The organism is Chitinophaga horti (genome assembly GCF_022867795.2).
Classification (GTDB): domain Bacteria; phylum Bacteroidota; class Bacteroidia; order Chitinophagales; family Chitinophagaceae; genus Chitinophaga; species Chitinophaga horti.
Map to the genome: position 1 here is coordinate 4036203 of NZ_CP107006.1, position 115343 is coordinate 4151545.

The window sequence follows — 115343 nt, forward strand, 5'->3', positions numbered from 1 at the left end:
AAAGACAAAACAATCATAAACAGTGGGAACCGCATATTGGCCCACTGATCAATTTTATAACCAACAAAAAGCGCCAGACCGATCAGCGCAATGAGCTGGAAACCCAGCCCAATGTAACGCAGGTATGCGTTAGACGGTTTCTTCCTGGACTTCTGTAACCCGGGATCTTCCATTTTTATTTTCCTTGTTGTCTATGGGCGCTTCAGCAGGCTCCATGTAGCAACGGCCGTTAAATTTAGCGGTCGGCTCCATTTCGAAATGAGCAGTGTAGATGTCGCCCTTGATCAAGGCATTGCCTTTCAGAAACAACAGGTCTTCCACTTTAATAATGCCCGTCACCTTGCCTAGGATGTCTGCACTGTTACAAATAAGGTCGCCCACGATTTCACCTTCCGGTCCTACCACGATCTTAGCCTTGGTAGATACCAGTCCGTTTACCTGGCCGTCGATACGGATATCGCCGTCGCAATCGATGTCGCCATTGATCGTGGTGCCATTGCCGATAATGTTGATGTTTGATGAAGGTACTGCGCCTTCGCCTTTAGCGTTACGGTTAAACATAGGTCTCAAAGGTTTTTCTGGTTAAAATATAGATTCGCTGTTAAGATAGTAAATTTTAATAACATATGACTAAATGATTGTTATGCACGTAATTAATAGGTACTGTTGTCCACCTTGGGCAACTTTAACATGTTGGTATCCAGTTTCATAGGTACGTTTCCATTGATCACCTGCTTCATATTATCCAGGTATTGGTCCCTGGCGATCACCATCTTTTGCAGGGAGTCTGTTTTCATCTTCAGTTGCATAAATTCTTTCCGTTGCTTCAGGTCGCCATAACCGGGGATGTAGTAACGAAGGGGCGTAAATACCACCGTAGCTACCGTAATGGCTACCAGAAGCACGAAGATCGTACTCATGGCCACATACACACTCATCCTGGATAAACGGAATGCTGTTACTTCTTCGTATGTATCATCATTCATGATTACCAGGCGATACTTGTGCTTAAGCCGCTCGAAGTTTCGTTTGTTATCTGCCGCAGGCATATTTAAAGAGATGTGGTTAAAAGCCGGGAAATTATCCAGGCGGATAAAGTTAAACAATTAATCCGGCGCGAAGTAAAGAAAAAAATTATCCTATCTTTAAAATATTTATCCATCAGTTTTAGTTAAATATATTAGATTTTATTTTCGCCCTTAGCATACATGAATTGCTGCAAATCTCTATTCTTACGCGCCTGCATAGCCGGCATCCTTTTAACCGGCACTGGCTTACAGGTCGTGAATGCTCAGAACCAATCCGGGAAAAGCAGCCCCAAGCCGGACGACCGGCGCACGCCTTCTGAAAAACTGGCTGCCAAAAAGTTCGACTTCCGTCGTAAAGTGTACCAAAACCTGGTAACACGGTATAACTATTACTATAACGCGAAGTTGAAACTGGAAAATACACTGAAGGGCATCCAGCAGCAACAGCTGGAAAATTATAACAAACTGCTCCCCTTTTACCCGTACACCATCGAGTCATTAAACCTGAGCGAAAATGAACTGGATTCTGTTATCCAGAAAGGCTCCCTCGCCGTTCAGCTGCACGACCCCCGGGGTAAATGGATCGATGACTGTTACCTGCTCATCGGCAAGGCTTATTTCTATAAAAGAGACTGGGAAAACGCAAACAGCACTTTCCGTTACATCAATACCGTGTTTGCGCCTAAACCGAAGAAAAAGAAGCGGGACGATGGCTACGAGACGATCGTGGGCAAACAGCAGGACGATCGTATGACGATCGCATCCAAAGAAAAACGCAAGGGCTTTTTCGGTCGCTTCAAACACAAACTGGCCCGCAACGACGCCTTCATGTGGCAGGTAAAAACGTACCTGGAAGAAGGTAAGTACGACGAAGCCCAGGCCCTGCTGAACGTACTGGAAGCAGATCCTAACTTCCCGACACGCCTTACCCCGTTTATGAACGAAATTAAAGCGTACGGCCTTTACAAGAGAGAACGTTATGCCGAGTCGATAGAGCCGCTGCGTATAGCGATCGAAGGTAGTCATGACAAACAGCAAAAGGCACGTATGTCGTACATCCTCGGACAACTATACATGACGCAGAAGAGGGCCGATTCTGCCATGGCGTATTTCCGTGACGTAATCCGCCTGAAACCAGAACCAATGATGGACTTTCACGCACGACTGGAAATAGCGCGCGCAAATATTGCCGCCAGCGGTGGTACGGTGGAAGAAAGCATCGGTGCCCTGCAACGGATGCTGCGTAAAGAAAACTTCATTCCCTACCGGGATGTGATCTATTATAATATGGGTGCTATTGCTTCGGGCAGTAATGCCGAAGCCGCGATCGACTTCTGGCAGAAAGGCCTGAAGGTGGAAAGCACCAACCTGATGCAGCGCACGCTTACCTACAAAGCGATTGCAGACTTGCAGTACAGGCAGCGTAACTTCCTGGAAGCCAGGCGCTGGTACGACAGCACCGCGTCCATCATGGGCGAGGGCTTCGCAGACGCAGACGAGGTAAACGCCCGCAAAAACGTACTGGGCGATATAGCCGCCAAAATATCCCTCATCCACAAAGAAGACAGTCTGCAACGGATCGCCGCCCTTTCCGAAACAGAGCGAAACGCATTGCTGGAAAAAACGGTAAGGGATATACAACGACAGGAAAGACAAAAAGAACAGGCGGAAAAGAATGAAGAAATGCGCAGCAACAACGCGAACAATCTTCCCTTCAACCCAAACCTGAACCGTTATAATAATGGCATCATGAGTCCGCAGGAAGGCTCGGGCGACTGGTACTTTTACAACCCGGCCAGTAAGGCAAGCGGGTTTGCCGAGTTCCGCCGCCGTTGGGGTAACCGTAAGCCTACGGATAACTGGCGTCGTTCCCAAACCGGCGTCGTGCCTGATATGGCCACGCAATTGCCTACCGCACCAGACTCCAGCGCCACGCCGGGCGAACTGGCCAGCGCGGTCATTGAACGTACGCCGGCCGATAGCCTCACCGCCGACATTCTCCGGACTGCGCTTCCACTTACACCGGAACTGCTGGCACAGTCGCGCGAGCGGCAGATGGACGCCTGGTACGAACTGGGTAAATTGTACCATGACCAGCTGGATAATTATCCTGATGCGATCGCGTCGTGGGACACGCTGCTGATGCGCTACCCGCAGCATCCTAAACGGGCAGAAATAGCGTATTCGCTGTACGTCTGGAACAACAAGATCAATCGCGCCGACAGGGGCAATCCGTATAAAAACATTGTGCTCACCGAGTTCCCGAACACGAACTTCGCTGGACTGATCCGCAGCGGTGGTGCCATTAACGACGCCTCTTCCGAAACGAAAAAAGCCGTAGCTGCATTATACGGCGATGCCTATACCGCTTTCCGCGAGGGACGTTACGAAGAGGTAAAGGCGAAAAAACAACTGGCCGACTCCCTGTACGGCTTCAGCTACCTGCAGCCGAAGTTCGACCTGCTGATGGCGATGACGACGGTGAAAACAGGTACGGATGATGAGGGCAAAGCGGCCATCCAGGCGGTGATCAACAAATATCCGTCCGACGATGTGATACTGGGGCAGGCGACCGATATTATGAATGTGCTGAGCCGCAAACAGGAAATCGTAGGCTACCTCTCCAACCTGCAAACAACGGTTAACAGAGATTCTACCGGTAAGATCGACGAGAACATCACCATCCGTTATCCCTGGCAGACGCCGAAACCGAACCTGGTAGACAGTGCCGCCATCCAAAAAGCAGCAGCAGACTCGATCGCCGCGGCTCAACTGAAGAACGTACCGCCTCCTCCACCGGCCAAACCGGTTACACCATACAAACTCACGGACGAGAAATCTGCTACCTCCACCCCGCATTTCGTGGTGATGTCGTTTAAAAGGGTAGATAAAACCCTGTTGGATGAAGCTTTGGCACAATTTGCGCGGTATAATGCCGACAAACATGCAGCGGACAAGATCGAAGCCAGCAGTTTTGTACTGACGCCAACGGAGTTGATGTTGATTTTCAGGCTTTTCCCCGGCGAAGAGCAGGCATTTAAGTACTATGACGAAGTACGGAAGGAAGCGACTACGACCATCGTGCCCCGCATCCGCCCATCGGAATACTCGTTTTTCATCATTTCGAGGGAAAACTTTATTCTGCTGAACAGCACCAAAGACATCGAAGGCTATCTCAAATTCTTTAAAGAAAGCTACTATACAGAATAAGCTTTTAACAGCGTTTTAGTAGCAATAAGCGATATTTTTCAATAGTTTTGCGGAACTATTGCACTAAATTTTATTTTAATATGAATAAATCCTTGAAACCGATGGCGGATAAGGTGAGGAAAAATGCAGTGAAGATTTTGTGGTATACCGTGTTTGGCGGGATCGGATTTGTGGTACTGCTGGTATTACTCATCAACTTTCGCATTATCGGTAATATGCCCCCCATGGAGGACCTGGAAAATCCCAGCGCCGCCCTGGCTTCCGTTGTACTTGGCGACGACGGTTATGTGTTGGGTAAATATTATGAGGTGGACCGCTCCAATAGTGAGTATAAAGATATATCCCCCAACGTGATCAAAGCGCTGATCGCCACGGAGGAAACCCGTTTCTACGAGAACTCCGGTATCGACGCAAAAGCTACTGCTGCCATCCCGTTTTACCTGTTAAAGGGCGACAAACGTGGTTCCAGTACGATTACCCAACAGCTGGCGCTCAACCTGCGTAACGACCGCTTAAATACCACCCGTGCATCCAACATACTTGCCAGGGGCTTTCAGAAGCTGGAAGAATGGATCGTGGCGATCAAACTGGAAAGGAATTTTACCAAGCAGGAAATTCTCACTTTATACCTGAACACTGTTGCCTTCGGCGACAACGTATACGGCATTGAGAACGGCGCCCGTACCTTCTTCAGCAAAAGCGCAGCTACCCTTACAATTTCGGAAGCGGCCGTACTGGTGGGCATGCTGAAAGGCACCACGCTGTACAATCCCCGCCGTAACCCACGCGAAGCGATGGCACGCCGTAATACGGTGATCGAGAACATGCTGAAGGAAAATAAGATCACCGCCGCCGAAGCAGCCAAAGCCAAAGCAGAACCGATCGTACTCAAATACAACAAGGTTGACCATAATAAAGGGCTGGCCCCGTACTTCCGCGAAGTGCTGCGCGATGAACTGAAACAATGGTGTAAAACGCATACGAAAGCAGACGGCTCTAATTACAACCTGAGCCGGGACGGACTGCGCATCTACACCACGATCAATCCGCGTATGCAGCTGTATGCCGAAGAATCGGTAGCGCAACACCTGAAAGACCTGCAAAAGGTATTTTACCAGCAATCCAACATCAAGTCGGGCAGTGTTTGGAAGAAGTGGGACAAAGAACTGCAAAAACTGGTGAAACAAACGGACCGCTACCGTAACATGAAGGCGGATGACGCATCCGAAGAAGAAATTGCCAAAGCGTTTAACACTAAAACCGAAATGGAGATCTTCTCCTGGATCGATACCAAGAACCCGGAGAAGAACAAACGTGATACAGTAATGACGCCGCTCGACTCGCTGAAATACATGCGTGCCGTGTTACAGGCCGGCTTTATGGCCATGGACCCGGAAAGCGGCGAGGTGAAAGCCTGGGTAGGCGGCCCGAACTTCTTTTACTTCAAGAACGATCACGTAAAGAATATGCAACGCCAGGTAGGTTCTACTTTCAAACCTTTCCTGTATACGTTTGCGGTGATGAGCGGCATTTCCCCGAACGACCATCTGCCTAACGAACCTATCGTATGGGGCAACTGGCGCCCTAAAAACTCCGAAGGCAGCACCGGTGGCAGCTACACGATGGCAGCTGCGATGGCAAAATCACTGAACTTAGTGGCGGTGTACCTCATCCGGGAACTGTCGGTAAAAGGCTTTGTTGACTTTGTAAAGAATAAGGTTGGCTTTAAAGCGAACATCCCCGAAGTAGGTGCGATCGCGTTAGGTGCGGTAGATATTTCGCTCTTTGAAATGTTGCAGGGTTACACGATGTTCCCGGGCCGCGGCTTTAATACGAAGCCCGTATATATCACCCGCATTGAAGACCGCAATGGTAACATTCTGCAAAACTTCCCTACCGAAAAACGGGAAGTGATCGGTGAAACGGATGCTTATACCATGGTGAAAATGATGCAGGGCGTGGTGGACTTCGGTACAGCCGCCCGTATCCGCAACCGCTTCGGCCTGAAAGGCGAAATCGCCGGTAAAACCGGTACGACGAACGACAACACCGACGGATGGTTCATCGGCTATACACCACAGCTGCTCGCAGGCGCCTGGGTAGGTTGTGAGAACAACTTCATCCACTTCTCTACCACGGCTAACGGTCAGGGTGCAAACACCGGTTTACCAATATGGGCTTACTTCTTCCAGAAGGTGTATGCGGATAAAACATTGGGCATCGATCCAAATTCAACGTTCCCGATACCCGCTAATATGCGTACAGATTTGTACCTGAATTATGATTCCAACATGGAGTCTGGTGCGGAAGCAGATGATGTGGGTAACGGTGCGGCTGATGATTACGGCTTCCAGGAAGATGCCAGCGGTTATGCAGACCAGCCGGCGGAAAACAATCCGCCGAAGCCAGCGCAGCCGGCTAACAATACGCCGAAACCAGCGCAACCGGCTACGAATCCGCCAGCAAAGCCTGTGCAACAGCAACCGGCCACCAACACACCGGCGCAACAACCGAAGGCAACGTATCCGCCTAAACCAGGAAAAGGAAATTAATAACGTTTTTATAGATAGAGGGGCTGACCATACATTTGGTCAGCCCCTTAGTATTACCAGGCTTTTCGTGCTTTATATTTCCTCCCGACCACATGCAGTAAGCTGACCATACTTCATCGCATCCCTGTAAGCATAGTATCTTACTTCTTCTCCCCTACATAAGTCAGCTTCCCGTACTTCATCGCATTCCCGATCAGCTGAAGGCCCAGCCGGATGATCGCTGCTTCCTCTTTCGCTTTCAGCTTCTCCACATCGTCAGTAGGTTTGTGGTAATCATCGTGCCCGCCGGTGTGAAAAAACATCACGGGTACGCCGCCAACGAAGAAGCTGCCGTGGTCGGAACCACCTTTGCCCGCTGCATCTGTAAAGTATTTAATGCCCTCTTCTTTTACATCTTTAAAGATCGCAGGCCACTGTTCCGCACTGCCATAACCGCCAATGCCGATACCCCGCTCCTCGTTGTAACGACCGATCATATCCATGTTCAGCATAAAATGTATTTTATCCAGCGCGATGGTCGGATTGGCTACGTAGTACTTCGAACCCTGCAAGCCCAGCTCCTCGCCACCAAAGGAAATGAACAAAAAGTTGAAAGGTTCTTTTTCTCCATTCTTCACGTAATAGCGGGCAAACTCGAGTAGTCCGGCCACCCCGGAGGCGTTATCGTCCGCCCCGTTATGGATCTGGCCTATCGGGTACCTGCCATCGAACAGGCCGGCTGTGCCCAGGTGATCGTAGTGCGCGCCAATGATAATCGTGTAAGCAGCCCCGTTATCAAGGTAACCGAGAACGTTGCGGCTGGGCACACCTTTATGTTTATTCTTATCAAATGTAAAATCCTGGAAATAGCTGCCGTTGTTACCTGGCTTCAGCCCTAATTTCTTAAACTGTTTGGCTACCCAGGCCGAAGCTTTGCGGCCGCCCTTTTCATTGGTACCACGGCCTTTTAATTTCTCAGCAGCAAGGTAGCCTACGTGCGACCTGATGCGGTCGGCAGATGGTTGATAATCCTGCCCGGATACAGAGCTGGCGGTAAACGCGGCCAGCAGCAGGACCAATCCTGTTTGTTTCAACATAATCACTGTTTTTCGATGCCTAAAAATAGCGAAGGCTCCCGTAAATGGGAGCCTTCTGCAAAAATTTATATGCTTTATTATTTTTTGCGGGACTGTTGCTGTTTCTGCATTTCCTGCTGGCGTTTCTGCAACTCGGCCATCTTTTCCGCAAACTTGGATTGCGTTTTTGGCTTCTTCTTGTTCTCCTCGATCTGTGCATGGATCTTAGCATGGTTGATCACGAAGTTCTGAAGGACGAACTGCAGCACGATGCTGATCACGTTCGACAGGAAGTAGTAGAACGTAAGTGCCGCCGCCAGTTTGTTAAAGATACCTAACAGCATGATCGGGAACACATACGGCATGTACTTCATTACCGGGTTGCTCTGGTCGGTCATACCACGGTTGTAAAATGCCAGTATCAGGCTCGTTACGGTCATCAGCAGGGTGAACAGGCTCACGTGGTTGCCATAGAACGGTATCTCGAAACCGAAGTTCAGGATAGAGTCGTAGGTAGACAGGTCGGTCGCCCACAGGAAACTTTCCTGGCGCAGCTCGATGGAGGATGGGAAGAAGCTGTACATCGCTACCAGGATCGGTAACTGCAGCAGGGCTGGCAAACAACCTCCTAACGGGCTTACACCTGCGCTGCGGAACAACTTCATCTGCTCCATACCAAATGCCTGCTGGTCGTCGCCGTGTTTGGCACGCAGCGCGTCCAGTTCCGGCTTCAGCACCTTCATTTTAGCCTGGGAAACATAGCTCTGGTAAGTAAACGGAGCGATGAGCAGGCGGATAAAAATGGTAAGCAGGATGATGATCAGACCATAGTTGCTGATGGAACCACTCAACAGGTTAAATACCGGGATGATGATCCATTTATTCACATACTTCACAAAAGCGAAGATGCCTGTACCCAGCGGTATAATGCTTTCGAAGTCGTTGCCGAAAGATTTAAGCGTTTTATAGTGGTTCGGACCATAATAAATATCGATCGGGAAAGAGTAGTTGGCAGAGCGGTCGTAAGGCAGCTGCAGCGTCGTCATCTGCTCCCCTACGATGTTCGGGCTTTGCGGCACGTTGGTAGTAATATCAGCGCTCGCAAAGGTGCCTTTTTTCGGCATGAACGTCACGTTAAAGAACTGCTGCTTGAAGCTGAGCCACTGTACTTTCTCCAGTTTCTCCTGGCTTTTGTTCTGCAGGGTAAAGTAATCGTGCCCTTTTTCTTCCAGGCGATAGTGCATCTGGTTGTTCATACGCTCCGACGTCATATCATGCTCCTGTTTCGTAAAGCGGCTGTTCCACTGCAAAGGCAGGGTGTTACCGGCAATCAGGTTGTGCATGCCTACTGCGTGGATATTGAAGTTCACCACGTAGCTGTCTTTCGCCAGGGTATAAATGTATTCAAGGTATTGTGCGGGATTTCCGGTTTCGAGGCGGTAGGTTACTACCTGGCTGCCATCGGCGTTTGTCTGTATCTGGCTGCCGGCAAAATACAGATCTGCTGTATTCACCTGTTTGCCATTAACGGGCAGCGCCAGGGAAATGCGGTTGTAGCTGCCAGCCTGCAGGTCCAGCGGCTTGCCGTCGGACGAAAGGAACTGTTTGTTGTTTTTAGCGCCTTCACCTTTAAAGGCTTTCACCCTTACCAGTTTGGGCTGGCCGCCTTTATTGGTCAGTTCGATCCTTACCACATCGTTTTCCAGTACCTGTACCTGCTCTGTGCCGGCAACAGCATTTGCCAGTACGCCATAGTTTGCGGCCAGCGTTGCTGAGTCTGCGGTTACTACGTGGCCTGTGGAATCCACCACAGGTGTTTTGTCTTCTTTTGGTTTGTTCAGCGCGGCGATAGAATCCTTGCGGTGTTTCTCTTTTTGAGCGGCTACCTGGGTTTTATTGTTATAAAAAATATAACCCACCAGCAGGGCGCCAATAAGGAGAAAGCCGATGATCGAATTTCTGTCCATGAATTGACAATTAAAATTTAGGGAGCAAAGGTAACGAATAAAGCAGGGAAAGGCGAAACAGCGGGCCGAAAAAAGGAGGATTTAAAAGGATTTAACTTTTTCGCCTCATTTATTTCCTATCTAATTGACTATCAAAAAATTAAAAAGGGAGAAAAGATAAAATCCTTTCTCCCTTTTTTATGATTACGGTCATATTAACCGTGTTGAACTACTTTTTCGTCGGTGATCACTGCCTTTTCGTTGCGTGATTCTGCGTTTTGTTTGGCAGCACGTACGAAATGAACGAAGATCGGCGCAGGAGCTTCTACGGTGCTTTTTAGTTCGGGGTGGAACTGGCAGCCCACGAAGAACGGGTGGCCGGGGATCTCGATCATTTCTACCAGGCCACTTTCCGGGTTACGGCCGGAGAGTACCAGGCCTGACGCTTCGAACTGGCTGATAAACTCGTTGTTGAACTCGTAACGGTGACGGTGACGCTCGGTAATTGCGGTAGACGCGTAAATTTCCGCCGCTTTGGAACCAGGTGTCAGGTCACAGGCGTAAGCACCCAGGCGCATAGTACCGCCTTTCGCTGTTACTTTTTTCTGCTCTTCCATCAGGTTCACTACCGGGTAAGCTGTTTCCGGGTTCATTTCTACGGAGTGAGCATCTTTCAGTCCTACTACGTTGCGTGCATATTCTACCACGGCCATTTGCATACCCAGGCAGATGCCAAAGAAAGGCAGCTGGTTTTCGCGGGCATACTGGATAGCGGTGATCTTACCCTCAATACCCCTATGTCCGAAACCAGGAGCAACCAGCAAACCGTCGAGGTTTTTCAGTTTCTCTGCTACGTTTTCAGGAGTAATGTGTTCGGAGTGAATATTTTGCACTACCACCTTGCACTCGTTCATAGCGCCGGCGTGGATAAATGATTCCAGGATGGATTTATAAGCATCCTGCAACTCCACGTACTTGCCGATGAGGCCGATGGTAACTTTGGATTTCGGGTATTTCAGTTTGTCGAGGAACTCGCGCCATTTTACCAGCTCGGGTTCTTTTTCCACCGGCAGGTGCAGGCGTTGCAGTACGGTAACGTCCAGTTTTTCGCGCATCATTTCGAGCGGAACTTCGTAAATCGTGCTTACGTCGTTCATTTCGATAACGGCTTCGATCTTCACGTTACAGAACAGGGCGATTTTCTTTTTCAGGTCGCGGTACATCGGCTCCTCCGTACGGCAAACGATAATGTCTGCATGCACGCCATATTCGCTCAGCAACCTTACAGAGTGCTGTGTAGGCTTGGTTTTAAGCTCTTTTGCAGCGCGCAGGTAAGGTATGAGGGTGAGGTGAATCACCAGGCAATCCTCTTCGCCCAGCTCCCATTGCAGCTGACGAACCGCCTCAATGTAAGGCAGCGACTCGATGTCACCCACGGTGCCACCCAGCTCGGTAATAACGATGTCGAATTTATTGTCTTTACCCAGGAGCAGTATCCTGCGCTTGATTTCGTCGGTGATGTGCGGGATCACCTGCACGGTTTTACCCAGGTAAGCACCTTCGCGCTCTTTGTTGATAACAGTCTGGTAAATACGGCCGGTGGTCACGTTGTTGGCCTGGGAAGTAGGCGTGTTGAGGAAACGCTCGTAGTGACCCAGGTCGAGATCGGTTTCTGCACCATCTTCGGTTACAAAACATTCCCCGTGTTCGTAGGGGTTGAGTGTTCCCGGATCCACGTTGATATATGGATCAAATTTCTGAATTGTCACTTTTAACCCGCGCGCCTGCAACAGTTTTGCCAGCGAAGCAGCTAAAATTCCTTTACCCAATGAGGATGTAACACCTCCCGTAACGAAGATATATTTTGCCATAAAAATGATGTTCTCGAAAAATACTTGACCTAAAGAGGAAGCCCGGACTGAATTGGTGTAATATGTCAAGTACATTTACTTCCGCAGGTCAGGCAAAGTTACAATAATTTGCTGCTCAGCCAAGCAGGTTTTTCACAAAGGTGTTGAAACGCATTTCTCGATCCGCCACCACGGCCGCTTACAGGCAACTCATTTGTTAATAACTAATATAAAGTGATTTTACAGGATAGCCGCTTACGCGGGAAAATCCATTTCATTAACGTAATTTCGCAGCCGAAATATATACCACACAATGACGCTTTCGCCAAAAAATGCACAACAATCGCTGATACAAATGACCGAACTGGTGCTTCCGAACGATACGAACACTTTTGGCAACCTCATGGGCGGACGTCTGATGTATTGGATGGACATTGCCGCCGCACTCTCCTGCATGAAACATTGCGCTGCCCCGGTTGTAACGGCCTCCGTGGACAATATATCATTCGAAAATCCCATCAAACTCGGTAACGTAGTACATATAGAAGCGCAGGTGACCCGCGCTTTCAACACTTCTATGGAGGTACACATGAAAGTTTGGGGCGAAGACCCGGTGCAACAGTACCGTTACAAATCCAACGAAGCGTTCATGACCTTCGTGGCCCTCGACCCTAACGGTAACTCCCGTCCGGTGCCGGCTGTCATAGCTGAAACAGAAGAGGAGAAGAAATTATTCGAAGGCGCGCTCCGCCGCAGGCAGCTCCGCCTCATCCTCAGTGGCAGGATGAAACCAGCCGACGCAGCCGAACTGCGGGCCTTGTTCATGGAAGCATAATTAAGCTGATCTTAGCTGGAAAAGTACAAGTGTGCGACGCAACGGCGGTGTAATAACGAGCTGATGCCCGGTACCAAAGCCTACTCCTTCCCCTCCCACTCCTGGTAAAAACGATCGAGGAACTGCTCCATAAACTGGTGCCGCTCTTCCGCCAATGCTTTACCCGTAGCCGTATTCATGCGATCTTTCAGCAACAACAGCTTTTCATAGAAGTGATTGATGGTAGGCGCTGTACTGTTTTTATATTGATCCCTGGTCATGTGCAAATCGGGCGCTATGGTCGGATCGTACATCGCCCGGTTGCGAAACCCGCCATAGTTGAAGGCCCTGGCGATGCCGATAGCGCCGATCGCGTCCAGGCGGTCCGCATCCTGCACTGCAGAAAGCTCAGGCGAAGTGAAAACGGCTTTCTCTTTACCGCCTTTAAAGGAGATATGGCGAATAATGTTCTCCACATGGCCGATCACCGCTTCGTTCACCTGCTGCGCCTGCAAAAACGCCCTGGCCTTGGCCGGACCAGCTTCCTCATCGCCACCGTGAAATTTGGAATCGGCAATGTCGTGCAACAAAGCGCCCAGCTCCACCACCTGCAGATCGGCCCCTTCTTTTTCCGCGATGTGCCGCGCCAGTTTCCAAACGCGGTAGATGTGCCACCAGTCATGCCCGCCTTCTGCGCCGGCCAGTTCTTCCTTTACGTATGCAACAGTCGTTTCGATGATCGTCATGCCCGCAAAATAATATAAAAAAAGCCGCCCAGGACAACCGGGACGGCCTATCATAAACCTTTAAGCGAAAAATATCATTGTTCGGAGTGTTTCTCTTTTACGAGCACCGAAGTGATGCGGTTCAGTTCCTTCACCTTTTCGGAGAAATCACCTTTCAGTCTTTCCCGTAGCATGTGCAGTTTTTGCAGCACATCCTCCAGCGTATCCGGCAGTGCTTCCTGGAATACCTCTTTCAGGCGTTTAGCGATGGTAGGCGACTTACCGTTAGTGCTGATGGCGATTTTTAGGTTGCCTTTGCGCACGATGGAGCCGAGGTAAAAGTCGCACAGCTCCGGGGTATCGGCAACGTTCACCAGTACACGGGCAGCTTTCGCTTTTTCCCAGATGCAGTGGTTCAGTTCCCGGTCGTTTGTAGCGGCAATAACGAGGTCTTTTCCGAAAACGTCGCCGCAGGAAAATGCCTTTTGCACCAGCTCCACGTCCGGATAGTTTTTAACCAGTTGTTCCAGTTCGGTACTAAACCATGTAGCCACCACGGTAATGCGGGCACGCGGACTGTTTTGCAACATGGCGCCTACCTTTTCGTGGCCAATGTTGCCGCCGCCCACTACCAATACCTGTAGCTGGTCTAACTTAAAAAATACCGGGAATAACTGATTTTCCTCCATTATACTGCCATTTTATAATCTTCCGCCAGTTTCGTTTGTAAAGCCTGGAAGGCTTCGTGGAACCTTACCACCTCGCCTATCACGATGATAGCCGGGTTAGTCAGCTGGTGTTCCAGTGCAATTTTAGGTAGATCGGCCGCAATGCCCACACCAATTTTCTGCGTAGGCAGGGTGCCGTTCTGGATAATAGCTGCAGGTACCGCGCCGTGACCAGCGGCTTCGTAAATACCGGCGATCTGCTCCAGTTTTTTCATGCCCATCAGTACCACCACTGTCGTATTCGCCTGTATCGCATACTCCAGGTCCCGGCCCAGTTTACCATCTTGTGTAGAGCCGGTAATTACCCAAAAACCTTCGCTTACGTTGCGGGCGGTGACAGGTATATTATTAATACCGGGTACAGAAATGGCGCTGCTGATCCCGGGAATTACTTCCGTTTTGATCTCGTATTGCTGCGCGTACGCAATTTCTTCCGAGCCGCGGCCGAATACGAAGGAGTCGCCTCCCTTCAGCCGAACCACGTTACCGAAAGTTAATGCATATTTTACAATCATCCTGTTGATTTCGGCCTGTGTATATACATGCATACCGGCGCGCTTGCCTACAAAGCGTTTGAGGCAGTTGGGCGAAGCGTGCTCCAGCAGTTCGTTGTTCGACAGGGCATCGTAAAGGATTACCCGGGCCTGCTGAATAGCTTTCAGTCCTTTCACAGTAATCAGTTCCGGATCGCCGGGTCCGGCGCCTACGAGTGTCAATTTGGGCTGAGTCGGTAACATGTTGGTCGTTTTACAGGTTGATAATTGATTACACAGAAGCTGCTGCGGGAGCCTCTGTTTTGGTCTGCCGGTACTGCTGTACAGCTTTATAAAATGTTTGCGCCTGGGCAAAGTATTGTTTCGCGAAGCTTTCAGTCGGTTCGTGCTGGTTGATCTGCAATACCAGGGCTTTAAAGCCGCCGATATCCAGTTTACCGGTGTCCACGAAGTGTTTTTCAAAGTCGTTGATAATGCCGTGCTGCGTGTTACAGTTCACGTTCTCGTCCAGCAGCAAGGCTTTCGCCGCCTGTACGAAAGATGAATAAGTATGGTAGATTCCATCTGCCCACGCACCATTCGCCAATGCTTCTGCCGCCCACACTTGTTTCTCCTCCGCTTCGTACAACAGGGTGGCGATCAGGTCGATCACCACACCCGCACACTCACCCACACCAATTGCAGTCGCAAATGTTTGTGCCTGTCCCCAGTCCACGAAGTCATCGTCTTTCACAGACGTGAGGTCGGTTAGCGGTTTCAGCAGGTCGTAGAAGTAACGCTCGCCCTGGCGGTCGAAGTAATCGTTAAACAGTTCGCCGCTGTTGCCGTTTGTTTCGTAATCGTGCAACAGGCTACGAAGTACATCCGGACCACGACGGCTGGGCACCTTAATCACCTTGTCGGCTACACGGCCAACACCATCACCGACCAAACCACCGCCCAGTAACACCTGCAGCGCAGGTAATACTTTGCCGCCGGCTTTCATAGAGCTGCCATGGAAGCCGATGTGCGCCAAACCATGCTGACCGCAGGAGTTCATACAACCGCTGATCTTTATTTTGATATCGTTGTTATAAATCAAGTCGGGGAACTCGTTGTTGATCACATCTTCCAACGCTACGGCAATACCGGTGCTGCTGGAAATCGCCAGGTTACAGGTGTCCGTACCGGGACAAGCGGTGATATCTGCAATAGAATCGAAACCAGCTGCGGCCAGGTTGTGTTGCTCCAACACAGAGAACACATAAGGCAGGTGCTCAGGTTTAATATATTTCAGTAACAGTCCCTGGTTAACGGTCACGCGTACATCGTCGGCTACTACCGGGCGCAATTGCTCAACCAGCGCACGGGAAGTTACAGAGCTGATGTTACCCAGCAGGATGCGCAGGTATGCGCCATAATATCCTTTCTGTTTCTGCTCAAAGGTGTTCGTTTTCTTCCAGGCTTCGTACAGTTTCGGATCGCGGATAGTGTAAGCCGGAACCACTGCGTCTTCCGCAGGCAGGGCGTCTGCCGGCCATGCAGCTGCATCTACCGGAACAGATTTACTTTTGATAGCTTTATATTCTTCCTTCACCAGTCTCTCAAACTCTTCAAAGCCGATTTTCTGGATCAGGAATTTGATACGCGCTTTGTGACGGCTGGCCCTTTCGCCATGCCGGTCGAAAACGCGTAAAACACTTTCTATATAGGGAATCAGCTGATCTGCCTCCAGGAACTCGAAGGCCACTTTCGCCAGCATGGGCTGCGCGCCCAAACCGCCGGCCAGCATCACTTTAAAGCCCCTCACCTCTTTGCCGTCCACCACGCGGATTTTCGGGATCACGCCAATGTCGTGCATGAAGGAAAACGCCGTATCGCGGTCGCTGGAAGAGAAAGACATTTTAAACTTACGACCCATGTCCTGGCAAATCGGGTTACGCAGGAAGTAGCGGAACGTCGCATCTGCATAGGGCGTAATGTCGAACGGCTCCTCCGGATCGATGCCCGCCTTGTCGGACGCGGTAATGTTACGCACCGTGTTACCACAGGCCTCACGGATGGTGATATCGTCCAGTTCCAGCTTGGCCCACAGCTCAGGTGTACGCTCCAGGCTCACGAAGTGGATCTGGATGTCCTGGCGCGTAGTGAGGTGCAGGTTACCGGTTGAATATTCGTCTGAAATATCTGAAATGCGTTTCCACTGTTGCAAAGTCATTTTACCATAGGGCAGTTTGATGCGCACCATCTGTACACCAGGCTGGCGTTGACCATACACGCCTCTCGCAAGGCGAAGGCTGCGGAACTTTTCGTCGGGAATCTGGCCCTCGCGGAACAAACGGATCTTTTGTTCCAGTTCAATAATGTCCTTTTCTACGAGTGGATTTTCCAGTTCTGTTCTGAAGCTTTGCATTGAATGATAATTTTTTTCGTCAACAATTTGAATATCACAACGTTTCGTGGTACCATAAAAAAACCCCCGTTTCGTACCGGAGGTTTCTGTTATGAAGGGCAATAATGCGTTTATTGATCACTATATTTTCAGAAAAACCTCCTCTACTCTGTTGATTTCCAACAGCTACACATCGACTTGACAAAACCAACAATACCCATATTTCCTATCTATTTAGTAGAGTAATACAAAGATAGCCATGTAGCCCGGATTTCCAAAACTTTTTTGGGATTTATAAATGCGCGGGGGATTATAAATGCTTTTGCCGGATTTGTGGAAACATTTTGCCCGTAAACCGCCGTATCTTTGCGGCGCAAATAAGAAAGACAGCTATATGATCAATACGGTGATTTTCGATATGGACGGCCTGCTGGTAGACTCCGAGCCGTTGTGGGGTTTGGCGATACGCGAAGTGTTTGATACCCTGAACGTTAGCTTAACGCCCGAGTTAACCTCGCGTACGACGGGGCTCAGAACGAAAGAGGTGGTAGAGTACTGGCACAACCACTTCAAGTGGAATGCAAAAAGCACCGAGCAGGTAACGTCGGAAATCATCGAAAGCGTTACCCATAAAATTATGGCGCAGGGCCAGCCGATGGAGGGACTGCATTACATCCTGGATTTCTTTAAAGAACGTGGGTTTAAGATGGGGCTCGCCTCTTCGTCCAACATGAGCATCATTTCCTCCGTGCTTAACTACCTGGATATCAAGCCTTACTTCCAGGCGATCATTTCCGCCGAGTTCGAACCATATGGCAAGCCGCATCCCGCCGTTTACCTGTCTGCCGCGCAGGAACTGGGCGCCAGCCCGCTGGAGTGTGTGGCGTTTGAGGATTCGGTGACCGGTATGACTGCCGCCAAAGCCGCCCGCATGAAGGTTGTAGTAGTGCCCGAGCATCACAACCGTAACGATAAACGTTACGCCCTGGCCGACATCCAGCTCAATTCCCTGCTAGATTTCAACGATCACGAACTGGCAAAACTAGGTTAGTTTTTCACCAGCATAGATAACATTAGTCAGCCGCCGTTGTGTCACTCACTTCGGCGGTTTTTTCTTTGCTCATCGCGTAGGAGATCACTTGAGTATCCCGTCATCATATGTTCCCCATCGCCTCCCATCCTCCCGACGAATACAAAAAAAATCCCCCGGCTTTCGCCAGGGGACTCCTTATTTTTCACAATCGGTTAAGACTACTCAGCTTTCTTTTCTTCGCCGCCTTCAGATTGTTTGAGTTTTTCTCTCAGTTCAGCCAGTGCGCCCAGGTCGCCCAGAGTAGCTTTTTCTACTTTAGACTGGATGGTTTTCACAGCTTTACGGGTTTTGTCCGCATCGGCACGTTTTTCTTTAACGATAGCCTCTTTCTCTTCAGTTTTAGTTTGTTCCCAAACTTTAGTGTGAGATACGAGGATACGTTTTTCGTTGCGGTCAAATTCGATGATCATGAATGGTTTCACGTCTTCTACTGCAACTGGTTTTTCGTCCTCTGTGCGCAGGTGACGGGCAGGAGCGTAAGCTTCCAGGCCATATTGCAGCTGAACGGTAGCACCTTTGTCGTCTTTCTTAACGATGGTACCCTCGTGGGTAGAACCGATCGGGAAGATAGTTTCGAAGGTGTTCCATGGATCTTCTTCGATTTGTTTGTGACCGAGGCTCAGTTTGCGGTTATCTTTATCGATACCCAGGATCACCACGTCGATTTCGCTACCAACTTTGGTATACTCGCTCGGGTGGTTGAAACGTTTGATCCAGCTGAGGTCGGAGATGTGGATCATACCACCGATACCAGTTTCCAGCTCAACGAACACACCGTAAGGAGTGATGTTTTTAACGATGCCTTTGTGACGGCTATCCAGCGGGAATTTAGTTTCGATAGTTGACCATGGATCTTCGGTCAGTTGTTTGATAGACAGGCTCATTTTACGCTCGTCTTTGCTCAGCGTAACAACCACTGCTTCGTACTCTTCGCCCAGTTTGAAGAACTCTTTGGCGTTGATTGGCGTGGAAGCCCATGAAATCTCGGATACGTGTACCAGACCTTCTACACCAGGCAGAATTTCCAGGAATGCGCCGTAATCTTCGATGTTCACTACTTTGCCTTTTACTTTTGCACCTTCGGTGATGGTTGCAGGCAAAGTATCCCACGGATGCGGGGTCAGTTGCTTGTAACCTAAGCTGATACGTTTCTTCTCGTCGTCGAAGTCCAGTACCACCACATTGATCTTCTGATCCATCTGCAGTACTTCGCTTGGGTGAGAGATACGACCCCAGCTGATGTCGGTGATGTAGAGCAGGCCGTCCAGACCACCCAGATCGATGAACGCACCGAAGTCTGTGATGTTCTTGATCGTACCTTCCAACACCTGACCTTTCTCCAGTTTAGAGATAATGTCAACACGCTGTTGCTCGATATCGCTTTCGATGAGCGCTTTGTGAGATACAACGGCGTTCTTGATGGCCTCGTTAACCTTAACCACTTTGAATTCCATTGTTTTACCCACGAACTGATCGTAGTCAGTTACAGGTTTCACGTCGATCTGTGAACCTGGCAGGAAGGTTTCCATACCATAAACGTCCACGATCAGGCCGCCTTTGGTTTTGCTGGTAACAGTACCAGTAACCACTTCGCCTGTTTTGTAAACTTCCACGATTTTTTCCCAGGCGCGCTGCATACGAGCTTGTTTGCGGCTCAGGTGCAGGTTACCATCGCGGTCTTCTTTTTCAACAACCAGTACCTCTACCTCGTCGCCGATTTTAATACCCGGCAGGTCGCGGAACTCGTTGAGGGAGATCAGACCATCGGATTTGAAACCGATGTTCAGTACTACGTCGGTTTTAGTAATACCAACGATGGTACCGCTCAGCAGACCATTCTCCTCGATCACCTTGAACGTGCTGTCATAGGTCTGATCATACTTCGCTTTCTCTTCCTGTGAGTAAGAAGATACGTTGCGTTTGTCCACGCTCCAATCAAAATCGTCGTGAGCAGTGGCAACAGGCGCATTTTGTGTCGCTGTTTCAGCCGGAGCTGCCTGTTGTTCAGCGTTTTGTTCGTTAATAATGTTGTTTTCTGACATAAAAATATTTAAGGACGGCAAAGATACGAAGAATATCCCGATTTCCGACACCTTATTAATGCGCGTGATATAACCCGGGTAACTATGTTTACCCCGCACGCAACCAATTGTTTATAACATTACCGGCCGCAAACCCATCTTTTTCACCTAATTCAAAATCAACCCAACGTTTTCTAGGCTAAATGCAATAATTTTAGAGCAGGAAATCCTTATTAATTTTTGCATGAACGGCACTTCACTGAGATCAGATGTACGCAGCTGGCTGAACCAGGATAATACGGTTAACCACATTATTTTATGGAATACTATCATATTCCTGGTAATTGGCATATTAAACCTCGCCGCGCTCGGTAGCGGCGGCGCACAGGTGGCCAAAGACTTTTTGTTAGAAAATCTTTCCCTCCAGTCTAACCTGGTTATACTCGCGCATAAACCCTGGGGATTCATTACTTACATGTTTACGCATGAAGGTGTGTTTCACTATGTGTTCAATATGATGGCACTTTACTTTTTCGGAAACCTCTTCCGCTCGGACGTTGGTCGCGAAAGGGTGCTGCCTGTATACATCATCAGCAGTATTTTTGCCGGCCTCCTGTACGTAATGGCCTATAATATCATCCCGGCCCTCAGCGTGTTTCCGAACATCCTCATCGGCGCATCCGCGTCTATCATGTGTTTTATCACAGCCACGGCGATGACGCTGCCCAACCTGGTACTGAACATCTTTTTTATCAATATCCGCCTTAAATGGCTCGCGATCGCACTGGTCGTGATCGATATATTATCCATCGCGCAGGGTAACACCGGCGGCATTATCGCTCACCTGGGCGGTGCGCTGTTCGGTATCTTGTACGTGCTCTCCATTCGCAATGGCGTGGAACTGGCGCAGCCACTCATATGGCTGTTCGGCAAACTCGGCTCCATTAGCTTCAAGCGGCAACCCGCGCCCAAAAGCGGCTACCGGAATTTCAAACCGAAAAAATCACCGTTAAAGGTGGTAAAACGGTCCGGCGAAGAAAACAGGCAGCAAAAGCTCGATATACTGCTCGATAAGATCAACGAAAAAGGCTACGACAGCCTCACACACGAAGAAAAATCCTGGCTCAAGAAGTACAGCAACGAAAACAGCTGATCCTGCACTCCTTTACTCCTTTTTAGCGCTCCGCAGCCAATGGCTGCGGTAATGGCATTACTGTAAATCGTCACCCCAAAACCCCAAAGGTTATGAGTAATACACAAGGCGCTGCAAGCCTTAATTACCTGTTTAACGATCCGATCGTACAGCACCGCATCGCGCAACTGAAAGAAGTAAATCCGCAAGTGTCAGACATTGTAGACGATGCCGGCAACCAGTATGTTGATATAGTGCTGGAAGGCGGCGGCACGCTGGGTATGGCGCTGCTCGGTTATCTGTACACGCTGGAACAACTCAACATCCGCTTCCTCTGCATCGGCGGCGCTTCGGCCGGAGCCATTGCCGCACTGCTGCTGGCCGCCGGTCCCATCGACGAAGCCAAAACGGAATGGATCATCAGCAAGGTCGCCAACAAAGACTTTTACGATTTCATCGACGGTGATGCGGACGCCCGCAACTTTATCGATAACTTACTCAAACACCGCCACGATGATCCTACGGTATTCGATACGCTGCGCCGCGCCTGGTATTTTACCTGCATCATCGATAATTTATCCAGCAATAAAAAAGGACTTAATCCCGGCAAGGTGTTCCACGATTGGGTAAAGGAGTTGCTGGCAGAAAAAGACATCACCACCTACGGACAAATGCGCGAACGCCGTTTGCAACGCCCGCCCGGACTGCGCAACCGTGTGACCGGCGAGGTGATCGACGATGAGTTTACGGAGGAGTATATTGAACTGGGCATCGTGGCCGCCGACATTACCACGGAAACGCGGGTTGTATTCCCACGTATGGCGGGCATCTACTACCAGCATCCGGACGCTGCCAACCCCGCGGACTTTGTACGCGCATCTATGTCCGTACCGCTGTTCTTCCGGCCGTTTGAGCTGAGCGGCATCCCGGCGCACGACGGGCAGCAGGATGTATGGCGTACGCGCTGCAACTTTTACGGCAACATCCCGGAGAAGGTGCTGTTCGTGGATGGCGGCATCCTGTCCAACTTCCCGATCGACATCTTTCACAACTACCGCAAAATTCCCTCCTCTCCTACCTTTGGCGTCAAGATCGGGTTCGACCGTACGCGGTGTAACGATACGCACAGCTTCCTGGACTACATTGGCGCTATCTTCTGGTCGTCGGCCCATAGCCTTGACAATGAGTTTATTCACCGCAACCCGGACTTTAAACAACTGGTATCGTTCATCGATTACAACAACAAACGTTTCAGCTGGCTCGACTTTTCGCTGGATGAAGATGAAAAGCTGGAACTGTTCAAGCGCGGGGTAGAAACGGCGGCGTTCTTTATCAGCAATTTCGACTGGGAAAAATACAAGCACTCGCGTAAGATCGTGGCCGACTGAGCCACGACCGTGTTGTGAAGGGAAGTGGCCGTTAATTGCTATCTTTGCGACACTGGAAGCATCACATGAAAACATTCAACGTACCTGTTATATACCGTAGTCCACTGATCAGCGCCATAAAACAACAGCGCAAGCAGCAGGATAAAATGAAAAAAGACTTTACACCCACCGCGCTGGATTTTGGCCCGGTAAAAATATTGCTCGCCCGCCACTTTGGTTTTTGCTATGGGGTGGAAAATGCGATCGAGATCGCTTTCCGTACGGTGGACGAAAACGAGGGTAAACGCATCTTCCTGTTAAGTGAAATGATTCACAACCCGCAGGTAAACAGCGATTTACTGTCCCGCGGCGTACGTTTCATTATGGATACCGGCGGCAAACAACTCATTCCCTGGGAATCGCTGAACCCGGATGATATTGTGATCATCCCCGCTTTCGGCACCACGCTGGAAATAGAGTCGCGCCTGTCGGCACTGGGTATTACACCTTTGCAGTACAACACCACCTGCCCGTTCGTGGAAAGGGTGTGGAACAAGGCCGACCAGATCGGTAAAAAGGATTACACGGTGATTATTCACGGTAAACCGAAACACGAAGAAACCCGTGCCACGTTTTCGCATAGCCAGTCGGTAACGCCAACCGTGGTGGTAAAGGACATACACGAAGCCGAAAAGCTGGCCGCCTACATCCGTGGCGAACAGCCGGCCGACAGTTTCTACGAAGCATTCAAAGGTCAGTATTCAGAAGGGTTTGATGTTACCAAAGACCTGCAACGCGTAGGCGTAGTAAACCAAACCACGATGCTGGCTTCCGAAACGCAGTCGATTGCAGACTACATACGTGGGGTCATGCAGCAGCATTACCAGCTGGAAGATGCGCAGGTACAGGAGCGCTTCGCCGATACCCGCGACACGCTTTGTTACGCCACCAACGACAACCAGACGGCCGTAACCGGTATGCTGGAAGCGCAGGCGGACCTGGCCATCGTGGTAGGCGGTTACAATAGCTCCAACACCTCTCACCTGGTGGAGCTTTGCGAGGAAAAGCTGCCCACTTACTATATTGCGTCCGAAGAAAAACTGCTCTCCCGCGACGAGATCAGTCACTGGGACTTCCATCACAGCCAGGAACTGCATAGTACCGGTTACCTGCCGGCCAAAACACCGGTGACGATCATGCTCACCAGCGGCGCCTCCTGTCCGGACGCGGTGGTAGAAGGAGTAATACGAAAGCTACTCTCTTTCTGGGACCTGGAGGATGAGGTGGAAAAAATGAGTATCAACTTTACAGCGTAGACATAACAAAAAAGACACCGTCCGGTGTCTTTTTTCTTTGGGGCTAATCAAACGCTAGTAATGCAGAGAAAATTTTTATGTATTTAAACAAACAGTTCTTATCATTTGTGTGATTCAAAAGTACTTCAACCGCTACCTGTATGCAACCATGATTTAGTATCCGGTACGATCTAACACATAACTGGTATCCAAAAGCCAAAAATTGGCTAGAACTGAACGGCCTTTTTCAGGAAATCCGCCTTTCTCCTCCTGCTCACCTCTACCTGTGTACCATCGCTCATGAGGGCAAAACCGCCTTCGCCCTGGATGTAGGAGTCCATTTGCTGGAGGTTGATCAGGTGTGAGTTGTGTACGCGGAAGAAATCAATGTCGGTAAGCAGTTCCTCGAACTCCTTTAGCGGCTTGGAAACGAGTAGTTGCTTGCGGTCGGTGAAAAATATTTTGGTATAGTTCCCCGTCGATTCGCAACGCACGATGCTCTGTACCGGCATAAAAACCAGGCCGGTCAGCGTAGGCAGGGCGATCTTTTTATTGGAATGCTGCATCGTTTTCATGTTCTGCAAAAACACCTCTAACGGTGCCACCGGGGCGTTACCCTCCACTTTGCCATTCCGCCGGTTAGTGAATTTCTGCAATGCATCCTGCAGGTCGGAAATACCGAACGGTTTCAGCAGGTAGTCGAGTGCGTTAAATTTGATGGCTTTGAGGGCGTACTGCTCGTAAGCCGTGGTGAATATCACATCAAAATTCACCTTGTCGAACAGCTTCAGTAACTCAAACCCATTTTGGTACGGCATTTCCACGTCGAGGAATACCAGGTCGGGCTTCAGCTCGTCGATAAGTACCTTGGCCGCCTCCACACTACCGGCGCCACCGAGTACGGTTACGTCCGGGAACTTCTTTTGCAACATGGTTTTTAAGGCATCTACGCAGTGCTGCTCATCGTCTACGATGACTGCTTTAATCTCGCTCATGTCTTAACTATTAATTCATTATGGTTGTAACAGTCAGGCATGCTTTTCTGCTGCATTACATGCTTGCTGCGTTGCTACTAAAATAAAAATTCGGCGGGCAATACAATGGTCACTTTGGTCCCCTCAGGCTGCCCCTTCGCATCTTCCAGGTCGGTAATTTCTACATTCGCATCTTTGGTATTATTGATCTTGCGGATCAGCGCAATACGTCCTTCCGTTACTTTCATGCCCATGGAATTATGGGTTTTGTTTTTCTTCTCCTTGATCTCCATCGCCATCTTACGGCCAATACCGTTGTCGGTCACAATACATTCCAGCACACGCCCCTTCAGCCGGATGCTGATTTCCAGCAAACCTTTCAGTTTGCGATGTACCAGCCCGTGCCAGATGGCATTTTCCACGTACGGTTGAATGATCATCGGCGGTATCATTACTTCCTCGTCATTAATGTTGTCGCCTAGTAAAATATGGTACTCGAACATGTTGTTGCACCGCAACACTTCCAGGTCGAGGTACAGTTTCAGCGATTCCAGTTCTTTATTCAGGGGAATGAAGGTGTGCTGGCTATTATCCAGTATCATCCGCATCAGTTTGGAGAATTTGGTGAGATACTCCGACGCTTCTTCCTGGTTGTTACTCCAGATATAGCGGTGAATAGAACTCAGGGAATTGAAGATGAAGTGTGGATTCATCTGCGCACGTAAACTTCGCAGCTCCAGTTGCAACGCCTGTCGATTGGCTTCGAGGTTGCGGTGGCGGATGTAAAAGAAGCCGCCTACGATCAGCATCAACAAAATCACCCCCAGTGAGATAGCTACCGCGAGGTTCCGTTTCACCCGCAGCTTTTCATTGTCCTGCGCCTGGTGCAGCGTTTTGATCTCCGCATCCTTACGGCTTACGTTGTAACGTGTTTCAGACTGCGATGCGACCAGTTCATTTTTTTCGGTCTGGATGCTGTCGTTGTATACGATAAGGCTATCCATGTAAGCCAGCGAGCGTTCGTATTGTTTGGATTCGCGCAGGCTGTGCGCCATGCCTTTGTACGCATCTAACAAAGTAGATTTAAAACCCCAGCGCCGGCCAAGATCGATAGCCTGTTGATAATAGAGGCGGGCACTGTCCTGAACGCCCTGTTCGTCGAACAGTTTACCGATGCTCAGGTAATTATCGGCCACATGTATCTGGTCATCTACCTCACCATTTACTGCCAGTGCTTTAAGCATATAACTTTTGGCGGTGTTGTAATCTTTCTTATCCTGGTACACCGCACCCAGGCAAGTGTAGCAGATAGATATACCGGTGGTGCTGTTAATTTTCTGGTTGGCTTCCAGCGAGCGTTTAAAAAATTCGATGGACAAGTCCAGCTTACCCAGGCCCTGGTAGGCATAACCAATATTACCCAGGTTGATGGCTACACCCAGTTCATTGCCGGCATCCTGTTCCAGCTGCAGGGCCTTTGCAAAATCGCGGATGGCTTCTTCGTACTTTTTGTTAGATAGATGAATGTTGCCGATGCTGTTGGTAGCCACGCAAATATTACGCACATCGTTGATCTTTTCAGCAATACGCAGTGCACTGAAGTGGGCGTCGAATGCCTTGTCGAGTTTATCGAGACGGCGATAGTCGACCCCCAGGTTATTGTAGGAAAAGCTGATGAGACGATCATTTTTGGCGAGTTTGGCGTTAGCGAGTGCCTTTTCGTGATAATCGGCTGCCAGAATGTACAGGGAGCGATTTCGTTTAGACGTGCCTATCTCGTTGTAGATTTCAGCGAGGTGCCGGTAGTCGCGGATATTTTCGCCGAGGTTGATCGCATCTTTATAAAAAACGTTCTCGGCGTTACGCCCATCGAAGTAGCGGTTAAAAGTGCGACCGCGCTTAGCCAGCAAGTCTACTTTGGAAGTATCGTCCTTCATGGCCCGGAGTGAGTCCAGCGTTTTATAAACGAGCACAGAGTCCTGCGCGGTAACACCGCCGACCAATGCGAGGTACAGGATGACGATAAAGGGGAGACTTTTCAGTAGCATGCTGTAGGGGTAGATATTATCCCTCACAAGTTAGAAATTTTATTTCAATGTTTGGCTGCCTTGGAGATGTGGATGAGTAGTATGATTTACAACGGTTTAAAAAAATGAAGGGGCGAAAGAATTCGCCCCTTTCCTATTAACCGAATACACCTACTGAAAATATGAAACAAAGCCGAGTCGGCCCATTCCACATTGCTTTTACAACAACAGCCCTGGTGTTGAGCCGGAGTTTAATTTTATGTAGTGTTAGTTTTAATAAACGGTTAATAGCTTTGGTTCTCTTCTAGAATACAGTCGGATATGGCCTCAAAATCTTTATAGATGAATTATCTATAGTTCATTTTCTTCAACACATGTCCATCCAACCGCTGATCTCTTCACAGCATGTTTCTTCCACGATCAACGTTGACGTATCGGTCAAAAGGTATGACGGGCGTAAAACATACTTTACGTGGTTGGCCCGGCGGGTTAACGCAATCGGACGCACGTAAATATCTTATTTACAAAACTGTAACTTACCGTAATAATGCAGGAATTTCTGAGGACTTGGCAAAAAAACTATATGGTATGAAGTGCAGGATGTTGTCCTGTACTTAGACAAATGTAATAACACTTTTTTAATATGCAAAAAAAATTCAAGAAGAATGAGCCATTATCGCATCTTCTACCCATTGCGAAACGAGATCCAGCTGCTCGTCCATCGTTAACTGACTGTTATCCAATATGATAGCATCATCGGCCCGGCGGAGGGGGCTAATTTCCCGGTTGGCGTCGATATAATCGCGCAATTCGAGGTTCTCTTTTACTTCGTGGAGGGTGATATTTGGGTTTTTAGCGTACAGTTCTTTGTACCTGCGTTCTACACGCACGGCGGGATCGGCGGTCATAAATATCTTTAATTCCGCATCGGGAAATACCACCGTACCAATGTCGCGGCCATCCATAACGATGCCTTTGCGCGCGCCCATTTTTTGCTGCTGGGCCACGGCGAAAGTACGTACGGCACCTATCGCGGCAATCTCACTTACTTTTTCTGCTACCAGCATCTCGCGGATCAGGTGTTCCACATTTTCATCGTTAAGATGCATTTCGGCCTGACCGCTATTGTTGTTGTACACAAATTCGAGGTGCACATCTTTCAGGGCGTTTTTCACTTCGGCTTCGTCTCTCCAGTTCACATCCTGGCGGATGAAGAACAGGGTTACAGCGCGGTACATGGCACCGCTGTCTATGTATATATAGTCAAGTTTCTTCGCCAGCTGTTTAGCCAGCGTGCTCTTTCCACATGAAGAGTAGCCGTCGATCGTGATGATTATTTTTTTCAAAGCCCTGATAAGATTGGAGCAAAGTTAAGTCTAAAAAACAACATGCAAAAACGGGATGCAACGCAAGCGCTGCATCCCGTTTCGTGCTAACTTTCCCAGAAAACTTACCGGTCAACTACCATGACTTTCTCTGTTCTCATCAACCGGTGAGTAGCTTTATCATAGAACACCACGATATAGGCGCCTTTACTCAGATTTGTTACCTGTACCACGGCGCTGGCCGTTAATTCGTACTGGTGTAATACCTGCCCGAGGATGTTGGTGATTTGCACCATTACCGGACCATTATTGCCTTGCACCCTCAGCTGGAACTGGCCACGGTTCGGGTTAGGCCAGATGCTTACTTCCAGGAACGGCGGTACGGCCTTTATCTCGGAATAGCTAATCCTGCCATTCTTCGAGGTGGCTTTTATGCGATAGTAACTCCAGCCGCCATATTGGTTCGGGTCTGCATGTTTGTAATCGATCTTAAAAGTACTGTTACCGTTCGGTGCTAACGATGGCAGGCTGCCTACCTTCTTAAAGCCCGTATCCTGGTCGAACCGGCGTTCTATTTCAAACGTATGGTTGTTTAGCTCACGGGTGGTAGTCCACTCCAGCTGTGCAAAGTATTTCGACAGGCGCCAGGCGTTAAAGTACAGGTAGATGGCGGGCGAATACGGACCATAAATCACTGAGGCTTTGGCGAAGTATTCGTTGGGCCCGAAGCCATCGCTGAAGCGCCTTGTTTGCATGGTCGAGTTTCTGAGCGCCGCGCCGGAGGTGAGCGCACCTGCTACGGGCAGGTATTCCGGATTATCCATATAGTCCCAGGCATTATTGGAGAAATGACTTACGTAACTGTTGGAGCGGTACGATGCATACTCCGACCCTTCTTCGGCATCCATGTGTTGCAGCGTAAGGTCGGTACTTACTAATTGCGCGCCGTGGCCGATGTGCCAGGTTTTATTGGTAAAATCTTTCCGGTTGGATGGGCCGTTCGTAGCATACTGATACACGCTGTCGAACACGCGCACGCGAAAATCTTCTACCGTACCATTGAACTTCAGGGAAGCCGGTGCATACGATGAAATACTCGTACCCACGGGAAAAATAATATCGCCTGCCGCCGCATTTACCTGTTCGCGGTACAGGAAACCACCGGCAATATCCGGCCCCGTTACAACAAAAGCTTTATCATTAAAACCCGTGATGGTACCCGGCTGCCTGTCCCCCACTACGAGGTTCCAGCCATTGAGAAAAAGGTGACCATTCACGAAGTGCAGGTTGTTGCGCACTTTGATGTCGCTGAGGTCTGCAATACTTACCCCCAGCGTATTATCTATTTCGAGGTTGGGAAACATGACACCGGATTTACCGGCCACGTTGTACCCACCAAAAACGCTTTGCATACCAATATTGGTGTAGCGGGGATTATTACCCAGGAAGCGGAAGATGCCGCCTTTACCGCTAAAACCGTCGGCGCTTTCATCCAGCAGGAAGGAGCCGGCCACATTATTCCAATACTTACCGTAAAAGTTCACGATAGCGTTGGCATTCGTGCGGATGGTACCCTCATTCACCACGTTGCTGTAAATCGATACAGGATCGCCGGTAAGCACACCGATCTGCGACACAGACGGTACAAAGACCGTATCCTGTCCGAAAGCGGCGGAGCAGAGCAGGCAGCTGGTTAGTATGGAGAGAATGTATTTCATTCCAGGAATAAGGTTTAAAACAATTAGTTGCTGATCATATACCAGCGGGTGCCGTCGGATTGAAAGGTCATGGCCATGTACATGGCGCTGTTCGTGTTCGCAGTTCCCTGGTACAGTGTAGTGATGCCCGTTATAGTAGTTGGCCCCGCAGCCCTTTCGAAGTTGGGCACGGTCGGACAAGTTACGTTCACCGTACGGTTCGCGACATTCTTTTTAATCACGTACATCCTGCCTGCACAGGTAGTAGGATTCGGCAACTGCACCACAATGGTGCCCGTACCGGATCCGTGGCTTAACACTACCGTGTAGTCGTCATCGGCAACAACAACCGGCGTAGTATTGGCTGTAATCGTCCTGATTTTAGCGGCCACACTTCCGTTCACCGTTAAATCGCTGTGTGCAGCAGTTGTAACACCAATCCCCACATGTCCACTCACGGATGCCGTACCTGTAACCGTTAATGTTTGCGTGGGTGTGGCAGTACCAATCCCCAGCCTGTTATTTGTATTGTCCCAGAAAAGTTGTGCATTATTCTGCCCTACCGCTCCACTCGCACCACCAAACAACACAGATCCCTGTGTTAAGGTAGTAACGGGCTTCAGGTAAGTAGGTGTCCAGTTGGCCCACTGCGTACCGTTGTATTGCAGCAACTGTTCGTTCGCGGGTGCAGACAGTGTTACATCATTAAGTTGCGTCAGCGTGTAATCGCCTTCCGCTGCAACAACAGCGCCTTTGCGCGTATTAAATGACAGCACGCCATCATTGGCATATTCTCTTCCACTTAACGAGAGACCAGTACCGGCCGTAAAAGTTACCGCGCCTGTACCGCCGTTCACGGAGCTCACCGTACTCGCAGGCGCATCGTCCTCGGCAAGTAACTGTTTCCAGGTAGCGTTTTTCCTCACAAACAAACTATTATGATCGGTAACGTAAATGATCAATCCGTTAGCCGCAGTATCGAGGGGGTGAGAAGTAAGTGCCGCGGAATTGACACGGGGCAGCAAAAGCCCCTGTTTAGGAGAATTAAGCTCCAGCAAAGCATCGCCACGAATCGCATTCGGTGTCAGACCACCCATTTTTACTTGGGCGCTGGCGGCTTGCTGCAAAAACATGCCGGCGATGAAGGTAAATCCTGCTTTTAGTAAAGCTTCAGGTTTCATAGGAGGTAATTGATAAATAGGGCGCTGACAGATATGGCAGGGGAAACATGGAACGGCACGAGGCCATTCCATGTTCTGTATAAAAATATTAGTTCCTTCTCAGGATGTACCACTGTGTACCGTCAGACTGTACGGTCAGGGAAGAGTAAGCTACAGACAAGCTTGTAGTAGCTCCCGCTTCGATCGTACCAGCACCGGCAACATTGATCGTAATTTCGTAATCATCGTAAACACCATCTACTGCAGGTACTTTTTTGATGTTGTAGATCCTTCCTTTGGAAGAAGCTGCAGTTGGCAGGGTGAAAGTGGACGCACCATTTACTTTCGCAATAATAGTGTAGTCACTTGCAGTCAGCGTGTAGGTGGTAGTTAACACTTGCTTGATCGCTGCAGACATAGAACCCTCAACACTCAGGGTAGAAGTAGGCACCAGCGCAGAACCTACGCTCACGCCTGATTCAAAGCTTTTATTACCGGCAAACACCTGGTCAGCATTACTAACGAGACCGCGTGTAACTGTCGTGCTGTTAGCTTCAGGGATCTGCAGGTTGATAGTTTTAGCCACTGCATCTACCGTAACAGCAGGTGAAGCAACACCCGTTAAAGGATAAGCTGCAAAACCGATAGACAGTGCACCTTTCTCACCATTCATAGAAGCAACGCCGGCAGACAGGGCAGCACCATTGATGGTCAGTTGTTTCAAATCACCACCGTCCTGGTAAACCAGTTGGTAGTCGGTAGCATCTACCGGGGGCGTAGCCGTTGGTAAATCCGGCATACGGATATTACCGTTGAAGTTGGAAGTAGTTGCACTACCACCACCAGCACCCAGGCTGATGTTGCCGTAAGCAGTCAGTGTACCACCAAACTCACCGTTCAGGGTTACGTTCAGGTTCTGCCCCACTTCTACGCCGTTTGTAAATACTTTATCACCACGGAAAGTCTGGTTAGTAGCGCTTACGATACCTGGCAGTGAGTTGTCGGCATGCGCCAGTTTCAGCTCATATTTGCCGGTAGTGGCGTCGTATGTTAAACTTGCACCTTTCTGATCGCTGGTTGCATCAGCAGTGGCTGCATCAGCCAAGGTGATACGGTCAGTCGCGAACAAAGTGGTATAATCTGCTTTAGACAGTAAACCGTAAGTGCCTACGCTCGCCGCAGATAACAACGGTGCGTTCAGGGTTAAGGTTTTTGCTGTGTTATCAGCAGCAACGCTCAGGTTAGCATGGCCTACCGCAACGTTCGCCTGGAAGCCAATATTACCGTTAACAGTGTTCGTACCGTCGCCGATCGACGTTACTACAGGGCCGAAAGCAGCATCGCTGATCGTACGCTGTACGAGGTCACCATTCAGGTTACGTAACAGTACGCTCAGGTCGGTAGCTGCACCAGTCGTAGGTGCTTCTGCGATATTGATCTGGCCTGTGTTTGTAATGGTGAAACGCTCTGCACCATTTGTTCTGAGGGAGATGTTGAAGTTCGTGTTAGAACCGATCGACTGGTCAGATCCGGTGTTGTTACCACCAAATTTCCAGAAGCTTTCTTCGATCGCATCTGCACCCGCCAGGCGTTTCCAGCCGTTGTTGTAGATGTACAGACCAGGATTGGTAGCGTCGTTCAGGTAAATGATCATACCATTTGCGATACCGGTAGTACCAATGGTAGTAAGATCATTAATACGGGGAAGCAACATACCCTTCGTCTGGCTCTCCAGCTCCAACAGTGCTTTTGGATCTATAGTGTTAGGATTACCGCCGATTTTTAACTGGGCTTTTGTGCTACTGTAAGATAAAGACAGTAGTCCTACCAGCGCTACGCTGGCAATACGAAACGTGTATTTCATAGGATAAAAGGTTAAAAAAATTGTTCGTTTTAGTATAGAGTTTTTATGTCTTAAAAGGTGTCCGGTTATTACAGGTTTTCCATGCTTTTCTAATTCAAACGTTCAATTTCCACGCTACAATATTACATATATAAATTGATTTTATACATCACACATGCAATATTTTTTTAAATTAATATTCACATCCTGACTACGATACAATGAGAGAGAAAATAGGGCTGAGTAGGAAGGGGTTACGAACTTTAGCGGGGAACGCTATCAGAATAATAAATAATATATATAATGTGTAACTGCACACAAATAGCAGCTGGGATAAAAAAGGCCCCCTGTTTCCAGGAGGCCTTTATTTATTTTATCAGGAAGTTGAATTATGCTTCTGATTTTTCGGATTTACTGGTGGACGCATCCTTTAAAGTAAATACGAGTTTTTGATTTTCGCCATCGAGATCCGCTACCAGTACATCTCCATTATGGATGTTCATGTTCAGGATCTCTTCTGCCAAAGGATCTTCCAGGTATTTCTGGATGGCCCTGTGCAGCGGACGTGCACCGAACTGCTGATCGTAGCCTTTGTCTGCCAGGAAGCCTTTTGCCGCCTCTGTCAGTTCCAGGCTGAAGCCCAGGTTGTTCAGGCGTTTCAGCACACCTTGCATGGTGATATCGATGATGGTGTAGATATGTTCTTTAGACAGTGCGTTAAAGATGATCACATCATCAATACGATTCAGGAACTCGGGAGAGAAGGTACGTTTCAGCGCTTTTTCAATTACTGATTTCGTGTTCTCTTCTTCCGCCGCTACCCTGGTAGCCGTCGTGAAACCTACACCTGCGCCGAAGTCTTTCAACTGGCGAACACCGATGTTCGAGGTCATGATGATGAGGGTGTTTTTGAAGTCAACCTTACGGCCAAGACCGTCGGTGAGTATACCATCATCCAGTACCTGCAGCAGGATGTTATAAATATCCGGATGTGCTTTCTCGATCTCGTCCAGCAGGATTACAGAGTAAGGTTTACGGCGAACTTTTTCAGTCAGCTGACCACCTTCTTCATAACCTACATAACCCGGAGGCGCGCCGATCAGGCGGCTTACGGAGAATTTCTCCATGTATTCACTCATATCGATACGGATCAGCGCATCTTCTGAGTCGAACATATAGCGGGCGAGTGATTTTGCCAGCTCCGTTTTACCAACACCGGTCGGGCCGAGGAAGATGAAGGTACCGATTGGTTTCTTCGGATCTTTCAGACCTACGCGGTTACGCTGGATCGCTTTGGTTACTTTGCTGATGGCCTCGTCCTGACCTACTACTGCACCTTTCAGGTCGTCCGTCATGCGGCGCAGTTTTTCGGTTTCGGCCTGCACCATCCTTTTCACAGGGATGCCGGTCATCATGCTTACTACTTCCGCGATCGCTTCTTCGTCGATCGGATAGCGTTTGTGTTTCACCTCTTCTTCCCAAACAGCTTTCGCTTTTTCGAGATCTTCACCCAGTTTCTTTTCGGTATCGCGTAAAGCGGCAGCTTCTTCGAAGCGTTGGCTTTTCACGACCTTATTTTTTTCCTGCTTGATGTCTTCGATCTGTTTTTCCAGTTCGAGGATGTTTTGCGGCACATTGATGTTTTTCAGGTGCACGCGGGCGCCTACCTCATCGAGTACGTCGATCGCCTTGTCGGGCAGCAGACGGTCGGTCATGTAACGGTCGCTCAGTTTCACGCAGGCCTGGATGGCTTCGTCGTTATAGCTTACGTTATGGTATTCTTCATAACGCGGTTTGATGTTGTTGAGGATCTGGATGGTTTCGTCTACCGTTGGCGGATCTACCATTACTTTCTGGAAGCGACGGTCGAGTGCGCCATCTTTCTCGATGTACATGCGGTACTCATCCAAAGTGGAGGCGCCGATGCACTGGAGTTCGCCCCTTGCGAGGGCTGGCTTAAAGATGTTGGAAGCGTCCAGCGAGCCGGAAGCGCCACCTGCACCTACGATCGTATGGATCTCATCGATAAAGAGGATCACGTCGCGGTTCTTTTCCAGTTCGTTCATGATCGCTTTCATCCTTTCTTCGAACTGGCCACGGTATTTGGTACCGGCCACCAGTGCGGCGAGATCGAGGCTCACTACGCGTTTGTCGAACAGTACGCGGCTCACCTTACGTTGCACGATGCGCAGCGCGAGGCCTTCCACGATTGCGGTTTTACCCACACCCGGCTCACCGATGAGGATCGGGTTGTTCTTTTTACGGCGGGAAAGTATCTGCGATACCCTTTCGATTTCCGCTTCGCGGCCTACGATCGGATCGAGGCTGCCGCTTTCCGCGAGTTTGGTGATATCGCGACCGAAGTTATCGAGAACTGGTGTTTTTGATTTTGCATTGGCTTGCTTCGATTTGGAAGCGTAGCTCTTTCTTTCGTCTTCAAATTCCTCTTCTCCCGGGTCATCAAATTCTGCCTTGGGATCTGTTGATTTCACGAAGCCGAGTTCATTTTTAAAAGTATCGTAATCCACGTCAAACTGTTGAAGAATTTGAGTACAAACGTTTTCTTTATTCTTAAGGATGGATAACATCAGGTGCTCTGTTTCCACGGTGGGACTTTTAAGCGCCTTCGCTTCCAGTACGGTCACGCGTATCACCTTTTCGGCCTGGCGCGTTAGCGGCAGACTGTTGATGTTGGCGATGTTCTTACCGGTTTTATCCTTGATAGCCAGTTCTACCTCTTTGCGCAGCTCATAGAGATCCACGTTCAGAGCCTGTAAAATTTTTACAGCTGTGCCCTCACCTTCCCGAATAATACCTAGCAACAGGTGTTCCGTACCGATGAAATCATTCCCCAAGCGTAAAGCCTCCTCCCTGCTGAATGAAATGATTTCCTTTACTTGCGGTGAAAAATTCTGGTCCATTGTGAGATGATTTATTGATTAAAACCCTTACGGGGGCGTGCCTATACAATATTAGCAAAATAATTTGATTTACCTTTTTGTCCTTGCAATTTTATACTTAAGATTTACTTTTGCGATTGGAAGGCCTGAGGTGTAAGAATATCTACGAGAATAGGGATGCTTTGATGCGGGAGTTCGTAGCGATTTTTACAGATGGTTTTCCTTGATTCCTTTTTTTATCTGTTATAACTAACATCCGTGTCCGATGGAGTTCAAAATTGATACCAAAGAAAAAATAGTGATATTTAGTCCTGAAGGAGAGATATTGGATGCTAATTTGTCAGCCTCGTTTATCACGGGCATCATCCGTTACCCCGACCTGGAAGGCAGGAATCTTATACTGGACCTGGCCGGCATCCAAAAAACAGATGAAAAGGGAAAGGAAGCCATTTTAGCAGTCTACCGCCACGTGTATGACAATGGTCAATCCTGCGCATTAGCCCGCCTTAACAGCGACTTAACAGATTATTTTACCGAAAACCACCCCGAAGTGCTTAATCTTGCGCCCACCTTAGCAGAGGCGATCGACCTCGTGATGATGGAAGAACTGGAACGTGAGATTGGCAGCGGAGAATGGGACTGACCGCACCTATTGCATTCACACCACTTTAGAAAAACATGTTTGCCGTAACAATACTGGGCAACAATTCCGCCCTTCCGACCCCGGAAAGACATCCAACAGCACAGGTAGTTACCTGCAACGATCAGCTGGTACTCATAGATTGCGGCGAGGGTACGCAAGTACAACTCGCGAAGTTCAAAGTTCGCAGAAGTCGTATCAAACATATCGTGATCAGTCATTTGCACGGCGATCATTATTTCGGGTTGATAGGATTACTGAACACCCTGAGCATGCTCGGGCGCACCGAGCCGTTGTTCCTGTACGCACCTCCGGAGCTGGAAGCGATTATCCGCCTGCAGATGGAATGTGCTGGCACCGTGCTGAACTACCCGTTTACCTTTACCCCACTGCTGCCGGATCAAACCGGGGTTATCATCCGCGAAAAGGAATTTGAGGTAAGCTTCTTCCCTACCCGCCACCGCATTCCCTGTTACGGTTTCGCTTTTAACATGCAGCGCCGCAAACGCAAGATACTGCCCGACCAGGCCGTCGCTTACGAAATACCAGCCACGTTTTACTCCCGTTTACAGGATGGCGAAGATTATCGCCGGAAAGACGGCACCCTGGTACAAAACGACTGGGTCACACTGCCGCCTGCTCCCGGCAAACGCTACGTGTACTGTGCCGACACCGTGTATAACGAAGAAATGGTGCCGCAACTAAAGGATGCCGACCTGATTTACCACGAAACCACCTACCTGCACGACCAGCTGCAGAAGGCCACCGAAAGATTCCACAGCACGTCCGTACAGGCCGCCGGTCTGGCCAGGCTCGCAAACGTAAAACGCCTGCTGGTAGGCCACTTTTCCAGTAAATACACCGATTTACAACCTTTCCTTGACGAATGCCGGCCCATCTTCCCCAATACCGACCTGGCGGAAGAAGGCGTGAGCTACATTATATAAAGCGTTGCCATCCTTACCTTAAGACTTGTTTAAATTTTAAAATACCTACTTTTGGTGATTGCATAACGAAATATCAATCACTACTTTTACGCATAAATTAATAAACCTATACTGTATGAAAAAAGCGCCATTTCCCTACCTGGCACTGTTATGCTGTGTGGCCACTATCGGCACCGCAAAAGCGCAAACGCTCGAAAACGTTGCCGGCGAAACCGACACCGTGATCACTACCACCGCTGTTATTGAAAACGACCCGCCGGAAGAAGAAAAGCCCACCCGTGGTCGCTTCTATTATAAAAACAACGTAAAAGTGGGCCTTAGCCCTATCCTGCTGGGCAATTACAGCCTTACGTACGAGCGGATGCTCACCCGCGGCATCTCTGTATCCGCAGGATACCGCTTTATGCCTAAAACCGCCATCAATAGTACACCACTTACCAAGGAAGTGATGAAAGCCATTACCGAAGACGGCGACGAGATCAGCCAGCAGCTTGGCGACGCGAACATGTCGGGCAGTGCCATCACCGCGGAGTTCCGCTTCTATACCGGTCCGCGTAAACCTGGTGCTACCGGCTTTTACGGTGGCGTTTACGGCCGATACTCCAACCTGAAGTTCGACTTCCCGTATGAGTTTGAGGCTACCGATGCAAACGTTACCCGCACCGTGCCTTTCCTGGCCGAAACCAAAGGTTTTGGCGGCGGCCTGCTGTTTGGCGTACAATGGCAGATCAAACGCGTTACGATCGACTTCACCATCCTCGGTGCCCACTGGGGCAAAATGACCGGTGATATCGACGGCAAAACCGATTTGAGCGACTTATCCGAGCAGGATCGTGCGGATCTCCGCAATGACCTGGAAGACCTCGTAAACTTCAACGAAGACAAGAAATACATCACCGCCCAGGTGAACAACGACGGCATCAGAGGCAAGCTGGACGCTCCGTTCCCGGGCATCCGCGGTTTGAACCTGAGTATTGGGTTTAACTTCTAAGATATCTTCTGAACTGTATGAGGGCAAGGCAGCGAACGCTGTCTTGCCCTTTTTTGTGCCCAGCAGAGGGCCTTTAAAGGGCAACGAAAGGGCCCGCAAAGGGCATAGGTCAAGCGGAGCAAGGGTTTCACCGGCCTCAATCCCCGGAGATGACCGATTTCAGGATGTTTCAGGAAGTTTGAATGGGGTATTACAGGGAGATCCCTCCTGCATCCTTGCTAAATCCTTGCTACATCCCTGCTAAAAACACTGGTGTTTCAGCAACATTTTAGCAACAACTTAGCAAGGATGTAGGAGGGATGCAGGAAGGATCCTGGGAGGTTGCGAAGTGTGTTTGTCGCAACGATGTCTCCGAGGGGCGCAATGCGTACTAAAAGTAAGTTAGGAAATCAAAAGTTTCGGAGGGGGAGTCCAATGTGAGTCCAATCAGAGTCGAAGTAAAGTGTTATCTGAGGTGTCACGCCCTGAAATAGGTTTACACCTGGTTAGATAATCCGGGTTAAGGTTTACACCTGTCATTGCCCATTAGGGAAGTGCCGTTGAAGCGTGCCTTTAAGTTTGTAGGAGAATAGATTTAAAAGAAAATCTATTATTACTAATACTATCTTTTCTTTTTGGTTCTTTTTCTTTTACAATCCACGTGGATATGTGGATAAGTCAACCCACAGCATGGGCGCATTAACAGAGTGCCAGGTTCGCGTCCTAAGCGTCGTTTTAATCCCATGCCGTGGTGTTACCGGTTATGCTTCAAATAGAAATTTGGGTCTTAAACCCATTAGTAAGGCTTTGATTGAAACCGGTATGGGTTGACTACATTAAAAACATAATGATGGAACAAGTTACGTATTTCGTAGGTACAGATGTTAGTAAAGACTGGCTGGACATGTGCATATATGCAAAAGAAGGCATATTAGATAAGCAGCAAATCAAAAACAAGCCTTCCGCTGTCATAAGTTGGCTCCGACGAACCCGGAAGCTTTTGGGTTATACCCTGCAGAACAGCCTTTTTACCATGGAATTTACCGGTATCTATAACCATCACTTATTAGCTGTATTAGTAGAGATGGGTGCCAAGGTCTGGGTGATACCTGGAGCACAGATTACAGAGAGCAAGGGGTTGGAGCGGGGAAAAAGTGATCAGCAGGATGCCCAACGCATTGCTCTTTACGCCGCTAAAAATATTGAACTGGTTCGTTTGTGGAACCAGCCACGAGAGATCGTGATGCAGTTAAAGACGCTGCTGATGCTAAGGGAAAAGCATAGAGTCACTAAGCATCGGTATGAAACAACCTTAAATGAAAGCAGGGAGTTTAATACAGAAGCTACCCATCAAATGATAGTTGCTAATTGTAAGCCTGTGATTGAGCTGGTAAACAGCGAGATCAGCAGGATCGAAAAAGAAATGAAGCGCCTGATTGCCAGTGATCAACGGCTCGAAGAATTAGATGGTTACATCCAAAGCGTGGACCAGGTAGGATTAATTACCTCGGTGAGCATGATCGTGACCACAAATGAGTTTATCAACATTAAAGAGGCTAAAAAATATGCCTGTTACAGTGGCGTTGTTCCGTTTATGAATGCGTCGGGTAAGCTTCGTAAACGAGAGCGGATCTCTCATAAAGCCAATAAAAATATCAAGAAGCTATTACACCTGCTGGCTGTAGGATCAATACGGGGGAATGGAGAGCTTAAACAATATTACGATCGAAAGGTCGCCGAAGGGAAACCCAAAATGAGTGTGCTAAATGCCATTAGGAACAAAATCATATTAAGAATTTTCGCCTGTGTGAATGAGAGAAAATACTACCAGAAAGACTATTGCTATAATTTGGACGTGTCATAGAAATCGACGCAACGGCGGCTGGGGAAAAATGCCCTGGCCGGGTACAAAAGAAAAGGGCAAAACCGCGATGGCTTTGCCCTTAACGTATGATTTTGAGTGGCTTATTTGTAAGCAGCCAGGTATTTGTTGATTTTCGCCTCCAGCTCGCTGGAAACGGGTACTACCGGCAGGCGGAAGTGATTTTCCACGATACCTGCGTAGGCCAGGAATGCCTTGATGCCGGCCGGGTTGTTTTCGGCGAACATCAGGTCGTAGCCTTCGAGCATGTTATAGTGCAGGCGGCGGGCTTCTTCGAAGTTGTTGGCCAGCGCGGCTTTCACCATGGCGGAGAAGTCCTTTGCAAAGAAGTTCGCAGCCACCGAGATTACACCGTCCATCCCACAGGCGATCTGCGGCATAGCAACGGCATCGTCGCCGGAGATGACCAGGAAGTCTTTCGGCTTGCTGCGTACGATTTCCATGCACTGTACCATATCGCCGGAAGCTTCCTTCATGGCGATCACGTTCTCGACCTCGTTAGCGATGCGGAGCGTGGTAGCAGCAGTCATATTACGGCCGGTACGACCCGGAACGTTATAGAGGATCACCGGCTTGGGAGAAGCGGCGGCAACGGCCTTATAATGCTGAAAAATGCCTTCCTGCGAAGGTTTGCTGTAATACGGCGCCACGCTAAGGATAGCGGCGGCTTCGTCGAGCGGGCAGGATTGAAGACGTTTCACCACATCCTGCGTATTATAATCACCGATGCCCACAACAACGGGCACCCGTTTATTCACCTTTTCGAATGTAAACTTGATGAGGTCCAGCTTCTCTTCGGAAGAAAGCGTAGGCGTTTCGCCAGTTGTTCCCAAAGTAACGACATAGTTTACGCCACCGTTGATGACGTGATCGATCAGCTTTTCAAGGGCGTTCCAGTCGATGGCGCCGTTAGCTGAAAAGGGTGTAACCAGTGCTACACCGGTACCCCTCAGTTGTTGCTGTAACATAGTTTGCATTCACAAAAGTTTCAAATATCCCTTTACGGGAGTGCAAAGATGGAAATTTGAAACGGTATCTCTTAGAAAATAATTTAACGTTCTTCGAAAAATCCCATGTTGGAGAATTTCTCTATCCTTTGCTGGATCCTTGTTTCAGGATCGATCTGCTTCAGTTCGGCCAGGGTGGCCTTGATAGACTTCTTCAGGATTTCGGCCATTTCGTCGTGGTTGCTGTGCGCTCCACCAACAGGTTCTTTGATCACGCCATCTACCAGACCGAATTTGCTCATCTGGTCGGAAGTGAGGCGGAGTTCTTCAGCCGCTTTTTCTTTAAAGTTCCAGCTACGCCAGAGGATCGTAGAACAGTTTTCGGGGGAGATAACCGTATACCAGCTGTTTTCAAGCATGAATATGCGGTCGCCGATGCCGATACCGAGCGCGCCGCCGGAAGCACCTTCACCAATGATGATGCAGATGACAGGCACCTTCAGTTTCACCATTTCGAACAAGTTGCGGGCAATCGCTTCGCCTTGTCCACGTTCCTCCGCTTCGAGGCCTGGGTAAGCACCCGGCGTATCGATGAGCGTAACGATTGGCTTATCGAATTTTTCGGCCAGTTTCATGAGGCGGAGGGCCTTGCGGTAACCTTCGGGATTGGCCATACCGAAATTACGGATCTGGCGCATTTTGGTGTTGATACCTTTTTGCTGACCAATGAACATCACCGTTTCGCCGTCGAGATCGGCAAAGCCGCCAACCATGGCCTTATCGTCTTTTACGTTACGATCGCCATGCATTTCAACGAAGTTAGTCACCATGCGTTCGAGGTAAGCGAGCGTATAGGGACGGTCCGGGTGGCGGCTAAGCTGCACCTTTTGCCATGCGGTGAGGTTGGCATATATATCTTCGCGCGTCAGTGCGATTTTTTGTTCATATTCCTTTACAGTAGCAGAAACATCTACGCCTGACTTTTCGCCATTCTCTTTGAGTTTATCGAGCTGCTCGTACAGTTCGGCAATAGGTTTTTCAAAATCCAGGAATTGCATAATCAGATTTAAAAAAGGTTAAAGAGCGTGTAAAGGTAAGGTTTGATTTTTTTAAAAAAAGATTTGCGCAATTGATTTTTTTGTTGCTATCTTTGCAATCCCAAAACGGAAGAGCGATGCTCTGAAGTTACTGGAAGGATCGGTAGTTCAGTCGGTTAGAATGCCGCCCTGTCACGGCGGAGGTCGCGGGTTCGAGTCCCGTCCGGTCCGCAAAAAGGCTCGTCAGAAATGATGAGCCTTTTTTCGTTTTGGGGGAAACTTTCAGACCGGCGATTTCATTTTGGCTCGAAGCCTGCTCTTTTTTTCTTTAAAGCATAGTTAGCAACTGACTAGTTATAATTCCCGTTAGGATAGCAATAAAAAAACTAAGGAACGTTCCAATGACTACGTATTCAGTAAGCTTTGTTTCCTTGGGTTCTTTTAAATCACCAAATCTGAATACTGATTTAGCCGCCAGTAAAAATCCAACTCCTTCCCATTTCCCTAAAAGGATGAACGTCAAAATCAACAACCTTTCAAGAAACCCGATCCATTCACCCGCATTTTCCAAAGATTCATGCACGCCAGCTGCGCGCGAACTTGGACCAGGCGTCCATTTTGAGATCGCAATTTTGGTAATTAGAGATGCTGGTTTTAAAACGAATAAAATAGCGGTACTAATGATAAGAGTCGTAGGAGTAACTATCGCTATCTGACTCCACGATACAGAATCATATCAACTGATTTTTTCTGAGATGCGTTTTTCATAAAAGTAAACCAAATCGAGTATTTCATCGTAATGTGCCCGCTTCTGTGCCTCACTGATGGTAGATTGTGTACGCCCCATTATATCTCCGAGCTCTTTTTGCGATAGCTTAATGTTGGTAATTGAAGCGGCGACTATTTGCGCAGTGGTTGAACTCCATTTGTCCATTACTATAGACGATAGACGAAACATTAAATTCAGCTCATCATCCAATTGTACCCATGGGCTTTTAATCGCCAGATTTCGCTTTAATTTCTTAAGTTCTTCGAATGTTTCTCCCGAGTTTATAAATGCTTCCCCATTTGCCTCAGTTATCTTTTGGGCATCATAGCTTTTTTCCCCTATTCCTATGCCCATTCTCACATCCAACTTCTCGTTTTACCCCACGCTTTCATAAGCGCCTTTAAAGGAGTCAACCAGGTTACCGGGTCAATTTTCCGAGAATTGATAATGTCTCCTGTAATAATACTTGTCATATTTCAAAAATCGTCTATTAAGCCGATATTTCAAAATATCGTCTATTTAACCGATATTTTGCAATATTGTCTATTTAACCGATGCCAGACGAATTGTTACTGACGCTTTCTGGTTGTGCCGGGGTATTGTATCGTTACAGGCTGCAAATAGAAAGGATGGCAGAATGAAGTAGCGCAGTCGTATGGTATCAAAGCTATTCCTCAAAACGTGCTGCTGGACCCGCAAGGGAAAATTATCGGCCAGAACTTAAGGGGTGAAGAATTAGCCAAAAAGCTGGCAGAAATCATGTAGTTGTTAAATCCCGATAATTGGTAAAGTGAAGTAAAAACGCCGTACGGATTCTCTATCTGTACGGCGTTTATGTATATGTTTAATCGAAATCAAAAAAGTCTCCCAGGAAGCCCTTTCTCTTTTTCGGATACTGCCCCTGCTTTCTATACTTATCATCGTCATAATCGCGATATTGCTCCCGCTGCTCTCCACGGTACCCTGCCTCGTGTTGTGCAGACCGTTCAATGATTTTATCCAGTTCACCTTTGTCGAGCCAAACGCCACGGCATTGGGGACAATAATCGATCTCTACTCCCTGGCGATCACTCATTACAAGCGTTTCATTACAATTCGGACATTTCATAACTAAGCATTTTAATCTCTAACAAAATAGCAAATTCTGAGGAGAGCAGGTGGGCCCTAATTGTTAAAATTATCGTAACTCAGCTTAATTCCCATCTCCAGCCCGGTCAGCTCTGCCAGCCCTTTTAACCGCCCCGTCAGCGAGTAGCCGGGATATGTATCCCGCAGGAAATCAGGCCCTATTTTATGCCCATGGTCCGGCCGGACGGGGATATCGATGCGACCGGTGCCAGCGGTGCGCCGCCGTTGCTGTTCGGAAATAATACTTTTCATGACAGCGTACATGTTGGTGCTGCCCGCCAAGTGTTCTGCTTCGTAAAAACTGCCATCTGCCTCACGCTGTACGTTCCGCAAATGTAAAAAATGGATGTGTGGGCCAAGGCGCTCAATCATACCTGGCAGATCATTCTGCGGATGCGCGCCGAGGGAACCTGTACAAAAGGTAATGCCATTTGAAGGTGAGGGGCACATATGCACGATCGTTTGCAGGTCCGCTTCTGTACAAACGATCCTCGGCAAACCTAAAATTGGAAATGGCGGATCATCCGGGTGGATGCACATCTTAATACCCAATGCTTCCGCCTCGGGAATGATGGCACGCAGGAAATACTGCAGGTTAGCGCGAAGCTGCGCCGCGTCGATGTGTTTGTATCGCCGCAGGTGCGCTGCAAATTCGGCGACGGTAAATACTTCCGCGGTGCCGGGTAAGCCGGCAAGTATCGTATCGCGGAGGGTAGCTCGCTCCATGTCGTTCAGGCTGTCCAGGTACTGACGGGCAGCTTGCTGCTGTTGCGGCGTATAGTCGGCATGGGCGTTCTCGCGGTTCAAAATAAACAAGTCGAAAGCTGCCAGTGCCGGATAATGAAATCGCAGGGCAGATACGCCGTTTTGCAGGCGATAGTCGAGATGCGTGCGTGTCCAGTCCAGCACCGGCATAAAGTTATAGCAAACCGTATCGATATTGTGGCGGGCAAGATGGCGAAGGGTTTGTATATAGTTCGCGATCTGCAGCTCACGTTCAGGCGCGCCCGTGCGGATGGATTCATGTATGTTAACACTTTCCACCACGCTCCAGCGCATGCCATGCGACTGAATTTCCGTCTGCCGCTGTGCGATCATTTCCAGCGGCCAGATGTCGCCGCAAGGTACTTCATGCAGTGCCGTCACAATGCCGGTAGCACCGGTCTGACGGATATCTGCGAGGGTTACCGCATCGGACGGACCAAACCACCGAAACGTTTTTTCCAGGTCTTTTATCATTGGTTAGATGGATTTATAATGCCGGATTCGGGTATCGATCCGTAAAAAGGTTGTAACCCACCGAGGTCGATGATGATCCGGTCGAGTATCACCCCGGGATCTATCACGTATATCTTCAACTCGTGTGCGCCCGCAGTGAGTTGTTGCACCTCGAAAGTGCGGGTGATGGTATTACTTAAAACCGCCTGTTTCCACTCATTACTCCGCCCGAAGGTGCGGAAATTCATGATACGTAAAGGCCCGTTGTCGAGACTAACGGCGTATCTAACGCCTATGCTGTCGTTGACAGGGCATGTGGGCAATGTGCAGATATCGATCTTCGCATCGCGCGTTTCCGGTGACGTGAAATAATAACTTACAGAAGGCATCCGGCGGATGGTGTTTTCGGTCGTGTCTTTTATCGGCTGTTCAGATACCGCAGCCTGTAAGGAAGCGCCATAAGCACCTAACCCCATCAAGGGCTGCCATCCTCTTGAATCATCGTCACGTTGCTGGTAATGTAAGGGGTTGATGGCAACATAACCCTTATCGCCGCTATGGCCGGCGAAATTAACGGGCGCAGCGGGCCTGCGGGCCGTCACCTTTACCTGATGAGTGCTGCCGCCAGCCTTTATGGTGACGTAGCCATCGAATGCTGCAGTTTTGGGAGCAACCTTCCAATCTACGTTTATCCATATACGTTTTTGACTGGATAATCCATGTGGGGTCAGTCGACCGCTGGTCAATGACGGCCGTATCCAGCTGGCTGAAGGCGCGATCGTAAAATCCAGTTGTTTACTCGCAGTAAGATAAACGTCGAGAAACACCGGTTGCCCGTCAACCGCGCTTAGTATGGGTAGTGCGTCAGCCTGACCACCTTCTGCTTTCACCTGCCAGGCGCTGGTCGTGTTTGCTGTGACCTCCGTGCGCGCTGGTGGATCGAACACAGGCAGTTTTCTTGGCGCCATGGACATCATATGCGCCCACTTGCCGTTGCTTAAAACCCGGTTGTAATAGTCCGTTTCGGCAACAATGCCTTTATACGCGGTGCTGGCCAGCGAGTCGTACCAACCGGCCACTACTCTTCCCTGCTGACCATAGAGGGCGGCCTTGTCCTGGTAAAGAAATTTCTGATTAATGAGCGATGCACATTTCACCGGGTAGTATACCAGCTGAAAAAAACAATCCTGCGTTTGCGTGGGCATGCGTTTCCGAAGCGCCTCAACTCCTTTCTGAATAGCCTGGTATTCATCCAGCCGGCGTTGTGCCTGGTCGCCATAGAATTGATGATTGTACGCGGTACGGCCCGTTTTAGTGGTGGGTTCTGTCTGGCTCCATCCCATGAACTCGGGGCGGCGTTCAAACGCCAGGTCGTAATATTTCCATAACAGGCCTGCAATGGTATCAGCATGCGCTTCACCGGTATTTTGCGCCACCCAGTTACGGAGATGCACTTTTGCGTAACGGCTGTCGAGGAACGGCTGAATATTGTAAGCCGCATCCAGGAAGCTTGTCATATTGTATTCGATCGACTTGATATCGCCTACGTTCACTACCCATATTTTACGGCTGCCTAACCTGTAAGCCTTTGTCATTTCCTCCTGCATCAGGGAAGGATGGGTAGATGGCAACCACAGGTAGTCGTGCGGCCTGCCCCAGTATGAGGCATGATAATATACCCCTGAACCACCCTGGCGCTGACGTTCCCTGCCGTTATTCAATCGCTGGATATAACCGTAGTTATCGTCGGGCCAGATGATCGTTACATCGTCGGGCACTTTTACCCCGGCGTCGTACACTTCCAGTACTTCTTTGTAAACGGTGAACGCCTGCGGAACGCGGGAGATGTCGGGGTTCACATATTGCTGCAACATCTTCCGCTGCGACTGAAAAATGCGTTCGAGCAGCGGTACTGTTTCGGCCACGGTTTTCACCCCTTCGATCCCCGAATCGTGCACACCGCGCATACCCACGGTGTAGATAGCATCCAGCTTACTGCTCTGTTTTACACGCGCCTCCCAGTATCGGTCTACCGCCGACTGATTGGTTACGTAATTAAAGTCACCCATGGTTTTCTTGTCCCATTCGCGGGTATTGGTGCGCAACATGGGCTCCGCATGGCTCGACCCCACTACGATGTGATAAGCCGCTGCGGTTTCCACGTTGCCGGGCACGCTGTAAAAGGCCCGGGTGCATTCATGCATAGCGGGCCATATCATATTAGCTTTAAGGCGCAGGAGCAGCTCGAAGATTTTTGCATACGTTTTGGGTCCGATGTCACCCAGTTCCGGTTCGAATGTTTTGGCAGACCATGGCTGTAGTCCCCAATCTTCATCATTCAGAAAGATACCGCGGTATTGAACAGAAGGCGGTGCCGAGAGGAAAGGAGCTATGTTAAGCGACAACCTTGCCTGTTTACGCGGGATTGCATCTGCCCACCAATACCAGGGACTAACACCTATCCTTGCAGATATGTCAAACACCCCATAAGCCGTACCGCGAACATCGCTGCCCGCGATTACCAGTGCCTGCGACACGCCGGGAAAAGGTTGCGCTACCACCTGCAATGTATAACGTTCCCACTGGCCCTGCAGACTGTCGGCATACTGAAGTGGTACACCCTGCTGGTTACCGATGAGAATAATATTTCCTTTGGCCTTTGCGATATCCGTCCCTACGAACGGTTTATAACCCGTCACCCGCTGTATATCTGCTGCCAGCAAATGAGCGGTGATCGAATCGAGTTGAGTGGCGCCGGCGCTGTAATAGATGCTCACTTTCCTGCCGGGCGTAACCAGGTCGAAATCCGTAGCGCGGACAGAAGCAGGCAACAGGCAGGCACAAATAATGGCGAAGAAAAATAATCGCATAGCTTGTCGTAATTATAAAAGAGCCGGTCACCCGGCTCTCAAATTTATCAGTTATATCCGTCGTTTTGATCAAGTACCGCATCTTTATTACGCTCAATTTCATCCGCTGGTATAGGCCAGAGGTTGTAAGTGGTGGTAATGTCGCTGTAATACGGATTGAAGCGCTTCACGCGGTCATACCGCAATCCCAGGCGGGTAAGTGTCAGCATTCTTTTTTCCTCGACACCCAGCTCACGCATCCGCTCATCCAGTATGTAATCGATATTTACAGCGGCTTCCTGTACACCGGTGGCGTTCGACCGGCTTCGCACGGCGTTCAGGTCGAGTACCGCGTTCCCGGGCTGGTTGAGTTTCATATAGGCTTCAGCGCGGATGAGGTACGTTTCTGCGAGGCGGAACATATATTGATCGGTGTAGGTACCGCCGGCCGTAGCTTTCAGTAAGCCGGTAGTTGCATTTTGTATGAGGTTGGCCGGGTGCTGACCAGGCGTGGTACTTTTAGCCTGATACGCGTAAAAGCCCCTGGAAGGCACCGTAATACCCGGCGGCGGCGCACTCGTATTGATCGGCTGCCCGTTCAGCGGTGAAGCCGGGTTATTAGCCGTGAACACCCGCACGAAGTTGATGTTCGCATTGCGGATATCGTTATTGAAATCGCTTTGCCAGATGTCGTCGCTGAAATGTTTGGTAGATACGGCCCAGCCGATACCGCGGCCACCCGAACTGTTGCTCACCGGCCACAGGAAAGGATTTCTGCCATTGGACAACAGTGATCCCACGTACGGCGCATGATGCCGTTCAAGCAGGTAACTGCCCGCCTGCGCGGTTGACACGGCGCTGCCGCCCGGGATGTCGGTCTCCATCTGTATCACCCACAAACCTTCTGTATTGCCCGACTTGCGGTTTTGGTTGCCGGGTTGGAACAAATCCCAGTACACGTTGCCCGCGGCATTGTTAGCACCGGTACCAAACCTGTTCTTCATCAATCCCACATTGGCATTGCTGATTACGGCGGTGGCGGCGTCTACGGCATTCTGATTTTCTCCGGCTGCCAGGTATACTTCCGCCAGCAGGTGGCCTGCTGCCTGGGCGCTGATCTCGCCATCGAGCACAGTATTGATCGCGGGCAGACCGGCTACTGCATCTTTCAGGTCGGCTATACATTGCGCATACACCTCTGCACGGGTGGCGCGCACGTAGTCGGTTTTAGGCGTCGTTACATCTTCGAGCGACAACGGCACACCGCCAAAAAGGTAACCCAGTGTGCGGTAACCAAACGCCCTGAAGAATTTCGCTTTCGCAATCAGCAAAGTCTTTTGTGCATCCGTCAGCGAAGCTCCCGGGGTTCTGCTGATGATCGTATTGGCCTGTGCCACTATTTTGTAAAGTGTAGACCAATGCGTGAGCGGCACGTTATTACCGCCGGATGGTGCGAAAGTAGCTACGAGATTTGTATGGCGACGGGTGTTCGGCTGCCCGTCAAACACCAGGTCGGTGCTGTACAGGTAGTCGAATGGATAATTTTCATCGCGGGTATAAAACTCCATCCGCACCACGCGGTACAGATCATTGACCGCCGCATTAAAGTCGGCGTAGGTAACAAGACCGTTAGAGGAGCTGAGGAATGATACAGGCTTTTCGTCCAGGAAATCTTTGCTGCACGAAACGCTCGCCAGCATCATCCCCGACAATATATATTTAAATGCTTTGTTCATCGTTATCGGATTTAAAGGGTGATGTTTACGCCAACTGAATAACCTTTCAGCAAAGGCCTGCCATTCGGATTAAGGCCGCCATTCGTGATCTCCGGATCCCAGCCTTTCCATTTCGTCAACGTCACCAGGTTCTTGCCACTGGCGTAAACGTTTAAATTCTGGATGCCTGCTTTTTTGATGATTTTTGATGGCAGGTTGTACGACAAGGTAATGTCCTGCAACCGCACAAAACTGCGGCTTTCATTGATGCCGGGCACGATGGTCGGTGCAGCGCCCGTAAACAACGGGTACGGACTATTTGGATGCGAGGGCGTCCAGTATTGAATACCGGCGATACCACCGTTGCGGATATTCACATCACTCCTGCCGATGGATGGTGTATTGCCGGCCAGGTAACCATTTCTTCCTCCCTGGATGGAGTTGACGAGAAACGTAAGCGTGATGTCTTTATACTGCATCCGGTTCATTACACTAAAGCGGTAGGCTGGCTCAGCAGTACCCACCACATAGCGATCGAGGTTGTTCACATTGCCATCTTTGTTATAATCGACTACGCGATAAGTACCGGGAAAATAACCTGCGGGAATCTCATCTCCCAGCTGATAAATACCTGCGGTTTGGTAACCATATATCGCACCAATCGGCTGACCGATGAACAGGTTGCTCGCAATCAGGTCGCCGCCGCCCAGCAGGTCCAGCACTTCACTTTTGTTGCGGGAGAAGTTGAAAGTCGTATTCCACGAGAAGTCTTTGCCAATGATGTTTTTCGAGTTCAATGTTAACTCGAAACCTTTGTTACCGATACGCCCTACGTTGGTGTTGATCGTTGAATAACCTGTAATGTTGGGAATCTGGACAGAGAACAGCAAGTCATTTGTTTCGCGGTTGTAATAATCGAACGTGCCGGTAATGCGGTCGCGCAATACGCCAAAGTCAATCCCGAAGTTGGTTTCTGTTGTGCGCTCCCATTTCAGGTTTGGATTAGCCAGCGTGGAGATGTATTGCCCGAACACGGTAGATCCGCCATCACCAAAAACATAAGCGGGTTGGGAAGATATCTGATCCAATGAAAAATAACGTTGCGTCTGATTACCGGCAATGCCATATCCTGCGCGTAATTTCAGGTAGTTGAGGAAGTTTATGCCTTTCATGAAATTTTCCTCAGAGAGAATCCATCCCGCAGAAAAAGAAGGGAAAGTACCCCATTTGTTATTGGCTGCGAAACCGGAAAAGCCATCGCGCCTTACAGTCGCTGTTAACAGATAGCGGCCGTTATACGTATAGTTCAACCTGCCCATGTAATAGTTGAGCGATTCCTCATACCCATCGGACGTAGTTCGCTGGGTGGTTGCGAGCGACAGGTTATTGTAGCCGAGGGTAATGTTACTGAAGCCGATGCCCGTAGCCGTAGTGGTTTCATATTTTCGCTGGATAGCGCCATACACCGCCGTGGCGAGGATGTTATGTTTGCCGAAATTACCGGTATAGGTAAGAATATTATCCAACGTGTAATCGTAATAACTTTCGTTGGTTTTATAAGCCTCCCCGGTTTGTCCGCCGCCATACTTACTGGCAAAATAACGTTTATCCTGCCGGCCATTGTTACCGAAATTTACGCGGTAAGTCAACCCTTTCAGGAACGGAAAATTAACTTCCGCATACACATTGCCGAACAGGTAATTGTGCCGCTCGTAGTCATCCACATCATACGTCAGGAACGGGCTTGGATCTACCGAGTTGAAAGGGAAAGGATTATAGCTGCCATCAGCATTGTAAGGCGTCAGCAATGGCGACATCTGGAAGATAGCCGTGAGCCTTGGCTCTGCACCATCTGCATTCACGAATGATCCAAACGTTTGCGCGCCGATCTTCAACCAGTCGGTAGCCTGACTTTCCAGGTTTATGCGAAGTGATGTTCTTTTAAACAAGTCATTGATAATAAAACCCGATTGGTTTGTATAGGCCCCCGAGATGAGGTAATTCACTTTATCGGTAGCCCCGGAAATGCTGATCTGGTTATCATTGATGAAACCGTTTTTTGTAGCTGCATCATACCAGTTGAAATTTGTCGGCACCAGTTCGTTACCATTACGCATGGTCAGATCCACTACGTTAGCGAGATTGAAAGCCGGGTTGGGCTCTGTATACGTGGGTGCCAGGTAGGCCTGGTCCCAATGCAGGTCGCGCACCTTGTTCAGGTATTCTTCGCGGTTAAGCGGGCGGATGTTCCCGGAGGGGTTTTGCGTGGTGTATGAAGTGGAAAGATTGATTCTTGGTTTACCGTTTGCGTTACCTCTGCGGCTCGTAATCAGCAGCACCCCATTGGCCGCCTGCGCCCCATATACCGCGGTAGAGCTGGCATCTTTTAACACATCGATAGAAGCAATATCATCGGGGTTAATAGAAGAAAGTGAGTTGTTGTATTGCACCCCATCCAGGATGATCAGCACATTCTGGTTACCGCTAATAGTGTTTTGTCCGCGTACGGAGATCGACGGCGTTGAACCGGCCGAAGTAACCGGCCCGACATTGAGGCCGGGCACATTACCCTGCAGCGACTGGATGATATTTGTATTAGGCGCATCCCTCACAGCATCCAGATTGGCACTGGCGACCGCGCCGGTCACGTAAGCCTTTTTCTGTTTACCGTAACCTACCGCCACCACGTTCACCTGGCTAAGTTGCTGGCGATTGGGTTGGAGGATTACGTTGAGTGGTCCGCTGCCGGTAACTGCCACTTCTTTGGGTTCGTATCCTACATAAGAAAAGATAAGGGCATTGTTTGCACCGCTGGCCGAGAGACTGAAAGCCCCTTGTGCATCCGTAACTGTACCGATGTTGGTATTTTTAAGTTTTACGCTTACGCCGATAATGTATTCACCCGTGGAGTCTTTTACCGTACCTGCTATTTTTTGCTGCGCGGTGGCCGCCAGTGACACCAGCACCAGCAGCAACGTTACACCACTGATAAATGGTATAGGAGGACACTTGTATCTGCAGGATAACGCCCGCAATGACCGTTGTGGAAATTTTTTCATAACGCAATTGAATTGATGGAGTAAACTTCTATGCTTATGGACTAAAAGTAGAAAAAATAACAACCGGTTGTTATTCTTCTTTGAAATTTGTTTTGATCTGGTGAATATTTACCCGTCAACTCAAGCCTGTATATATTTAAATATGTGCACTGTTTGAAAGTACAGGTTAAAATACCACCAGCATAAAAGGGAATCAGCAATTAACAACCGATTGTTAAAAAAAGTCCTATTTTGCACAGGTGAATATATCGGCAGCATTGAGTACATTCGACTGCCGCTTATTAGAACTTCCGTTATGAAAGGCAAAGAGATCACGATTTACGATATCGCCACCAAACTTGGATTATCCCCTTCGACTGTCAGCCGTGGACTGAAAGGACATTATACCGTTAGCCAGAAAACGCAACGTAAAATCGCCAGCACGGCCGAATCGATGGGGTATCGCTTTAACACCTTCGCGGCCAGCCTGCGAAGCAGCAGGACCAACACCATTGGCGTAGTAGTGCCGCGACTAAACAGCTATTTCATGTCGCAGGTAATTGCCGGTATTGAAAAGGTACTGAGCGAGGCGGGTTACAACCTGCTGATCAGCCAAAGCCTGGAAGATGTGAACAAGGAAATCAGGAATGTGAAAACTATGTTCAACAGTCGTGTAGACGCGCTGCTCGTATCCCTGGCGAGCGACACGAAAGAGTTGTCACACTTCGACGTATTTACCGAACGGGGTGTACCGTTGTTATTCTTCGACCGCATTCCCGGGAAACATACCGCACCGGCCATCTCGATCGACAATGAGCAGGCGGCCTACGAGGTAACGAAACACCTTATTCAACAAGGCGCAAAAACTATCATCCATATTACCGGCAACCAGCTTCGTAACGTATACGCCGATCGTCTGAAAGGCTACAAAAGAGCGCTATCTGCCGCCAAACTGAAATTCTCCCCGGATCATGTGATCATCAACGACCTGAGCGAAACTTCGGGCATAGCGGCGGCAGCGAAGCTAAAAGCCTTGAAAGCAGATGCTGTTTTTGTAGCGAACGACAGCTGCGCCGCCAGCTGCATGAAAGAAGCGAAACGCCTCGGCTTACGCGTTCCGGACGACGTCATGTTTGCCGGATTTAATAACGATATGATTTCCCGTAACGTAGAGCCCGCGTTGACTACCGTCGACTACCCCGGCATTGAAATGGGCGAACTCGCCGCCAGGAACCTGCTGGCGCACCTCGACGAACGCATCGACCTGAACCTGATGAAGGATATTTTGTTGAAAACCAGGCTGCTGGTGCGGGAATCGAGCAGCAAAAGCTGATTTTTGCCCAAACAACGCTACCTTTGCTGCTTGCAACTCAACACCAATCTTACCGACATAGCTGCCATCGCGCAGGAAAAGGATGCAGAAAATCTCGCGTTCAGGAACTTTCTTAAGTCACGGCCATCCGACGAAATAGACCAGCTGGTGCAAACGCTCGACCAGGAAATTACGCCACGGGTGGATTGCACGGCCTGTGGCAACTGCTGCAACTCCCTCATGGTACAGGTACTGCCGTACGAACTCACACGACTCGCCACGCACCTGGACCAACCTGAAAATGAAGTAAAAGCACGTTATATAGAAACTGGTTCTAACGATAGCATGATGCTCATGAACCAGATTCCCTGCCACTTTTTGAAGAACAAATGCTGCACGATATATGAGCAGCGGTTCGAGGACTGCAGGGTATTTCCCGGCTTACATCTGCCGCAGTTCACGAACCGCCTGTTTTCGATGTTTGCGCATTATGACCGGTGCCCGATTATTTTTAACGTGATGGAGGAGATGAAAGGCAGGTTGGGGTTTGTTTAATTGATTAATCAGTTCAATACAGGAAGGCAGTATAGAAGACCGTATCAATGAAAAATAGGGTATTAGAATTGACAATTACATTTTCATCGTGAATATCTTCCAGGATAATTCCGAGTTCTTTGTTGTAGTAATTATTTGTCTTCACGCCATTCCTCATTTTGTTTTCGAAGCCATTAAACGAAAGCAATCTATTAACATCTGAAAGATCAACCGCATCGTCAGAAGTAACAAAAGGCTGTCGTAGCACAGCATAAAGCACCGCTTCTATATGGGTAAATCCAGTAAGGCTATAGGCTGTATTGGGGAAGAGTAGATTATGAATCAGGATACTATTTAAGAACTCCAGCCAGGTAGCATAATAGATGCCGTCATTATACTTTATAACACTTTTGCTGGACCCATCGAAATAAACACTCGCTTCACCACCACGGGCCAGAAATTTAAGCGGGTCAGGAGCTCCTGTAATCCAAAGACCAAATTCCTTCGCGAACTGCGTTAGGCATTCGGCCTGCTCTTTTTTGATGATTGCTTTACTTTCGAAATCTGTTTTAACCGTTGTACTTGTGCTAAAGCGTCGGCATAAGAAATTTCGGGCTGCTGTGCAATGATCCGCTGTCCCCTCAATGACAGCTCCTTTAACGATATCTTCAAGTTTGCTTCTGGAATCATTGGTATTCATTTGGAGCAAATATAACGAATTTAGGTTAAATGTTATTTTGAGTTAAGCCACGCCACCTTCTGCTCCGCAACATGCGGCGCAGACAAAACAGCGCCGTACAGTTCGGGCCGCCTGGCCTTGATGTAACGACGCCCTCCGGCACTGACGAGCTTTTCGGGAGTAAGGGTGGCAATGGCGATAGCGTCCTCCAACTCACGACATTCGGCGATCACATCTCCAAAAGGATCAAGGATCATGGAACAACCGTTCTTCAATTGATCATCATCCATACCGATAGGGTTCGCAAATACGGCATAGATACCGTTATCGTAAGCGCGGGCAGGCAGCCATTTCATGAGCCAGCTACGACCTTTTAACCCGTCGAACTCGGCACGCAATGATGTAGGGTTCTCGTTGCGCTGATGCCACAACATGGGATCTACAAAGCCGGCACCGGGGCGTGGGGATGGAGTACACATGGTGACGTGAGGCATGAAGATGATATCTGCACCTAGCAAGGTGGTGGCGCGAACGTTTTCGATGATGTTATTGTCATAACAGATCAGGATGCCGCACTTCCAGCCTAACAGCTCAAATACAACATATTTATCTCCGGGAGTCAGATGTGGATTGATGAAGGGATGCAGTTTGCGGTATTTGGCGAGCAGACCGGTTTTATCCACGCATACATAAGCTTTATACAGCTTACCATCATCGCCAGCCTCGAACAAGCCGGCCAGGATGGCGATGTCCAGCTCAGAAGCGATGTGGATCAGCGCCTGGATGCTGGGGCCATCGGGAATAGGTTCGGCTACGGCGGCCAGCTGCGACCTGTCGAGGTGGCGAGCGAAGGTGTAGCCGGTAATGGAGCATTCGTGAAAAGCAACAGCCTGTGCGCCACGCGCTTTGGCGGCGGCGGCTAAATCACGGATCCTGCCCAGGTTGTAGACTTTATCATTACTCTTATTTTCAAATTGCGCGGTAGCGATTTTTATGGGGTGCATCTTTTTTTACCGCAAAGTTAGAGACGGCTTACGCGGGCATATTGTAAAAAACCGACAAAATTATAACTGCAGGAAATTGAGCGCAAGCGGGTTCGTAATGGATTGGTATTGCTGTGGGGTAATACCGGTATATTTTTTAAAGGATTTGATATAATGCGCCTGGTCATAGTACCCACCGTCATAAGCTAATCCGGCAAAACCTTCCTTCCGGCAGGCTTGCACCTGTTTGGCAGCGATAGTCATTCGCACCACATCGGCAAAACGTTTCGGGCCAATGCCTACGCTTGTTTTAAACCGTCGTTCGAGGGTACGCTCGGTTACGGAAAGCTCCTGCAATAAGCCTTTGATAGTAACAATGCCAGATGCATCCGTAATTAACTTTACAGCGCCCACCACCAATGCATCATTCGTTGTTTGATGACGCAGCTCGTTCAGCAGAAAATTATTGAGCAAAGCGATACGGGCATCTATGGAAGATGCGTGTTGCAGTTGCTGAACGAGTGGTTGTAAACGATTTCCAAAGAAGTTTTCCGCAGGAAAAAAGTAGTCGTGCCATTCGGTAGCGGGCACGCGCCAGAAGTGGTTCGCTCCGTACGGTTGAAAAACGACGACAATCCAATTGATCTTACCCGTCAGGCGAAGATCGTAAAAAGTATTCACCTGTCCGTACAGCCAGGTATCGCAGGGGTTTAACTGCCCGCCAATCAAGGCCTCCCCAAGATTAAAGACCAGCCCCGTATTACCATCTGCGAATACGCGGTGCATACGGTCCACCAACGGGGGCCCGGTAAGCAACAGGTAATGTTTTACCAGGTGTGCGAGTGATGGATGGGGATGAATCTGCATGTGATTATTCTTTTACGGCCACTTTGCCATCCCAGCGAAACACTTCGCGGGAGTGCGTAATCTTCGATTTTGAATTTCCATTCTTATCGGTCTCTTCCAGCACCTCTTCCTCTTCAATTGTTTTTACAATCTTCCCGGGCTGACCTCCTTTCTCTGAAGGAAAGAACAACCTTTCTGTATAATAATATACATCGGCATCGCCTACTTCCGCCTTACCGGGCAAGGCAAGTAACCCGGTGCCCGTCCAACCGAAATAGTAGTAATTCGTAGGAATGCCGCACGCCTCGCCACTAAAGCATATCCGAAAGATTTGCTGAAGACTGTCGAGCCCCATCGGACCTAGTACTTTGCCTTCGCAAAAGCTAAGTGATTCGTTGGACAACAGTTGCCACCTCCTGGCCGCGACGACGTTGGTTACACTATCTATCACCATTGCCTTGGCGAAATATGTTCCAGGCATGTCTTTATCTTTGTCAGGGATACAACGATCTATACCAAAGAGAAAACGTTTCCCTTCACGCGAATAGGCACCTATAGCCAGCAACCCTTTCCAGATATAGGCTTCGGTTGCGCTACCGTTTTCGTTGATGCGAACCCGTGCCCATTTCGTTTTAAAACCGCGTATTTGCTGGGCCGCCGCATCTTCTAAAAATGTTAGCCTGGCACCCGCGGTGAGCGTGCGAACAATTTTACCGGTAGTAGCAGGCTGGTCACGTAGGTAGGCGGTATCGGCCAGTACGGTCACCGTTTCGCCAGGCTGCGTGCTATTGTACACCCAAAGCCCCGGGTCTTCATCCTGTGCGAAAGCGCCAATGCTACTAATTAATAGTAATGCTGATAGTATAAACCGATGCCACATACGTCGTTATTTGAATCTAAATGCAAGATAATGATTTAAGCTGCTCGTAAAATAGATAGCCCCGTCCAACATGGCGAACGGGGCTCGATTACTAACAATAACGGGGACTAAAACGGAAGAAAGGGCGGCTACTGTTCGGGGCTCTTCGGAGCTTCTTTGTCCCGAAGTTTCGCATCCCTCGTATTCTTTTGAACCGCAATGGAGGAAAACAAGCTAAGTGCGAACGACATAGCATAGAAACCTTTTTCACTCCTGTCGAGGGTGGCGTTCCATAGGCCGACGGTCAGCAATAGAATGGACAAGAGGGTACTGAACCAGGCCAGCCCATAGTAAATATTGGTCACGGGAATGCCTTCCAGCTGGTCGCGCACGGCCTTTTGTACCGACACGGCGGAGAACAGGCCGAACATCAATACGGTGAAGTAATATCCCTTTTCATTCAGTTGCATGTCAGCGTTCCAGAGGCCGATATTAAAGGCGATCATACCAATAAACAAAGCGGCCCAGGAGGCGGCGACGAAGGCGGCGGATGGCTGTTGAATCTGTTTCTGTTCCATATAGGTTTAATTATGGAAACAAAGCTATCACCGGGCGGCGGCAACTTTTTTGACATTAGTCAAATCCGGCTATTACAATTGTTAAAACCGGCTGCGCACGCGGCTTAAGGTTTCCTGGGAAATGCCCAGGTAGGAGGCAATATAACCTAATGGCGCTTTTTCGAGGATGTGCGGCGCGTCATTCAGCAGCTGCTCGTACCGCTCCGCCGCCGTTTTAAAATGGGCATTCACAAAACGTTCTTCCAGGCGGATGTAATACTTTTCATAAGCGATGCGCACCAGCCGTTCCAGCTCGCGATGCTCGTCCATCAACGCACTTAAAGCTTCTTTCGAGATGCCCCATAACACGGCGCCTTCCATCAGCTGAATGTTTTCAACCGTAGGTTGACCGGTTATAAAGCTATGGAACGAAGTTACGAAGTCGTTCTCGAACCCAAACCAATGCGTAACTTCTTTGCCTTCGAGGTTGTAATAACCACGGAGACTGCCGGCTTCGACAAAGTATAGGTGACGACAAACGCGTCCTTCGGTGATGAGCATTTCGTTTTTGGGCAGCACCACTTGGGTGACGGCGGCCTGCAGGGCGTTACTGGCTTCTTCGCCGATGTGATGGATGTTCGTAAGTTGTTCCAGCAGCTGTTTCATGCTGTAAAATAATACAGATTTGCTTATTGGGGCAAGGATAGCAGCGATTCATCGGCTTGCACCAATATGCGCTGATAATACGGCGCGTGCTCATCTATGGCAGCCAGCAGGCCAAGGTAGCGGATTTTATGCATATCGGCTAATAACGCGGGGTGCTGCATTTTGCGTAGCAATGGTTCAAAATCATTTACCGCCAATGGTTTACCAGCAGTCCGTTCCAGCAAATCCATGAAGTGCTCGGCTTCCAGCTGCGCTTCTGTAAACAGGAAACCGCCGGCTAACAGTGGCTTACAACATGCGTCGAAATAATCATAGAAAGCGGGGTATTCGCTGATGTGCTGCCTGTTTCGCAAAAGCGCCCACGCCATCACGGTGCGGTAAATGTCTTCCGGCTGATAGGTCTTGGCCAGCTCATAATATACCGAACTCCAGGTAGGCTCCCAACTGTTTACCCGCGCGCCGTTCTTTATGCCGAGCCAGCGCATCCATCCTACATCGCCGGAGCGTTGCTGCGTTTTTTGTGCGGAGGAATGAACAGCGCCGAAGCCCTGGGTAAGAATAAGATCAGGTTTGATGGCGTTCACCAGGCTAGTCATCTCGTCGAAGGGGGCAATCGTATCGTGCCGGCTGCCTATCATATGCATCGTTTTAGCTTGATGCTGCAACGTAACCTGTACCAACGAGCCGCCCGTCCTTACCGGCTGCCATTCGCCGAATACCGGCGGCACCCGCTTTGGGCTATTTTCCACCTGGCGGATGATTCCGGCAGCAACGGTCCTACAGAGACACCATGCGAACTGCCCGCCTGTACAAACACGCGGTCATACTTTTCCAGCTGCTGTTTTAGTACGGCAATTAATTGGGCATCGCGTGCGTACTGTACGGTGTGAAATATGCTTAAGAAACGTGGCGACTCATGATTTTTCCACAATTGCCTGGCGAAGTCTTTGCCGGATTTTTCCACCAACCGCTCACCGAAGAAGGACTGGTAGGCCTTTCTGAAATAAGCCATTTCCTTTTGTTCCGGCGTAAACGTCCAGCCGCCGGCTTCCATATTATTCACCTGTTCGCGGTAGTATTCTTCAAACTCCTGGATATCCAACTGCGCAAACAATCCATTCTGAAAAGCGACCATCGTCACCATCAACTCATCCGGTTTAAAAGAAGACAACGCGCAGTAGTAAGGCATGTTCCAAGAAAAGTCCCAGGTATACACCGGTATCTGCTTCGTATAGCCAATATAGCGGCAGAAGCCCGCATCCAGTAAATTGCCGGCGGCCTCGCGGGCAGTGGCGGCGATGGGCTGCAATCGCTCCACGAGTATTACTTCGGGTTTGAACTTTTCGACTTGCTCCTTTATTTGGGAAAACATCGGGTTATCGGGATCATTGATGTGCCAGGTGCCCATCAGCACCACTTCTTTCTATTTACCTTTGAACCGCCGGATGCCGATGTCTTCAGACGTCTCTTTACGATCTGCCCAATGTCGTTTTAATGACTGATACATCGCCGTCGGCTCCGGGCATTGGGCATGAGCAAACAGACAGGCCAACAAACTGATAAACGAACCTATTATTTTCTTCATCTTGATAAGGGATAACTATCACGAATATATACTTTTAGCCTCACATTTCAGTACTACTACGGAAGCGCCGATCAACCCACCACTATAACTTTGCTACCCGGAAATCATTCTTAAAAACACAACCCCACACTGTAACATGAAAAGTATATCCGCGTACCTGGTGGCCGCATTGCTCACGTTTACCGCCTGCTCGAAGCCGGACAGCGAATCAGATCCCAACCCCATTCCCGGTACGGGCAAGGTGACCGAAGCTGGCGCGCCCGACGAAGACACAAAGGCCGAAAAAGTCATCGGCACTGCGGGCGGAACGCTTACCAGCAATGACGGTGAGATCACGATCGACATCCCCGCCGGCGCATTGGCGGCCAATCAAACTGTAAGCATTCAACGCATCACCAATAAAAACCCAATGGGTTTGCGGAAAGCTTATCGCCTGCTGCCGCATGGTGTTCAGTTCACCAAGCCTGTAAATATTACTTTCGATTACTCGGATGAAGATATTACCGGCACCATCCCCGAGGCACTGGGCATTGCTTACCAGGACGACAAAGGCATCTGGCAGGCAATCGGCAGTACTACATTGGACAAAGACGAACAGACGATCTCGGTAAAAACGACGCACTTCTCCGATTGGTCTTTTTTTGAAAGCTTTGTTATGAAAGCCTCTGCAACCTTTGTTGATCCCGGTACTACGGTGCAACTGGAAATTGAATCTGACGCCAATATTATGGGACCGCTTCAAAATGATGAACGCCCGATCGGCGAACGGCATTCCATGTCGGCCGAATTTGTTAAAGGCTGGAAACTGGCTGGCGCGGGCACACTCACGCCTAACAAGGAGAAAGCCACTTACAAGGCACCTGCTACTGTACCGACCGCACCTAACCCGGTAGCCGTATCTGCCGAAATAAAACTCAACAAGCCCGGTCTTTTCCTTGTACTTACGCATATCACAATTGCTGATGACGGAGAAATTTCTGTACGCGTAAACGGCGGCGCATGGATCACGCAGAAAGCAACGGCTGCTACTAAATTCGGTGACAACTATTACGGCGTGGCCGATGGAGATGGTGATGAAACGGGCCGTTACATTTTTATCCGCTGGACGGGCGGCGTAGGCACTACACCTTTTAAATCTCCCAAAGTGAATTACGGCACACATTCTCACTACCAGGTGAATGGCAACACTTACATTTGCTCTTATGTACAGGGAGAGGAACTGGTAGCCAGCGGTGGTGGCGTAACCATTACCAGCATGGGTGAAAAAGGTGGTTTCATTGAAGGTACAGCCGATATCAACCCGGCAGGTTATGGCCCTAAAATGGAGCCGGTAGCACGTGTAGAAGCGAAGTTTAAAGTACGCAGGTATTGGTAGGCAACACGTAATTATCATATAAAAGGCGGCATCTCATAGATCAACGCGACGCTTCATTTCTTTTATCGTCGCCATAGCAACTGCTGCAGCCACAAAAGCAAAGGGCGCCTCATGCATGATGAGACGCCCTTTTTGTTTTTTCTTGGGGTATGATCAACCTGGGATCACTTTCAAATAATGGGAGCTATTTGTGTCTAGTCAATTAAGTCCAGTTCTTTCAGCATCGCTGCCGCTTCTATCGCCATTGCGCCGCTCAGTTGGGTACTCAGGTCGGTGGTGGTGGCAATCGCGTTCCATTTGGAGTTGAAGATCACTGCCGGACGGGAAGTACCCTGTAACCAAAGCGTTTCCGCATTGATCCGCAGGAAGTTCGCGAACTTGGTTTTATCGGCAGCGCTCAGGTTACCATCGGTGATCAGCAGCAGCAGGTTACGAACCAGGATGCCTTTGAACAGGCCACCGTCTCCACCGCCTTCATCTTTCATGATGTTGCCGGATGTAAAGTCGCCTGTTAGTGAATTATTGGCTGTTCTCAATGCGTCGTTCATGTACACTACATCGCCGGTAAGTTTATACAACTCAACACCCGCACCGATGTGTACACCCTGGTTGTAAGTGAACTTCCAGGCTTTGTTGGTGCCCGTGCCGTCCAGTCCATCCCAAACCAAACCAGTTACAGGATCTACGAGGTTCACTTTCTGCCATTGGTAGATTTTCTTTGCCCAGTCCAGGTCAGCGGGGTCGCGGTTCAGCTGGTACATACGTGAAGCGATGATGCTTGCAGGCGCATTGGCCGGGGTGTTTTTGTTTGCCCGGTCTTTGTTCCAGTAGATACCGCCACCCCATCTATCATCCCATCCGCCTTTAATGTCGTTCCAGAGCAATTGAGCGGTGGTTTTGTAATTGTTGTCGCTGGTTACTTCGTACGCACGGATGCAGGCCAGGGCCATCCATTCCATATCATCATAAAAATGATTGATATAGGTGTTGCCATTCTGCGTTCTCATGCCAGCCAGCAAATCGTCCATCCGTTGTTTGATCTGCGGATCGTTGTTCTTGCGGATGTAAGCGTCTATCAGCACGTCCAGTGCATGGGCATTACGCCAGTAGTGAAAGGTTGTTTTGCCTGCATTGTTCTCGTTATAGTACTTACCCGATGCATTGTAAAAGTTAGCGATCAGGGAATTGTATGACGAATCGGCAATCAGTGGCCAGTTATAAACGTAAGTCTCTTTACCGGCGCCCGGGCCCGGACCGTCATCCACCGGCTCCTTTAAACAGGAGCTGAAGGAAACGGCGGCCAGCATGGCAACGGATATTTGTTTCAGGTATTTGTGCATAGCCGTTTATTTTACGATGATTTCATGTGTGTAATTCTTGTCTGCCTTGAAGTACACGTTTACGTCATTAGGCTTCGTATCTACCGCCGCTTTAAATTTAAAGGAGTTCTGCCAGCGATCGTTTGATACAGAACGGAGTTCCCAGAAAGAAAGCGCTGTAGCATCTGTAGGACGTTGGTTGTCCGCATTGGCGCTACCCCACCATTCTTCACCAGGCGTACCATTGTTCACCACGTTCATACGCAGTTTGTAACGCTCGTCACGCCCCCATGACTCCTGGCGGAATGTGATTACCTGGTTAGTAATGCTCCAGGTACCGTTGCCCACGTAAGGAATTTCGAACAGGAATTTGTTATCCGGTGCAAACCACAGACCAATTGTTCCCAGTTCGGTAGCTGTAGCAGTGGCATTGTTAAAGTCCAGGCGGATGCGGTACACTTTAGTACCGGTCTGCGTGTTCTCTCCACCTTCTTTCAGCAGACCAGCGTCCATGGAGAAGTAGTTTGGCGTACCGGTGTTACGGTCAGCAAAGCGGTATTTACCGTCTTTCAAACGCGTGTAGACCTCGAACACACCAGCGGTAGTCGCTTTCATTTTCAGCGCGCTGCCTAAAGTAGCGCCAACCTCTGTTGCATCACCGGTGAGGAATACATCCACCGGAATTTCTGCAAAACCGTTCGGCCTTTCCACTTCAATTGTGCGGGTTTCTTTTGCCTGCTGGATGTTGAAGCCTTTAGATGCATTTACTGTCCATTTGATTTTGCCGGTACCCAGTGCTGCAATACCTGCTTTGCCCGCCAGGCTGTTCAGGTCTTTGTGCGAAAGGGTGAGTTTATTCTGGATACCACCACCGTCGGAAGCCATCTTACCGATCGGGTTAGAGAAGTCGCCGTCTGTTTTATCGAATACTACTTCGTACAGTACGAGCGAGCCGTCCTGTGCGCGAGCCTGGTCCCATTCGAAAGAAAGGGCGGCGCTGGTCGCAGGCTGCAGTTTGGTGAATTTATCGTTTACAGGTGCCGTGAGTCTTTCCACGGGTTCCATGTTTACATTCAGTTCGTAGTCATCTTTACAACCGGTCACAATAGCGGCCAGGCATAATGTTAAAGCAGTGATATATTTTTTCATAACCGAGATAATTTAAGGTAGATGGATTATTGCCAATCGTCGTTTTGGCCAAGGTTTTTGTTCTGATCGCGTTCGAAAGTAGGTACAGGCCACAGGTAGTGCTTCGGATCGATGAACCGGCGCGTTTCTACGATGATGTAACCTTTATCGTCTTTGTTAAACGCACCTGAAGTCACTTTAATACCGCGAACAGGCTTGTTCAACACGGTAGCAGCGATCTTCCAGCGACGGATGTCGAATGCGCGGGTGCCTTCAAATGCCAGTTCAGCTCTTCTCTCCCTTTTCACAATGTCCAGCAGTTGCGCCTGGGTAGCCGCAGCAGGAAACTCTGTAGCAGCAGCATCGGTAAACTTGGCACGGATGCGCAGTGCCCGGATGGTCCTGTCCCAGGTGTTTTTATCCATTACCTGTGTTTGAGCCATGGCTTCAGCATACATCAGCAGCACGTCCGCATAACGGATCAGCGGCAGGTTGAGGCCGGAGTTGTAGTTCTGCGCGGTCATATCTGCAAACTTGCGGAAGTAGTAACCAGTTGGTGATGCACCCTGGTCATCCACGCTGTTGGTAGCAGGATTAGAACCTGGCAGCGTGAGGATCGTTTGTGTTTTGCCTTCCATATCTACGAACGTGGAGTTGTGGTAGATGATGGTCTGCGCCAGACGAGGATCCCTGTTAGCATACGGATTGTTCTCATCGTAACCGGAACCGGCTTCGCTGATCGCACGGCCGTTGGTCATAATGTAATCATCCACCAGATCCTGCGTAGGCACCAAAGTAGCCCTCAACAGGGAAACGGTCTGCGGCAGGAAGCTACGCTGCGTGCTGTAAAGACGACCACCGCCGTATTGCAGGTCCAGGATCACTTCATTATTGAACTCGTTGGATACTTTGAACAGATCAGGATAGTTGGCTACCAGCCCGTAAGTACCGTTGGCGGAGTTGCCGAGCAGCAGCTCACACTCTTTCTTCACCTCTGGCCATTCGCCGGTAAACATGCGGATACGGGCAGTTAGCGCAATGGCAGCACCACGGGTAATGCGACCACGGTCTTTTTCCGCATACTCAGTATTCGTTGGCAAATCGGCACGAATCTCGTTCAGCTCTTTAAAGATAAATTCAAGGATGGTCGCTTTGCTCGTGCGGCCAATTGTTTTCGCCTCGTCGATGGTGATCAGGTTGGTGTAGAAAGGCACATCACCAAACCAGTTTACCAGCTGGAAGTAAGAGTACGCGCGGATGAAACGGGCTTCTGCCACGATGCGCTTTTTCAGTGCAGGATCAATTACCGGTACACGATCGATGTTAGTGGTAACGATGTTACACTTACGGATCGCCCTGAAGCGATAGCCCCATTCGTCGTTTACACGTGCATTGGCCTGGTCGTAGCTGCCGCCTGCGATCAGCGACACGCCGTTAAAACCGGTACCGGATACAAATGCATTGTCGCTGAGGGCTTCGTTGCCAAAGAAATGGTAATCGCTCGACATATTCTCATAGCAGCTGGCGAGCGCGTCCAGCGCATCCTGGCTATCTCGCCAGTAAGCTTCGTCGGTGAACTCACGCGTGTTGGGCTGGTCCAGTTTACGGCAGCCGAACAAAAGCGCGGAACAACATATGATCAGAAATACTTTCTTCATAATAATTTATTTATCAGAATTTGATATCCAGTCCAAATGCAAACGTAGCAGCATTCGGATAGTTACGGCCTGCGATCGCGTTGTAGTTGGTCATGTCCAGTTTATCATCGAATTGTGTAAACTCAGGATCAACGCCAATGTCGCGGAAGCGGCGCGGTGTAAACGTCAGCAGGTTCTGGCTGGTAAAGTATACACGTGCGCTTTGCAGTTTCACGGCACCGGTTACTGACTTAGGCAGTGTATAACCCAGTTGCAGGTTCTTTAAACGCAGGTATTTGGTATCAAACATCCAGTAGTTGGAATAAGCAAAGTTGTTCGCATTCGCAGTACCAATGGTCAGGCGCGGATAAGTGGCGTCCGGGTTAGTTGGCGTCCAGCGGTCCAGGTGTTGCACCATGGCGTGGTCTTCGTTGTTGTGGAACGCTTCCACGATATCGCCGCGCAGGTACTGGCTACGTTTGCCCACACCCTGCCAGAACATAGTGAAGTCGAACGCTTTGTAGGTTACGTTGTACGTAAAGCCATACGTGTAACGCGGGAACGGATTACCAAATACATACCGGTCGTCTGCATCAATCACACCATCTTTATTCCTGTCGATATACTTGACGTCACCTGGCTGTACCTGCTGGTTGAAGGCGAATGGTACTCTTGGTGCATTTTTGATATCGTCCAGGTTCTGGTATAAGCCATCTGATTTATAACCAAAGTAAGAAGCGATCGGGAAGCCTTCACGAATGATGTAAGTAAGGTCCGAACCGCGGATAGACTCCTGTCCGAACTTGATCACCCTGTTCAGGTTATCGGAAAGGTTAGCGCTGATGTTGTGGTTAAACTTACCGGTACGGGCGCGGTAGCTTACTGCCAGCTCCCAACCTTTGTTTTCCACTTCACCCACGTTCTGGATCGAAGAGCCGATACCAGCGGTACCAGGTACTACCTGTGCGAGGTAAATGCCGGTGGTGCGTTTATTAAAGAAGTCGTAAGAAACGGTTACTGCATTGTTGAACAGGTCCACATCCACACCATAGTTGCTCATGGTAGAGATCTCCCACTCCAGGTCCTCGTTAAAGGCGGTGAAGTCTGCACCCGGGTTACCCGTATTGTTGAACGGATATTTACCCTGCGACAGGTTCACACGCGCCAGGTAGTTGAATCCACCAATGTTAGAGTTACCCACTTGTCCCCATGAATAGCGGAGTTTCACGTTACCAAAACGGTTCCTGATATCTTCCAGGAATGCTTCGTCCGTTACACGCCAGCCGAGTGAAAAGGCCGGGAAGAACTGCCAGCGGTGGCCGGGAGCCAGTTTGGAAGAACCATCGTAACGCCAGGTAAATTCCGCGAGGTATTTATTGTCGTATACATAGTTCGCCCTGCCGAACAGCGAGTTGAGCGCGTACAGGTTTGGATTTGTGATATCGTTGTAAGTACCGATCCTGTCATAGTTGAAAGTACCATCCGCATTCGGGATGTAACCACCGCCGATAGTCCAGTCATTGTCCAGGTTGGTATTGCCCATGCGGGTAGCACGCATGCCATAGAACTCATTCTGGGCATCGCTACGCACACCTACCTGGCCTTTCACGTAATGTTTGCCAAAAGTATTTTCGTACTCGGCGGTAGCATATACGTTCGTGGTCAGATCTTTATAGGAAGATGCGGAATACTCGTTATACATGGGCGGGTTGGCCGTTGTATAATAAGGTGCATAGCTGTATTTGTTCTGACGGCTGGAGTTCGTGTTGATCGTGTAATTACCGGAAGCATTGAAGTTAATCTTAAAATGCTCGATCGGTGTAATGGTGATATCGATACCACCCAACAGGTTATCGCGATCGGTACGATTGTAACCACCATATTCCAGCTGCGCGAACACGTTGTTACTGTTCAGCGCAGGTACTACATAATTGCCGAGGGAATCTTTGATCTGGTAGATACGGGGCGTACGCATCGCATCGCGGATCAGGAAACCGATATCAGCTCTTTGTTTATTGAAGAAAGACTTGCTGTACGACAGGTTTACGCTGGCTTTCACCCATTTGCTCAGGTCCAGCGACACGTTCGCGCGGGCGTTGTAACGTTTGTAGTTCAGGTCCATATCGTCTGGCAGGTGTTTGTTAGCCAGCATGCTTCCCTGGTCGATGTAACCGAGTGACAACAGGTAGCTGCTGTTTCGGCCACCGCCTGTTACGCTTAAGTTATGGTTTTGCTGCGGCGTGTAATCACGGATCATTTCATCCAGATAACCCGGTTCGGAGCCACGTTGCTTCCAGGCGGCGATGTCGGTTGGCGCATACTGTGGTGTTTTACCAGAGTTCACGAGCGCTTCGTTTTTCAGCGTCATGTACTGCCAGCCTTCCATCTGGCGGGGCAATGCGGTTGGCATCTGCCAGCCGTACATACCGTTGTAACCAACCTGTGGTGGCTGATCTTGTTTACCTCTTTTGGTTGTGATATACACCACACCATTCGCTGCCTGCGAACCGTAGATCGCCGAAGATGCCGCATCTTTCAATACAGAAATGCTTTCTACGTCATACGGGTTCAGGTTCTGCAAACCCTGCGTGCCAGACTGCACACCATCGATGATGATCAGCGGAGCGTTGCCGGTTAAGCTACCCACACCACGAATATTCATCGTCAGCGGAGCACCTGGCTCGGCAGTGTTCTGCTGCAGCGTAAGGTTGGGCGCTGTACCCTGCAATGCCTGGAACATGTTGCTCACCGGCCTGCCTTCGATATCTTTCGAGGAGATAGTGCTGATCGCAGCTGTCACCTGTTGTTTACGCTGGGAGCCGTAAGCGGTGATCACCACCTCGTTCAGTTCTTTGTTGTCGTTACCCATTACTACCGTCAGGTTGGTACGGCCGTTAATGTCGATTTTCGCAGGCGCAAAACCTACAGAAGTACATAACAGCGTACCATTCATTTCGGTGGATGGGATATTGAGGGTAAAGTAACCTTCTTCATTGGTAACAGTACCAAGTGTAGGCTGACTTTGCAGGCGTATGTTTACTCCGGGAATGCCTTCACCGCCATCGCTCACTACCCGACCCTTAACGGTCACGTTCTCCTGCTGTGAGTATGTGGCGGCGGGTACGTTTCCCTGTTTCAGGATAATTTTATCGCTGATCATTTCGAAGCGGATGTCCAGCGGGGAGAGTACCATTTCCAGCACTTCTTCCAGCTTTTTGTCCTTTACGTTCAGGGTAATTTTTTGTACCGCGCTGATGTCGTCGTTCGAGAAAACGAAGACGTAAGGCGTTTGTTGTTCAATCTTTTCCAGTATCTCGGCCAGCCGGGCGTTTTTCACCTGGAGGCTGATACGTTTTTCAAGTGGCTTGCGGGTGTCTCTTTCCTGTTGCTGAGGAGCCTTACCGCGAATAGTATTGGCGGCATAGGTGTTCTGCGCCTTCAGTTCGGCCACGCCCAGTGTAAGCAGGCAGGCCATAAACGTGGAACACAACGAACGGAAAAGCCCCATGATCGGTAGCGGTCTTTTCATAACGTTTTTACAGTTGAATTTTAATTTGCGTTTAGTTTCTCTGTTGAAATGTAATTGGTGTTGACTTTATACTCATCTATTGTGGTAACATATTATTCACTGATTAATACCAGACTGTCTGTAATACTGTACCGGAAAGGCTTTGACCGGGCGAGGTAATACAGGATGTCCTGCAGACTGTTATCCTTAAATGAACCGGTTAGTCTGAAGCTGCGCGGTTCTTCCGATTCGAACTTCACTGTTTTGCCAAATGTTCGTTCTAATTCCAGGCAGATATCTTCGAGGGCTACGTCCTTGAACACCAGGCGGCCTTCTGTCCAGGCTTTTTCATCTTCGGCGGATGTTACTTCTTTGGTAAGATCGCCGCTTTGCTGTCGGTAGGTTACTTTTTCATCCGGCGTTATCAGGATCGTATCCGGCAGCCCGTCCGCACTACCATACCGTGGTATAAAGGCCACTTTGCCCGTAGTAACAGAGGTTTGCACCGGTTCGTTCTCATACGCACGCACGTTAAACGAAGTGCCTAACACTTTTACAATACCCTGCGACAGGTGTACAACAAAGGGCCTGTCTGCCCCGGGTGCGACATTAAAAAAGGCCTCACCGGTGAGGTATACTTCACGGCTATTTTTGCCAAACACCGGTGGATATTGGAGTTTGCTATCTGCATTCAGCCATACTTTACTACCGTCCGCCAGTTCGATCACCGCGCGGGTAGCTTTACCATTCTGGCGACTCAACCAGTTCACCGTGTCCGATGGTGCATTAAGCGCCAGTTCGTTGCGCACATGGGCACGTGGCCACATCATCACCGCCGTTACCAGCACACCGGCCACCAGGGCGGCCGCTGCCATCCATTTCCAGCGAAGTTTGCGAACAGGTGTTTCTTCCCGGCCGGCGCGAATTTTCAGCAAGGTGCGTTCCAGCGCCTGCTCGGTGTTGGCAGCAGAATGTACCGAGGATGCCGTAAAATATTGCTGCAATAACTGGAACCTGGCCCGCAAGTCGGCGTCGTTCCGCAACAGCTCGTCCAGCTCGCGCAATTCCTCCGCAGTGGCTTGTCCTGCCAGCTTCCTGGCAACCAGTGAAATGAATTGTTCTTCGTTCATCATATAATTTGAGCGCTGTTGTCCGTAATAGGACAGGCAGAAAAGAGAAATTACTTACAAAGGCTAAAAAAAAGTTTATACCCAGCATTGTGCGAGTGCCAGCAGTAGTATAATTGGTGGATTCGTTTTGCGGGAGCGGGTATTTAGTAACGGTGCCACGGCTTCGTTCAACCGGCGGATGGCCCGGAACAACTGGGTTTCTACCGTGCGTGGAGAAATATTTAAGATGGCTGCCACGTCCTTATATTTAAACCCGTCTTCTTTGATCAGTTTAAATATGCGGCGGCACTGTTCGGGCAGGCGGTTGATCTCCCCATCCAGCTTCACCTGCATTTCTTTCCACTCCATATCCTTTTCCGGATCAGCCGAGGCGCTGAGCTGGGCCAGGCCACTGTCTATCGGGGTAATGCGGAGGGAAGAATATTGCTCGAGGTAATTAAGCGAGTGATTTTTAACGGCGACGAAGAGGTATACTTCCAGGTTATCCACGTTCATCAGTTCTTCGCGGCGGTTCCATACTTTCACGAATACATCCGACACGATCTCCTCTCCTGCTTCATGTGAGCTGGTGTACTGCACGCAGAACCGGAGCAGCCGGTCGTATAACAGCCTGAACAAAGCCGAAAAGGCCTGCTCATCTCCATAGCGTGCAATCTGAATCTGCAATTCCCTGATATGATCCGAATGGCTGGAACTCATCGCATTTATACTCTCTTTCACGTGGTTAAGTATAGGCAAACGGAATATTGGCCGCGTCCGCACTTAGGACAGCGAAAATGGGGAAATTACTTACACCGCAAAAAAGTTTTTTTTGAATGGCAGGCTAAAAACGAGCCGTTAGCAGGGTTAAGGATGAGTGCAAATATTTAATTATCAGCTATAAATAAATAGCTGGATAAGTTATACTGCTAAAAAGCACATACACATTGCTACTGGTTTGACAATCGATTGAGACCAGGATCATCCATATAATTTCTCTAAAAGGCACGCGTTCACCGGATTCGATGAACGCGTGCCGAAATGTTAGCCGGCTATTTACCAGCGCGAACCTGTTCCACCAACCGGAACACCGCACTTGCCGGCACCGCCAGGGTGCTGGTACGGCTGTAGCGTGCAATATTAATTCCTTTGAAATGTCCGTTCACATCAAACACCGGTCCGCCGCAAGCTTCCGGCTGCAGGATGGCGTCGTGCGCAAACACGGGATCGAGGCCGTCACGGCGATGGCTTTTACCACCGGGAAACGATTCCGCCGGGTGACCAGAAGCTGGTTGTGCCGCCTTTTCGGTGAGTACGATACGGCTGCTGAAGGTGCTGTCGTTTCGTTCTACCGCAACGGTGAGCGTATCACCGGGCCAGTATCGCTGCAACTCGTTGCCATAGTTTTCGGGCTTATCCATCACCACCTGGTTGATCGACACGATCCTGTCTCCCACTTGCAATCCGGCCAAAGCCGCCGGTGAATTAGCACGTATGAAGCTAATCTTCACAGCACCAGGTTTATAAGGCACGGATGCGCCGAAGAAGCCGGCGCTCAACACTCTTGGCAGACTAAACGCCTGGTTGCTGGCAACACTCATCACACCGGCTTGTTCTGCGCGGGGAGAAATGAGGAGCTGACCGATACCGGCTGCCGGTTCACCAGTGTTTATTTTCACGCCACCTTTAACCGGCGTTTGCATTTGCAGCAACACGAGGTCTGTCAGTTTATCGCGGCGAAGCACTTTCGCGTCCAGCTTACGTTTATTGTAAAACACTTCGGGCGTATCGCTTACCTGTGAGCTTTTGCTGACGATGTAACCGCCCTCCAAAATAGCACCCTGTGCTTTTCCTTTGCTACTGCTGATGGATACACAGGACTGACTTAGTTTCGCATCCACCGAAGTAAATGCGCCTTTTAACTGCGGCCATGGCTGGATATCTGCGGCCTGTTTGTCCGCATCTACCTTATCTTCCAACGTGGGGAAAGCATTGAATTTCTTTGCTTCTTTCAGCGCGGTGAAGTATTTGCGATACAAATCAACCGGTATCTCGAAGTTAAACTCCTCTGTGTTCCATATCGCACTGTGCAAACCAATTACGCGGCCCAGCATGTCAAATAAAGGACCGCCAGAGTCGCCGGGTTCCATAATGCAGGTAGACTGTATAAAACCTTTTTCGTTGTGCAGGGTAACGATGTGACCAAAACGCAAGGTCGGCAACGGCTGGTTCAGGCTTTCGGGATAAGCGATGCTTACACAGGGCACGCCTTCCTTTAATGAAGATGAGTACCCGATTTCCGCGAAAGGCCATACACCGGGTGTAACGATCTTCATCATCGACACGTCGGGCACAGTGCGATCATCTGCCATCTCGATTTTACCCAGCGCCTGCGCGATCGCCTGTTTCCCATCGGGGAACATCACGAGGTACGTTTGTCCGGGTGTGGTCGTATGAGCGGCGGTAAAAATGTAACCATCGGCGCTCACCACCACGCCGCTGAACTGGGCGCTCATCTGCTGGCGGGTAGTTGTATCGAAACCCCACATCCGCACGCTGGCCGGGTATGCTTTTTCCAGCACCGTGGCCATGGCGGCATCATATCTCTTTACATCGAATTGTTGGCAATAGGCGGAGGCTGTCAGCAATAACATGCTAAGCCATAATAATCCGGATCGTTTCATGTACGGGCTTAGTTAGCGAATACTTCTTTCAGTTTCTCGTTCAGCTTTTCGCCTCTTACATTGTCGGCAATGATTTTACCGTCTTTGTCGATCAGGTAGCAGGCGGGTACGCCACGCACACCGTACAGGCGGCCTACTTCATTGCTCCAGCCTTTCAGGTCGGATACATGCAACCATGGTAAACCATCGTCTTCGATCGCTTTCAGCCACAAGCTTTTATCCGAGTCCAGTGAAACGGAGAGGATCTCGAAACCCTTGTCTTTATAAATCTTGTATTGTTTCAGCATGTTCGGGTTCTCGGCGCGGCAAGGGCTGCACCAGCTGGCCCAGAAGTCGAGCAGCACTACTTTACCTTTCAGGCTGGCGAGTGATAAAGGTTTGCCGTTCAGATCATTCTGTGTAAAGGCTGGCGCAGGCTGACCCACTTCTGTAAGTTTAACAGAAGCCAGGCGTTGCTTTAATTCGCGGCCCATGTCTGTATCTTTCAGTTTAGGCGACAGCGCATTGTACAAAGGCGTCATTACCGCTACGTCAGGCTTCATACCGCCTGTTTCGGAGAGTGCCACTAAAGCGAAGTAAGAGTTCGGATTGTTTTTCGCAAACTCCAGTTGCTTTTCGGAACGTTTTTTACGCAGGTTCTCCTGCTTTGCGTTCAGTGCGGCCATAAACTCGTTATCGCGCTTGTCTTCGGGCGACGCAGCTGCGTATTCGTCCTGGTACTGCTTGGTGAGCTCCATAATAGAACCACCAATCGCTTTATTGTAAGCGATGTGTTCATCGTATACTTTAGAACCGGTCACCTTTGCGTTCGACAAAGAATCTTTGGAGGAGAACTTTATATTTTCTTCTCCAAAATAGAAATAGATAACGTCGGCACCCGGCGAGTAAATAGAGAACGGTTTGCCTTTGCCTTCGTGGTCGAGCGACATACGTGCGCCGGCGCGCCCGGTAAGCTTGCCGGAAAAAGTAAACTTACCGTTTACAACAACGGCAGAGTCGGTGTTGCCGCCACCACCATCGCTGGAGTAATCGATATAAACCTTGGCGGGAGCATTCAGGTTGCCGATATTACCTGTAAGCGTGAATTTGCCTGATTGGGCAGAAGCGAGTGCGGGCACAAGCATGGTTGCCATTAAGATGCGTGTCATCATGCTGATGATTAGTTTTCTGATTGATGAAAGATTAAGTTGGCTATACGGCGGCAAAAATTCACCGGCTCATAAAGATAACAAAGGGAAAGATCCACACCTGTTAACATAACCTAAAGGAGATTTCCCCAAAAAACTTATCGCCGTTCATCATAAAAAAAGACCGGCCATGACGACCGGTCCCGAAAACTTTAGAGGAACATGCCGCCCGAGGCCTCCAGGCGCTGGGCTGTTACCCATTTGGCGTCGTCGCTGCAGAGAAAGGCGACCACATTGCCGATATCGTCCGGCAATCCTACCCGGCCTAAGGCGGTTTGAGAAGCGATGTGCGCATTCACCTGCTGGTTATCGCGCACCACACCACCGCCGAAATCTGTCTCTATCGCGCCCGGAGCGATCACGTTTGCCCTGATCTTACGGTCGCCCAGTTCCTTGGCCAGGTAACGTGTTAACGTTTCGATGGCGCCTTTCATGGAGGCGTAGGCCGCATATCCAGGCAGGCTGAAACGGGCCAGACCCGTAGAAACGTTCACGATCGCGCCGCCGTCTTCCATTACCGGCAACAACTTCTGGGTAAGAAAAAACACCCCTTTAAACTGGATATTCACCAGGGTATCGAACATCTCCTCGGTCGTTTCCATAAAGGAGGCATGGATGCCGATACCTGCGTTATTTACCAGGTATTGAAAGTTCGCCGAACCGAATGTATCGTTCAGCGTGGCTTTAAAGCTGGCTGCGAAGGCGTCGAAAGACTTCACCTCGGCTACGTTTAGCTGTAATGCCGCAGCTTTGCGGCCCCGGCTGCGAATGTCGGCTACCACGGCTTCGGCTTCTTCCTTTTTGCTATTGTACGTAATCACTACATCTACCCCAGTCGCCGCAAGGCTTAAAGCCATCTCTTTTCCCAATCCCCGGCTGCCGCCAGTTACCAGTGCAATCTTATTTACTGCCATATGTTTCGTTTTTGTTGATGCAAAACTAGACCGCCCGTCCGCCAAAAAATGGTGATAGTTTAAGTATTTTGAAACTGCATGTTTCAGCACCACGGAGACAATAATTGCGGCTTTATACAGGATTTCGTGTCAAAAACTGCGCCTTTTTGCGTTTTTGGATAAAATAAAGTATGTTTGTAAACAGCCAAAATCAGTTACGGTTATGCTTAAAAAGGAGCGGCAATCATTTATACTGCACCAGGTAAACCTGCACAATAAAGTTTTATCGGTCGACCTCAGCCAACAGATGAGCGTGTCGGAGGATACCATCCGGCGCGACCTGAACGAAATGGCGAAGCAGGGCAAACTGATAAAGGCCCACGGCGGCGCGCTGTCAAAGTCGTTCCATCTTTCTATCGCCTCAGACCATGTGTATGCGCTGGACAGCAAGAAACGTATTGCCACAAAAGCCTGCAAACTGATCAAAGACGGCATGTTCATCCTCACCTCGGGAGGCACCACTATTATAGAACTCGCCAAATCATTGCCGCCGGAGTTAACGGCCACGTTTATTACCGTTAGTGTGCCCGCCGCTTACGAGTACATTCATCATCCTAATATAGAAGTCATTTTCATCGGCGATAAGATCTCCAAAAACTCGCAGATCGCGATTGGCGGCAGCGTGGTTTCGCGCATTAAAAGCATACGGGCCGACCTCTGCTTCCTGGGCACCAACGCCATCGATATCAATAATGGTCTGACCGACAATGACTGGGAAGTGGTAGAAGTGAAAAAAGCCATGCTGGAATCGTCGGACCGGGTAGCTTCGCTGGCCATCAGTGAAAAACTGAATACGGCGCAGCGGATCAAAGTGTGCGAGATATCGGGGATTCATACGCTGGTAACGGAACTTAACCCGGAAGAGGAGGTGCTGCAGCCTTACGCAGCAGCCGGGTTAACGGTGATATAAGCATAACATTTCCACGTAAGGAACGTTCCTTTAATAATCTGCTATATTTACAGGCAAGAGCCAAACTTAAATAACTAAGATCCATGATGTCACCAGTGTTGCTATTCTCACTCGTTATCGTTTACTTTCTATTGTTACTGGTCGTAGCCTGGTTTACTTCCCGCAATGCTACCAACGATTCTTTTTTTATCGGCAACCGCGGCTCCAACTGGATGCTGGTGGCTTTCGGCATGATCGGCACCTCACTGAGCGGCGTAACGTTTGTGAGTGTGCCCGGCACGGTGGGCATCGAATCGTTCTCTTATTTCCAGATCATTATCGGTAACCTGATAGGATACGCCGTGGTGGCCTATGTACTACTGCCGGTCTATTACCGGATGAACCTCACTTCCATCTATAACTATTTACAGAACCGGCTCGGCTTTGCCTCTTATAAGGCCGGCGCTTCGTTTTTTATACTCTCCCGCATATTGGGCGCCACCGCGCGTTTGTACCTGGTGGTGAACATCCTGCATGCCACCATCCTCCAAAACTTTAACCTGCCTTTTTGGGTAGGCGCTTTGGTGATATTGTTGATGATCTTATTATACACGTTCGAAGGCGGTGTGAAAACCATCGTATGGACCGACACCCTGCAGACTGCCTGTATGCTCATCGGCCTGCTGGTTTGCGTGTGGTACATTCTTTCCCGGCTGGACATGGGGCTCATGGAGGGTGTGCAGGCATTATCCGATAAAGGTTATTCGAACATCTTCGTAACCGATCCCGCCAGCAAGTTTTTCTTCCTGAAACAGATTGTGGCGGGCGCATTTATCTCCATCACCATGACCGGTATGGACCAGGAAATGATGCAGAAGAACATCAGTGTGAAAACCCTGAAGGATTCGCAGAAAAACATGATGACGTTCGCGGTAATATTTATGGGCGTGGTACTGTTGTTCCTCTTCCTCGGCGGATTGCTGCACTTATTTGCGGAATCGGCCCCAATGAAAGCGGCGCTGGCCAACGTTAAAGGTGATGCATTGTTCCCTACGATTGCGCTACAACATATGCCTGCGGCCATCTCTGTTATCTTTATTATCGCACTCATTTCCGCCCTGTTCCCCAGTGCAGATGGTGCCATCACTGCCCTTACTTCTTCCTTTTGTATCGACATCCTGGGCATTCAACGAAACCCGGCGCTTGACGATAAACAGAAAAAGAGGACCCGGCAAATCGTACATCTTGGCTTTGCCGCACTGTTCCTGTTATTCGTGATGGGTTTTAAATGGATGAACAATCCGAGCATGATCGGGTTAATATTAAAGATTGCAGGCTACACGTACGGACCACTGCTCGGGTTGTTCGCCTTCGGCATCCTGACCAAAAGGACCGTGCAGGACAAACTTGTTCCGGTAGTTGTAATCGTATCCCCCATCCTTTGTTTTATTTTAGATAAATACCAGAAACAGTTATTCGGCGATTTCCAGATCGGGCTGGAGCTGTTGTTTATCAACGGGCTTATTACCTTCCTTGGGTTGATGCTGATACCCGGAAAACCACAGGAGCTGTCATTAAAAGGAAACTGAAACAGGTGAACATGAAACAACAATTTGTAAAGATAACGGAACAGTCATCCCCCTACCATCATCTGGAAAAAATGAGCGTAGGCGAATTGCTGACGAACATTAATAACGAAGATGCGGGCGTACCCGGTGCTGTAAAAAATGCCATTCCGGCGATAGAAGCCTTTGTATTAGCAGCCGCAGATAAAATGCTCGCCGGCGGCCGGCTCTTCTACCTCGGCGCTGGCACCAGTGGCCGCCTCGGTATACTCGATGCTTCTGAATGTCCGCCCACTTACGGCGTACCCTTCGACCTGGTAATCGGTATGATTGCGGGCGGCGACAAGGCCATCCGCAGGGCCGTGGAAAACGCGGAAGATGATACCCAGCAGGGCTGGAAAGACTTGCAGCAATGGAACATTACCGATAAAGACGTGGTGATAGGCATCGCGGCCAGCGGCACCACGCCTTACGTGATCGGCGCGTTGAAAACCTGTCGCGAGCAGGGTATTCTGACGGGCAGCATTTCCTGTAACCCCGGCAGCCCGGTGAGCGAAGTGGCCGACTATCCCATCGAAGTAGTAGTTGGGCCTGAGTTTGTAACCGGCAGTACCCGTATGAAAAGCGGCACCGCCCAAAAACTCGTTTTGAATATGATCTCTACCTCGTTGATGATACAGCTGGGCAGAGTGGAAGATAACAAGATGGTGAACATGCAACTCACCAACGAAAAGCTGGTAGACCGCGGCATCAAGATGTTGATGGAAAAAGCTGCGATCAGTGATTACGAGCAGGCGAAGACACTGCTGCTGCAACACGGCTCCGTGAAGAACGCGTTGAACGCTATCGGCGCCTGATAAAAGAAAGGACATGAACAAGGAGCAACTGGATAAAGTATTTGCAGAACTGGCACAACAACTGTCGGGCGACCTGTATTACAGCAACGACTCGCTTCACCGCACCGTATTAATGGCTTACGCCACCGATGCATCCGTATACCAGGAACATCCGCTGGGCGTAGCGCTTCCTAAAAACAAGCAGGACATCAGCCTGCTGATCAAAGCCAGCCAGCAACATAACATTCCCCTTATTCCCCGTACGGCCGGCACTTCCCTGGCCGGACAAGTAGTAGGACAGGGATTAGTGGTGGATGTGAGCCGCTACATGAACAAACTGCTCGAAGTGAACGTGGCCGAAAAATGGGTACGCGTAGAACCGGGCGTGGAGCGCGATGTACTGAACGAACTGTTACTCCCCCATAAATTATTCTTCGGTCCGGAAACGTCTACCTCCAACCGTGCGATGATCGGCGGCATGATCGGCAACAACTCGTGCGGCCTGCACTCCATGGTATGGGGCGCTACGCGTGATAATCTTATATCCGTGAACGCCGTTTTAACCAATGGCGAGGAAACCGTGTTTGGCACATTGCAGGCAGACCAGTTTGCACGTAAGCGGGCGCAAACGAACTTTGAAGGACATATTTATCAATCGATCCACAACATATTATCTGATGAAAGTAACCGCCAGGCCATTCATGATGGTTATCCCGCGAAAGCGGTAAGGCGGCGCAATACTGGTTATGCACTGGATGCACTGGCGGACACGCAGCCTTATGGCGGAGAACAACCTTTCAACCTCGCACACCTGATCGCGGGCAGTGAAGGCACCCTCGCATTTATTACCGAAGCCAAATTAAAGCTGCTTGATCTGCCACCCCAGGTAAACGGCCTCGTATGCGTGCATTGCAGCACCTTACGCGAATCGTTGCTGGTAAACCTCGTGGCTGTTAAACATCCCGTTACCGCTTCCGAACTGGTGGATGATGTGATTATGAATTTTACCAAAGATCACCCGGAACACCAGCAGAACCGCTTCTTTATTGAAGGCGATCCTGCAGCGGTCTTGATGGTGGAGTTTATGTGTAACAGCGAAGCCGAACTGGCAGCGCAAACTGGCGCTTTCATCAGCGAGATAAAATCCGCAGGACTCGGTTACGCCTATCCCCTGCTGCGCGGCCCGGAAATTACCAAAGCCTGGAACCTGCGCAAATCGGGCCTGGGCTTACTGCGTAATATTAAAGGAGACGCGCAACCCGTCAACCTCATCGAAGATTGTGCCGTAGCGCCGGAACATTTGCCGGACTATATACAAGACATACAGGAAACGCTGTCTAACCTGAACCTTAAAGCTTCGTACTACGCGCATGCCGGTGCAGGCGAGCTGCACGTGGAGCCGATCATCAACCTGAAAAGTGATGAAGGTAAGATCGTGTTCCGCACCCTACTGGCGAAAACCGCTGCCATTGTTAAAAAATACAAAGGCTCTTTAAGCGGCGAACACGGCGACGGCCGCCTGCGTGGCGAGTTTATCGGTTTTATGCTCGGCGAAAAGTGTTACGAACTTTGTAAACAGGTTAAACTGATATGGGACCCTGCCAGGCTGATGAACCCTGGCAAGATCGTGGATACACCACCGATGGACACCTCGTTCCGATTTAAGAAACTACCCAAAGGCCCAGGCGTTAAAACCCACTTCGACTTCTCGGAGCAGGGCGGCATTCTTTCTTTGGCAGAAAAGTGTTCCGGCTCCGGCGACTGCCGCAAAACCCATTTTGCCGGCGGCACCATGTGCCCCAGTTACATGGCTACCCGGTTCGAGAAAGACACCACACGGGCACGCGCCAACGTACTCCGGCAATTCCTATCCGCCGAAAACTCTTCGCAGGCTTTTGACCACGAAGAAATACAGCATGCGATGGACCTGTGCCTTTCCTGCAAAGGCTGTAAGGCAGAGTGCCCATCCAGTGTAGACGTATCGAAACTGAAAGCTGAATACCTGCAACAATACTACGATATTCACGGCACGCCACTCAAAGCCCGCATGATTGGCGAGTTCCCGGCATTGAACAAATTAGCGAGCATTGCCCCCGGGTTATACAATTTCGCATTCGGCAATAAAGCCATTTCGCGACTGTTCAAGGGCATGATGAATATGGCCGATGAGCGGGATGTACCTGCCATGCACGCCTTTACGCTGCGGTCGTGGTACAAAAAGTTCAGGCGGCAACAACACAGCCATCACCTGACATCCAAAGTTTACTTCTTCTGTGATGAGTTCACCAATTATAACGATGTAACCATCGGCATGCGCTGCATAGAACTGCTGACAGCACTGGGTTACGAGGTGATCATCCCCGAACATATTGAAAGCGGTCGCACCCACCTTTCCAAAGGCATGGTGAAACGCGCCAAGTCCATCGCGGCTAAAAACATTTCACTGCTCAGTAGCATTATCGATGATCCGTACCCATTAATTGGCACGGAGCCCTCTGCTATCCTCACTTTCCGCGATGAGTACATCGATCTGTTGACTGGTGAAGAAAAAGCAAAAGCTATTCGGCTCTCTAAAAAAGTGATGCTGTTCGAAGAGTTCATGGCCGCCGAGATGGATTTAGACAACATTCCTAAAGACCGTTTTCATAGTGAGCCGCGGCAGCTGGTTATTCATGGCCACTGTCATCAGAAAGCACTTTCATCTGTGAACTTTGTGCAAAAGGTATTGTCGTGGCCCGCGAACTATGAGGCCACTGTGATCAACTCCGGTTGCTGCGGTATGGCAGGTTCATTTGGGTTTGATAAAGATCATTATGAAACGTCGATGAAGATCGGTGAGCTGGTATTGTTCCCGACCGTTCGTTCACAGGCACCGGAAGTAATCGTAGCCGCCCCTGGCACCAGCTGCCGCCACCAGATCAAGGATGGCACGGGGCGCGAAGCATTACATCCTGCCGAAGTATTGTTCGAAGCACTGGTATCGAAAGATCCGTCGGACTATGCGCGGAAAGGTAGCTTCGCATCGATGGGAGAATAATTTAAGTCAACGCAGCATATGGGCCGCTTCCGTTTGGGGGCGGCAATGCGGCCAGTTCTTTCCAGTTACTCACTTCCGTATGGATGCCCAGCATACCGGCAGCCATGCTATACACATCCGCCGCCGTATGCCCTTCTTTCCGGAAATGTTGTATGGACGTGGCGCCTGCCGATTTCGACAACTTCTCTCCCGCCGCTTCCGTGATAAGTGCATGATGATAGAACGTACTATTCGTGAACCGGCTCCCCGGCAACAGCGTAGCGACAAACAATTGCGCCAGCGTGGAGGGCCACAAATCCCGCCCACGCACAATGAGATCGATGCCGTACAGCGCATCATCCACCAGCGAGGATAGCTGGTAGGCAGGAAAGCCATCCTTCCTGCGGATGACGAAGTATTGCATGTCTGCGGGCAGCGTGGCCTTTAACACACCATTATCATACGTATTCACCGTTAATTCGCGGCTATCCGTAATCAGCCTCCAGCTCACGCCAGGTGTGTCCAACGGAATATTCTTATGGAGGCACGTGCCCGGATACACGCCGTTTACACTTTCCCGGGCTATCTGCGCGCGCGAGCAGTTACAGGCGAAGACGTGCGGCTTCAGCTGTTCCAGCGCCTGTTCGTAGTGCCGCAGGCGGTGCAATTGCGAGTACGATTGTTGAAATTCGCTGGTGCTTCGCGGCCCTTCCGTCCAGGGAATAGCCAGGAAGCGCAGCGTTTCAAAGATATCATCGATGTATTTTTGGTCCGCCCTGTCGCGGTCCATGTCGTCGATGCGGAGTAGTGTTGCGGCATGGTGCCTGTCCGCCAGATCGGCCGTGATAGCGAACGAGAGGATGTTCCCCAGGTGGAGAAACCCGCTGGGCGTGGGTGCTATTCTTGTTTTATGGAAGGCCGATGCGGGGGACATTTTCAAAATTTATGCAAAGATTTGTTTTTTTGAATGAATTAAACATATATTTGCAACCCGGAATTACGGAATGGATCGGTAGTTCAGTCGGTTAGAATGCCGCCCTGTCACGGCGGAGGTCGCGGGTTCGAGTCCCGTCCGGTCCGCGAAAGGAAACAATCAATACTGATTGTTTCCTTTTTTTATGCTTGTAAAAGACTGATTAACAAGCTGTTACTTTTCAAATCACTTGGATGAAAAAGTGTTCCAATTTCCTGATTGATCCGGACGGAAAGATAATGGCGACTACACTTCACGGGGGAGGATCTGTTTAAAAAATGGATTCGATATTTAAGTAAAAGAACAGGTTTTAAACCTTAAACAACTAACAGAGAAAGCTGAGCCAGCCGGCATACTAACCGGTAACGCTCAGCTTTCTATATCTGATGTTACCCACGGCCCCGAACATCGACTTCACCGGTAACTCCTTCCGTAGCGGGCGAACTATTAAAACGCTAACCAACCCCGTCACCGACGGCATTTACCCGCTGTTTTGCCATAGCTATTGCCATATGTAACTTCTGCTTCAATAATTCCTTTGATGGTAATTCAAGAAGATATTGAGCGACATGTATACCGACAGCATCAAGTTCCAACAGCTCCACTAATTCATCATTTTTGTCGGCACAAAGAATTAGCCCGATCGGAGAAAGTTCATGAGATTGTTGTTCATATTTCGCCAGCCACCGAAGGTATAATTCCATCTGGCTCTTATGACTATGTTCAAACTTCCCCATTTTAAGATCTATAGCGACCAAACGCCTTAGTTTGCGGTGATAAAAGAGAAGATCGATATAGTAATCTGTATCGTCGATAGCGATTCTTTTCTGCCTTGCCAGAAATGCGAAATCATTACCTAACTCCAGAATAAATAACTGCAGCTGATATATAATGGCTTGCTCAAGATCGCTCTCATTATATGTATCCCGCAATCCAAGAAAGTCTAGTATATATGGATCTTTGAAAGTCAGATCGGCTGTCATTTCCTTTGTGCTCTGCAATAACTCCAGGTCATTCTTAATTACAAGTTCAGGCTTTTTACTGATGGCAGTACGCTCATACAACATAGAGTTAATTCGCTCCTGTAGCTGTCGGCTGCTCCATCCCTCATTTGAGGACATGGTAAGATAAAATTCTCTCTGAACGTTATTTTTCAGGTAGGAAATTGTTTTTATGTGGGTCCAGCTTAATTGTCTCCGCACTGCGGAGACAATTTGCGCTTCGGTAAAAGTCTCTGCACAGCGGAGACAATGTCTTAATGTTTTTTCATCCCAACCTTTACCAAACGCTTTCTGCAACGATATGGATAATTTCTTCACTATTTCCTTTCCATACCCGGCTCTTTGGTTCCCTAGTACGCAGGTGTTTAACTTACAGCCGATATTCCAATACAGTAACACGAGCTCTGTGTTAACTGTAATCAACACCTTGCGCCTGCTATCATTAATTATCTGAACTATTTCATCAAATAACACTTGCTCTTCTTTTATCAATTCATCCTGCATTTTCAGCGAATTGTATGGTGTATGTAGGGCATCCTGAACGGATACTGTCGAGATGGTTGCGAGAAGGTGTCAGCCTATGCCCGGGTTAGCGCAACACGATTAGCAGACGCGCTAAAAATTATTCAGCATATTAAACACATCCTGCTCCACAAATCCTGTGAACGCACAAAATTCCGCGATCGAAACAAACTGTCGTTTCTGCTTCCCCGTTCTCTCGCGGATCTTTGCCAGCAAACGTTGAGCGGTGCGGAGGTGAATACCGGCAATTGCAGCTGCCTCGCTGGCCGCAATTGCAATTCTTTTACATCGTTTCTCTTTCATTAAATATGGTTATTTTAGGGTAATTATTTACTGCAAACAAAAACAATTAGTTATTAACTCGATACAAGCAAGTCTCGTACAAGACAATTTAACTAACTGTAAATAAAGTACTTATTAGAAAACATTTTTCTCAGTTTGACGCTCGTTTTACCTCTCCCCTCTTCATCACCAACATGTTGATCATTGATAACAGTTTATCTTTTAAAGACTCCAGTGCAGTAGGCTTAAGGTTATAGTACGCCGTATTCAAACTATCGGCGCTCATTTCCTCCTGGCCTATCGTCGCAAAAACGCGGAAGCCGTTTCTATATCCTTTTTTTTATTATTGCTTTTGATAAAACCAGTATCTACCGCCATTCGTAGAAAACAAGCCAGTTCGAGCCCGGTCAGCCCCAGTCTCAGTCTTCCCTGGTCGGTCGGATCCGCGGCGGATGCGAGGTATAACGTCGCATGCTCATATTCGAAGGACTGTATCTGCAACCATTGCAGTAACTGTTTCCTCAGCGGCGGAGCATCATCGTCCGCAGCGTTCCTATCTCCATACCGGGCCATTTCGATCCGGTTGGTAATGATGCGTATCATCCTTCCACGTGCAAGGTCATCTCTTTGCTGCCCCAGCTTTCGGGCAATGCGGTCGCACAGGTACGTTACAAATGCCGGCGTATTCATATTGTGCAATGCCATCAGATCGTGAACATGCCGGCGCTGTAAACATGAAGAATGAGCAGCGTTGTCTATGATAGCATCCAGTACCCCTTCCATGTAAATCGCCTTTCTGTGTGAACAGGCTTTTCCAGCAACAGATGCTTTAACCCAGGTTTCGAGGGTATCCGCCAGGTGTCCCATATCGGCCATCAGCCTGGCCACCTCGCGCCATTTCTCTTGCAGACGCTCCTGGAAGATTAGCTTTTGCACATAAGGCATTGGCAGGTTATCATCGAAATATGGACTGAAGTCATCCCTCATTTCCGTCAAAAGGTTAACAAGTGAATCCGCTACTGCGTGCAGTACCTGCTCCTTTCGGGACGACATATCCATAACAGAGGTTTCGTCGAAATAAGGTGCCAGCCTGTTTGTAAGTTTTATAACACGCCGCTGGTAATATTGCAGCAACAGGGCACCGTGCTTGTCGTCCGCGCTATTCAGCACCGTGTCGGATAATTCATCGAGAAAAGCGCTGCAAGCCTCGTCAACTGCATCACGTACCAATTGTACCTGGTGACGGGGCGAACGAAAAGAACGTTTGAGGTGATCGGGTAAAGATTTAATAACGAGGTTTTCTAAAGCAACAAACGCTTGCTTCATAAGATGGTTTGGATTTTGGTTAATAAAAATGGTGATGGGGCGCTAATTGGAGTCGTGAGCGAATGTATGATTTTTTTGAGAAAAAACAGGCCGCCCACCTTAAGGGGCGGCCCGGTAATCATCACCCTTTATCCACGTCTACGATGGCCATTGAATTATAGCCGTTTCCCCCCACGGGGTAGTACACTCCGTTATCAAGCGAGACGAATTGCACCCCGAATACCAGGAACAACGGTTGATCGCTGTTGGCCGGTAACTGTGCCATCAGTGTCTGTTGTTCGGTTTCGATGACATCCCTTGCCAGCGGCTGGGTTTCATACAATGCTGTAGTTGCCTTACCGGTCTCGAAATCGAGCGCTGTTGCGGCAACCTGCAGCACGTAGTGCGTCGCGCCGGGCGGACCGATGATCGCGATGGCTGGCTTATAAGGCGCGATAGTCACCTTTGCTTCACCGCTCGCCCGGTCGATGACTGCGACGTATGGTGCGAGGATGGCGGTATACAACGGACTGTCTGCATTAAACTGGAAACTGTTCAGCATTTCCAGATCGCCATTCAATACACTTCGCTGGCCGCGCAGGTTTTGCATATCGGACTTCAGCACACGGCGCATCAGGGACATGAGCCTGTTGGAACAACGGGGATCTTTGGTGTTAGCAATGGCGCTATTCAACGCCTCCCTCAACACACGACCTGCATTTGCAGCGGTAGTAAAGTCCGACGCATTCTGGAGCACCGGAACGAACTTAGGATCATTCCGCATTCTCTCCCCATCAATGGGTGATTTTCTCCTGATCTTGAACCCATCTTTTACGCGATGAACTGTTTGGCCACCAAGTGACATTTCAATTTTCGTTTCTTTCATGTAATTTTTCATAATTAATGTTTTTAAAATAACTGATTACGGGATTTCATTGCGTAGGTTAAACCCCATTTACCTTCATCGATTTCCGGATTCGATAGTGCAAATATAGAGCGCCAAAACATCCAAAAATCAGCCACTGTCGCGGATTGGCGCGTTCTGTCGCGAGATGTCGCAACTACCGCTAAATGTCGTAATTGTCGCTAAAAAATGGGGGTGAGAGTTATGTGAAAGTTATCCGAGAGTTATCTGAGAGTTATCTGAGAGTTATGTCCACCCCACCCCCCAACTTGTCCACTTCACGATAAAATACCTCGTCCCCCACCCGCCTCTCCAAGACCTTCGCCTTACAATCATTCACATGAAAAAGATCGTCGATTTACTTCTTCCCTCCATCAATGTGTTAACCCGAAACAGCGATCCACTTGGCGCTGTGAAACAAACTAATGCCGGCGTTTTTAGTGTCAGCTATGCAGCCCGGAGTCTGGGGAACAAAAAATACGACAGCATGCGGTGACTGAAGCCGGCAACCTGCAATCCATAAAATTATGCTTACTTTAACACCTCCATGAAGAGAAGTACTATCAAAATATCTCCGGCTATCATCTGGTCGAGTTCCATTTTACTCGGCCTCCTGTCATCGGTGCCACAACTGGCGGCGCGACACTTTAACCTGGCGGAAGCGGCGGTGAATGCGGGCATTACGGCGGCATTCGCGCTGTTGATGTGGTATTTCAACATATTCGTCCTGCTCCGGCGGCCGCGTAAGCAGCAGCTTTCGTATACCGCACTATTCAGCAGCCTCGCGTTCGGACTGGTGATCATGCTCGGACTGGCTTACATCCAGCAGCTGATTCTTTCCCATATCGAATTTGGTCCAACGATGCTGATGGTGGAGGTGCGAGGCATTCTGATCAACCTGGTGTTTTATATGTTTTTACACCTGCTGCAGCAAAACCACGAAAACCAGCAGGTGAGCATGGAGCTGGACCAGGTCAAAAACGACAACCTGAGCGCGCAATACGAATTACTGAAACAGCAGGTAAATCCACACTTCCTTTTTAACAGCCTCAATACGTTAAAAGCGATGGTGGAAACGGGCGACCAGGAAACGATCCGGTTCATCATCAAACTATCTGACTTTTACCGCTACACGCTCGAAAGCCGCAAGCACGACCTGATACATGTGCGCGAGGAAATGGACATTCTTAATGCTTACCTGTTCCTGCAAAAGGCAAGGTTCGATGAGGGTTTTGTTTTTAAGAGCAGTCTGACCGAGCGCTCTATGAAGACGCTCATTCCGCCTTTCACGCTGCAACTGCTGGTCGAAAATTGCCTGAAGCACAACATCGTGTCGCAGGAAAAGCCGCTACATATCCATCTTTACGAAGAAGAAGATTACCTGGTACTACAAAACCCGGTGCAGCCCAAAAGGCAGCAGGACAACTCACTGGGCGTGGGCCTCGAAAACATCCGGCTTCGTTACGGCCACCTCATGAACAAAGAGGTGGAGGTGCTGAACGACCGGCAAACATTCACGATTAAACTGCCTTTCATTCATGAATATCATCATCGTTGAAGACGAAATAAAAACCGCTAAATCACTCGAACGCATTATACTGGAACTGAAGCCGGACGTTACCATAACGGACCGGCTTCAAAGCATCGAAAGTACCGTTAAACGTTTATCAACTGGCCCCTCGCCGGATTTGATATTTATGGATATTCAACTGGCAGATGGCCTCTGTTTCGAAATATTCAAATCAGTAAAGGTGACAAGCCCTGTTGTTTTTTGTACGGCCTTCGATGAATACTCACTGGAGGCGTTTAAAAACAATGGCGTTGATTATGTATTGAAACCGTTTACTAAAGAAGACATTGCGGATGCGCTTCAGAAGGTAGACGAGCTGAAAAACTTCTTCCAGAAACCCGCCATGCCCGACCTCACCGAGCTACTGAGCAAACTTGTGCAACCGGCAGGCAAAACGAGCTTCCTCGTATTTCAGCAACAGAAGTACCGCACGGTGAACGTACAGGACATTGCGCTGTTCTACATCCGCCATGATGCCACCTGGATTTTATGTTTCGATAAACAGCAATACCCCATCAGTCAATCGCTCGACCAGATCACGCAGTCGGTGTCGGGCAGGGACTTCTTTCGTTTGAACAGGCAGTCGCTGGTGGCGTTTAAAGCGATCAAGGAAGTGGAGCCGTATTTTCTGCGGAAGTTATACGTGAAGCTGGTAATTGAAACGCCTGAGAAGTTACTCGTCAACAAAGAAAAATCGCAGCAATTTCTGTCGTGGATGGAAGATCGCTGAGTCACTGTATCTCATCAATAGGGGCTGACCAAAAAGTACTGGTCAGCCCTAATTTATTCGGGTACCTGATGGAGACGTGTCATCGTGTAAGCGATTCACAAAGCCTTCATTTTACTTTTTGGTCAGCCACTTCTTTTTTTAGGGGGATACTCTTAGATAACCGGCACCGGCATTGCGCCGTAAATCCGGCGAAACATTACATAAGTAACACTTACCATGACGAACGCAATAATGGCATCTGTGGTGGCTGCGAAGCCCAGTACCGCGAGTTTGGAGAAGAAGGCGAACAGGATATCGAAGAAAATACCTGCAAATACCCATTCTTTCAACCGAAGCAGTTTGCCAGGCAACAATAATACGATCACGCCACTCACTTTAGCAACGCCCAGGATGTAAATAAAATGCGCCGGATAGCCGAGTTGCTGCGTGATGTCCCATACGATCGGGTTGCCTGTCAGTTCAAAAAAGCCGCTGGTGCCGAACCATAAAGAAGTAAGAATAACGCCGGTCCAATAAATGATGTTTGTTGTTTTGCCTGACATATGAGATAGTTTTTAGTGTGATTTGATAAGACAAAGTTGCACCGAAAGCGGGCTACAGTCCAGGTATAAGCGCCGGAAGCGGACAATTCACAGCCCGGAACGGACAATCTACGGCATCATGGAAGGCTGCATCGACAGGATGTATTTTACCCGCTCATCGCGTGCCTGCGGGGTGCCCTGTTCTACCTGGTAATCAATAGCTGTTGTGCCGACCTCGAGGCGCTCCACCCGCAGCAACTCACCATTGATCGTACTGCCATAAAAAAGAGGGTTGTCGTGGTACTTCCAGGTAACGAGCGTGTAGTTTGCGCCGGGCAGGGTGTCGCCTTTTAAGGCAGCGTTAAACGCAGATGGATTGCCGTAGAGGACAGACATCGTTTCCTGCCGCTTATTCACGCGGGAAGTAATCATTTGTTCATCGCCCGGATCAAAAACAATCCGTGTATGCGTGTCTGTCTCTTTACAAGCCGTGAGTGCGAGCAGACCGGCCAGCAGGTATTGCATCTTCATAAAAGTTATTTTACAGGATTTACTTTTAAAGGAACATTAAACAGGTAGCCGGTTTCTTTTGCCAACTGGCGATGGCAACTAATGCAGGACTGCACCGCGAACTGGGCCGTTTTACCAGTAGGCGTTAGTTTCGGGCCGGAGAACTTCGCGAAGCCCCAGCCTTCCGTATCAGGATACTTGCCGGCATCCTTCACCATAAATTGTGCATTGATAAATTTACCCGGACGCGTTTCGCCGTCGGGTGCTTCTAACTGTTCCCATACGGCTTTCACGACGATAGCACCATCAGGCCAGGGATGAAAATTTTCCTCGCGGATCGCTTTCACGGCGATGTCGTTCCCATACACCACCCGCATCGAATGATCGTATAACGTAGTAGCGCTGATCACCTTCCAGCTTTTAAATTCATCTGAATACACAATACCATTGGGCGAAACCGGGGCCGAAGGTGATGCCGGCTTGCTGTAAGCGGTCGTATCTGCCGGTGGCTGATGGGTAATAGATAACACGTAGTTTTTAATCGTCTCCACTTCCGCTGCATTCACCTTAGCACCGGGATGCAGCAGCGTGTAACGGGACAAAGGCATCGCGCCTGATTTCACCATATTCAGGATACCCCAAAGCTTGCCTACCTGCTCCTTTTCCGACAACTTATTCCATTCAGAAAAGTTCAGCACTTCCCTGGCCCGCTCCACGTCCTTATTCACCTGCCATGATACAGGAGCCACGCGGTTAAACCAGGGCAGTTCCTGCGTATTCGAATGGCAATCGTAACAAGCCCGTTGAAAGATGGCGGTCACTTCTGCCGGAGCGACAATGTCGCCCGTTATTGGCTTTTGGGGCAGCGGCGTCGCGGTAAACTGCAAAGCGAAAAACGCGATGGCCAATCCGCCGATCATATACTTTCTCATGGTGTACGCTTTATTGTTACTCAAAACTAGCAGTGGCTGCCCGCTTTGGCACGTAGCAAGTCCGGGAAACGGACAAAACGGGGGCTGAATCAGACAGGGGGTATTCCCGTTGCCGATTGTCCGGTACAACGGGTGATCTGTCCGGCAGGCGGCATTGCTTCTTCTCCCCTGCCACAACGCCCGTTACATTTGAGAAAAAACCGCAGATATGAAAACACTCACACTCATGCTCACACTCACGGCCGCCCTGATCTGTAATCGCCCGTTTGCCGCACCCTCCATCGTAAAAGGAGGCGACAGCAGCTTCGCAGTGATCGAATTATTCACGTCGGAAGGTTGCTCCAGTTGTCCGCCCGCCGACCACCTGATCGCACAACTGCGTGAGGCCGATACCGCCAGGCAGTTATACATTTTAGCGTTCCACGTCGACTACTGGGACCACCAGGGATGGAAGGACCGGTTTAGCCAGGCAGCCTGGTCACAAAGGCAACAGGCTTACGCCACCTGGCTGAACCGGCGGCAGATATACACGCCGCAATTGATCGTAAACGGCACCAGTGAACACATCGGGTCTGATGCAAATGCGGTAACCACGGCCCTGTCAGCGGCACTGGCGGCTTCGGGTGACAGGCAGCTCCGTATTTCAGCGGCCATCGACGGGAAGTTCATCGACATCTCTCATACGAACACACGTAACAACTTACAACTGGCCCTTGTACAAAAGGACGGGCGCAGCAACGTGCGCCGTGGGGAGAATGCGGGTAGCGAATTGGTGCATGTGCAAATTGTGCGGGAATTGATAACGGTGCGCGCTGGGGAAACAGGCAACGTGCGGATGCGTTCACCACAGGATTTCGATGCGAAGACGTGGGAGTTGATTGGGTTTGTGCAGGATGCGGAGAGTGGGCGGATTACGGACGCGGCGCGGTGTACATGGTAGCTCACTATGCACAAAAAGAGAAACCTAAGCAAGCCGGCCCGGCAAAACGACTGATAAAAAGAGGCTGCTCATTCGCTGTGAGACAGCCTCTTTTTATGCTATAACAATTCTTCCAGCTTAGCTTTTAATTCGGTCATTTTATTCGTTCTAAATACAAGCCGTCCCTGTTTGTCGAGCAACAGGTAAGCCGGGATCGCCTGTATGTTAAATTCCAGTGCAGACTTATTAGAGAAGCCCTGCAAATCCGACATATTTGGCCACGTTGTACCCTCTTCGAGTAACGCCTTCTTCCAAAGTTGAAGGTTATTATCCAGCGATACGCCGGCGATTTCAAAACGGGGGCCTTTGTACTTCGCATATAACTGCTTCAATTCCGGGTTATTCGCCCTGCATGGCCCGCACCAGCTCGCCCAGAAGTCGAGCAGCAGGTAATCGTGATAATTCAGTAATTGTTTTGAACTGATCATTTGCTTGCGTGTCGTGTCTGCCTGCGTCACTTCCGGAACTACAGCGCCGATACGCACCGAGTTGTAAGCCGCCAGCAACTTCACTACTCTTCGATAGCTTGGGTTACGTACATATTTTTCCGGCATATTTTTGATATATCGTTCGGCCGTTGCAAATGCCGCCGTGTCCCGATCATTAGGTATCAATAATTCGAGCGTCACAAAAGATTGCGGGTACACCATCATAAAACTATCGGTAATATGCCGCACGCGTTTACTCAACGAATCGACCCGCCGCCTGTAATGCGAAACCTGCGGCGTATCCATCGGTGTTTGCCTGCCTAGCTGCATCAGCTTATTGAAATCAGCTTCCAGTGCAGACTGGGTACTCCATCTCAGACCATCAAAATGACTGATCAAATCATGTTCGGCACTGCCCCTGATCGCGGCCTGGTATATACGGTTGGTGTCGGCCTTGATATAGACGGGCGTCGTGTCCAGGTAGAAACCGATGTAGGCACGCTGGGTTGACAGAAATAGTGCGTAGCGGCCTGCAAACGATATCTCGCCTGCAAGGAAAAAACTATCCCGGCCGTCTACCTTCACCGAATCGAGCAGCTCCTTTTCATGGTTAGGCAACGTGGGCGTAGGAGATAGATACAACGTTCTGCCGGCACCGTTATTCAGTTTCCCGGATATCTGGAATTTGTATTGGGCTTCAGCAGGCACGATGAATAAGATCGCGTAGCTTAGGAAGAGTAATCTTAACAGGCTAGTAAATTTACTGGTTGGCATAGTTGACACAATCGATTTTACGAACATATCGTAAATCTACGAATAATTCGTAACAAAGTAAAGACAGGTGCAAAAAAAGGCCGCCCCTTCCGGAGCGGCCACAAATTCAGGCTACACTTTCCTTACTTTTTATAACCATCATTCTGTACAAGATTCACATTGTTCGCCAGCTGGTTTGCAGGTATCGGGTAAATCTCCCGGTTCGCATCACCCGTACGCTGGTGATCCCACCAGGTACCGTTGATGAAGCGGCCGAAGCGAATGATATCGGTGCGGCGTTTGCCTTCAAAGATAAACTCGCGGCCTTTTTCTGCCAGCAGTTCATCCAACGTGAGTGTCGCTACGTTGTATTGTGCAGCTGGCCAGTCGGCCGTGGTAAATGCACGTCTGCGGGAATCGTTTACCAGGTTTACGGCTTCCTGTGTAGCCACACCGCCTGCTTTACGCATCAGGGCTTCTGCTTTAAAGAAGTAGATCTCTGTTAAGCGATAGATCATAAAGTGGTTCTCACGGTAGTTCGGATCGCTCAGGCGGCCGGTTTTGTATTTATTAAAACGCGCACCGCTGTTCTCCTCGCCTTTCGCCATGCCACCTTCACTGGTAAGATCGCCTTCACTTTCACGACGAATGGTGTTGACATATACGAGGGGCTTGTTCGCATACTCCTCTGTTCCGAGGATGGGAACAGTAGTACCGAATTTATATTGCGGCCCAAACAGGAACCACGTGGTTTTACGCAGGTCATTCGTTGCATAGGCATCGAACGCAGGCGGAGTTACCACGTAACCATTATTACCGGTATACCCCACGTCCAGCGCAGCGCTCATGTTGCTGAAGCCCATTAAAGGAATCCAGTCCCACACGAAGCCGCCTTTGTTGCTGTAGGCATATTGGAACAGGGCCTCGCGGGCAGACCTGTTCGTGTTGCCGAATGTCTCCAGCAGGTCAGGCGCCAGTTCCGGGCGACCGCCGGCACCTAAGCCACCGGCCTCGCCGCTCATGATTTTATCGCAGGCGGCAATACACTCGTCCCACATCGCTTTGCCTGTCCACTTTTCCGCATTCACGAACAAGTCGGCCATGATCGCGTAACCGCCGGTCTGACCAAGACGGCCTACCAGTTTGGTTTCGTAGCGCTGCAACTGAGGCACGTAGGTTTCCAGTTCTGTTTTCAGGAACTCAAACACCTGCGCACGTTTTACGGTTGGTGGGTTGGCGGGTTTACCTACCTGCGTCACCACCGGGATGTTGCCCCACAGATCGACCAGCTTCATATAGTGGAAAGCGCGTAGTACGTGCAGTTCCGCAATGATCGATTTCAGCTCTGCATCGGTCATGTTCAGGGCTGCAGCATTCAGTTTCTCCAGGTCTTCGATCGCGGCGTTGCAATAGCCCACACCTGTCCAGATGCCCACCCAGGCATTACGCATGCGGCCTTCATTGTCGGTCCAGGTATGATAGTGCTGGCGCATGTGATCGCCGTTGTCATAGGCGTGACGACCTTTCTGCGGCCAGGCCAGCTGGTCGGCCGACATTTCCGCATGATAGTAATAGCCATCCCCACGGATCGGCGCGATCCACGATTGCAGGTGCGTCATCGGGCGCAGGGCGGATTGCAGCACCTCGGTGCGGCTTTTGTAAAAGTTATCTTTATACAGATCGCTGTACACCGTTTCGTCCAGTTTGGTACAGGCGCTCATGCCAATACCCATGGCCAGCAGGCCGCTGATATATATCGCTTTTAATTTTACTCGTTTCATGATACTGATCTTTTAAAGTTTAGAAACCTACGCTGATGCCGGCTGTCCATGATTTAGTTCTCGGATAGAAGCCGCGGGAGTTTACACCGGTCTCAAAGCCGGTATCCTGTAACTCGGGATCAAGTCCGTCATAACCGGTAATAGTAAGGATGTTACGACCGGTTACGAATACACGCACTTTCTTGAAATACTTCACTTTACTCATATTGAAGTTGTAACCCAGGGTCACGTTGTCCAGTTTCACGAAGTCACCTTTCTCGATGTAGTAATCGGAGTACTGCGGGTCGTCGTTCAGCTTCGCATGTTTGTCGAAGGCGCTGTTATAAATATTGTTAGGCAGATAACGTTTGTTGCCGAAGAAGATCTCCTGCAGGTTGAGGATATCGAAGCCGAACTTGCCACGGAACAGGATGTTCAGATCGAAGTTTTTGTAACGGAAGGTCTGGTTCAGGCCCATCACGTATTTAGGTACACCGTTACCCAATATGGTACGGTCATCTTCTGTGATCTGCGAAGCAGGTGCTTTGCTGCCATCTTTCTTATAGAACAGCCATTTGCCGTTCTCATCGAAACCAGCGAAACGTTTGCCATAGAAGTTACCCACTTTACCACCTTCTTCCAGCCTGATAGCAGGGCCCATAGCACCCGGATTAGGGATATCGGAGAAAGTAAGGAAGTTGGCTTTATACAGCTCGTTCGACAGCTTGCTCAGTTTATTGAATTGCGAGTTGGCGGTGAGGTCGATGCTCCAATCAAAGTCTTCGGTCTTGAGCGCGTCAGCAGAAACGAGGATCTCTACACCATGGTTCTGCAAAGTACCTACGTTGGTGTATAGGTTGTCGCGTACGAACGGCGGCTGTTGAGCAGCATAGTTGTACAGGAGGTCTTTGGTCTGGCGGGAGTAGATATCGATCGCGCCCGTGATACGGTTTTTCAGGAAGCCGTAGTCGACGCCAATGTTCCATTCCGCTTTCTTTTCCCAACGTAAGTTCGGGTTCGGGTTACGCGCGGCGCCATAGGTTTGGTAGTAGATACCTTCCTGCGGATACACGCCGCCTGTCCCCAAGGTGATCAGCGACTGGTAGTTGGAAATACCCTGGTTACCCGTTACACCGTAACCGGCACGCAGCTTCAGGGAGCTGACGAAAGACAGGTCCTTCACAAAATCTTCTTCACTCATCATCCAGCCTAACGAAGCAGCCGGGAAGTTACCCCACTTGTTGTTCGCACCAAAGCGGGAGGAACCTTCTCTTCTGAAAATTACCTGCGCGAAGTACTTCTGCTTAAACGCGTAGCTGGCACGACCGAAGAAGGCGATGAGTGTATTGTCATCTTTGAAGCTGCCGATACCTGGCCTTGGCAAAGCCGTGTTGTTAGTAGCACTGCCTGCACCCAGGTTCCAATCGAGGAAGCCATCTGTCGTAAAACCATTATTGTTTACGTTAAAGCGCTCAAACGTACTGTATTGATAGCTGTAACCGGCGATAGCGGAAACGCTGTGTATACGGCTAATTTCCTTTGTGAAGTTGATAGTCGGCTCCATGGTTTTCGTCCAGGTGAGAATGTTCTCTTTGCTGGCGTAGCCCATGCCCTGCCAGCTGGTACCTGGCCTGTTCTCCCAATCGTTTTTAGAACGGAAGAAGCGGTTATTGTACATGTCGCGCACATAAGAGCCGAAGATCGATACTGACAGTTCCGGCGTGAGCGCCAGCGACAGCCGGCCGTCGCCGGAGAAAGTCTGCTGATCGCGTTCGTTGATACGATTAGCGAAGCGGGAAATAGGATTGTATCCTTCCAACACTTCATAAAAAGTACCATCCGCTTTGTACAAAGGTGCCGTCGGGTTCCAGGCCACTGCCTGTTCGAAATCGCCGCCACCCAGCAGGTTAGCTTTGTTAAAGTTGGCCACCATGTTGATCTGGAACGTCAGCTTATCGTCCATCCCTTTCTGATTGATGTTCAGCCTGGCGCCAAACTGCTCACGGGAGTTTTCTTTCGCAATGCCTTCGAAATTGTTATAGTATACGGAAGCGCGATAGTTGGTATTCGCTGAACCGCCGGCAGCCGAAAAGTTATGGTACTGGCTGAGGTTCGATTTGTTGATCAGCTCATTGTACATATCGGTAGAACCGCCGAGGTCAGTAGATGCAGCAATAACACCTTCGGATATCTTCTGGCGCCACTGTGCAGCAGACAGGAATTCGGGTTTACGGTCTACATAATCACGCTGGAAGTAGTTGTTATACTCATAACGCGGTGAGCCGGCTACTCCTTTTTTGGTCGTGATGAGGATTACCCCTGCGTTACCACGGGTACCGTAGATCGCCGCAGCAGAACCGTCTTTCAGTACGTCGAACGACTCAATATCGTCCTGTTGCAGCAGGTCGAGGTTACCACCGGGAATACCGTCGATGACGATTAACGGTGTAGACGTACCCGTGAGTGAAGTAACGCCACGCAACTGGAGCGATGGGCCGGAGTTCGGGTTATTCCCCTGCGTTCTCACGATATTCAGGCCAGCTACTTTACCCTGTATAAGGTCTAAAGGCGACCTGTTAGCGCCTTTGTTAAAGTCGGCGGACTTCACGGTGGCAATGGCGGAAGTTACCTCTTTACGCTTTTGCGTACCGTAACCCACTACCACTACTTCACCCAGTTTGCTGGTTTCTGCTTCGAGTGATGCATTGATAACAGACGACTTCCCTTCTTCGATCACCACTGCCGCCTTGCGCAGGGATTTGAAGGAAATGTAACTCACATCCAGCGTGTAAGTACCGGGAGGGACAGACATTTTGAACTTGCCGTCCATGTCAGTGAATACTGCCTTGTTCAGTTCCACGATGCGAACAGTCGCACCTGGAAGGCCTTCGCCTTTTACATCTGTAATGCGGCCTTCGAGGCTGCCGGGCTGTTGTTGTTTTACCAGGGTGATAATGCCACCCTTTTCTACATATTCAATACGGTTAGCGGATAATAACGTCTTGAGGACTTCGTCGAGCGTTTTGTTGGACAGGTGTACGTTTGAAACGGAAATAGCTTCGAGGTTCAACTGATCGGTGAAAGCAAAACTGGCCTGGCTTTTCTTTTCTACCTCGCGGATGGCGGTGTAGAGATTTGTTTTGTCGAAATCCACGTCCAGCCGCTTATTGAGCAACTGTGCTTCGGCCATCGCAGGAAATAGCAGCTGCGAGGCCGACAATGCAAAGAGATTCGCCATGATGGTCATGCGGGAACCCCGTAGCAGTAAATTCTTTTTCATTTGTATGATGATTAGCCTCCATGGCAGGCTGAATTGTTAACATAACAACTCATATCAATACCGTACCTTGGAGCGATTTGTTAATGACAAGTTGGCTATACTGGCCCTGGTCCGCACCTCCGGCTTCCAACCCGGTGCGACCTCAGTAACCGGGGACGGATTCCCATCTCCGTCCCTCTTTTTATCAGTAGATGATTATCTTATGGTCTCCCTCCTTTTTACATTTTTTTAACAATAGTCGCGATCAGGTCCATTACCTCCTGTTGCGGCTGATCCCTGCGCAGTGTCAGGTTATATTTGAATGACGTCACTTTTTTGTCTTCACTCCGCAGCTCGATGCCGTACAGGTTATGTACCGCCTGCGCCAACTCTTCGAAGCTGGCCTTTTCAAGGACGATGCGGCCTTCCGTCCAGCCATTGCTATGTTCTGCATGCACTGCTGCTACCTCGAACCGGCCGTTAGAGCGGTCGTAGTTAAGTCCCTGCCCTTCGGTTAATACCGCCAATGCACGTTGTTCTTCACTTACCTGCACCTTACCATTGTTAACGATCACCTTCACCCCATTCCTGGCGGGATAGGCGTTTACGTTAAAGGCGGTACCCAGTACTTTTACCTTCAATTTACCGGTGGCGATCACAAAGGGTTGCGCAGCATTTTGTTGCACATCAAAAAACGCTTCTCCATCGAGTGTGATGGAGCGATTGGTAGCGCCGAAACCTTCTGCCACGGTGAGCGTTGAATTAGCGTTTAACCAGATGGCAGTGCTGTCAGGAAGCGTGATCTTTTTCACCTGCATGTCGCCGGTGCTAAGCGCCACAGCTTCCATGCCCTTGTCTGTCCGGTCAGTGGCGATGTAATTCCAGAGCAAGGGCGTCAATATTCCGATACCTGCCAGCACAGCGGCAATGGCACGTATGCTGCTGCGTTTGTACCATTTAAGTGGTACAATGGGCGGAATGATCTTATTAAAGATGCGGGCGCGCACTTCGTCGGGCGTGCCTTTATACATAACCGGTTGCTGATCTTCAGGCAGGCTGTAAGACTCATACCAACAATCCACGAAGTACTGCTCGGCGTCGGTGGCCTCGTTGTTATAGTACTTCTTCAATATCTTCTTAAAGCGCGATGCATCCACGTTGTTATCCTTTTACAACAACATAGTACGCCGGCTAAAAAGAAAGTACCGCGGTTTAATGTTAACTCTGTATTAACAGAATAAGGAGCGCATAAAAAGACTGGTGAATGTCGGGGTGTTTTTCGGAGAGCGTCGTGCGTAAACGCTTTAAAGCCTCTGTAGTATTGTTTTTCACGGTTTGTTCCGCGAGGCCTAATGCTTCTGCTATTTCAGATATCGTATAATTTTCTGCGCGCAACAAAAATACCTGGCGCATGTTTCCGGGAAAATCTTTGATGGCTTCGGCGAGTGTACGGTTCACATCGCGTACGTTGAGCTGGTCGAGTACGGTGTGTTCCATGTCGGCTACGCGATCGAGCAGGTGTTTTACGGCAGCTTCGTGCAGGTTAGCGCGACTAAGGTATTTAATGATGCTGTACTTAATGGCGCGGCGCAGGTAATGTTCAAGGGGGGAATTGATCTGCAATTCGTAGCGGCGCTCCCAGATGCTGGTGAACACATCCTGTACCATGTCTTCGGCAACGGTTTGGTCGCGCAGGCGCTGGTAAGCGGTAGCATACATCTCCTGCCAGTATTTATTAAATATGGCTTCAAATGCATCCTGCCGTCCTTCCCGAAGCGCTTCTAGCACCACTACGTCTTCCGCTGGCATCGTCCTGTTCATTGTTTCTCGTAAAGCCGCAAAGATACCCCCCATTAGCGTCGTAAATGTTACCAGATCATTAATTCTCCAGCAACAACTCCTGCCCAACACCCGTTTCCTGCAGGAAACGCGCATCGTGCGACACCAGTATCAACGTACCCTTGTACTCATTTACAGCAGCTGTAAGAATGCCTATATTCTGAATATCGAGGTTATTAGTCGGTTCATCCAAAATAATAAGATCAGGCGCCTGGTTGCCGATCGTGAGGCAGCACAACAACAATCGCATCTTCTCTCCGCCGCTTAAGGCGTTGCAGGGTTTATCCCAATCGGCCCTGGTAAACAGGAAGCGGTTCAGTCTCGTTTTGATCTCATATTCTTCCAACGCGCCGCTGTTAAACGTTTGCGCCTGTTCATATACGGATATGTCACCTTGTACCAGGGAATAATCCTGGTCGATGTACAAGGCGTTCATTTCCGCACGTTCCAGCAAACCTGCTGTGGGAGCCAGCGTACCGAGGATGAGGCGAATGAGTGTTGTTTTACCGCTGCCATTGGGGCCATTTAAGGCCCAGCGTTCACCGCTGCGCAACTGGAAGTTGAGCGCGGTGGGCCAGAGCGGTTTATCACCATAGGCGTAGTTCAGGTCTTTGGCGGTAATTAATACTTTTCCTTTATGCAGATGCGAGTGATCGAGATCGATTTTCATCTTGTCCATATCGGGTAATGCCGCGCGCAGCTGTTGCAATTCCTGGGAGAGGTTATCGATTTTATCGGCGTGTACACCTTTCAGACGCGCAGTACTTTTTTCTGCATTGTTCCGGAACGTGTTCATGGAGATCGTGGGCAGCCCGGCCTTTTCCTGTTTCTTTTTGCCACGGGCATCCAGCTTCTGCTGCCGTTCAATGGCTTCCCTTTCGGTTTCGCGGGCTTTGCGCAGGGCCTTCTCCATACTCTTAACGTCCTGCTGCAGGGCGCCGGCGGCCAGCTCTTTTTGTTCTACATAGAAGTCGTAGTTACCACCGTAACGGGTAATGCCATCTCTGTCCAGTTCACAAACGGTGTCGATCAGGTTTAGTAAGGTACGGTCGTGGCTTACTACGACGAGCGTTTGGCGCGTGTTAGTAATGTAATCATACAACTGCTGCCGCGCCGGGGCATCCAGGTGATTACTGGGTTCATCCATCAATACCAGTTCGGGTTGATGGATGCGGATGCCCGCCAGGAAAACCTTTGTTTTTTGTCCGCCGCTGAGCGCTGCCATCGGGCCGAACAGATCGATGTCTGACAGCCCCCATTCGGCAAAGGCTTCGGTGCAACGTTCTTCGATCGTCCAGTCGTCTTCCAGCACGGTCATATTGGCTTCGCTTACGTCGCCGGCGAGTATGGACTGCAAAGCTTTCAGCTTACGGTCGATGCCGAGGGCTTCGGCGACGGAGCTGTCGTTGTATTGGCCTGTATGCTGAGGTACATAATAAGGTGCTGCATCGCGGCGGATGATGCCGGCAACGGGTGTTAAGATGCCGGCGATGAGCCGCAATAAAGTGGATTTACCGGCGCCGTTGTTGCCGATCAATGCGATTTTTTCGTGAGCCTGTACAGAAAGGTGAAGGTTCTCGAACAACACATCCCGGTTGGGATGGAGGTAGGTGATACTTTGCAGGGTAAGCATGTAAACTTTCTCTAAATGATGAATGATCAAAGGGCCGCTATGGCGCCTTTGCAGGATTATCTATTTAAAAAGAAAGTAAATCTCACATGCTGATCGTGTTCGTGAACAATACCGCAAAGATAGGTAATCTGCCTAAAAGGCCAAAAGTGGAGACGTCCGCCTGTTGTACAAACCATGGCTTTACTTGCTTTAAATATTCGAATCGACTAATAATCAACGGATTAAAAGTCAGCCCAACAACCGCTCACCGCTTTATGGCATAACCTTTGCTTCTGCACAGGTACCATATAAAAACCATCTAACTTTTTTAAAGCACTAATATATGAGAACACACATCTTGTTATCTGCAACCTTATTAACCGGCGCAATGTTCGGCAGTGGTTGTGTGAGCAACAAAAAATTCGGTCAACTGCAAACGAGTTATAACGATCTCCAAAATGCAAACCGCGCCCTGGATGCCAAGTACCAGGAAACACAGCGGAACCTGACCGGCGCTACTACCCGTGTACAAAGCCTGGAAGAACAGATTGCGGCACAACGTACCGGACTGGCGTCGTTACAGGCGGCCCTGGACAAATGTCTGAACTCCAGCAGCCAGGGTAACGTAAACATCTCTAAACTGGTGGATGAGATCAACTCTTCCAACAAATACATCCAGCACCTGGTGAACACGAAGAACAAGAGCGACTCATTGAACATGGTGCTGACCAACAACCTTACCCGCTCCCTCAGCCGCGAAGAAATGCGCGATGTGGACGTGCAGGTATTGAAAGGTGTAGTATACATCTCGCTGTCTGATAACATGCTGTACAAATCCGGCAGCTATGAAATTTCTTCCGCTGCAGGTGCTACCCTCGGCAAGATCGCGAAGATCATCACCGACTACAAAGATTACGATGTGCTGATCGAAGGTAATACGGATAATGTGCCTATCACTACGACCAACATCCGTAATAACTGGGACCTTAGTGCGCTGCGTGCATCTTCGGTGGTACAGGCGTTGCAGAACAACTACGGTGTAGATCCTAAAAGGCTTACAGCCGGCGGCCGTGGCGAATACAACCCGATCGCTTCCAACGCCGATCCTGCAGGTAAAGCTAAAAACAGGCGTACGCAGATCATCATTACGCCGAAACTGGACCAGTTCATGGACCTGATCGAGAAAGCGCCTGCTTCAGACAGCACCAGCGTTCCGGCACCGGCAGCTACGACTCCGCAACAGTAATTACTCCTTACACATAGCAAAAGGGCTGAACTTTCGAAGTTCAGCCCTTTTCATTTTGGTTATTGTTTAATGATCCGCTTCACATACCGTTTCTTTCCATCACTGATCTCTACATGGTAAACGCCCGCAGGCAAAGCGCTTACGTCTACCTTCAGCTGCTTTTCGCCAGGCAGCTTTTTGTCCATCACCGCCTGTCCGTTCAGACTGTAAATCCTTACCTGCACCGATGTAGCCGTTGATGGCAATTGCAAGGTAAGCAGGGAAGTAACCGGGTTAGGATATACTGCTACCGGTAAGTCCACCGCTTTGGGTGTTGCCATTCTTAAACCCGCACCACCGCCGTACATATTACTTACCGCTGCATCGTTCATGGCGTAGTTGTAAATCCGGAAGTCATCATATGTATGATCCGAATACGCGTCTGCCGGGAATTGCGAGCGGCCGAGGTAATTCTTAGTGGTGATGCCCATATCGGAAGGCTTCACGTTCGCGCTGCTATCGGTGTATTGCAAGGTGCCATTTACATATACTTTAAATACGGAGCCTTGTTGCGATAACACCAGGTGCGTCCAGGCATTGAGTGGCAGCTCGTACGGGATGTAACGATCGTAGTTGCCGGTTGCACAGGTGATCTTGTAGCGGATGCTCGTCCCTACACGTGGCGCCAGGATCATAAATACAGACGTGCTGCTACCAAAGTCGAACAGCCGGGTGTTGGTACCCTGGTTAGCAGGCAGCTTGAACCAGGTGGCGATGGTGAAATCATCCAGGTCGCTTACGACGCCGTTTTCCAATTGCACATAAGAGCTGGAGGCTTTAACCAGGTTTACGGCACCGGTCGAGCTGTCTTTCCCGGAAGTCCACACCGCCGCATTGTACAGCGTTCCATTGTAACCACCCCAGTTGTCTTTTGCGAGCGTACCGGTATTTTCATTGAAGTTGATGTGCAGGTGACGACCGAGGACAGGCGTGCCTGCCAACACCGCGCTGGCCGGACTGTAACCGGCCGCGTTGTAGGCGATCAGCTTGTAATAATAAGTAACGCCGTTGGTACGCGATGCATCTTCATAACGCAAGGCATCCAGGTTAGTGGCGATCGTATCGTACGTTCCGTTTTGCGTAGTGGCGCGTAACACGATGTATTTCGCATCGTACATAAAATCCCAGGTGAGCGTCACTTTTGCATCACCAGCGGCGATACGCGGATTGGTAACCCCGGAAGGCGTTACCAGTGCGGGCGTAGTGCGTGAAAGCACGGTGGAATTAGCGCTTTCACCGGCGGAGTTGAGCGTGGTGACTACATAGTAATATGTCGTGTTGGGCGTTAAGCCTTCATCGAGGTGGGTGAGCGCGGTGGTACGGGCAACGATAGTTGTAAACGGACCAGATGCGCTGGTGCCGCGTTTCAGGTTATACGAACGTACGTTACTGCCCGCATTCCAGGTCAGCCTCATCTTTGATGATGATAACACTTCGCCCGTCAGGCTGGATGGCGCTACCGGAGCCGCATCGCGCAGTACCTCGTGTGTGCCGGAGTAAACGAAGGTTACGCCATTGGTGCCAAATGCCTTCAGGCGATACGTTGCTTTCGCAAATACACTGTCTTCATAATTGATCACCGAGCCATGTGTGTAGCTGGTAAACTGTGCGGCGGTGACGAAATCTGCATCACGCCCATCTATCTTTCTCTCCAACACATATTTCGATCCCATCTCGCCGTTAATATCGGTCCAGGAAAGGTTTACGCGGAAGTAGTCGGTACTTTTGATGCTGCTGTAAATTTGTGGCGACACGAGCTTCCACTGGTGCACAAATGCTACTGCGGGATTGTATGCCAGCGCCGATTTGCTGGCTGCATAGTACTTACCGGCCGGCGTGAGCGTATCTGCCAGTATTAATGCGCGTTTGTTTTCTACCCAATCGTAAATCGCATAGCGTTCGATGAAAGACGAGGTGTCCAGCACATTCAGGATTCCTTTCAGATCATTCAGCTGTTTCTGGAATTGAGCAGCCGTATCCGTCGGCCAGGTTTCGGTCGTCCAGTTGGCACCGTTGTTCCATTCAGTGATCCAGATGGGGCGTTTAAACTGATCGTAGATGGCCTTTAACCTCGAATACCACTGTTGTGGCGTTTGTCCGCCCCAGTAACAATGGATAGCAACAAAGTCTACCCGATAGTTGAGTGAATCGGCTTTAGCCATGAATTTATCCAACCAGGCGGGCGGACTCGCAGGTGCAGGCGAACCTAATCTTAACCCGGATTTGGTCAACTCCGGCCACTGACGAATCGCATCTTCCACCGTCATATTTGCCTGATCGGGGCGGTCGGGTTCATTATAACCTAACAGGTGACTGATATTACTTTTTGAATTGATCGCACCAAAGTCAGGCCAGCCGCCATGTTGACGAATGGCCGCGTACTCATAATCAAGCGTAGTGCTCCCGCCGATGTTCCAGTCATAATACCAGGTGGAATTGGTTTTGTCCACCGGTGTACCGCCCCCGCCTTGCCCTTCTTGCTCACCCAATTCCACTTGAACACGCGCACGAACGATACCGTTGTATCCAGCCCGGCAGGCATATTGTTCACCACGAGATCAGAATCGTTGGCTACGAACACGCGGCTATAGCCCGTTCCATCTGCATTGTTAGCGAACGTGGCTACATATCCTCTTTTCAGTTTGAAAGAACGGATCTTGTTATTGAGCGCACCCAGGTTGTTGTACACCTCTATCGGGTACGTAGCTGATGTGCCTGTAAGGTTTTGCTGGTTGTATACCTGAACGGCCGCCTGCGAGGTAAGATGACCATTTGGTATCACGACCGTTCCATTTTTATAAGGCGCCATGCGAACATTCGAATTATTGACGGCAGGTGCGCCGTTGATCGTCACGCTGCTGAGCCAATTGGCGGCTACCACCGAGGGTTTGATGTTATCGAAGAAGAGCCAGGCGTCGTTGGAGTTGAGCGCGAAAGTAGCATTCACGAACGGCGTATACTCGCCGGTGAGGTGTACGTCCGTTTTACCGCCCACGGTGTAATCTGTGTTAAAAGTAGTGGGCAGATATTGTGAGTTGCCCGTCAGCGACACCGACTGTTTCGGCCCGGTCACGATCGCGTTAGGCGCCCATGCACCGTCTTCATACGTCACACTGCTGATTTCCATATTCACCGCGCCGGACGGGTAGTTTTTACCGAACACAAAACGCGGGGTGAAGTTGATAGCGCGTAAAGCCAGTTCGCCGATCGAATACAGTCCCCAGTCGCCGGTGATCGTGAGGTAATACGTACCCGCCTCCTGCGAAGTGAACTGGAAGCTCTCGCGTTTAAGCGCCCTGGTACCATCGGTAACGAACACCTTTGAGGCGATGCGGGCTGTTACAGCGGTCGTTTTGCCGATACCGACGGTAATGTTTTTCGCGCCTGTCGCATTGGAAATATACGCATGCAGCATCGAGAAATTATAGTTCGTGTTCGCCGCCAGCGTTACCGGGAAGTGGTAGGACGCAGCCTGGTAGGTACTGTTATCCCAGCGGATGTAAAATATCCTGCCGGAATAGGTGCTGCCATTCAGCGTATGCAGATTCGAGCCGGAGGATGCGTTTACATCCATGTACCGCGCGCCGCCGCTGCCGTTGGCCGTGTTAAACAATGTGGTGACCGTCGTGCCGGTGAGTCCCCAGCCATAGTCGCTGGGCCTGCCGGTGCCTGCGCCACCGTTCCAGGATGCGGCTACATTCGGGCCGGCGCCACTGTCCAACGGCACCTCGGTTTCTACACCGGCTACCAGGTCTTTTACGGAGGCTAAGGGTTTAGATAACAGGTACGCACCATTCTGGTAGATGTGCGCCGAGTCGTTCTTCACGGCTACCCGTACCGTATAGAATTGTCCGGTCGTGGTGGCAGACAATGCTTGCAGTGCCGTCACCGGGTTGGACCAGCTGAAGGCGCTCGCGCCCAGCGACAGGCGGAAACCGTTGAGATTCGCGCCGCGGCCTTCGATGTCCAGTCCGCGGCCGGTGGCGGAATTTACTTTTGCTACGACCTGCAGCGTATAACTCGCGGGCAGTGTGCGCTGCCTGGTCACGGTATCCACTGCGGAAGCATTGGTAAATGTGCGGGTAGACAATAAATTGGTACTAAGTGTTGCTTTCGTGGGCAGCGTTGGTGCCTGGGCATTTGTGTCTTCGACAAACAGACTCGCCAGGCCGGCGGCCAGCAGGATGCAGGGTCTAAGTTTTCTCATGAACGGGAATTTGGGTTTACATGAAATTACCGCTCATCAGCAACTTGGAAGGTGGGCAAACTCGGACAATTAAGGGGGAAATCGGTCAATCCACCGGAAAGCGGGGCTTGCCGGTGGAGGTTGACCGATTGAGCGGTTGCGACATCACCCGGCGCAACGGTCGCTAGCCGGTGGAAGTTGACAGATTGTGCGGTTGCGATTACTTACGCAACGCGAGTGGTGTCGCTTGTCCCACCGGTTCGTCTGCCGGTGAAGGTTGACCGATTGTGCGGTTGCGATTACTTACGCAACGCGAGTAGTGTCGCTAGTCCCACCGGTTCGTCTGCCGGTGAAGGTTGACCGATTGTGCGGTTGCGATTACTTACGCAACGCCAGCTGTATCGCCTGGCCTACCGGACTCTCCGCATCCACTTCCGGCGCCCCGCGGAAAAACAATGGCGGTTGCGCGAGGAAACGTGGATGCGAGCCATGATGCGGTTGGGCGGCATGCACCAGGAATGGATGACAGAGGTATACCGTACCGGCGGCACCGGTAGCCAGTACTTCCGAGCGTGCCGGGAAGCCGGGGATCTGCGTAGCAAGCTCCATCAATGACAGGCCTTCGTCGCCGGCAGGTGCCAGCACCCGGGCCACGTCCTGGTGCGAGCCTGCGAGTATACGGGTGGGCGCATCCTGCTCACCGGTATCAGAGAACAGGAAGAGCATCAGCAATGCGCGGCCCTTCGACCGTATATTGGATCGCCACTGAAAATAATCCGTTGGATCGTCGCCGGGGAAACTTACATCTACATGCCAGCCGGTGTCATTCGGTTCGCCCGGTGCCGGAAAGCGAACGGGAAAAGTGCCCATGGCGCGACAGGGGGCCCATCTGCCCACCCCCGCTAATTGATCAAAGGCCGCCTGTAACATGGTGGAATTGGCCGCTTCGATAAACGGCGCCTGGGAGTACATACCCAATCGTATAACGGGCTGCGTCCAGGTGGAAGGATCGTGCCGATCTACCGGTAAATCTTTCCAGAGAATATTTACAGCAGCTTCGGCTGTTTCGCGGGAGAAAGCCTGATCGATGCGGACATACCCGTCGCGGATAAACTGTGCTATTTGTTGTGTACTTAGTACTTCTTTCATGTTGATGAATTGAGGATGAGCAATGAAAACATGTGCTCCCGGGGAGGGAACAAACGGCATGATGGCCGTGAGAAGTAATTAAAGTGTTGGAGACATCCTCATGAAGCAAATATATCGATTATCATTTGAACGACAATCCCTGCGCCTCTAACGCGGCGTGTAGTGCAGGCAGCGATGCCTTTCCCATGCCATGCAGCTCCAGGATGTCGGCTTCGCTATATTTGGCAAGCTGTTTCACCGTTTTGATGCCCTTATTGGCCAGTGCACGCTGCGCCGGGGCCGATAACTTCAGGAAGGGATTTTTAGCCGCCGCCAGTTCAAAGTTTTCATTTAGTCTGAACTTCACGATCTTTTTTACCAGGGCCAGCGGCAACGGTTTATCCAGCGGGAACTGCACGGCCCCTTTAGAGGAGGTATACACCGACAGCTCCTTTTCAAAAGCTTGGATACCAGAGGGGGCGGGGTAAAAGCCAATGTGCTGTTTATAGCCGGCAAAATGAACGAGGTTACCGTGCCACGTAAATGTCGGCATCGCGTAATTAAAGGTTTCCTCCGCTTCCGGCGCGGCCTGTGCAATCGCTTCCCGCAATTGCTGCAGTAACACCTGGGTGCCGGCGGGGAAAGTGGCTATGTATTGATCGATGTTCATAACGCCCGGTTTTATGACCGAAAGGTAGCACATCCCCGGGAAACAAACCGGGGCATGCGCGACATTATGAAGGGGGAAATGCGCATCGCTATTCTGCCCGCAGACTCTTCACTGGATTCATTAATGCTGCCTTTACGCTCTGGAAACTAACGGTCAGTAAGGTAATGAGCAGCACACCTATGCCCGCTACTGCGAAAATCCACCACGACATGTCCGAGCGGTACTGGTAACCCTGCAACCAGTTGTGCATAAAGAAATAGGCCAGTGGCATGGACAGTAATATTCCCATGAACACCAGTACCAGGAAGTCCTTCGACAACATGGCCCAGAGATTCACCACGGATGCGCCCATTACTTTACGAACGCCTATTTCTTTGGTACGCCTTTCTGCCATGAAAGAGGCCATTCCGAATAAGCCGAGACAACAGATGAATACCGCTAATATCGCGAAGGCACCAGCCAGTGTACCGATACGCTGCTCGCTTTCGAACTTCCTCCCATATTCCTGGTCTACGAACTGGTAATCGAACAACCGCTCCGGAAAAAACTTCCCAAACACCTCCCCTATCTTCTTAACCGACTCCTTACTGCTAAGTCCCGGATGAAGGCGCAGATTAACCAGCGAAACGTCATTGGGGTCCATCCTGTACATGGAAGGCCTTACCGGCGCGTAGGGCGATTCTGCAATAACATCGCTGATCACGCCGACGATCGTGAAAGGCATATCATTCCAGCGAATGGTTTCACCAACCGCATGCTCTAATCCCATGTACTTTACGGCTGCTTCGTTTACGATAAGCGCCGCTGAATCGGATGCGAAGTCTTTCGAAAAATCCCGGCCCTGTGCAAACTTCCAGCCCATCACCCTCCCATAATTCGCGCGGACCGTGGTCGTGGGGAAGTCTACCGCCAGCGACGGATCTTTACCACGCCAGTGAATATTACCATTAGTACTCCATACCTGAGTAGCCGGCGCACTCGCCTGCGTTACACCCGTTACGGCCCCGGTGGCCAGCAACTCCGCCTCCAGTGCATCAAACCGGCCCTGCATATGGCGGCTGTCCATTTCTATCGACAATAATCCGTCAGGATTGTAGCCTACCGGCCGCTGACGGGCGTAATCAATTTGCCTGAAAACGACGATCGTACCAATGATCAGTATTAAAGAAATCGTGAACTGCAACACCAGCATTGCCTGCCGCGGCACGGCGGCGTACCGGCCTGCACGGAAGGTGCCTTTCAATACCTTTACCGGCTGAAAAGAAGACAGGTAAAACGCAGGATAACTGCCTGCCACCAGCGCCGTGAAAAAACTGATCGACAGTCCTGCCAGCCATAACATCGGGCTTAACCAGGGGATATGCATCTGTTTTGCCGTGATGGAATTAAACAATGGTAATGCCAGCTGTACTAACAGTAATGACAACACGAAGGCCAGCATTACTACCAATAATGACTCACTGAAAAACTGCTTTACCAGCTGTGCCCGAACCGATCCTATTGCCTTACGAATACCGACTTCGCGGGCGCGCTTTTCCGACCGCGCGGTACTTAGGTTCATAAAGTTGATGCAGGCCAGCATTAATACGAATAAGCCTATCAACCCAAATAACCAAACGTATTTAAGTCCACCATCGGCCACTACGCCGTTTTCGAAGGCCGTTTGCAAACGCCACATCTTCATGGGATGCAGAAACAGTCGTGGCTTCAGCCGGCGTTCTTCAGGCCGCAGATGATCATTACGCACCATCTTTATCTTTTCAGACACACTGCTCATATCCGCATGGTCGGCAATTTGCACATACAATAAAAACGCATTGTTCCCCCAGGGATTCACCATGCTGCGCACCCAGCCCATCTGGTCGATATATGCATCGAACGGCGCAAGGAATTGCAGATTGGCAAACGCAGAATTACGCGGAATATCGCGATACACGCCCTGCACCGTATACATTTCCCGCTCCGAGAACCGGATGACTTTCCCTACCGGATCGGCATCGCCAAAGTAGGACCTGGCACCTGTTTCGGACAGCAAGATGGATGACACGTCCTTTAAAGCATCGCGAGAACCACGCAGCATTTGGAGGTCCATTAGTAAGGGGCCGTCAGGCTCCACGTACTTGCCTAATTTTTTGAGCCGCTTGTCGCCATAGGTTAATTCTTTATAGAAATCCCAGGAGGCCATCACCACATGTTTAAAATCATCGGGATAGTTCCTCCGGAGCGTTTCGCCGGTGGGGTGCGGCATGGTTTGCCAGGTATCGATCTTACCGCCAAAGTCCTGATTTTGGAACACCTGGGCAATACGGTCGTAATGCTGGTTATGGCGGTCATAAGTCACTTCGTCCCATATCCACAAACCGATCAGCAGGGCTACGGCCATCCCGGTAGCCAGACCGCCAATATTGATAGCAGCATAACCTTTGCTTTTAACGATGTTGCGCCAGGCAATTTTGAGATAGTTCCTAATCATAGGGGGTGAGTTATGAACAGAGGTCGGATCAAAAGTGTGCCAACAATAAAACGACTGAGGTACAGGAGGTTAGCGTACTAACCATGTCCGGTTTCGGTACAGGCGGCGTCCGGATTTAATAAGCGCCGGTAGATGGCTCGCCCGGCTCGCTGCGGAACAACACCGGCCGGTAATGCTCCACCACCGGGAAGGGATCATAATAGTGATGTAACAATGATTTCCATTGCTGGTACTCCACCGACTGCCGGAAGCCGATGGTATGATCTTCCAGGCTTTCCCAGTTCACTAATAAAATATACTGGTGATCATTTTCCAGGCAATGTTGGAGTTGCAGGTTAACAAATCCTTTCATGGTGGAAATGATATGGCGGGCTTCGGCGAAAGCGGCCTCAAATTCGGTGGTTTGTCCCGGCTTCACATGCAGGATGGCTACTTCAAGTATCATATCAGGAAGATAGCCATTATTCCGCAGCATGCGAACAAAAAGGCCGGCGATGTCGCCGGCCTTACAGGTTATTTATTCAGGGTGAATTTCGCTCCGCCCATCAGCCATAAGCCTGGCATTTGTGCGCCGAGCAAATCCTGGTAGGACTTATCGAAAATGTTGTCCGCCTGTGCGAATACAGCTACCCGGTTTTTCACCACGTAGTATTCTGCTTTAGCATTTATTAAGAAGTACGATTTATCAACAAATGCTTTAATGGCCGTGGCCGACTGTGCATTACGTTCTTTGTACAAACCGTTGATCGCGAGGTTCCAGCGCGGTGCAGCATATTGAACCGTGAAGTTCGTCAGCAGACGTGCGTTTGAAGCGATGTAAAAAGAAGCAGTACCATTCGGTGTTTGGGTATCCATCCACACTACACCTGCATTCAAAACTATTTTATGCTGATTCGCCAATGGTTGTATGTATTGTACATCTGTTTCGAAACCGGTGGTATTTACTTCTGCGATATTTTTCGCGAGTGCGTAAGAAGCTGTGGAAGAAAGATTGTCTTTACGCGGCATGTTCGCATAAGGCGTATTGGTCCAGTCGATCACATCCTCCTGTTCGCGGCGGAACACCGTGCTGGAAATGCGGATGCGGTCGTGGATGAAGAAGTCGGCGCCCGCCTCGTAGCTAAAGGAATGTTCAGCAGCCAGGTTTGGATTACCGACGCGCTGCCCGTTCGTTACGAGTGCTTTTTCATAGTTGTTATACCGTTCGGTGAAGTCCGCATCGCGAATGGTTTTGCCCGCGCTTGCACGCAGCTGTACCCATTCGGCACGATAAGAAACGTTCAGCTGCGGCACCAGTTCGTAGCCGCTTTGCTCGTTCCAATCCAGGCGCAGGGCCGGATTAATCAGGAAGCGATCGCCGATGCGCTGGTTCAATCCTACGAAAGCAGCGGCCTGTTGCAGGTTATGATCACCGCGGTCGTTGGAGGAAATGCTTTTATCCTGGAACTGGAGTCCGCCGGTTAAAGCCGTTTTTTCCGTAAACGCGTGCTCGTACACTGCCAGGGACTGAAACAGTTTGCTGTCACTGCTGTTAGCTGCGCCCAAACCATTAAAGCGATACGTATCGGTCACTGATTTGTATCCCGCCAGGAAGGAGAATTTATTTTTGCCATGCTCATAACGTACCTGCAACTGGTTCCACCAGGAGTTTACATTTTCGCGTGCAGTGTCTGATGCCGCGGTGGTGTAAAAGCCCTGTGCACCGAAGTTGCGTGTATCGTAACTGCTACGTAAGGCCAGCTGCCAACGGTCGTTCAGGCGGTGGCTGGCCGCGAGGGAAAACGTATTGAGATGCAGGAAGCCTTTTGTACCACGTTGCTGCTGACCATCGGTATTGTTAGACAGCACGCCGGCGGTGAAGGCGGTTTTACCGGTGTTGTAGTAAGCGCTGCCGCCCAGGTTCCACAGTCCGTAAGCGCCGCCTGTTGCACTTGCATTGTACGACTGCTGTGCTTTTGCGCCTGCGGCAAATGCTTTGGTAATGATGTGGATCACCCCGCCCACTGCCTCAGAGCCGTAGATCGCGGAAGACGCGCCCTTTAGTACCTCGATGCGTTCGATTTCGCCGGGTGTAACCGGGATATAACTGTTGAAGTGGCCCGTGTTCGGATCATTCACACGCATGCCGTCGATAATCACCAGCACCTGCTGGAAAGTACCGCCCCGTACCATGATGTCGCTCTGCGCGCCCATAGGTCCGCGGGCCTGCACTTCCAGCCCGGGAACATATCGCAGCAGTTCATCGATGGAGTTGACGGGCAGTTTGGCGATGTCTTCGCCTTTTATGATAACGAGATTCCTGCCGGTGCGGGAGCTGGTGGTTGGTTGAATGGTGGCTGTTACTGTAACAGGGTCCAGCTGTTTCTGGTTTTCCTGGGCCAGTGCCATGGCTGGCACCGACAGTGCGGCTGCAACGAGCAGCCTGCTTTTCATATTAAACATTTCTAATTCAATAGATTGTTACGAAATATAGGTTTAAGCGGCTGCAAATGTAGCGCAATTGGAATTGATAACCTCAACCGGCCCCAGGCATACGAATTATGTGAAATATGTTTATCTTAGAAGTGTATTGGTGACCCGTGGCCCCTGTGATTACATATTCGTTATAAAACCCGTTAATCCTCGCTCCACAAAACCGGAGAAAGCCCATAAAGTACATGCATCTTTCCATCATCTAAAACAAATCCTCAAAATGAAAAAAGCAATTCTTTTGCCCTTGCTGGTGTTATGCTGCAGCTTCAGCATGGCCGTTAAAGCAGCTTCTATCGCTTTATACGGCGGCACACCGCCACCCAACACCACGGTTACGATCGATGCGTACAATAACGTAACGATCACCGGCCCCTGGAATGCGTACATTCAACGGATCGATTTTTACCGCAACAGCGCGCCTACGTACTACCCCGTGGCCATTCCGGGTTACACGCAGTACACATTTAATTCTGATAATGCGTACATGATCTCAGTGGGATGGAGTTATTCAGAATATCCGTACAATTTCTCAGCACATTATTACATCACTTATTAAAATCCATTTATGAAAAAAGCGATCTTATTTGTAATGTTCACGTTAGGCGTAATCACCGCCAATGCGGCCACCATTTCATTATACGGCGGCACCCCTCCGGGTGGCACGACTGTTAGCATTGACTCGTACAACAACATCACCGTAAACAGCAGCGGCTCGATTTACCGGATAGACTTCACACGCTATACAGCGCCCACTTTCTATTCCATCGTCGGACCGTTTACAGGCAATTATACGTTCAATTCGGACGGCGCATATATTATAACGATCGGCTGGCAATTGTCGAGCTATCCTTATAATGCATATGCGCAGTATTACATCACTTATTAGCTATAGCTGAGGATTAATCCACCTTCTTTCTCCGTTATTTTTTATGCAATAGAACGTTTTTACATTCAGTAGAACTTGTACCAACAGCAGATAAAATAGTATTCACTATCCCCCGTCTCCTCCGCTATCTTTGTATTGTATTTGTGACCCGCGAGCCGTGCAATAGCCCGTTAATCCATCACTCCACATAAACGGAGAAAGCCTATAAACATCATCCCTGAATCATTTAAAATCCAGATTATGAAAAAAGTGATCTTATTACCCTTACTGATTTTATGTTGCTGCATCAGCATGGCAGTGAGTGCCGCTACAATTGAGCCGCATATGGGCGTGCAACCCGAAGGCATGAGTGCCACTATCGATACCAACAATAATGTAACCATTACCGG

Annotated in this window: 91 protein-coding genes and 2 tRNA genes (2 of these 93 cut by a window edge); 28 read left to right on the forward strand and 65 right to left on the reverse strand. The window is 49.8% G+C overall.

Features of this window, described 5'->3' with window-relative positions; all coding sequences use genetic code 11:
- From MKQ68_RS25945 to MKQ68_RS16315, 3 genes are all read right to left on the reverse strand, one after another.
- Positions 1-173, reverse strand: partial view of an AtpZ/AtpI family protein gene (locus MKQ68_RS25945; RefSeq protein ID WP_432803726.1) — the 5' portion only. It extends 52 nt beyond the left edge of the window; the window shows 173 of its 225 coding nt (coding positions 1-173); the start codon lies at positions 171-173; its stop codon lies off the left edge, out of view.
- Complete coding sequence (locus tag MKQ68_RS16310) at positions 130-561, reverse strand: bactofilin family protein (RefSeq protein WP_264280040.1); 432 nt, start codon at positions 559-561, stop codon at positions 130-132. The genes MKQ68_RS25945 and MKQ68_RS16310 overlap by 44 nt, the downstream gene beginning before the upstream one ends.
- Before the next feature lie 92 nt (positions 562-653).
- The gene (locus tag MKQ68_RS16315; protein WP_264280041.1) at positions 654-1049 is read right to left on the reverse strand and encodes a hypothetical protein; all 396 of its coding nucleotides are present in this window, start codon (positions 1047-1049) and stop codon (positions 654-656) included.
- A gap of 159 nt (positions 1050-1208) precedes the next feature.
- Between MKQ68_RS16315 and porW the strand changes: the two genes are divergently transcribed.
- Positions 1209-4238, forward strand: coding sequence for a type IX secretion system periplasmic lipoprotein PorW/SprE (porW, locus tag MKQ68_RS16320; protein ID WP_264280042.1), 3030 nt, complete (start codon positions 1209-1211; stop codon positions 4236-4238).
- A gap of 80 nt (positions 4239-4318) precedes the next feature.
- On the forward strand, positions 4319-6790 hold the full coding sequence (locus MKQ68_RS16325) for a transglycosylase domain-containing protein (RefSeq protein ID WP_264280043.1): 2472 nt from the start codon (positions 4319-4321) through the stop codon (positions 6788-6790).
- Between the two features lie 140 nt (positions 6791-6930).
- Here the strand turns inward: MKQ68_RS16325 and MKQ68_RS16330 are convergent, their stop codons facing one another.
- The 3 genes from MKQ68_RS16330 to pyrG all read right to left on the reverse strand — a co-directional run bounded on the left by MKQ68_RS16330 (position 6931) and on the right by pyrG (position 11662).
- Entirely contained in the window at positions 6931-7866 is a 936-nt protein-coding gene (locus tag MKQ68_RS16330) for a M20/M25/M40 family metallo-hydrolase (RefSeq protein ID WP_264280044.1), read from the reverse strand.
- A 77-nt stretch (positions 7867-7943) separates the two neighbouring features.
- Positions 7944-9812 carry a membrane protein insertase YidC gene (yidC, locus tag MKQ68_RS16335; protein WP_264280045.1) on the reverse strand — a complete coding sequence of 623 codons (1869 nt, stop codon included), beginning with the start codon at positions 9810-9812 and terminating at the stop codon, positions 7944-7946.
- Between the two features lie 194 nt (positions 9813-10006).
- Positions 10007-11662, reverse strand: coding sequence for a CTP synthase (pyrG, locus tag MKQ68_RS16340; RefSeq protein ID WP_264280046.1), 1656 nt, complete (start codon positions 11660-11662; stop codon positions 10007-10009).
- 292 nt (positions 11663-11954) lie between these two features.
- Between pyrG and MKQ68_RS16345 the strand changes: the two genes are divergently transcribed.
- Positions 11955-12476, forward strand: coding sequence for an acyl-CoA thioesterase (locus MKQ68_RS16345; protein ID WP_264280047.1), 522 nt, complete (start codon positions 11955-11957; stop codon positions 12474-12476).
- A gap of 80 nt (positions 12477-12556) precedes the next feature.
- On the opposite strand, the gene MKQ68_RS16350 is transcribed toward MKQ68_RS16345, so the two are convergent.
- From MKQ68_RS16350 to MKQ68_RS16365, 4 genes are all read right to left on the reverse strand, one after another.
- Complete coding sequence (locus MKQ68_RS16350) at positions 12557-13201, reverse strand: HD domain-containing protein (RefSeq protein ID WP_244840541.1); 645 nt, start codon at positions 13199-13201, stop codon at positions 12557-12559.
- Positions 13202-13275: 74 nt separating this feature from the next.
- Positions 13276-13869: a precorrin-2 dehydrogenase/sirohydrochlorin ferrochelatase family protein gene (locus MKQ68_RS16355; RefSeq protein ID WP_264280048.1), complete on the reverse strand. Its 594-nt coding sequence runs from the start codon at positions 13867-13869 to the stop codon at positions 13276-13278.
- Positions 13869-14645 (reverse strand): uroporphyrinogen-III C-methyltransferase, encoded by a 777-nt coding sequence (gene cobA, locus MKQ68_RS16360; RefSeq protein WP_264280049.1) that lies wholly within the window; start codon positions 14643-14645, stop codon positions 13869-13871. The genes MKQ68_RS16355 and cobA overlap by 1 nt, the downstream gene beginning before the upstream one ends.
- Before the next feature lie 28 nt (positions 14646-14673).
- Positions 14674-16794, reverse strand: coding sequence for a ferredoxin-like domain-containing protein (locus MKQ68_RS16365; RefSeq protein WP_264280050.1), 2121 nt, complete (start codon positions 16792-16794; stop codon positions 14674-14676).
- 310 nt (positions 16795-17104) lie between these two features.
- Between MKQ68_RS16365 and hxpB the strand changes: the two genes are divergently transcribed.
- Positions 17105-17824 carry a hexitol phosphatase HxpB gene (gene hxpB, locus MKQ68_RS16370; protein ID WP_244840550.1) on the forward strand — a complete coding sequence of 240 codons (720 nt, stop codon included), beginning with the start codon at positions 17105-17107 and terminating at the stop codon, positions 17822-17824.
- A gap of 200 nt (positions 17825-18024) precedes the next feature.
- Here the strand turns inward: hxpB and rpsA are convergent, their stop codons facing one another.
- The gene (gene rpsA / locus MKQ68_RS16375) at positions 18025-19908 is read right to left on the reverse strand and encodes a 30S ribosomal protein S1 (protein WP_264280051.1); all 1884 of its coding nucleotides are present in this window, start codon (positions 19906-19908) and stop codon (positions 18025-18027) included.
- A gap of 223 nt (positions 19909-20131) precedes the next feature.
- Between rpsA and MKQ68_RS16380 the strand changes: the two genes are divergently transcribed.
- From MKQ68_RS16380 to MKQ68_RS16390, 3 genes are all read left to right on the forward strand, one after another.
- Positions 20132-21040, forward strand: a complete 909-nt coding sequence (locus MKQ68_RS16380; RefSeq protein WP_264280052.1) for a rhomboid family protein — start codon at positions 20132-20134, stop codon at positions 21038-21040.
- 92 nt (positions 21041-21132) lie between these two features.
- Entirely contained in the window at positions 21133-22407 is a 1275-nt protein-coding gene (locus MKQ68_RS16385) for a patatin-like phospholipase family protein (RefSeq protein ID WP_264280053.1), read from the forward strand.
- A gap of 65 nt (positions 22408-22472) precedes the next feature.
- Positions 22473-23702, forward strand: coding sequence for a 4-hydroxy-3-methylbut-2-enyl diphosphate reductase (locus tag MKQ68_RS16390; RefSeq protein ID WP_244840557.1), 1230 nt, complete (start codon positions 22473-22475; stop codon positions 23700-23702).
- 206 nt (positions 23703-23908) lie between these two features.
- Here the strand turns inward: MKQ68_RS16390 and MKQ68_RS16395 are convergent, their stop codons facing one another.
- From MKQ68_RS16395 to MKQ68_RS16425, 7 genes are all read right to left on the reverse strand, one after another.
- Positions 23909-24676: a LytR/AlgR family response regulator transcription factor gene (locus tag MKQ68_RS16395; protein ID WP_264280054.1), complete on the reverse strand. Its 768-nt coding sequence runs from the start codon at positions 24674-24676 to the stop codon at positions 23909-23911.
- Between the two features lie 77 nt (positions 24677-24753).
- The gene (locus MKQ68_RS16400) at positions 24754-26730 is read right to left on the reverse strand and encodes a tetratricopeptide repeat protein (RefSeq protein WP_264280055.1); all 1977 of its coding nucleotides are present in this window, start codon (positions 26728-26730) and stop codon (positions 24754-24756) included.
- 608 nt (positions 26731-27338) lie between these two features.
- Positions 27339-28028 (reverse strand): (d)CMP kinase, encoded by a 690-nt coding sequence (gene cmk / locus MKQ68_RS16405; protein ID WP_264280056.1) that lies wholly within the window; start codon positions 28026-28028, stop codon positions 27339-27341.
- 104 nt (positions 28029-28132) lie between these two features.
- On the reverse strand, positions 28133-29725 hold the full coding sequence (locus MKQ68_RS16410) for a T9SS type A sorting domain-containing protein (protein WP_264280057.1): 1593 nt from the start codon (positions 29723-29725) through the stop codon (positions 28133-28135).
- Between the two features lie 23 nt (positions 29726-29748).
- Entirely contained in the window at positions 29749-30885 is a 1137-nt protein-coding gene (locus MKQ68_RS16415) for a phage tail-like protein (RefSeq protein WP_264280058.1), read from the reverse strand.
- An 88-nt stretch (positions 30886-30973) separates the two neighbouring features.
- Entirely contained in the window at positions 30974-32728 is a 1755-nt protein-coding gene (locus MKQ68_RS16420) for a phage tail-like protein (RefSeq protein ID WP_264280059.1), read from the reverse strand.
- 368 nt (positions 32729-33096) lie between these two features.
- Positions 33097-35628 (reverse strand): ATP-dependent Clp protease ATP-binding subunit, encoded by a 2532-nt coding sequence (locus MKQ68_RS16425; RefSeq protein ID WP_264280060.1) that lies wholly within the window; start codon positions 35626-35628, stop codon positions 33097-33099.
- 244 nt (positions 35629-35872) lie between these two features.
- Between MKQ68_RS16425 and MKQ68_RS16430 the strand changes: the two genes are divergently transcribed.
- The 4 genes from MKQ68_RS16430 to MKQ68_RS16445 all read left to right on the forward strand — a co-directional run bounded on the left by MKQ68_RS16430 (position 35873) and on the right by MKQ68_RS16445 (position 40028).
- A complete protein-coding gene (locus MKQ68_RS16430) occupies positions 35873-36250 on the forward strand; it encodes an STAS domain-containing protein (RefSeq protein WP_264280061.1) in 378 nt (125 codons plus the stop codon).
- A 35-nt stretch (positions 36251-36285) separates the two neighbouring features.
- Positions 36286-37194, forward strand: coding sequence for a ribonuclease Z (locus MKQ68_RS16435; RefSeq protein ID WP_244840588.1), 909 nt, complete (start codon positions 36286-36288; stop codon positions 37192-37194).
- 115 nt (positions 37195-37309) lie between these two features.
- Positions 37310-38185, forward strand: coding sequence for a hypothetical protein (locus MKQ68_RS16440; protein WP_264280062.1), 876 nt, complete (start codon positions 37310-37312; stop codon positions 38183-38185).
- 829 nt (positions 38186-39014) lie between these two features.
- The gene (locus tag MKQ68_RS16445; RefSeq protein ID WP_264280063.1) at positions 39015-40028 is read left to right on the forward strand and encodes an IS110 family transposase; all 1014 of its coding nucleotides are present in this window, start codon (positions 39015-39017) and stop codon (positions 40026-40028) included.
- A gap of 101 nt (positions 40029-40129) precedes the next feature.
- On the opposite strand, the gene dapA is transcribed toward MKQ68_RS16445, so the two are convergent.
- Positions 40130-41023 carry a 4-hydroxy-tetrahydrodipicolinate synthase gene (gene dapA / locus MKQ68_RS16450; protein WP_264280064.1) on the reverse strand — a complete coding sequence of 298 codons (894 nt, stop codon included), beginning with the start codon at positions 41021-41023 and terminating at the stop codon, positions 40130-40132.
- 74 nt (positions 41024-41097) lie between these two features.
- Positions 41098-42051: an acetyl-CoA carboxylase carboxyltransferase subunit alpha gene (locus tag MKQ68_RS16455; protein ID WP_264280065.1), complete on the reverse strand. Its 954-nt coding sequence runs from the start codon at positions 42049-42051 to the stop codon at positions 41098-41100.
- A gap of 136 nt (positions 42052-42187) precedes the next feature.
- On the opposite strand from MKQ68_RS16455, the gene MKQ68_RS16460 reads away from it, so the two are divergent.
- A tRNA-Asp gene (locus tag MKQ68_RS16460) sits at positions 42188-42261 on the forward strand.
- 505 nt (positions 42262-42766) lie between these two features.
- Here MKQ68_RS16460 and MKQ68_RS16465 read toward each other — a convergent pair.
- The 6 genes from MKQ68_RS16465 to MKQ68_RS16490 form a co-directional block, all read right to left on the reverse strand.
- Positions 42767-43159, reverse strand: a complete 393-nt coding sequence (locus tag MKQ68_RS16465) for a hypothetical protein (protein WP_264280066.1) — start codon at positions 43157-43159, stop codon at positions 42767-42769.
- A gap of 484 nt (positions 43160-43643) precedes the next feature.
- On the reverse strand, positions 43644-43907 hold the full coding sequence (locus MKQ68_RS16470; protein WP_264280067.1) for a TFIIB-type zinc ribbon-containing protein: 264 nt from the start codon (positions 43905-43907) through the stop codon (positions 43644-43646).
- Positions 43908-43963: 56 nt separating this feature from the next.
- A complete protein-coding gene (uxuA, locus tag MKQ68_RS16475) occupies positions 43964-45166 on the reverse strand; it encodes a mannonate dehydratase (RefSeq protein WP_264280068.1) in 1203 nt (400 codons plus the stop codon).
- Positions 45163-48015: a glycosyl hydrolase 115 family protein gene (locus MKQ68_RS16480; protein ID WP_264280069.1), complete on the reverse strand. Its 2853-nt coding sequence runs from the start codon at positions 48013-48015 to the stop codon at positions 45163-45165. Before MKQ68_RS16480 ends, uxuA begins: the two co-directional genes overlap by 4 nt.
- 47 nt (positions 48016-48062) lie before the next feature.
- Positions 48063-49730 (reverse strand): RagB/SusD family nutrient uptake outer membrane protein, encoded by a 1668-nt coding sequence (locus MKQ68_RS16485; protein WP_264280070.1) that lies wholly within the window; start codon positions 49728-49730, stop codon positions 48063-48065.
- An 11-nt stretch (positions 49731-49741) separates the two neighbouring features.
- Positions 49742-52768 carry a SusC/RagA family TonB-linked outer membrane protein gene (locus tag MKQ68_RS16490; RefSeq protein WP_264280071.1) on the reverse strand — a complete coding sequence of 1009 codons (3027 nt, stop codon included), beginning with the start codon at positions 52766-52768 and terminating at the stop codon, positions 49742-49744.
- A gap of 295 nt (positions 52769-53063) precedes the next feature.
- Here MKQ68_RS16490 and MKQ68_RS16495 point away from each other — a divergent pair, with 295 nt between their 5' ends.
- Both MKQ68_RS16495 and MKQ68_RS16500 read left to right on the forward strand, forming a co-directional pair.
- Positions 53064-54080 (forward strand): LacI family DNA-binding transcriptional regulator, encoded by a 1017-nt coding sequence (locus MKQ68_RS16495; protein WP_264280072.1) that lies wholly within the window; start codon positions 53064-53066, stop codon positions 54078-54080.
- Between the two features lie 3 nt (positions 54081-54083).
- Positions 54084-54614 carry a YkgJ family cysteine cluster protein gene (locus MKQ68_RS16500; RefSeq protein WP_244840614.1) on the forward strand — a complete coding sequence of 177 codons (531 nt, stop codon included), beginning with the start codon at positions 54084-54086 and terminating at the stop codon, positions 54612-54614.
- Between the two features lie 13 nt (positions 54615-54627).
- Here MKQ68_RS16500 and MKQ68_RS16505 read toward each other — a convergent pair whose 3' ends face one another.
- The 9 genes from MKQ68_RS16505 to MKQ68_RS16545 form a co-directional block, all read right to left on the reverse strand.
- Positions 54628-55293 carry a putative polyvalent protein kinase domain-containing protein gene (locus MKQ68_RS16505; RefSeq protein WP_264280073.1) on the reverse strand — a complete coding sequence of 222 codons (666 nt, stop codon included), beginning with the start codon at positions 55291-55293 and terminating at the stop codon, positions 54628-54630.
- 32 nt (positions 55294-55325) lie between these two features.
- The gene (locus MKQ68_RS16510; RefSeq protein ID WP_244840616.1) at positions 55326-56276 is read right to left on the reverse strand and encodes a nitrilase family protein; all 951 of its coding nucleotides are present in this window, start codon (positions 56274-56276) and stop codon (positions 55326-55328) included.
- Between the two features lie 60 nt (positions 56277-56336).
- Positions 56337-57122, reverse strand: a complete 786-nt coding sequence (locus MKQ68_RS16515) for an AraC family transcriptional regulator (RefSeq protein ID WP_264280074.1) — start codon at positions 57120-57122, stop codon at positions 56337-56339.
- Between the two features lie 4 nt (positions 57123-57126).
- Positions 57127-57981 (reverse strand): SH3 domain-containing protein, encoded by an 855-nt coding sequence (locus tag MKQ68_RS16520; RefSeq protein ID WP_264280075.1) that lies wholly within the window; start codon positions 57979-57981, stop codon positions 57127-57129.
- A gap of 128 nt (positions 57982-58109) precedes the next feature.
- On the reverse strand, positions 58110-58538 hold the full coding sequence (gene yiaA, locus MKQ68_RS16525) for an inner membrane protein YiaA (protein ID WP_244840625.1): 429 nt from the start codon (positions 58536-58538) through the stop codon (positions 58110-58112).
- Positions 58539-58619: 81 nt separating this feature from the next.
- The gene (locus tag MKQ68_RS16530) at positions 58620-59183 is read right to left on the reverse strand and encodes a Crp/Fnr family transcriptional regulator (protein WP_264280076.1); all 564 of its coding nucleotides are present in this window, start codon (positions 59181-59183) and stop codon (positions 58620-58622) included.
- Between the two features lie 23 nt (positions 59184-59206).
- Positions 59207-59821: a hypothetical protein gene (locus MKQ68_RS16535; protein ID WP_264280077.1), complete on the reverse strand. Its 615-nt coding sequence runs from the start codon at positions 59819-59821 to the stop codon at positions 59207-59209.
- 56 nt (positions 59822-59877) lie between these two features.
- On the reverse strand, positions 59878-60591 hold the full coding sequence (locus tag MKQ68_RS16540; protein WP_264280078.1) for a hypothetical protein: 714 nt from the start codon (positions 60589-60591) through the stop codon (positions 59878-59880).
- A gap of 15 nt (positions 60592-60606) precedes the next feature.
- Complete coding sequence (locus MKQ68_RS16545) at positions 60607-60768, reverse strand: hypothetical protein (RefSeq protein WP_264280079.1); 162 nt, start codon at positions 60766-60768, stop codon at positions 60607-60609.
- Between the two features lie 136 nt (positions 60769-60904).
- Between MKQ68_RS16545 and MKQ68_RS16550 the strand changes: the two genes are divergently transcribed.
- Entirely contained in the window at positions 60905-62143 is a 1239-nt protein-coding gene (locus MKQ68_RS16550) for a hypothetical protein (protein WP_264280080.1), read from the forward strand.
- A 194-nt stretch (positions 62144-62337) separates the two neighbouring features.
- Here MKQ68_RS16550 and MKQ68_RS16555 read toward each other — a convergent pair whose 3' ends face one another.
- The 9 genes from MKQ68_RS16555 to MKQ68_RS16595 all read right to left on the reverse strand — a co-directional run bounded on the left by MKQ68_RS16555 (position 62338) and on the right by MKQ68_RS16595 (position 75629).
- Positions 62338-63483, reverse strand: a complete 1146-nt coding sequence (locus MKQ68_RS16555) for a glycoside hydrolase family 76 protein (RefSeq protein WP_264280081.1) — start codon at positions 63481-63483, stop codon at positions 62338-62340.
- Positions 63484-63489: 6 nt separating this feature from the next.
- On the reverse strand, positions 63490-64611 hold the full coding sequence (locus tag MKQ68_RS16560; RefSeq protein ID WP_264280082.1) for a SusE domain-containing protein: 1122 nt from the start codon (positions 64609-64611) through the stop codon (positions 63490-63492).
- 26 nt (positions 64612-64637) lie between these two features.
- Positions 64638-66248 carry a RagB/SusD family nutrient uptake outer membrane protein gene (locus MKQ68_RS16565; RefSeq protein WP_264280083.1) on the reverse strand — a complete coding sequence of 537 codons (1611 nt, stop codon included), beginning with the start codon at positions 66246-66248 and terminating at the stop codon, positions 64638-64640.
- A 13-nt stretch (positions 66249-66261) separates the two neighbouring features.
- A complete protein-coding gene (locus MKQ68_RS16570; RefSeq protein ID WP_264280084.1) occupies positions 66262-69756 on the reverse strand; it encodes a TonB-dependent receptor in 3495 nt (1164 codons plus the stop codon).
- Positions 69757-69848: 92 nt separating this feature from the next.
- Positions 69849-70868 carry a FecR family protein gene (locus MKQ68_RS16575; RefSeq protein WP_264280085.1) on the reverse strand — a complete coding sequence of 340 codons (1020 nt, stop codon included), beginning with the start codon at positions 70866-70868 and terminating at the stop codon, positions 69849-69851.
- A 72-nt stretch (positions 70869-70940) separates the two neighbouring features.
- Positions 70941-71585, reverse strand: coding sequence for an RNA polymerase sigma-70 factor (locus MKQ68_RS16580; protein WP_264280086.1), 645 nt, complete (start codon positions 71583-71585; stop codon positions 70941-70943).
- A 311-nt stretch (positions 71586-71896) separates the two neighbouring features.
- Complete coding sequence (locus MKQ68_RS16585; RefSeq protein ID WP_264280087.1) at positions 71897-73528, reverse strand: trypsin-like peptidase domain-containing protein; 1632 nt, start codon at positions 73526-73528, stop codon at positions 71897-71899.
- 8 nt (positions 73529-73536) lie between these two features.
- Positions 73537-74679 (reverse strand): TlpA disulfide reductase family protein, encoded by a 1143-nt coding sequence (locus MKQ68_RS16590; protein ID WP_264280088.1) that lies wholly within the window; start codon positions 74677-74679, stop codon positions 73537-73539.
- 188 nt (positions 74680-74867) lie between these two features.
- Positions 74868-75629 carry an SDR family NAD(P)-dependent oxidoreductase gene (locus MKQ68_RS16595; RefSeq protein ID WP_264280089.1) on the reverse strand — a complete coding sequence of 254 codons (762 nt, stop codon included), beginning with the start codon at positions 75627-75629 and terminating at the stop codon, positions 74868-74870.
- A gap of 202 nt (positions 75630-75831) precedes the next feature.
- On the opposite strand from MKQ68_RS16595, the gene MKQ68_RS16600 reads away from it, so the two are divergent.
- The 4 genes from MKQ68_RS16600 to MKQ68_RS16615 all read left to right on the forward strand — a co-directional run bounded on the left by MKQ68_RS16600 (position 75832) and on the right by MKQ68_RS16615 (position 81995).
- A complete protein-coding gene (locus MKQ68_RS16600) occupies positions 75832-76578 on the forward strand; it encodes a DeoR/GlpR family DNA-binding transcription regulator (RefSeq protein ID WP_264280090.1) in 747 nt (248 codons plus the stop codon).
- An 83-nt stretch (positions 76579-76661) separates the two neighbouring features.
- Positions 76662-78146: a sodium:solute symporter gene (locus MKQ68_RS16605; protein WP_264280091.1), complete on the forward strand. Its 1485-nt coding sequence runs from the start codon at positions 76662-76664 to the stop codon at positions 78144-78146.
- An 11-nt stretch (positions 78147-78157) separates the two neighbouring features.
- Entirely contained in the window at positions 78158-78979 is an 822-nt protein-coding gene (gene murQ / locus MKQ68_RS16610) for an N-acetylmuramic acid 6-phosphate etherase (RefSeq protein WP_264280092.1), read from the forward strand.
- Between the two features lie 13 nt (positions 78980-78992).
- Positions 78993-81995, forward strand: a complete 3003-nt coding sequence (locus tag MKQ68_RS16615; protein ID WP_264280093.1) for an FAD-binding and (Fe-S)-binding domain-containing protein — start codon at positions 78993-78995, stop codon at positions 81993-81995.
- A gap of 1 nt (position 81996) precedes the next feature.
- Here MKQ68_RS16615 and MKQ68_RS16620 read toward each other — a convergent pair whose 3' ends face one another.
- Positions 81997-82908: a glutamate--tRNA ligase family protein gene (locus MKQ68_RS16620; RefSeq protein WP_264280094.1), complete on the reverse strand. Its 912-nt coding sequence runs from the start codon at positions 82906-82908 to the stop codon at positions 81997-81999.
- A gap of 72 nt (positions 82909-82980) precedes the next feature.
- Here MKQ68_RS16620 and MKQ68_RS16625 point away from each other — a divergent pair.
- A tRNA-Asp gene (locus MKQ68_RS16625) sits at positions 82981-83054 on the forward strand.
- A gap of 348 nt (positions 83055-83402) precedes the next feature.
- Here MKQ68_RS16625 and MKQ68_RS16630 read toward each other — a convergent pair.
- From MKQ68_RS16630 to MKQ68_RS16645, 4 genes are all read right to left on the reverse strand, one after another.
- Positions 83403-84452 (reverse strand): PDDEXK nuclease domain-containing protein, encoded by a 1050-nt coding sequence (locus tag MKQ68_RS16630; protein ID WP_264280095.1) that lies wholly within the window; start codon positions 84450-84452, stop codon positions 83403-83405.
- Positions 84453-84563: 111 nt separating this feature from the next.
- On the reverse strand, positions 84564-84773 hold the full coding sequence (locus MKQ68_RS16635; RefSeq protein WP_244840706.1) for a hypothetical protein: 210 nt from the start codon (positions 84771-84773) through the stop codon (positions 84564-84566).
- 276 nt (positions 84774-85049) lie between these two features.
- Complete coding sequence (locus tag MKQ68_RS16640) at positions 85050-86078, reverse strand: hypothetical protein (RefSeq protein WP_264280096.1); 1029 nt, start codon at positions 86076-86078, stop codon at positions 85050-85052.
- 121 nt (positions 86079-86199) lie between these two features.
- Positions 86200-86955 carry a hypothetical protein gene (locus MKQ68_RS16645; RefSeq protein WP_264280097.1) on the reverse strand — a complete coding sequence of 252 codons (756 nt, stop codon included), beginning with the start codon at positions 86953-86955 and terminating at the stop codon, positions 86200-86202.
- A 346-nt stretch (positions 86956-87301) separates the two neighbouring features.
- Between MKQ68_RS16645 and MKQ68_RS16650 the strand changes: the two genes are divergently transcribed.
- From MKQ68_RS16650 to MKQ68_RS16660, 3 genes are read left to right on the forward strand one after another with little or no spacing between them, the layout of a single operon-like run.
- Complete coding sequence (locus MKQ68_RS16650) at positions 87302-87457, forward strand: hypothetical protein (protein WP_264280098.1); 156 nt, start codon at positions 87302-87304, stop codon at positions 87455-87457.
- 51 nt (positions 87458-87508) lie between these two features.
- Positions 87509-88519, forward strand: coding sequence for a sensor histidine kinase (locus MKQ68_RS16655; RefSeq protein ID WP_264280099.1), 1011 nt, complete (start codon positions 87509-87511; stop codon positions 88517-88519).
- A complete protein-coding gene (locus MKQ68_RS16660; RefSeq protein ID WP_244840714.1) occupies positions 88500-89261 on the forward strand; it encodes a LytR/AlgR family response regulator transcription factor in 762 nt (253 codons plus the stop codon). The genes MKQ68_RS16655 and MKQ68_RS16660 overlap by 20 nt, the downstream gene beginning before the upstream one ends.
- 152 nt (positions 89262-89413) lie before the next feature.
- Here MKQ68_RS16660 and MKQ68_RS16665 read toward each other — a convergent pair whose 3' ends face one another.
- From MKQ68_RS16665 to MKQ68_RS16675, 3 genes are all read right to left on the reverse strand, one after another.
- The gene (locus tag MKQ68_RS16665; protein WP_264280100.1) at positions 89414-89803 is read right to left on the reverse strand and encodes a DoxX family protein; all 390 of its coding nucleotides are present in this window, start codon (positions 89801-89803) and stop codon (positions 89414-89416) included.
- A gap of 108 nt (positions 89804-89911) precedes the next feature.
- A complete protein-coding gene (locus MKQ68_RS16670) occupies positions 89912-90313 on the reverse strand; it encodes a cytochrome P460 family protein (RefSeq protein ID WP_264280101.1) in 402 nt (133 codons plus the stop codon).
- Between the two features lie 5 nt (positions 90314-90318).
- The gene (locus MKQ68_RS16675) at positions 90319-91224 is read right to left on the reverse strand and encodes a heme-binding domain-containing protein (protein WP_264280102.1); all 906 of its coding nucleotides are present in this window, start codon (positions 91222-91224) and stop codon (positions 90319-90321) included.
- A gap of 208 nt (positions 91225-91432) precedes the next feature.
- On the opposite strand from MKQ68_RS16675, the gene MKQ68_RS16680 reads away from it, so the two are divergent.
- On the forward strand, positions 91433-92164 hold the full coding sequence (locus MKQ68_RS16680; RefSeq protein ID WP_264280103.1) for a DUF1223 domain-containing protein: 732 nt from the start codon (positions 91433-91435) through the stop codon (positions 92162-92164).
- 98 nt (positions 92165-92262) lie between these two features.
- Here the strand turns inward: MKQ68_RS16680 and MKQ68_RS16685 are convergent, their stop codons facing one another.
- The 6 genes from MKQ68_RS16685 to MKQ68_RS16710 form a co-directional block, all read right to left on the reverse strand.
- Positions 92263-93405, reverse strand: coding sequence for a TlpA disulfide reductase family protein (locus MKQ68_RS16685; RefSeq protein WP_264280104.1), 1143 nt, complete (start codon positions 93403-93405; stop codon positions 92263-92265).
- A 122-nt stretch (positions 93406-93527) separates the two neighbouring features.
- Positions 93528-95165: a RagB/SusD family nutrient uptake outer membrane protein gene (locus tag MKQ68_RS16690; RefSeq protein WP_264280105.1), complete on the reverse strand. Its 1638-nt coding sequence runs from the start codon at positions 95163-95165 to the stop codon at positions 93528-93530.
- A 19-nt stretch (positions 95166-95184) separates the two neighbouring features.
- Positions 95185-98424 carry a SusC/RagA family TonB-linked outer membrane protein gene (locus tag MKQ68_RS16695; protein WP_264280106.1) on the reverse strand — a complete coding sequence of 1080 codons (3240 nt, stop codon included), beginning with the start codon at positions 98422-98424 and terminating at the stop codon, positions 95185-95187.
- Between the two features lie 218 nt (positions 98425-98642).
- The gene (locus MKQ68_RS16700; protein ID WP_264280107.1) at positions 98643-99560 is read right to left on the reverse strand and encodes a FecR family protein; all 918 of its coding nucleotides are present in this window, start codon (positions 99558-99560) and stop codon (positions 98643-98645) included.
- Between the two features lie 61 nt (positions 99561-99621).
- Positions 99622-100224, reverse strand: coding sequence for an RNA polymerase sigma factor (locus tag MKQ68_RS16705; RefSeq protein WP_264280108.1), 603 nt, complete (start codon positions 100222-100224; stop codon positions 99622-99624).
- A 58-nt stretch (positions 100225-100282) separates the two neighbouring features.
- Positions 100283-101875, reverse strand: coding sequence for an ABC-F family ATP-binding cassette domain-containing protein (locus tag MKQ68_RS16710; protein WP_264280109.1), 1593 nt, complete (start codon positions 101873-101875; stop codon positions 100283-100285).
- A 322-nt stretch (positions 101876-102197) separates the two neighbouring features.
- On the opposite strand from MKQ68_RS16710, the gene MKQ68_RS16715 reads away from it, so the two are divergent.
- Complete coding sequence (locus tag MKQ68_RS16715) at positions 102198-103100, forward strand: OmpA/MotB family protein (protein ID WP_264280110.1); 903 nt, start codon at positions 102198-102200, stop codon at positions 103098-103100.
- A gap of 59 nt (positions 103101-103159) precedes the next feature.
- Here the strand turns inward: MKQ68_RS16715 and MKQ68_RS16720 are convergent, their stop codons facing one another.
- From MKQ68_RS16720 to MKQ68_RS16750, 7 genes are all read right to left on the reverse strand, one after another.
- Positions 103160-105550 (reverse strand): glycosyl hydrolase, encoded by a 2391-nt coding sequence (locus MKQ68_RS16720; RefSeq protein WP_264283653.1) that lies wholly within the window; start codon positions 105548-105550, stop codon positions 103160-103162.
- A complete protein-coding gene (locus tag MKQ68_RS16725) occupies positions 105442-107346 on the reverse strand; it encodes a hypothetical protein (RefSeq protein ID WP_264280111.1) in 1905 nt (634 codons plus the stop codon). The genes MKQ68_RS16720 and MKQ68_RS16725 overlap by 109 nt, the downstream gene beginning before the upstream one ends.
- A 357-nt stretch (positions 107347-107703) precedes the next feature.
- On the reverse strand, positions 107704-108474 hold the full coding sequence (locus MKQ68_RS16730) for a phytanoyl-CoA dioxygenase family protein (protein WP_264280112.1): 771 nt from the start codon (positions 108472-108474) through the stop codon (positions 107704-107706).
- A gap of 121 nt (positions 108475-108595) precedes the next feature.
- Positions 108596-109123 (reverse strand): DUF1801 domain-containing protein, encoded by a 528-nt coding sequence (locus MKQ68_RS16735; RefSeq protein ID WP_264280113.1) that lies wholly within the window; start codon positions 109121-109123, stop codon positions 108596-108598.
- A gap of 88 nt (positions 109124-109211) precedes the next feature.
- The gene (locus tag MKQ68_RS16740; protein ID WP_264280114.1) at positions 109212-111596 is read right to left on the reverse strand and encodes an ABC transporter permease; all 2385 of its coding nucleotides are present in this window, start codon (positions 111594-111596) and stop codon (positions 109212-109214) included.
- 115 nt (positions 111597-111711) lie between these two features.
- Positions 111712-112041 carry an antibiotic biosynthesis monooxygenase family protein gene (locus tag MKQ68_RS16745; RefSeq protein ID WP_244840748.1) on the reverse strand — a complete coding sequence of 110 codons (330 nt, stop codon included), beginning with the start codon at positions 112039-112041 and terminating at the stop codon, positions 111712-111714.
- 68 nt (positions 112042-112109) lie between these two features.
- Positions 112110-114029: a TonB-dependent receptor plug domain-containing protein gene (locus tag MKQ68_RS16750; RefSeq protein WP_264280115.1), complete on the reverse strand. Its 1920-nt coding sequence runs from the start codon at positions 114027-114029 to the stop codon at positions 112110-112112.
- 259 nt (positions 114030-114288) lie between these two features.
- On the opposite strand from MKQ68_RS16750, the gene MKQ68_RS16755 reads away from it, so the two are divergent.
- From MKQ68_RS16755 to MKQ68_RS16765, 3 genes are all read left to right on the forward strand, one after another.
- The gene (locus MKQ68_RS16755) at positions 114289-114624 is read left to right on the forward strand and encodes a hypothetical protein (protein WP_264280116.1); all 336 of its coding nucleotides are present in this window, start codon (positions 114289-114291) and stop codon (positions 114622-114624) included.
- A gap of 9 nt (positions 114625-114633) precedes the next feature.
- Positions 114634-114954, forward strand: a complete 321-nt coding sequence (locus MKQ68_RS16760) for a hypothetical protein (RefSeq protein ID WP_264280117.1) — start codon at positions 114634-114636, stop codon at positions 114952-114954.
- 240 nt (positions 114955-115194) lie between these two features.
- Positions 115195-115343 carry the beginning of a hypothetical protein gene (locus tag MKQ68_RS16765; RefSeq protein ID WP_244840754.1) on the forward strand. 184 nt of this gene lie beyond the right edge of the window, so 149 of the gene's 333 nt are visible here — the first part of the coding sequence; it begins with the start codon at positions 115195-115197; its stop codon lies off the right edge, out of view.

Coding starts and splice junctions, on each gene's coding strand:
- MKQ68_RS16585 (WP_264280087.1), bottom strand. CDS start 73,528: ATGAAACGATCCGGATTATTATGGCTTAGCATGTTATTGCTGACAGCC.
- MKQ68_RS16480 (WP_264280069.1), bottom strand. CDS start 48,015: ATGCGATTATTTTTCTTCGCCATTATTTGTGCCTGCCTGTTGCCTGCT.
- MKQ68_RS16600 (WP_264280090.1), top strand. CDS start 75,832: ATGCTTAAAAAGGAGCGGCAATCATTTATACTGCACCAGGTAAACCTG.
- MKQ68_RS16385 (WP_264280053.1), top strand. CDS start 21,133: ATGAGTAATACACAAGGCGCTGCAAGCCTTAATTACCTGTTTAACGAT.
- MKQ68_RS16420 (WP_264280059.1), bottom strand. CDS start 32,728: ATGAAATACACGTTTCGTATTGCCAGCGTAGCGCTGGTAGGACTACTG.
- MKQ68_RS16530 (WP_264280076.1), bottom strand. CDS start 59,183: ATGAAACAGCTGCTGGAACAACTTACGAACATCCATCACATCGGCGAA.
- MKQ68_RS16315 (WP_264280041.1), bottom strand. CDS start 1,049: ATGCCTGCGGCAGATAACAAACGAAACTTCGAGCGGCTTAAGCACAAG.
- MKQ68_RS16310 (WP_264280040.1), bottom strand. CDS start 561: ATGTTTAACCGTAACGCTAAAGGCGAAGGCGCAGTACCTTCATCAAAC.
- MKQ68_RS16515 (WP_264280074.1), bottom strand. CDS start 57,122: ATGCAGATTCATCCCCATCCATCACTCGCACACCTGGTAAAACATTAC.
- MKQ68_RS16675 (WP_264280102.1), bottom strand. CDS start 91,224: ATGAGAAAGTATATGATCGGCGGATTGGCCATCGCGTTTTTCGCTTTG.
- cobA (WP_264280049.1), bottom strand. CDS start 14,645: ATGTTACCGACTCAGCCCAAATTGACACTCGTAGGCGCCGGACCCGGC.
- MKQ68_RS16670 (WP_264280101.1), bottom strand. CDS start 90,313: ATGAAGATGCAATACCTGCTGGCCGGTCTGCTCGCACTCACGGCTTGT.
- MKQ68_RS16690 (WP_264280105.1), bottom strand. CDS start 95,165: ATGAAACGAGTAAAATTAAAAGCGATATATATCAGCGGCCTGCTGGCC.
- MKQ68_RS16345 (WP_264280047.1), top strand. CDS start 11,955: ATGACGCTTTCGCCAAAAAATGCACAACAATCGCTGATACAAATGACC.
- MKQ68_RS16590 (WP_264280088.1), bottom strand. CDS start 74,679: ATGATGACACGCATCTTAATGGCAACCATGCTTGTGCCCGCACTCGCT.
- MKQ68_RS16735 (WP_264280113.1), bottom strand. CDS start 109,123: ATGAACATCGATCAATACATAGCCACTTTCCCCGCCGGCACCCAGGTG.
- MKQ68_RS16430 (WP_264280061.1), top strand. CDS start 35,873: ATGGAGTTCAAAATTGATACCAAAGAAAAAATAGTGATATTTAGTCCT.
- MKQ68_RS16415 (WP_264280058.1), bottom strand. CDS start 30,885: ATGAAACCTGAAGCTTTACTAAAAGCAGGATTTACCTTCATCGCCGGC.
- MKQ68_RS16660 (WP_244840714.1), top strand. CDS start 88,500: ATGAATATCATCATCGTTGAAGACGAAATAAAAACCGCTAAATCACTC.
- MKQ68_RS16635 (WP_244840706.1), bottom strand. CDS start 84,773: ATGAAAGAGAAACGATGTAAAAGAATTGCAATTGCGGCCAGCGAGGCA.
- pyrG (WP_264280046.1), bottom strand. CDS start 11,662: ATGGCAAAATATATCTTCGTTACGGGAGGTGTTACATCCTCATTGGGT.
- MKQ68_RS16520 (WP_264280075.1), bottom strand. CDS start 57,981: ATGTGGCATCGGTTTATACTATCAGCATTACTATTAATTAGTAGCATT.
- MKQ68_RS16380 (WP_264280052.1), top strand. CDS start 20,132: ATGAACGGCACTTCACTGAGATCAGATGTACGCAGCTGGCTGAACCAG.
- MKQ68_RS16560 (WP_264280082.1), bottom strand. CDS start 64,611: ATGAAAAAATATATCACTGCTTTAACATTATGCCTGGCCGCTATTGTG.
- MKQ68_RS16510 (WP_244840616.1), bottom strand. CDS start 56,276: ATGCACCCCATAAAAATCGCTACCGCGCAATTTGAAAATAAGAGTAAT.
- MKQ68_RS16555 (WP_264280081.1), bottom strand. CDS start 63,483: ATGCACAAATACCTGAAACAAATATCCGTTGCCATGCTGGCCGCCGTT.
- yiaA (WP_244840625.1), bottom strand. CDS start 58,538: ATGGAACAGAAACAGATTCAACAGCCATCCGCCGCCTTCGTCGCCGCC.
- MKQ68_RS16575 (WP_264280085.1), bottom strand. CDS start 70,868: ATGATGAACGAAGAACAATTCATTTCACTGGTTGCCAGGAAGCTGGCA.
- MKQ68_RS16545 (WP_264280079.1), bottom strand. CDS start 60,768: ATGAAGAAAATAATAGGTTCGTTTATCAGTTTGTTGGCCTGTCTGTTT.
- dapA (WP_264280064.1), bottom strand. CDS start 41,023: ATGCAAACTATGTTACAGCAACAACTGAGGGGTACCGGTGTAGCACTG.
- MKQ68_RS16595 (WP_264280089.1), bottom strand. CDS start 75,629: ATGGCAGTAAATAAGATTGCACTGGTAACTGGCGGCAGCCGGGGATTG.
- MKQ68_RS16540 (WP_264280078.1), bottom strand. CDS start 60,591: ATGGGCACCTGGCACATCAATGATCCCGATAACCCGATGTTTTCCCAA.
- MKQ68_RS16330 (WP_264280044.1), bottom strand. CDS start 7,866: ATGTTGAAACAAACAGGATTGGTCCTGCTGCTGGCCGCGTTTACCGCC.
- MKQ68_RS16710 (WP_264280109.1), bottom strand. CDS start 101,875: ATGCTTACCCTGCAAAGTATCACCTACCTCCATCCCAACCGGGATGTG.
- MKQ68_RS16565 (WP_264280083.1), bottom strand. CDS start 66,248: ATGAAGAAAGTATTTCTGATCATATGTTGTTCCGCGCTTTTGTTCGGC.
- MKQ68_RS16760 (WP_264280117.1), top strand. CDS start 114,634: ATGAAAAAAGCGATCTTATTTGTAATGTTCACGTTAGGCGTAATCACC.
- MKQ68_RS16745 (WP_244840748.1), bottom strand. CDS start 112,041: ATGATACTTGAAGTAGCCATCCTGCATGTGAAGCCGGGACAAACCACC.
- MKQ68_RS16665 (WP_264280100.1), bottom strand. CDS start 89,803: ATGTCAGGCAAAACAACAAACATCATTTATTGGACCGGCGTTATTCTT.
- MKQ68_RS16620 (WP_264280094.1), bottom strand. CDS start 82,908: ATGTCCCCCGCATCGGCCTTCCATAAAACAAGAATAGCACCCACGCCC.
- MKQ68_RS16355 (WP_264280048.1), bottom strand. CDS start 13,869: ATGGAGGAAAATCAGTTATTCCCGGTATTTTTTAAGTTAGACCAGCTA.
- MKQ68_RS16695 (WP_264280106.1), bottom strand. CDS start 98,424: ATGAAAAAGAATTTACTGCTACGGGGTTCCCGCATGACCATCATGGCG.
- MKQ68_RS16630 (WP_264280095.1), bottom strand. CDS start 84,452: ATGCAGGATGAATTGATAAAAGAAGAGCAAGTGTTATTTGATGAAATA.
- MKQ68_RS16470 (WP_264280067.1), bottom strand. CDS start 43,907: ATGAAATGTCCGAATTGTAATGAAACGCTTGTAATGAGTGATCGCCAG.
- MKQ68_RS16455 (WP_264280065.1), bottom strand. CDS start 42,051: ATGCAATTCCTGGATTTTGAAAAACCTATTGCCGAACTGTACGAGCAG.
- MKQ68_RS16750 (WP_264280115.1), bottom strand. CDS start 114,029: ATGAAAAGCAGGCTGCTCGTTGCAGCCGCACTGTCGGTGCCAGCCATG.
- MKQ68_RS16615 (WP_264280093.1), top strand. CDS start 78,993: ATGAACAAGGAGCAACTGGATAAAGTATTTGCAGAACTGGCACAACAA.
- MKQ68_RS16445 (WP_264280063.1), top strand. CDS start 39,015: ATGGAACAAGTTACGTATTTCGTAGGTACAGATGTTAGTAAAGACTGG.
- MKQ68_RS16715 (WP_264280110.1), top strand. CDS start 102,198: ATGAGAACACACATCTTGTTATCTGCAACCTTATTAACCGGCGCAATG.
- MKQ68_RS16740 (WP_264280114.1), bottom strand. CDS start 111,596: ATGATTAGGAACTATCTCAAAATTGCCTGGCGCAACATCGTTAAAAGC.
- MKQ68_RS16505 (WP_264280073.1), bottom strand. CDS start 55,293: ATGAATACCAATGATTCCAGAAGCAAACTTGAAGATATCGTTAAAGGA.
- MKQ68_RS16755 (WP_264280116.1), top strand. CDS start 114,289: ATGAAAAAAGCAATTCTTTTGCCCTTGCTGGTGTTATGCTGCAGCTTC.
- murQ (WP_264280092.1), top strand. CDS start 78,158: ATGAAACAACAATTTGTAAAGATAACGGAACAGTCATCCCCCTACCAT.
- MKQ68_RS16485 (WP_264280070.1), bottom strand. CDS start 49,730: ATGAACAAAGCATTTAAATATATATTGTCGGGGATGATGCTGGCGAGC.
- MKQ68_RS16650 (WP_264280098.1), top strand. CDS start 87,302: ATGAAAAAGATCGTCGATTTACTTCTTCCCTCCATCAATGTGTTAACC.
- MKQ68_RS16435 (WP_244840588.1), top strand. CDS start 36,286: ATGTTTGCCGTAACAATACTGGGCAACAATTCCGCCCTTCCGACCCCG.
- porW (WP_264280042.1), top strand. CDS start 1,209: ATGAATTGCTGCAAATCTCTATTCTTACGCGCCTGCATAGCCGGCATC.
- MKQ68_RS16365 (WP_264280050.1), bottom strand. CDS start 16,794: ATGCAAAGCTTCAGAACAGAACTGGAAAATCCACTCGTAGAAAAGGAC.
- MKQ68_RS16490 (WP_264280071.1), bottom strand. CDS start 52,768: ATGAAAAAATTTCCACAACGGTCATTGCGGGCGTTATCCTGCAGATAC.
- MKQ68_RS16705 (WP_264280108.1), bottom strand. CDS start 100,224: ATGAACAGGACGATGCCAGCGGAAGACGTAGTGGTGCTAGAAGCGCTT.
- MKQ68_RS16325 (WP_264280043.1), top strand. CDS start 4,319: ATGAATAAATCCTTGAAACCGATGGCGGATAAGGTGAGGAAAAATGCA.
- MKQ68_RS16605 (WP_264280091.1), top strand. CDS start 76,662: ATGATGTCACCAGTGTTGCTATTCTCACTCGTTATCGTTTACTTTCTA.
- MKQ68_RS16685 (WP_264280104.1), bottom strand. CDS start 93,405: ATGCCAACCAGTAAATTTACTAGCCTGTTAAGATTACTCTTCCTAAGC.
- MKQ68_RS16730 (WP_264280112.1), bottom strand. CDS start 108,474: ATGAAAGAAGTACTAAGTACACAACAAATAGCACAGTTTATCCGCGAC.
- MKQ68_RS16495 (WP_264280072.1), top strand. CDS start 53,064: ATGAAAGGCAAAGAGATCACGATTTACGATATCGCCACCAAACTTGGA.
- MKQ68_RS16640 (WP_264280096.1), bottom strand. CDS start 86,078: ATGAAGCAAGCGTTTGTTGCTTTAGAAAACCTCGTTATTAAATCTTTA.
- yidC (WP_264280045.1), bottom strand. CDS start 9,812: ATGGACAGAAATTCGATCATCGGCTTTCTCCTTATTGGCGCCCTGCTG.
- uxuA (WP_264280068.1), bottom strand. CDS start 45,166: ATGATAAAAGACCTGGAAAAAACGTTTCGGTGGTTTGGTCCGTCCGAT.
- MKQ68_RS16570 (WP_264280084.1), bottom strand. CDS start 69,756: ATGAAAAGACCGCTACCGATCATGGGGCTTTTCCGTTCGTTGTGTTCC.
- rpsA (WP_264280051.1), bottom strand. CDS start 19,908: ATGTCAGAAAACAACATTATTAACGAACAAAACGCTGAACAACAGGCA.
- MKQ68_RS16350 (WP_244840541.1), bottom strand. CDS start 13,201: ATGACGATCATCGAAACGACTGTTGCATACGTAAAGGAAGAACTGGCC.
- MKQ68_RS16535 (WP_264280077.1), bottom strand. CDS start 59,821: ATGATAGGCAGCCGGCACGATACGATTGCCCCCTTCGACGAGATGACT.
- MKQ68_RS16550 (WP_264280080.1), top strand. CDS start 60,905: ATGAAAAGTATATCCGCGTACCTGGTGGCCGCATTGCTCACGTTTACC.
- MKQ68_RS16390 (WP_244840557.1), top strand. CDS start 22,473: ATGAAAACATTCAACGTACCTGTTATATACCGTAGTCCACTGATCAGC.
- MKQ68_RS16410 (WP_264280057.1), bottom strand. CDS start 29,725: ATGAAATACATTCTCTCCATACTAACCAGCTGCCTGCTCTGCTCCGCC.
- MKQ68_RS16440 (WP_264280062.1), top strand. CDS start 37,310: ATGAAAAAAGCGCCATTTCCCTACCTGGCACTGTTATGCTGTGTGGCC.
- MKQ68_RS16425 (WP_264280060.1), bottom strand. CDS start 35,628: ATGGACCAGAATTTTTCACCGCAAGTAAAGGAAATCATTTCATTCAGC.
- MKQ68_RS16655 (WP_264280099.1), top strand. CDS start 87,509: ATGAAGAGAAGTACTATCAAAATATCTCCGGCTATCATCTGGTCGAGT.
- MKQ68_RS16395 (WP_264280054.1), bottom strand. CDS start 24,676: ATGAGCGAGATTAAAGCAGTCATCGTAGACGATGAGCAGCACTGCGTA.
- MKQ68_RS16725 (WP_264280111.1), bottom strand. CDS start 107,346: ATGAGAAAACTTAGACCCTGCATCCTGCTGGCCGCCGGCCTGGCGAGT.
- MKQ68_RS16645 (WP_264280097.1), bottom strand. CDS start 86,955: ATGAAAAATTACATGAAAGAAACGAAAATTGAAATGTCACTTGGTGGC.
- MKQ68_RS16680 (WP_264280103.1), top strand. CDS start 91,433: ATGAAAACACTCACACTCATGCTCACACTCACGGCCGCCCTGATCTGT.